99 protein-coding genes and 1 pseudogene are annotated in these 115,343 nt (G+C 66.4%); 35 read left to right on the forward strand and 65 right to left on the reverse strand.

Features of this window, described 5'->3' with window-relative positions; genetic code table 11:
• Positions 1 to 539, reverse strand: a 539-nt coding sequence (locus J7I89_RS02450) for a hypothetical protein (RefSeq protein ID WP_214966970.1), incomplete at its 3' end; no start/stop codon positions are given.
• Between the two features lie 81 nt (positions 540 to 620).
• On the opposite strand from J7I89_RS02450, the gene J7I89_RS02455 reads away from it, so the two are divergent.
• Positions 621 to 1,103 carry a MarR family winged helix-turn-helix transcriptional regulator gene (locus J7I89_RS02455; RefSeq protein WP_214966972.1) on the forward strand — a complete coding sequence of 161 codons (483 nt, stop codon included), beginning with the start codon at positions 621 to 623 and terminating at the stop codon, positions 1,101 to 1,103.
• Positions 1,104 to 1,426: 323 nt separating this feature from the next.
• Positions 1,427 to 2,734, forward strand: coding sequence for a hypothetical protein (locus tag J7I89_RS02460; protein WP_214966973.1), 1,308 nt, complete (start codon positions 1,427 to 1,429; stop codon positions 2,732 to 2,734).
• Between the two features lie 958 nt (positions 2,735 to 3,692).
• Here the strand turns inward: J7I89_RS02460 and J7I89_RS02465 are convergent.
• The 4 genes from J7I89_RS02465 to J7I89_RS02480 form a co-directional block, all read right to left on the reverse strand.
• Positions 3,693 to 4,100 (reverse strand): DUF6804 family protein, encoded by a 408-nt coding sequence (locus J7I89_RS02465; RefSeq protein WP_214966975.1) that lies wholly within the window; start codon positions 4,098 to 4,100, stop codon positions 3,693 to 3,695.
• A 494-nt stretch (positions 4,101 to 4,594) separates the two neighbouring features.
• On the reverse strand, positions 4,595 to 5,485 hold the full coding sequence (locus tag J7I89_RS02470; RefSeq protein WP_214966977.1) for an RNA methyltransferase: 891 nt from the start codon (positions 5,483 to 5,485) through the stop codon (positions 4,595 to 4,597).
• Positions 5,486 to 5,492: 7 nt separating this feature from the next.
• Positions 5,493 to 6,278: a sulfite exporter TauE/SafE family protein gene (locus tag J7I89_RS02475; protein ID WP_214966979.1), complete on the reverse strand. Its 786-nt coding sequence runs from the start codon at positions 6,276 to 6,278 to the stop codon at positions 5,493 to 5,495.
• Positions 6,279 to 6,296: 18 nt separating this feature from the next.
• Complete coding sequence (locus tag J7I89_RS02480; RefSeq protein ID WP_214966981.1) at positions 6,297 to 7,082, reverse strand: ABC transporter ATP-binding protein; 786 nt, start codon at positions 7,080 to 7,082, stop codon at positions 6,297 to 6,299.
• Positions 7,083 to 7,225: 143 nt separating this feature from the next.
• On the opposite strand from J7I89_RS02480, the gene serB reads away from it, so the two are divergent.
• Positions 7,226 to 8,131, forward strand: a complete 906-nt coding sequence (gene serB / locus J7I89_RS02485) for a phosphoserine phosphatase SerB (RefSeq protein ID WP_214966983.1) — start codon at positions 7,226 to 7,228, stop codon at positions 8,129 to 8,131.
• Between the two features lie 60 nt (positions 8,132 to 8,191).
• On the opposite strand, the gene J7I89_RS02490 is transcribed toward serB, so the two are convergent.
• From J7I89_RS02490 to J7I89_RS02500, 3 genes are all read right to left on the reverse strand, one after another.
• On the reverse strand, positions 8,192 to 9,037 hold the full coding sequence (locus tag J7I89_RS02490; protein WP_251044826.1) for a VOC family protein: 846 nt from the start codon (positions 9,035 to 9,037) through the stop codon (positions 8,192 to 8,194).
• Positions 9,038 to 9,197: 160 nt separating this feature from the next.
• The gene (locus J7I89_RS02495) at positions 9,198 to 9,950 is read right to left on the reverse strand and encodes an SDR family oxidoreductase (RefSeq protein WP_214966985.1); all 753 of its coding nucleotides are present in this window, start codon (positions 9,948 to 9,950) and stop codon (positions 9,198 to 9,200) included.
• A gap of 112 nt (positions 9,951 to 10,062) precedes the next feature.
• Positions 10,063 to 11,475 carry a PLP-dependent aminotransferase family protein gene (locus J7I89_RS02500; RefSeq protein WP_214966987.1) on the reverse strand — a complete coding sequence of 471 codons (1,413 nt, stop codon included), beginning with the start codon at positions 11,473 to 11,475 and terminating at the stop codon, positions 10,063 to 10,065.
• Between J7I89_RS02500 and J7I89_RS02505 the strand changes: the two genes are divergently transcribed.
• Both J7I89_RS02505 and J7I89_RS02510 read left to right on the forward strand, forming a co-directional pair.
• Complete coding sequence (locus J7I89_RS02505) at positions 11,474 to 12,433, forward strand: DMT family transporter (RefSeq protein WP_214966989.1); 960 nt, start codon at positions 11,474 to 11,476, stop codon at positions 12,431 to 12,433. The genes J7I89_RS02500 and J7I89_RS02505 overlap by 2 nt on opposite strands.
• A gap of 63 nt (positions 12,434 to 12,496) precedes the next feature.
• Positions 12,497 to 13,168, forward strand: a complete 672-nt coding sequence (locus J7I89_RS02510; RefSeq protein WP_214966991.1) for an FMN-binding negative transcriptional regulator — start codon at positions 12,497 to 12,499, stop codon at positions 13,166 to 13,168.
• On the opposite strand, the gene fabG is transcribed toward J7I89_RS02510, so the two are convergent.
• A complete protein-coding gene (gene fabG / locus J7I89_RS02515; RefSeq protein WP_214966992.1) occupies positions 13,131 to 13,856 on the reverse strand; it encodes a 3-oxoacyl-ACP reductase FabG in 726 nt (241 codons plus the stop codon). The two genes, J7I89_RS02510 and fabG, sit on opposite strands and share 38 nt — an antisense overlap.
• Before the next feature lie 138 nt (positions 13,857 to 13,994).
• Between fabG and J7I89_RS02520 the strand changes: the two genes are divergently transcribed.
• The 7 genes and pseudogenes from J7I89_RS02520 to J7I89_RS02550 all read left to right on the forward strand — a co-directional run bounded on the left by J7I89_RS02520 (position 13,995) and on the right by J7I89_RS02550 (position 20,726).
• Positions 13,995 to 14,444, forward strand: coding sequence for a DUF3099 domain-containing protein (locus tag J7I89_RS02520; protein ID WP_374101988.1), 450 nt, complete (start codon positions 13,995 to 13,997; stop codon positions 14,442 to 14,444).
• A complete protein-coding gene (locus tag J7I89_RS02525; RefSeq protein WP_214966994.1) occupies positions 14,441 to 14,704 on the forward strand; it encodes a hypothetical protein in 264 nt (87 codons plus the stop codon). The genes J7I89_RS02520 and J7I89_RS02525 overlap by 4 nt, the downstream gene beginning before the upstream one ends.
• Positions 14,705 to 15,583, forward strand: coding sequence for an SURF1 family protein (locus tag J7I89_RS02530; protein ID WP_214966996.1), 879 nt, complete (start codon positions 14,705 to 14,707; stop codon positions 15,581 to 15,583).
• A pseudogene (locus tag J7I89_RS02535) lies at positions 15,567 to 16,065 on the forward strand (YbaK/EbsC family protein). The gene J7I89_RS02530 and the pseudogene J7I89_RS02535 overlap by 17 nt, the downstream one beginning before the upstream one ends.
• Positions 16,066 to 16,144: 79 nt before the next feature.
• Positions 16,145 to 18,889 (forward strand): LuxR C-terminal-related transcriptional regulator, encoded by a 2,745-nt coding sequence (locus J7I89_RS02540; protein ID WP_214966998.1) that lies wholly within the window; start codon positions 16,145 to 16,147, stop codon positions 18,887 to 18,889.
• A gap of 869 nt (positions 18,890 to 19,758) precedes the next feature.
• Positions 19,759 to 20,448 carry a hypothetical protein gene (locus J7I89_RS02545; RefSeq protein WP_214967000.1) on the forward strand — a complete coding sequence of 230 codons (690 nt, stop codon included), beginning with the start codon at positions 19,759 to 19,761 and terminating at the stop codon, positions 20,446 to 20,448.
• 35 nt (positions 20,449 to 20,483) lie between these two features.
• Positions 20,484 to 20,726, forward strand: a complete 243-nt coding sequence (locus J7I89_RS02550; protein WP_214967002.1) for a hypothetical protein — start codon at positions 20,484 to 20,486, stop codon at positions 20,724 to 20,726.
• A gap of 91 nt (positions 20,727 to 20,817) precedes the next feature.
• Here J7I89_RS02550 and J7I89_RS02555 read toward each other — a convergent pair whose 3' ends face one another.
• Complete coding sequence (locus J7I89_RS02555) at positions 20,818 to 22,416, reverse strand: ABC-F family ATP-binding cassette domain-containing protein (RefSeq protein ID WP_214967005.1); 1,599 nt, start codon at positions 22,414 to 22,416, stop codon at positions 20,818 to 20,820.
• A gap of 301 nt (positions 22,417 to 22,717) precedes the next feature.
• Here J7I89_RS02555 and J7I89_RS02560 point away from each other — a divergent pair, with 301 nt between their 5' ends.
• From J7I89_RS02560 to J7I89_RS02570, 3 genes are read left to right on the forward strand one after another with little or no spacing between them, the layout of a single operon-like run.
• Entirely contained in the window at positions 22,718 to 23,386 is a 669-nt protein-coding gene (locus tag J7I89_RS02560; protein ID WP_214967007.1) for a biotin transporter BioY, read from the forward strand.
• The gene (locus tag J7I89_RS02565) at positions 23,383 to 24,150 is read left to right on the forward strand and encodes an energy-coupling factor ABC transporter ATP-binding protein (RefSeq protein ID WP_214967009.1); all 768 of its coding nucleotides are present in this window, start codon (positions 23,383 to 23,385) and stop codon (positions 24,148 to 24,150) included. The genes J7I89_RS02560 and J7I89_RS02565 overlap by 4 nt, the downstream gene beginning before the upstream one ends.
• Complete coding sequence (locus tag J7I89_RS02570; protein ID WP_214967011.1) at positions 24,147 to 24,770, forward strand: energy-coupling factor transporter transmembrane protein EcfT; 624 nt, start codon at positions 24,147 to 24,149, stop codon at positions 24,768 to 24,770. Before J7I89_RS02565 ends, J7I89_RS02570 begins: the two co-directional genes overlap by 4 nt.
• Before the next feature lie 48 nt (positions 24,771 to 24,818).
• Here the strand turns inward: J7I89_RS02570 and J7I89_RS02575 are convergent, their stop codons facing one another.
• The 3 genes from J7I89_RS02575 to J7I89_RS02585 form a co-directional block, all read right to left on the reverse strand.
• Positions 24,819 to 25,523, reverse strand: coding sequence for an HNH endonuclease family protein (locus tag J7I89_RS02575; protein WP_214967013.1), 705 nt, complete (start codon positions 25,521 to 25,523; stop codon positions 24,819 to 24,821).
• A gap of 85 nt (positions 25,524 to 25,608) precedes the next feature.
• Positions 25,609 to 26,799: a thiolase family protein gene (locus tag J7I89_RS02580; protein ID WP_251044828.1), complete on the reverse strand. Its 1,191-nt coding sequence runs from the start codon at positions 26,797 to 26,799 to the stop codon at positions 25,609 to 25,611.
• The gene (locus J7I89_RS02585) at positions 26,792 to 28,198 is read right to left on the reverse strand and encodes a class I adenylate-forming enzyme family protein (RefSeq protein ID WP_214967015.1); all 1,407 of its coding nucleotides are present in this window, start codon (positions 28,196 to 28,198) and stop codon (positions 26,792 to 26,794) included. Before J7I89_RS02585 ends, J7I89_RS02580 begins: the two co-directional genes overlap by 8 nt.
• Before the next feature lie 60 nt (positions 28,199 to 28,258).
• On the opposite strand from J7I89_RS02585, the gene J7I89_RS02590 reads away from it, so the two are divergent.
• Complete coding sequence (locus tag J7I89_RS02590) at positions 28,259 to 29,155, forward strand: neutral zinc metallopeptidase (protein ID WP_214967016.1); 897 nt, start codon at positions 28,259 to 28,261, stop codon at positions 29,153 to 29,155.
• Positions 29,156 to 29,342: 187 nt separating this feature from the next.
• Here J7I89_RS02590 and J7I89_RS02595 read toward each other — a convergent pair whose 3' ends face one another.
• From J7I89_RS02595 to J7I89_RS02620, 6 genes are all read right to left on the reverse strand, one after another.
• Positions 29,343 to 29,675 carry a metal-sulfur cluster assembly factor gene (locus J7I89_RS02595; RefSeq protein ID WP_003798940.1) on the reverse strand — a complete coding sequence of 111 codons (333 nt, stop codon included), beginning with the start codon at positions 29,673 to 29,675 and terminating at the stop codon, positions 29,343 to 29,345.
• A 12-nt stretch (positions 29,676 to 29,687) separates the two neighbouring features.
• The gene (sufC, locus tag J7I89_RS02600; RefSeq protein ID WP_214967019.1) at positions 29,688 to 30,485 is read right to left on the reverse strand and encodes a Fe-S cluster assembly ATPase SufC; all 798 of its coding nucleotides are present in this window, start codon (positions 30,483 to 30,485) and stop codon (positions 29,688 to 29,690) included.
• 86 nt (positions 30,486 to 30,571) lie between these two features.
• Entirely contained in the window at positions 30,572 to 30,931 is a 360-nt protein-coding gene (locus tag J7I89_RS02605; RefSeq protein ID WP_214967021.1) for a non-heme iron oxygenase ferredoxin subunit, read from the reverse strand.
• Between the two features lie 27 nt (positions 30,932 to 30,958).
• Positions 30,959 to 32,209: a Fe-S cluster assembly protein SufD gene (gene sufD, locus J7I89_RS02610; RefSeq protein WP_214967023.1), complete on the reverse strand. Its 1,251-nt coding sequence runs from the start codon at positions 32,207 to 32,209 to the stop codon at positions 30,959 to 30,961.
• The gene (gene sufB / locus J7I89_RS02615; protein WP_104138627.1) at positions 32,209 to 33,672 is read right to left on the reverse strand and encodes a Fe-S cluster assembly protein SufB; all 1,464 of its coding nucleotides are present in this window, start codon (positions 33,670 to 33,672) and stop codon (positions 32,209 to 32,211) included. Before sufB ends, sufD begins: the two co-directional genes overlap by 1 nt.
• Positions 33,672 to 34,517 carry a helix-turn-helix domain-containing protein gene (locus tag J7I89_RS02620; RefSeq protein WP_214967025.1) on the reverse strand — a complete coding sequence of 282 codons (846 nt, stop codon included), beginning with the start codon at positions 34,515 to 34,517 and terminating at the stop codon, positions 33,672 to 33,674. The genes sufB and J7I89_RS02620 overlap by 1 nt, the downstream gene beginning before the upstream one ends.
• A 115-nt stretch (positions 34,518 to 34,632) precedes the next feature.
• On the opposite strand from J7I89_RS02620, the gene J7I89_RS02625 reads away from it, so the two are divergent.
• The 3 genes from J7I89_RS02625 to J7I89_RS02635 are packed head-to-tail and all read left to right on the forward strand — an operon-like array spanning position 34,633 to position 37,306.
• Positions 34,633 to 35,598 carry an ABC transporter ATP-binding protein gene (locus J7I89_RS02625; protein WP_214967027.1) on the forward strand — a complete coding sequence of 322 codons (966 nt, stop codon included), beginning with the start codon at positions 34,633 to 34,635 and terminating at the stop codon, positions 35,596 to 35,598.
• Positions 35,595 to 36,353: an ABC transporter permease gene (locus J7I89_RS02630; protein WP_214967029.1), complete on the forward strand. Its 759-nt coding sequence runs from the start codon at positions 35,595 to 35,597 to the stop codon at positions 36,351 to 36,353. Before J7I89_RS02625 ends, J7I89_RS02630 begins: the two co-directional genes overlap by 4 nt.
• A gap of 8 nt (positions 36,354 to 36,361) precedes the next feature.
• Complete coding sequence (locus J7I89_RS02635) at positions 36,362 to 37,306, forward strand: heme A synthase (protein WP_214967032.1); 945 nt, start codon at positions 36,362 to 36,364, stop codon at positions 37,304 to 37,306.
• Between the two features lie 408 nt (positions 37,307 to 37,714).
• On the opposite strand, the gene J7I89_RS02640 is transcribed toward J7I89_RS02635, so the two are convergent.
• Positions 37,715 to 38,674 carry a heme o synthase gene (locus J7I89_RS02640; protein ID WP_214967034.1) on the reverse strand — a complete coding sequence of 320 codons (960 nt, stop codon included), beginning with the start codon at positions 38,672 to 38,674 and terminating at the stop codon, positions 37,715 to 37,717.
• A 520-nt stretch (positions 38,675 to 39,194) separates the two neighbouring features.
• Between J7I89_RS02640 and tkt the strand changes: the two genes are divergently transcribed.
• From tkt to pgl, 6 genes are read left to right on the forward strand one after another with little or no spacing between them, the layout of a single operon-like run.
• Positions 39,195 to 41,312: a transketolase gene (tkt, locus tag J7I89_RS02645; protein WP_214967165.1), complete on the forward strand. Its 2,118-nt coding sequence runs from the start codon at positions 39,195 to 39,197 to the stop codon at positions 41,310 to 41,312.
• A gap of 29 nt (positions 41,313 to 41,341) precedes the next feature.
• A complete protein-coding gene (gene tal / locus J7I89_RS02650) occupies positions 41,342 to 42,460 on the forward strand; it encodes a transaldolase (protein ID WP_214967036.1) in 1,119 nt (372 codons plus the stop codon).
• A 6-nt stretch (positions 42,461 to 42,466) separates the two neighbouring features.
• Positions 42,467 to 44,101 (forward strand): glucose-6-phosphate isomerase, encoded by a 1,635-nt coding sequence (locus J7I89_RS02655; RefSeq protein ID WP_214967038.1) that lies wholly within the window; start codon positions 42,467 to 42,469, stop codon positions 44,099 to 44,101.
• A 15-nt stretch (positions 44,102 to 44,116) separates the two neighbouring features.
• Positions 44,117 to 45,676: a glucose-6-phosphate dehydrogenase gene (gene zwf, locus J7I89_RS02660; protein ID WP_214967040.1), complete on the forward strand. Its 1,560-nt coding sequence runs from the start codon at positions 44,117 to 44,119 to the stop codon at positions 45,674 to 45,676.
• Complete coding sequence (locus J7I89_RS02665; protein WP_214967042.1) at positions 45,673 to 46,614, forward strand: glucose-6-phosphate dehydrogenase assembly protein OpcA; 942 nt, start codon at positions 45,673 to 45,675, stop codon at positions 46,612 to 46,614. Before zwf ends, J7I89_RS02665 begins: the two co-directional genes overlap by 4 nt.
• Complete coding sequence (gene pgl / locus J7I89_RS02670; protein WP_214967044.1) at positions 46,604 to 47,422, forward strand: 6-phosphogluconolactonase; 819 nt, start codon at positions 46,604 to 46,606, stop codon at positions 47,420 to 47,422. The genes J7I89_RS02665 and pgl overlap by 11 nt, the downstream gene beginning before the upstream one ends.
• Here pgl and J7I89_RS02675 read toward each other — a convergent pair.
• The 17 genes from J7I89_RS02675 to J7I89_RS02755 all read right to left on the reverse strand — a co-directional run bounded on the left by J7I89_RS02675 (position 47,393) and on the right by J7I89_RS02755 (position 67,105).
• Positions 47,393 to 47,770 carry an RNA polymerase-binding protein RbpA gene (locus J7I89_RS02675; protein WP_214967046.1) on the reverse strand — a complete coding sequence of 126 codons (378 nt, stop codon included), beginning with the start codon at positions 47,768 to 47,770 and terminating at the stop codon, positions 47,393 to 47,395. The two genes, pgl and J7I89_RS02675, sit on opposite strands and share 30 nt — an antisense overlap.
• A gap of 148 nt (positions 47,771 to 47,918) precedes the next feature.
• The gene (gene secG, locus J7I89_RS02680) at positions 47,919 to 48,176 is read right to left on the reverse strand and encodes a preprotein translocase subunit SecG (protein ID WP_214967048.1); all 258 of its coding nucleotides are present in this window, start codon (positions 48,174 to 48,176) and stop codon (positions 47,919 to 47,921) included.
• Positions 48,177 to 48,224: 48 nt separating this feature from the next.
• A complete protein-coding gene (tpiA, locus tag J7I89_RS02685) occupies positions 48,225 to 49,040 on the reverse strand; it encodes a triose-phosphate isomerase (RefSeq protein WP_214967050.1) in 816 nt (271 codons plus the stop codon).
• A gap of 102 nt (positions 49,041 to 49,142) precedes the next feature.
• A complete protein-coding gene (pgk, locus tag J7I89_RS02690; protein ID WP_214967052.1) occupies positions 49,143 to 50,369 on the reverse strand; it encodes a phosphoglycerate kinase in 1,227 nt (408 codons plus the stop codon).
• 10 nt (positions 50,370 to 50,379) lie between these two features.
• On the reverse strand, positions 50,380 to 51,390 hold the full coding sequence (gene gap / locus J7I89_RS02695) for a type I glyceraldehyde-3-phosphate dehydrogenase (protein WP_214967054.1): 1,011 nt from the start codon (positions 51,388 to 51,390) through the stop codon (positions 50,380 to 50,382).
• A gap of 266 nt (positions 51,391 to 51,656) precedes the next feature.
• Positions 51,657 to 52,280 (reverse strand): superoxide dismutase, encoded by a 624-nt coding sequence (locus J7I89_RS02700; protein WP_214967056.1) that lies wholly within the window; start codon positions 52,278 to 52,280, stop codon positions 51,657 to 51,659.
• 179 nt (positions 52,281 to 52,459) lie between these two features.
• Positions 52,460 to 53,440, reverse strand: coding sequence for a DNA-binding protein WhiA (gene whiA / locus J7I89_RS02705; RefSeq protein ID WP_056627051.1), 981 nt, complete (start codon positions 53,438 to 53,440; stop codon positions 52,460 to 52,462).
• A 9-nt stretch (positions 53,441 to 53,449) separates the two neighbouring features.
• Positions 53,450 to 54,463 (reverse strand): uridine diphosphate-N-acetylglucosamine-binding protein YvcK, encoded by a 1,014-nt coding sequence (gene yvcK / locus J7I89_RS02710; protein WP_214967058.1) that lies wholly within the window; start codon positions 54,461 to 54,463, stop codon positions 53,450 to 53,452.
• Positions 54,463 to 55,386: an RNase adapter RapZ gene (rapZ, locus tag J7I89_RS02715; RefSeq protein ID WP_214967060.1), complete on the reverse strand. Its 924-nt coding sequence runs from the start codon at positions 55,384 to 55,386 to the stop codon at positions 54,463 to 54,465. The genes yvcK and rapZ overlap by 1 nt, the downstream gene beginning before the upstream one ends.
• A 113-nt stretch (positions 55,387 to 55,499) precedes the next feature.
• A complete protein-coding gene (uvrC, locus tag J7I89_RS02720; protein ID WP_214967062.1) occupies positions 55,500 to 57,563 on the reverse strand; it encodes an excinuclease ABC subunit UvrC in 2,064 nt (687 codons plus the stop codon).
• Positions 57,564 to 57,637: 74 nt separating this feature from the next.
• Positions 57,638 to 58,306, reverse strand: coding sequence for a 1-acyl-sn-glycerol-3-phosphate acyltransferase (locus J7I89_RS02725; protein WP_214967064.1), 669 nt, complete (start codon positions 58,304 to 58,306; stop codon positions 57,638 to 57,640).
• The gene (locus J7I89_RS02730) at positions 58,293 to 59,009 is read right to left on the reverse strand and encodes an HAD hydrolase-like protein (protein ID WP_214967066.1); all 717 of its coding nucleotides are present in this window, start codon (positions 59,007 to 59,009) and stop codon (positions 58,293 to 58,295) included. The genes J7I89_RS02725 and J7I89_RS02730 overlap by 14 nt, the downstream gene beginning before the upstream one ends.
• A 118-nt stretch (positions 59,010 to 59,127) precedes the next feature.
• Complete coding sequence (gene uvrA, locus J7I89_RS02735) at positions 59,128 to 62,055, reverse strand: excinuclease ABC subunit UvrA (RefSeq protein ID WP_214967068.1); 2,928 nt, start codon at positions 62,053 to 62,055, stop codon at positions 59,128 to 59,130.
• Positions 62,056 to 62,103: 48 nt separating this feature from the next.
• The gene (locus J7I89_RS02740; protein ID WP_214967070.1) at positions 62,104 to 62,484 is read right to left on the reverse strand and encodes a GntR family transcriptional regulator; all 381 of its coding nucleotides are present in this window, start codon (positions 62,482 to 62,484) and stop codon (positions 62,104 to 62,106) included.
• A complete protein-coding gene (locus J7I89_RS02745; protein ID WP_214967072.1) occupies positions 62,481 to 64,316 on the reverse strand; it encodes an ABC transporter ATP-binding protein in 1,836 nt (611 codons plus the stop codon). Before J7I89_RS02745 ends, J7I89_RS02740 begins: the two co-directional genes overlap by 4 nt.
• Positions 64,313 to 66,154: an ABC transporter ATP-binding protein gene (locus J7I89_RS02750; protein WP_214967074.1), complete on the reverse strand. Its 1,842-nt coding sequence runs from the start codon at positions 66,152 to 66,154 to the stop codon at positions 64,313 to 64,315. The genes J7I89_RS02745 and J7I89_RS02750 overlap by 4 nt, the downstream gene beginning before the upstream one ends.
• Before the next feature lie 174 nt (positions 66,155 to 66,328).
• Positions 66,329 to 67,105, reverse strand: a complete 777-nt coding sequence (locus tag J7I89_RS02755; RefSeq protein WP_214967076.1) for a trans-aconitate 2-methyltransferase — start codon at positions 67,103 to 67,105, stop codon at positions 66,329 to 66,331.
• Positions 67,106 to 67,246: 141 nt separating this feature from the next.
• Here J7I89_RS02755 and J7I89_RS02760 point away from each other — a divergent pair, with 141 nt between their 5' ends.
• From J7I89_RS02760 to J7I89_RS02770, 3 genes are read left to right on the forward strand one after another with little or no spacing between them, the layout of a single operon-like run.
• Positions 67,247 to 69,793, forward strand: a complete 2,547-nt coding sequence (locus tag J7I89_RS02760; protein WP_214967078.1) for an RNA helicase — start codon at positions 67,247 to 67,249, stop codon at positions 69,791 to 69,793.
• 40 nt (positions 69,794 to 69,833) lie between these two features.
• Positions 69,834 to 70,334 carry a GNAT family N-acetyltransferase gene (locus tag J7I89_RS02765; RefSeq protein ID WP_214967080.1) on the forward strand — a complete coding sequence of 167 codons (501 nt, stop codon included), beginning with the start codon at positions 69,834 to 69,836 and terminating at the stop codon, positions 70,332 to 70,334.
• A gap of 55 nt (positions 70,335 to 70,389) precedes the next feature.
• Positions 70,390 to 71,670, forward strand: coding sequence for an alpha/beta fold hydrolase (locus tag J7I89_RS02770; RefSeq protein WP_214967167.1), 1,281 nt, complete (start codon positions 70,390 to 70,392; stop codon positions 71,668 to 71,670).
• Positions 71,671 to 71,720: 50 nt separating this feature from the next.
• Here J7I89_RS02770 and J7I89_RS02775 read toward each other — a convergent pair whose 3' ends face one another.
• The 4 genes from J7I89_RS02775 to coaE form a co-directional block, all read right to left on the reverse strand.
• The gene (locus J7I89_RS02775; RefSeq protein WP_214967082.1) at positions 71,721 to 73,142 is read right to left on the reverse strand and encodes an MFS transporter; all 1,422 of its coding nucleotides are present in this window, start codon (positions 73,140 to 73,142) and stop codon (positions 71,721 to 71,723) included.
• Positions 73,143 to 73,248: 106 nt separating this feature from the next.
• Entirely contained in the window at positions 73,249 to 74,274 is a 1,026-nt protein-coding gene (locus J7I89_RS02780; RefSeq protein WP_214967084.1) for a TerC family protein, read from the reverse strand.
• A 212-nt stretch (positions 74,275 to 74,486) separates the two neighbouring features.
• Positions 74,487 to 76,586 carry an excinuclease ABC subunit UvrB gene (gene uvrB, locus J7I89_RS02785; RefSeq protein WP_214967086.1) on the reverse strand — a complete coding sequence of 700 codons (2,100 nt, stop codon included), beginning with the start codon at positions 76,584 to 76,586 and terminating at the stop codon, positions 74,487 to 74,489.
• 40 nt (positions 76,587 to 76,626) lie between these two features.
• Positions 76,627 to 77,892, reverse strand: a complete 1,266-nt coding sequence (coaE, locus tag J7I89_RS02790; RefSeq protein WP_214967088.1) for a dephospho-CoA kinase — start codon at positions 77,890 to 77,892, stop codon at positions 76,627 to 76,629.
• 22 nt (positions 77,893 to 77,914) lie between these two features.
• On the opposite strand from coaE, the gene J7I89_RS02795 reads away from it, so the two are divergent.
• A complete protein-coding gene (locus tag J7I89_RS02795; RefSeq protein ID WP_214967090.1) occupies positions 77,915 to 78,619 on the forward strand; it encodes a YigZ family protein in 705 nt (234 codons plus the stop codon).
• Positions 78,620 to 78,753: 134 nt separating this feature from the next.
• Positions 78,754 to 79,320 (forward strand): type 1 glutamine amidotransferase domain-containing protein, encoded by a 567-nt coding sequence (locus J7I89_RS02800; RefSeq protein ID WP_214967092.1) that lies wholly within the window; start codon positions 78,754 to 78,756, stop codon positions 79,318 to 79,320.
• 131 nt (positions 79,321 to 79,451) lie between these two features.
• Here the strand turns inward: J7I89_RS02800 and rpsA are convergent, their stop codons facing one another.
• The 3 genes from rpsA to polA form a co-directional block, all read right to left on the reverse strand.
• Positions 79,452 to 80,927, reverse strand: coding sequence for a 30S ribosomal protein S1 (rpsA, locus tag J7I89_RS02805; RefSeq protein WP_018773018.1), 1,476 nt, complete (start codon positions 80,925 to 80,927; stop codon positions 79,452 to 79,454).
• Positions 80,928 to 81,155: 228 nt separating this feature from the next.
• The gene (locus J7I89_RS02810) at positions 81,156 to 82,445 is read right to left on the reverse strand and encodes a GNAT family N-acetyltransferase (protein ID WP_214967094.1); all 1,290 of its coding nucleotides are present in this window, start codon (positions 82,443 to 82,445) and stop codon (positions 81,156 to 81,158) included.
• 104 nt (positions 82,446 to 82,549) lie between these two features.
• Positions 82,550 to 85,192, reverse strand: a complete 2,643-nt coding sequence (gene polA / locus J7I89_RS02815) for a DNA polymerase I (protein WP_251044851.1) — start codon at positions 85,190 to 85,192, stop codon at positions 82,550 to 82,552.
• 178 nt (positions 85,193 to 85,370) lie between these two features.
• On the opposite strand from polA, the gene J7I89_RS02820 reads away from it, so the two are divergent.
• Positions 85,371 to 85,853: a hotdog fold thioesterase gene (locus J7I89_RS02820; RefSeq protein ID WP_214967098.1), complete on the forward strand. Its 483-nt coding sequence runs from the start codon at positions 85,371 to 85,373 to the stop codon at positions 85,851 to 85,853.
• Positions 85,854 to 85,909: 56 nt separating this feature from the next.
• On the opposite strand, the gene J7I89_RS02825 is transcribed toward J7I89_RS02820, so the two are convergent.
• From J7I89_RS02825 to J7I89_RS02845, 5 genes are all read right to left on the reverse strand, one after another.
• Positions 85,910 to 86,461, reverse strand: a complete 552-nt coding sequence (locus J7I89_RS02825; protein ID WP_214967100.1) for a dihydrofolate reductase family protein — start codon at positions 86,459 to 86,461, stop codon at positions 85,910 to 85,912.
• Between the two features lie 65 nt (positions 86,462 to 86,526).
• Positions 86,527 to 86,748 (reverse strand): hypothetical protein, encoded by a 222-nt coding sequence (locus tag J7I89_RS02830; RefSeq protein ID WP_214967101.1) that lies wholly within the window; start codon positions 86,746 to 86,748, stop codon positions 86,527 to 86,529.
• Positions 86,745 to 87,980: an inorganic phosphate transporter gene (locus tag J7I89_RS02835; protein ID WP_214967103.1), complete on the reverse strand. Its 1,236-nt coding sequence runs from the start codon at positions 87,978 to 87,980 to the stop codon at positions 86,745 to 86,747. Before J7I89_RS02835 ends, J7I89_RS02830 begins: the two co-directional genes overlap by 4 nt.
• Before the next feature lie 209 nt (positions 87,981 to 88,189).
• Positions 88,190 to 88,696 (reverse strand): HAD domain-containing protein, encoded by a 507-nt coding sequence (locus tag J7I89_RS02840; RefSeq protein WP_214967105.1) that lies wholly within the window; start codon positions 88,694 to 88,696, stop codon positions 88,190 to 88,192.
• Between the two features lie 179 nt (positions 88,697 to 88,875).
• A complete protein-coding gene (locus tag J7I89_RS02845; protein ID WP_214967107.1) occupies positions 88,876 to 89,745 on the reverse strand; it encodes a universal stress protein in 870 nt (289 codons plus the stop codon).
• Between the two features lie 237 nt (positions 89,746 to 89,982).
• On the opposite strand from J7I89_RS02845, the gene J7I89_RS02850 reads away from it, so the two are divergent.
• Positions 89,983 to 92,379 carry a phosphoketolase gene (locus J7I89_RS02850; protein ID WP_214967108.1) on the forward strand — a complete coding sequence of 799 codons (2,397 nt, stop codon included), beginning with the start codon at positions 89,983 to 89,985 and terminating at the stop codon, positions 92,377 to 92,379.
• 33 nt (positions 92,380 to 92,412) lie between these two features.
• On the opposite strand, the gene J7I89_RS02855 is transcribed toward J7I89_RS02850, so the two are convergent.
• The 4 genes from J7I89_RS02855 to J7I89_RS02870 form a co-directional block, all read right to left on the reverse strand.
• Positions 92,413 to 93,084: a hypothetical protein gene (locus J7I89_RS02855; protein WP_214967110.1), complete on the reverse strand. Its 672-nt coding sequence runs from the start codon at positions 93,082 to 93,084 to the stop codon at positions 92,413 to 92,415.
• A gap of 106 nt (positions 93,085 to 93,190) precedes the next feature.
• Positions 93,191 to 93,628 carry a VOC family protein gene (locus J7I89_RS02860; RefSeq protein WP_214967112.1) on the reverse strand — a complete coding sequence of 146 codons (438 nt, stop codon included), beginning with the start codon at positions 93,626 to 93,628 and terminating at the stop codon, positions 93,191 to 93,193.
• Positions 93,629 to 93,765: 137 nt separating this feature from the next.
• Positions 93,766 to 94,440, reverse strand: coding sequence for a response regulator (locus J7I89_RS02865; RefSeq protein WP_214967114.1), 675 nt, complete (start codon positions 94,438 to 94,440; stop codon positions 93,766 to 93,768).
• Positions 94,437 to 96,452 (reverse strand): DUF4118 domain-containing protein, encoded by a 2,016-nt coding sequence (locus J7I89_RS02870; RefSeq protein WP_214967116.1) that lies wholly within the window; start codon positions 96,450 to 96,452, stop codon positions 94,437 to 94,439. Before J7I89_RS02870 ends, J7I89_RS02865 begins: the two co-directional genes overlap by 4 nt.
• Before the next feature lie 188 nt (positions 96,453 to 96,640).
• On the opposite strand from J7I89_RS02870, the gene J7I89_RS02875 reads away from it, so the two are divergent.
• The 3 genes from J7I89_RS02875 to J7I89_RS02885 all read left to right on the forward strand — a co-directional run bounded on the left by J7I89_RS02875 (position 96,641) and on the right by J7I89_RS02885 (position 102,373).
• Positions 96,641 to 98,617 carry an amino acid transporter gene (locus J7I89_RS02875; protein ID WP_214967117.1) on the forward strand — a complete coding sequence of 659 codons (1,977 nt, stop codon included), beginning with the start codon at positions 96,641 to 96,643 and terminating at the stop codon, positions 98,615 to 98,617.
• Between the two features lie 35 nt (positions 98,618 to 98,652).
• A complete protein-coding gene (locus J7I89_RS02880) occupies positions 98,653 to 99,273 on the forward strand; it encodes an L-threonylcarbamoyladenylate synthase (protein WP_056626995.1) in 621 nt (206 codons plus the stop codon).
• Between the two features lie 142 nt (positions 99,274 to 99,415).
• On the forward strand, positions 99,416 to 102,373 hold the full coding sequence (locus tag J7I89_RS02885; RefSeq protein WP_214967119.1) for a BTAD domain-containing putative transcriptional regulator: 2,958 nt from the start codon (positions 99,416 to 99,418) through the stop codon (positions 102,371 to 102,373).
• A 6-nt stretch (positions 102,374 to 102,379) separates the two neighbouring features.
• Here J7I89_RS02885 and J7I89_RS02890 read toward each other — a convergent pair whose 3' ends face one another.
• The 12 genes from J7I89_RS02890 to J7I89_RS02945 all read right to left on the reverse strand — a co-directional run bounded on the left by J7I89_RS02890 (position 102,380) and on the right by J7I89_RS02945 (position 115,330).
• The gene (locus J7I89_RS02890; RefSeq protein ID WP_214967120.1) at positions 102,380 to 102,838 is read right to left on the reverse strand and encodes a hypothetical protein; all 459 of its coding nucleotides are present in this window, start codon (positions 102,836 to 102,838) and stop codon (positions 102,380 to 102,382) included.
• Between the two features lie 796 nt (positions 102,839 to 103,634).
• Positions 103,635 to 104,204, reverse strand: coding sequence for a phage tail protein I (locus tag J7I89_RS02895; protein ID WP_214967123.1), 570 nt, complete (start codon positions 104,202 to 104,204; stop codon positions 103,635 to 103,637).
• 1 nt (position 104,205) lies between these two features.
• The gene (locus J7I89_RS02900; RefSeq protein ID WP_214967126.1) at positions 104,206 to 106,155 is read right to left on the reverse strand and encodes a putative baseplate assembly protein; all 1,950 of its coding nucleotides are present in this window, start codon (positions 106,153 to 106,155) and stop codon (positions 104,206 to 104,208) included.
• Complete coding sequence (locus J7I89_RS02905; protein ID WP_104139119.1) at positions 106,155 to 106,568, reverse strand: GPW/gp25 family protein; 414 nt, start codon at positions 106,566 to 106,568, stop codon at positions 106,155 to 106,157. The genes J7I89_RS02900 and J7I89_RS02905 overlap by 1 nt, the downstream gene beginning before the upstream one ends.
• A gap of 44 nt (positions 106,569 to 106,612) precedes the next feature.
• The gene (locus tag J7I89_RS02910; RefSeq protein ID WP_214967127.1) at positions 106,613 to 108,433 is read right to left on the reverse strand and encodes a VgrG-related protein; all 1,821 of its coding nucleotides are present in this window, start codon (positions 108,431 to 108,433) and stop codon (positions 106,613 to 106,615) included.
• Positions 108,423 to 109,271, reverse strand: coding sequence for a LysM peptidoglycan-binding domain-containing protein (locus tag J7I89_RS02915; RefSeq protein WP_214967129.1), 849 nt, complete (start codon positions 109,269 to 109,271; stop codon positions 108,423 to 108,425). Before J7I89_RS02915 ends, J7I89_RS02910 begins: the two co-directional genes overlap by 11 nt.
• A gap of 15 nt (positions 109,272 to 109,286) precedes the next feature.
• On the reverse strand, positions 109,287 to 109,721 hold the full coding sequence (locus J7I89_RS02920; RefSeq protein WP_214967132.1) for a phage tail protein: 435 nt from the start codon (positions 109,719 to 109,721) through the stop codon (positions 109,287 to 109,289).
• A 7-nt stretch (positions 109,722 to 109,728) separates the two neighbouring features.
• Positions 109,729 to 110,655: a hypothetical protein gene (locus tag J7I89_RS02925; RefSeq protein WP_214967133.1), complete on the reverse strand. Its 927-nt coding sequence runs from the start codon at positions 110,653 to 110,655 to the stop codon at positions 109,729 to 109,731.
• A 2,022-nt stretch (positions 110,656 to 112,677) separates the two neighbouring features.
• Positions 112,678 to 112,836 (reverse strand): DUF6760 family protein, encoded by a 159-nt coding sequence (locus tag J7I89_RS02930; RefSeq protein ID WP_104139115.1) that lies wholly within the window; start codon positions 112,834 to 112,836, stop codon positions 112,678 to 112,680.
• Positions 112,833 to 113,303 carry a hypothetical protein gene (locus J7I89_RS02935; protein WP_251044830.1) on the reverse strand — a complete coding sequence of 157 codons (471 nt, stop codon included), beginning with the start codon at positions 113,301 to 113,303 and terminating at the stop codon, positions 112,833 to 112,835. Before J7I89_RS02935 ends, J7I89_RS02930 begins: the two co-directional genes overlap by 4 nt.
• Positions 113,303 to 113,746: a phage tail protein gene (locus J7I89_RS02940; protein WP_214967135.1), complete on the reverse strand. Its 444-nt coding sequence runs from the start codon at positions 113,744 to 113,746 to the stop codon at positions 113,303 to 113,305. Before J7I89_RS02940 ends, J7I89_RS02935 begins: the two co-directional genes overlap by 1 nt.
• A 24-nt stretch (positions 113,747 to 113,770) precedes the next feature.
• Positions 113,771 to 115,330, reverse strand: coding sequence for a phage tail sheath subtilisin-like domain-containing protein (locus tag J7I89_RS02945; protein WP_214967137.1), 1,560 nt, complete (start codon positions 115,328 to 115,330; stop codon positions 113,771 to 113,773).
• Positions 115,331 to 115,343 lie beyond the last annotated feature (13 nt).

Consider the following 115,343-nt stretch of genomic DNA (forward strand, 5'->3'; position numbering starts at 1 on the left):
GCGAGCCAGCGCGGCACAAGGCGCAGGATCAGGCCCGGCACCGCTGTTCCGGCGACGAGTAGCCCCATCCCGGTGACGTAGCCGACCCCGCCCGTGATGAAGGCGAGAAAGGCCAGCGCGTGGGTGAGCGTCACATCGGTGGTGATCTCTGGGCGGCTCAGCAGCCAAACAACCGAAGCCGAGAGCATCAGGAAGAGTGCTGCGGCGATGCCGCCGAAGAACCCGATTCCGGGACCGGGAACCCGAACTCCGAGGCGGAGCAACCGGGCATAAACAGTGGCGGCGTAGATGCCCAGCGGCACGGCTGAGCCGAACTGGATCATGCCCGCAACGCGTTCTGCAATCGCGTTCTCCTGAAAGTACGCCGCGACCTGCCCCGCCGTGGAGAACGGCGAGACAAACGTGCTGCCGCCGGTCATGATCGCGGCCGTGACCAGGCCGGCAACGGTAAGCCCGAGGCTCACGGCCGCCAGGATGCCCGGATTGGGTCCGCCCGAGCGGACAGTTTGGCCGGCGCGCGGAGGGGAAACGTCAGTCATGATCGCACCTTTCCAGCAATTGAGTCATTACAAAAATGATTCACCCGTTGAATTATTCTGTCAAGAAGGTAATCTGAAGTCATGGACTCCCCAGCCGCGCCCCGGTCGAGGCGCACCGCCTTTCTCCTCTCGCAGCTGGGCGCCCTGGCGTCGTCACGTTTCGCCGAACGCACCCGGGAAATCGGGCTCACCCCGAGCGATGCGGGCGTGCTTCGCCTGATCGGCCGGACCCCGGGGCTGAGCCAGCGGGCCCTTGCCGACCGGTTTGGGGCCGTGCCCAGTCGCGTGGTCTCGCTCGTCGACTCGTTGCAGGCCCGCGGCCTCGTGGAGCGGGAGCGCAGCAGCACCGATCGCCGGACGTACGAACTTCGTCTGACCGCAGAAGGCGCGCAGGTCATGCGGCAGCTGCGCGAGATCGCCGAAGCGCACGAGGCCGAACTTCTGGCGCCACTCACCGGCGAGCAGTCTGCCCAGCTCGGAAGCCTGCTTGCCCAGCTCGCGGCCGCCAACGCTCTGGACCTGGACCTCCACCGGGAGACCGGTCATGAGGATCACGCACGATGACCCGGCCTCACCAGCAGCCCAGGGCCCAGCACGCTGTCGTTGCCACCCAGCTCGTCGGCGCGCCGGCCCGGCGGACACCCCGCTGCGCGGGCATTCTCAGATGATTCTTCGAATACAGCTAGCGGGCATCCCTAATGAGTCATCGCGGCCTCTGTCTTGGCTGCAGGATTCCTTCTATGGTGTGGTCTAGTCCCTTGTGTCCATGCCCGAGACAGCGCTTAAATTCGAATCAGAGCGTCGTCGACCGGTTCGCGGACCTGTGCTGAGGTCATTTAGTCAGTCGCTGACCGCGTCGTGTCGGCGGTGAATGGGACAATCGATCCATGACTGCCGATCCCGCTATGGCCAGCCCGTCCGAGCCGAAGCCCATGGGGCTGGATACCGCCACTCTCCCCCTCGGTGAACGCTCCCTGCGACTCATCCTGGACCACGTCCTGGCCGTCGGCGACGAGGCCGAGACGACCTACCTGGAGGTCAAGAGCAGCCTGGACCTCAGCAGCAAGACAGGCGTGGCGAAGGTCGCGAAGTTCCTCCTGGGGGCGGCAAACCGTCGGCCGAAGGAGGCTGCACGCCACTTCCGCGGCCACGCGGTGATGATCATCGGCGCGCAGAAGGATGCCGCACCGGGTGTCCCCCGCGGCGTCGAGGCCCACGAGCTGGAAGACCGGCTCCGGCCCTACCCCGGGCCCCAGTTCCCCGCGTTCGAGTTCGGCAGGATTGGCGTCGACGACGCCAGCGAGGTGCTGTTCGTCATCGCGCAGCCGCCGCAGGACGGTCAGCCGATCTTTCCATGCCACAAGAGCTTCCAGGGCGACGACCGCCGGGACAGTCTCGAGGACGGTGCCGTTTATGTGCGAGGGACCAGCAACACCCGCCCGGCTCGGGCCGGTGAGGTCCTGGCCCTCGTTGAGCGGGCCCGTGGCGGCGGCAAGCCGCCCATCGAGCTCGAGGTAGCGATCCTCGGTTCCACCGGCCGCGTAGGTAGCGTCGACGAGGTGATGGGCCGGCTGTACGAGTTCGAGGAGGAACAGTTCAGCGCGACGCCCGAGCCGGTTCAGAGCACGTCGCTGCTGACCATAACGCCGCCCAGCATCTTCGGCAGCCCGGAGCCCACGTCGGCATCGGAGCGGGCAGCGCGCCTGGACTCGTGGCGGAGGGAGAGGGACACCCATATCGCGAGGGGTCGAGAGCACTTCCTCGGCGTTGTGCTGCCTGGTGCAGGAATCCGCCTCGTCAGCCGCGACAGGTTTGTCGCCAAGCCCCACCTTATCGTGACGTTCCACGACTGTGAGGCGCTGGAGTTCCGCGAGGCCGACGATGCCGACTTCGAGAAGGTGGTGGAGCCGATTGTGAGGCGGCAGAGCCGCTATGTGCTGGGACTCGACCCGTCGGACTACAGGATCACGCCGCGTGACTATCCCGTCGCCTGGGCCCCCAGGGCGACGACGTCGAAGTCATGCTCACGCCCGAGTCGTTCCGGCCCAACGGACGAGCGACCTGGACGACTACGTGCTCCTGGCACGGGACCCGCGGGCGAGCTCAGTGACTGTGGCGTGGGTGCTCACCGAGGACGGCAACGACGAGGTCACCAGAGGCGAGGCCCCTGCTGCAGACCTCGTCGATGCTGCTGACCTATTCAAAGCAGCCTTCTTCAGTGGCAGTTGAGAGCGCGGAACGAGATCCTCGCATAGGGATCGGTGGCCCAAGAAGTCGCTTCCTGCGACGCGCCTAGCGAGACGCAGCTTTTGCGGTCCGATCCGTCGAGGGATTAGGTTACGGACGCTCGAGGGCCAAAGGTCCCCTCTGACGCGACCCGGGCACGTCTTACACTCAGAGTCGTGGCTACATATAGACCTGCCGAACTCGCCCGCGAACTGGGCTATACCAATGATCACCGACCAAGGGAAAGTCGTCCGGCATTATCTCCGAAGAAAATACCCGGACCATCCCAAGTACCAGCGTTGGGTGCTAGATGAAGCCCACGCCGCTGACGTGCGTGCCAACGTCCCTCGAAAGCGGTGACTATTAGCGCCCGGTAGCTGGCCCTACCTCGGAGCTTCACTCAGCTTGACCAAGGGGCCCCATAAAACTTCGACTCTGAAGTCACCCCATTCTGCATATCCAGTGCCGTTCTCATGGATAAGGCCACGGACTTTCGTCACTACACGTGATGGTGCATCAAGTCGCGTTAATACACATTCCGCATCATCTGCTGTTGCGCCCCCGGACCAAACGGCTATACCGATATTGCCACTACCATCGTCAGGTAGAGCAAGGCCAGGGGCGTCAAGACTACCCATGCAGCCCTTCGCCGCGCTTCTCAACTGCTCTGTGGGCGAACTACACCCCGCAAGCAAAACGGCCAGGGCGCATGAGATAAATCCAAGACTCTTCACGCCCCCAAACACTACTCAAACGAACCCACGTTCCTCACGAACCACGCGGAACGCCCGCACGACGACCGTCGGCCTCTGCGCGCACGACGTTATCGACGAAGGCCTAGTCATAACTCCAGCACCAGCGTTAGCGCGATAGAACGCGGATAGGAGCGTGCTGGTGCCCGCCATGGAAGCACGCCCGTCTGCGTCGTTAGCCGGTCGGCGGAGCGGGCTTCGAAGCGCGTAACTTGACTCCGGCGACCCAAAACAGGACGAACCCTGCAAAATCGAACGGGACCCAGAATTCCCGTGTGGCGTAGACCGGGATAAGTGGGTTGAACAGGAGGGCAATAGCGACGAAGACCACGACCCAGGGCGTCCTCTTGAGTGCGCTGGCCACTACGCACATCCAGATGGCCATTCCGGTCACGGCCCACCGCATGACTACATAAAACTCGTATTGGGCACCCATGCCCGCCATCAGCAGGAACACCGCTCCAATGGCGGCTGGGACTGTGGCCGGATGAACGGTGATGAGTGGGACGTCGTTCAGCTGCTCCTCCGTGAATCCCGGGGCGGCGGGCCACCGGTCGGTCGAGTGCTGATAAGGGTTGTACACCTGAAGCCCCCCAATCTTTGCGGCCCAGGTTTTCGACAGCGGGCCTAGCAAAACCTTAGCTGTTGGCGCTGTTTCCCTGGTACTAGTCGGGCTGTCTGATGACATGTGTCATTAGGCGGTCCTCGAATGTACACTGCTGCAACACGCCTGCCCCTCTGGAGCCCCACCGCCTGCTGCCCATCTCGCACCCCGAGGAGTTGGAACGCCGCATCGGAGGAGTTCAGGAAGAGCGACGACTGGGAGAGCCCGGAGTCGTGACCATTCTCTGAGCCGCGATGTCCAGCCACGGGTGGCGATCGCGGCAGAGCAGCACCAACTCTCAACAGAGCGGTGGGCAGGGAAAATGCCGGTTCATAGCCACTTGTGCCTAGGCAAGGTCGAGGCGTTTTGCCTAGGCACACTCACCCTAGTTGGCGCCTGACACCGCGGTGAGATGAGTCCGACCGCCGAGACGTTCTGACTCGAATCGAATCATGCGAATTCAAGCCAGGCCCCTACCTCGTCGCATAGAACGCAACCGCCGACGAGGCGGCCACGTTCAGCGAATCTACCCCGTGCATCATTGGAATGGTGACTCTCCTATCAAGCACCCTATCCGTCTCCGGGATCAGGCCATCCCCTTCGGTGCCAAAGACCAGGGCGAGGTTCTCGTGGTCTTCGGCGACCAACTCGTCCAGCGTGATCGCGCCCTCCCCCAGGGTCATGCCCGCCACCACGTAACCTGCCTCCTTCAGGACCTCGATATCGCCAGGCCACGATTCGATCCGTGTCCATGGCACCTGGAACACTGTGCCCATCGACACACGGATCGCCCGGCGGTAGAGCGGGTCAGCACACTGCGGCGTGACGAGCACAGCATCGACACCGATCGCCGCAGCGCTCCGAAAAACAGCTCCAACATTTGTATGGTCCGTAAGATTTTCCAGGATTGCTATCCTCGAGCGCGTTCGTTTCTCAGGAGCAACGTCCGATATTTTGCGACACCTCACGTTGGTGTGGTCCACGATGTCTTCAAGCACCGCCACCCTGCGGGCGCCGGCCAGCAGTTCGGGAAGCGGAACCGGCGCGGGCCGGTGCATGGCGGCCATGGCCCCGCGGTGCAGGTGGAAGCCGGTGATCTCCTCGAGCAGGCCGGCACTGCCGATGTAGGCAGGCACGTCGGGATACTGCTCAAAAATATCGGCCAGGTCCGGAAGCCACTTTTCCGCAAGGAAGAACGACCGCGGCCGGTGGCCCGCGGCCAGCGCCCGCCGGAGGACCCGGGAGGATTCGGCGATGTACATGCCCTCTGCCGGTTCGCGGAGCTTGCGCAGGTGAACGTCGGTCAGCTGCGTGTAGTCGGAGACCCGCGGATCGGCGGCGGACTCGAGATAGTGGAATGTCACCGGGCGATTATTTCAGCAGATTCGCGATCATGAAGCCGAGCGCAACCAGCCCGAGGGCAAAGATGACGCCGCGCAGCACCGGCGGCGAGAGCCTGCGGCCCACCTTGGAGCCGACGAGGCCGCCGATGAGCGAGCTGACAGCGATGATGGCCACCACCGTCCAGTTGATCCGGCCGAACGCGAACAGCAGGTAGGACGTCGCCGCGATGAGGTTGACACCGAGAACCAGGATGTTCTTCATCGCATTGGCGTTCTGGATGGTGCCCGTCATGAAGATGCCGAGGATGGCGACCAGCAGAATCCCCTGCGCGGCAACAAAGTAACCGCCGTAGACGCCGGCCAGGAAGACGAGCACCACGAGGAGGACGCTGTGGTGCTTATCCCGGAGCGCGTGCTCGGGGTTCTCTTCGCGGTTGCGGACCCAGCGCTGCAGCCGGGGCTGGAAGACCACCATGAGCAGCGCAAGCACGATCAGCACCGGCGCCGCGTAGTGGAACACTTTTTCGGGGAGATGAAGAAGCAGCCACGCTCCGGATATGCCGCCGAGGAGGGAGGCCGGGAGCAGCTTCAGGAGTTGCCGGCCGCGGCCTTCCAGCTCGCGGCGGTATCCCCAGGCGCCGGCCGCTCCTCCGGCCACGAGGCCCATGGCGTTGCTCATTGACGCCGTGACCGGCGCGAGCCCCAGGGCGATCAGCACCGGGAAGGTGACCAGTGTGCCGGATCCGACCACGCTGTTGATGGTGCCGGCCCACAGGCCGGCGAAGAACACAAGAATGCCGCTGAAAAACTCCACGCTGTGCCGGCCGCCCGGTTAGCGGCGGGCGGTGGCGGTGTATCGGCCGGAGTTGACGGAGACCTCGAGCGGCAGGCCGAAGGTCGCGCTGAGGTTGCCGGAGGTGAGGACCTCTTCGACGGGTCCGGCGGCCACGACGCCGCCGTCGCGCATGAGCATCGCGTGCGTGAAGCCCGGCGGGACTTCCTCAAGGTGGTGGGTGACGAGCACGATCGCGGGAGCGGTGTCGTCGAGGGCCAGCTGGCTGAGGCGGTGCACGAGGTCCTCGCGGCCGCCAAGGTCAAGCCCGGCGGCGGGCTCGTCCAGCAGGAGCAGCTCGGGATCGGTCATGAGGGCCCTGGCGATCTGGACGCGCTTGCGCTCCCCCTCGGAAAGTGAGACGAACGGCCGGTTCAGCAGCGGGCCCATGCCCCATTCGTTCAGCAGGGCGAACGCCCGGCGTTCGTCTTCCTTCTCGTAGCCCTCGCGCCAGCGGCCGGTCACGCCATAGGCGGCGGTGACAACGACGTTGAGGACCTTCTCCTGCTCGGGGATCTGGTTGGCGAGTGCCGCCGAGGAGAGTCCGATCCGCGGCCGCAGCTCGAAGACGTCCACGGATCCGAGGATTTCCTCCAGGATGCCTGCCATGCCGCTCGTGGGATGGAGCCTGGCGGCGGCGATCTGGAGCAGAGTGGTCTTGCCAGCGCCGTTGGGTCCGAGGATTACCCACCGCTCGCCTTCCTTGACCTGCCAGTCAACCTTGCTCAGGAGCGTTTTGGCTCCGCGGACAACGCTGACGGCGGCCATTTCAAGAACATCACTCATAGAAGTAGACACTAGGACAAAACGGGGTGCGACTGATAACTGGAACGTTGTCCCCGTCGGTGCGTCGCCATTGCGTCACCGGCCCGACGCCGGTAAGCGAAACGAATTCGGGCCGCAACGCTGCGCTGGCTAAGATTGCAGCCATGAGTTCGAACGTGACCGCGGTCAGCTACGGCGTGAAATTGTCCCCCTCGGAACCGGAAAACCTCCGGTCCCTGCTGGCCGGTTCCGGCACGACATTCGGAGCAGCCTCGCGCAGCGGCGACGGCCGCTATGACGTCTGCACCGTCGATTTTGACGTGCCGTCCGGATCCGCGGCCGACATAGCCGGGCTGCGGCACCGCGTTACCGCGGCGAAGGAGGGCGCGGGACGGGACGGCGTGGATACCGCCATCGTGCCGGCGGAGCTGCGGAAGGCCGAACGCAAATTCCTCATCATGGACGTGGACTCCACCCTGATCCAGCAGGAGGTCATCGAGCTTCTCGCCGCCTACGCCGGAAAGCGGGATGAAGTGGCTGCGGTGACGGAAGCCGCCATGCGCGGGGAGCTGGACTTCGCCCAGAGCCTACACGCGCGGGTGGCGGTCCTCGCAGGGCTGCCTGCCGCCGTCGTCGATTCCGTCAGGGCTGAAGTGAAGCTCAGCGAGGGAGCGGCGGAGCTCGTGGCGGCGTTCAAGGCCGCCGGCCATGTGGTGGCCGTGGTGTCAGGCGGCTTCAACCAGATCCTCCGCCCGATCGCCGAGGACCTTGGCCTGGATTACTGGATCGCCAATGAGCTCGAAATCGTCGACGGCGCGCTGACCGGCAAGGTGCTCGGCGCCGTGATCGACCGCGCCGCGAAGGAGAAGTACCTGCGCGAATGGGCCGCCGCCGAAGGGGTTGCCATGGAGCACACCATTGCCGTGGGCGACGGCGCCAACGATCTTGACATGCTCGGCGCGGCCGGAATCGGGGTGGCGTTCAACGCCAAGCCGGCAGTGCGCGCCGTGGCCGATGCCGCCGTGAACATGCCGTACCTCGACGCCGTGCGGCACATCGCCGGCGTCTGAGCTGCAGGGACTGAAAAGCGGCGGCTGACCCGCAGAGTCCAACTCGCCGGCCCGGTCGATTCAGCCGGTCGGCGGTGTGAACTGGCTCGCGGTGAATACCGCTCCCCCGGGGTCCCGGATCAGGACGGTGCGCGTCCACTCGGTATCGTCCTGCCCCAGTATGCGGGCGCCCAGTCGCTCGGCATCTTTAGCCGTGCGGTCCCGGTCCGCGACTGTGAACGTCACGTGCCACTGCGGCCGATGGCCGGGCGCCGCGGAGGCAAGCCAGCCGACGGCGTCCTCGAAGCCGCGGGGGACGGCGTCGCCCGACTGGCGGGCCCTGATATTGGGGTCGATCGTGGCCTCCAGGTGATCACCATAACCGGGGCGGCGGATCATCGTTCCGAAGTCGAGGTTGTCGAACTGCCAGCCAAATGCCTTCGTGTAGAATGCGACCGCTGCGTCGATGTTTGTGGTGAGGAGGTCGCTGAAGTTCCATCCGCCGGGCAGGTTGACCGCCTGCGCCCCGGGCCTCTCCCGGGCCTGCCAGATACGGAACTCGGCGCCTTGGGGGTCCGCCAGCACCGCGTGCACAGCTCCTGAGCCAGAGTCGGCGGGAGCCGATTTCAGGGTTGCACCGACCGAGAGAAGGTGGCGCGCGGCAGCATCCGCGTCCTCGACTGAGATGTAGGTGTTCCACGCGGGGACTCCGGTTGCGTGGCCCGCGATCGCGCCGGCCTCCTGGCCGTCAAGCGTGGCTATTACGTACCTGCCGGCCGCACCGGATGGGGCAGTGTCCTCGAACTGCCACCCGAAGAGTCCGCCGTAGAAGTCCATGGCGGCGTCCACGTCGGGCTGCTGCGTGTCCACCCAACACGGCACACCTGACGGATAGGTCCGGCGTGCCACCTCGCGCTGCTGTTCCATGCATAGAACCCTAGGCGGCCCTGCCCACATGGACAACGCCCCGGACGTACAGGTTGGGCGCCGCGAAAGACGAGAGCTCCGGGCAGGAGTACTGCCCGGAGCTCGTCATGATGGGTGTTGTCGCGTGGACAACCGGCCCTTTATGGGAGGCCCGGAGGAGTTACTCGGCGCTCTTGCCGAAGTAGTCGGCACCGCCGGCGTACTCCGTGTGGCCGGACTCGACGTCGGCGGTGGCCATGCTGGCAACCACTTCAGCGAACTCCGCCACGGAATACAGCTTGCCGGCTTCGGCGCGGCGGGCCTCGATGGCGCCCGGGTTGGAACGGTCCAGCAGGGTAGCGGTGACGGTGCCTTCGATCATGTCGCCGGACACGACCACCAGCGAAATGCCTTTTTCCGCCAGGTTCGGCAGGAGCCCGCGGAGCGCGTCCTCGCCGGCGCGCTTGCTGCGGGCCACGGGCTCGTACTCCGGCATGGTGGGCACCGAGTTGATGAAATGGGCCTGGTGGCTGGTGACGAACACCACGCGGGAGCCGGCCTTCATGAGGGGCACGGCGGCGTTAAGCATGTTGACCTGCGCGTCCCGGTTCAGCTTGAGGGCATATCCCTCTTCCATGCCCGATTCCATGCCGCCCGAGGCGTTGAGCACCAGGACGTCCAGCGACCCGAAGTTCTCCATGGCGGCGCTAGCCAGGGCCTGCACGCCCTCATCCGTGGTCAGGTCGGCGCCCACGGCCACTGCGCGGCCGCCCGCGGCCTCGACGTCGGCCACCACCTTGTTGGCGCGCGGTGCCTTCTGGCGGTAGTTAACGACTACGGCGGCACCCTCGCCAGCGAGGATCTTGGCCACTTCGGCGCCGATTCCCCGCGAGGATCCGGTCACAATGGCGGTCTTGTTGTCCAGCAGTCCCATATGAGCTCCTTTTGTTCCAAACGTCTAAATCACTTAGGCCTGAAGTCCATCATGCCAGCGGAAAAGCCGGATCCGCTTGTCGGAACGCGACAAAGAAGGCCGGGGCTGCTAGTTAGCCGCTGTTGCGCTCCAGGACCGCGCCGAGGATCCGCGCCCCTTCCGGGAACGCCCCCGGGTTTGGCCCGGCGTAGTTGAGCCGGATGAACGGCCCCGCGGGTTCGGCCGGGAACCAATCCGTGCCGGCGGCGATGATGACCCCCGCGGTTTCGCAGTCGCGGACGAGCCGTTCGAGGTCGGTCCCGTCGGGCAGGCGTGCCCAGAGGTTCAGCCCTCCCTTGGGCACGTGGGTGATGTGGGCCCGCGGCGCATGCTCCCGCAGGCTGGTGACCAGGAGGTCCCGGCGCGCCTGCAGCTGAAGGCGGAGGCCGCGCAGGTGAGTCTGCCAGCCGGGCTGGGTGACGACGTCGAGTGCTGCCGTCTGGAGGAGGCCGCTCACATACATCGTCTCGGCACTCCGGTCGGCCAGAATGCGCTCGCGGGCCGGCCCGCGGGCGATGACTGCGGCAATGCGGATGGCCGGGGAGACGCTCTTGGTGAGTGACCGTAGGTAGACAACATGGCCGGAATCGTCATGGGCGGCAACGGGAACCGGGGTGGTGGTGATGCCGAAGTCGTGCGCCCAGTCGTCCTCCACGAGGAATGCTCCGTTCGCGCGGACAACGTCCAGGACCTGTTCGCCCCGCCCCGGCGCCCATTGCGCTCCGGTGGGGTTTGCATAGTTCGGCTGAGCGTAGAACATCCGGGCACCGGTCTCTTCGAAGGCCCGCGACAGCTCCTGCGGATCGGGGCCGTCGGGACCGCTGGGCACCGGAACGACGCGGACACCGGCCTGGGCCGCCGCCAGGATGGCTCCCCAGTAGGTCGGGGACTCGATGAGCAGGGGCTGCCCCCGGCCGACCAGTGCGCTGAAGATGGAGCTCAGTCCGCTTTGGCTTCCCGGCAGCACGATGACGTCGCTCGGCGTTGGCGGGGTGACCCCGACCGGGGTCGAGGCGCCGAGTTCGTGCGCGAACCAGGACTGCAGTTCCGGCAGTCCTGCCGCAGGCGGACGGGATAAGGCAGCGTCGCCGCGGGCCGCCCGGGTGAGTGCGGCACGCACCAGTCGCTCCGGCAGGAGTTCCCGGTCCGGGTAGCCGGAGTGGAATGCGATGACGTCGTTCGGGGCGCTTCGCATCGCGGCGGCGGCATAGCGAAGAGGTGCCCGCGGCGAACCCAGGGCCGCCGTCTGCCAGCCGTAGTCGGACGGGCGCGCGGTCCGCACGGCCCGGACGAACGTCCCGACGCCGGGCCGGCTCTCGATCAGCCCCTGCGTTGTCAGGGTTTGCAGGGCCTTCTGCACGGTGACGGGGCTGGCCTGGTACTCCGCCACCAGTGACCGCGTGGACGGCAGCCGGGCTCCGGGCGCGGCCCCGGCGATCCACTCTCGGAGTCGCATCGCAATCCGCGAACTGCTATCGTTGTTCATGAGAGACAATAGTAGCGCTACTACCCTTATTCGCCCAGCGATATCGCCGGTACCGTCCCGGCAGGCCAGCGGCCTCTGGTGGGGCCTCCTCGGAGTAGCGGCCTTCTCGTTCACCGTTCCGTTCACCCGGGTGGCTGTCGCCGGCATGTCCCCACTATTCATCGGATCCGCGCGTGCGGTCCTGGCGGCTGTGCTGGCGGCCTCCGCCCTTGCGCTCACCCGGCAGCGCCTTCCCCAGGGTGCGCTATGGGTGCGGCTCGCCGTGGTGGCCGGCGGGATCGTCGTCGGCTTCCCGCTGCTCACGTCCTATGCGCTCACCACCGCGCCTGCCAGCCACGGCGCCGTCGTCATCGCTTTGCTCCCGGCGGCGACCGCAACCGCCGCAGTTCTCCGCGGGCGCGAGCGTCCACGGGCAGCCTTCTGGATCGCGACGGCCGTCGGCGCCCTTGCGGCGATCATCTTCGCCTTCGCCCAGTCCGGCGGCTTGGGACAGCTGCACTGGGCGGACCTGCTGCTCCTCGGCGCCGTCGCGGCCGCGGCCATCGGGTACGCCGAAGGGGGCCTGCTTGCACGCGAGCTCGGCGCATGGCAGACCGTATCCTGGGCGCTGGTGCTCGCATCGCCGCTGATGGCGTTCCTGACAGCACTCTCCATGGCGCAGCAACCGCCGTCCGGCACGCCGGTGCAGTGGGCTGCCCTTGCATACCTGGGCGTCGTCAGCGCGTTCCTCGGGTTCTTTGCCTGGTACCGCGGCCTCGCCATTGGCCCCATGGCCCAGGTGAGCCAGATCCAGCTTGTCCAGCCCGTCCTGAGCATCTGCTGGGCCGGACTCCTGCTGGGCGAGGGCCTGACCTGGTCCACCATGGCCGGCGGTCTGGCGGTCATCCTCTGTGCCGGCGCCGCGGTCCGTGTGCGGCTAAGCCCGCTTAACCCGCCGAAAGCAAAGCACAATCCCTGACGATCCGCTGATCACAGGACTCCATCCAGCAAGAACGATCCTTCATCCAGCAAAGGAAACCCCATGTACACCCCGGAGCACTTCGCAGCCCACCCCGATGCGGTCCAGGACCTCCTTGCGAGGCCGGCGGCGGCCAACCTCATCACCGCAACCCGGCAAGGCACCCTCGCGACGCTGCTGCCCTTTGTCTACGATCCCTCGGTCGGCGAGCACGGCGCGCTGCAGGGACACCTCGCCCGGAACAACCCTCAGTGGTCAGAGCCTGCGATGGGCGAATCACTCGTCATCATCCAGGGCGGCGATGCCTACATTTCGCCGTCATGGTACGCGTCGAAGGCAGCACACGGACGCGTCGTGCCGACCTGGAACTACTCCACCGCGCACGTTTACGGAAAGCTCGCGGTCCATCAGGACCCTGACTGGCTCAGCCGGCATATAAGGCGACTGACCGACCTCCACGAAGCACGCTCCGAGCGGCCGTGGACCGTGGACGACGCACCGGAGGGCTACATTGCGGGCCAGCTGCGCGCCATCGTGGGCGTCGAACTGCTCATCACGCGGATAGAGGCAAAGAACAAACTCAGCCAGAACCGGCCCGACGCCGACGTCGACGGCGTGGTGGCAGGACTTACTGCCCGAGGAGAGGCAGGAGTTGCCGCCGACGTGGCGCGGGCCCGACGTGCAAATTCAGCGGGATCTAGTGGCCCATGCCCAGTCCGCCGTCGACCGGAATGACGGCGCCGGAGATGTAGGCGGCCTCGTCGCTGGAAATCCAGCGGACCACGTTGGCCACCTCGGAGGCATCGGCGAAGCGCCCGGCGGGCACCTTGGCGAGGTAGTCCTTCTGCGTGGCTTCCGGGAGCTCGGCGGTCATGTCGGTGTTGATGAATCCCGGTGCAACCACGTTGGCGGTGATGCCGCGCGAGCCGAGTTCGCGGGTGAGGGAGCGCGCGATGCCTACGAGCCCCGCCTTGGAGGCGGAGTAGTTGATCTGGCCCGGGGCGCCGTAGAGGCCGGAGACAGAGGAGATGAGCACCACGCGGCCCTTGCGCAGCCGGATCATGCCCTTGGAGGCCCGCTTGATGACCCGGAACGCGCCGGTGAGGTTCGTGTCGATTACCGAGGTGAAATCGTCCTCGCTCATGCGCAGCAGGAGGGTGTCCTTGGTGATGCCCGCATTGGCCACCAGCACCTCGACGGGACCGTGGGCCGCCTCAACTTCGGCGAACGCGGCGTCAACGGACGCCTCGTCGGTGACGTCGGCCTTAACGCCGAGGATGCCTTCCGGCAGCTGCGATTCGCTCCGGTACGTCACGGCCACCTTGTCTCCGTTGGCCAGGAAGGCCTCCGCAATGGCCAGGCCGATGCCGCGGTTTCCGCCGGTGATGAGGACGCTGCGGGCCGTGGTTGCTGCTTCAGACATGAGTGCTCCGGATTTCCGCGAAGCCTGGCTCCGCTGTGGTGGCTGGATTTTTACTGCCTCCGATCTTAGCGCCCGTTTGGGGGGCTCCCCCGGATGGTGAGAGAATTGAGGTAGCCATTGGAGCGTGATGAGACAGCCGTGACACCTGAACACCAGCCCGGACAGCCGATGCCCGAGAAGCGTGACGCCGCATCCGGTCATCCGGAGGTACACAGCATCACGGACGCAGCTGCAGCGCATTCCGAAGACATGCGGGAGCGCATGATCAAGTACGCCGTGGCAATGGGAATCCGCATGGTCTGCCTGATTCTGATCTTCGTGGTGGATGGCTGGCTCAAGCTCGTTGCAGTGGCCGGGGCCGTTTTCCTGCCGTGGATTGCCGTGGTGATCGCCAACGGCTCGGACAAAGCCGAGATCCACAGCGACTCGCTCCTCGACTACACTCCGTACGCTGAACTCGAGGCAGCTGATGGCCCGCGGGCTGGGGAAGCGGAGGACTCCGGGTATCCCGGAGACCAGCCAACGGTGCTGCAGGGCGAACTGATCAGCGATGAAGACGACGACGACCGGGGACAGAAAGCTTCATGAACCTTTTCAACCTGGGCGGCGGAACCGGCGAGACTGCGGGGCCGGCGTCCGCGGCTATGTGCTCACGCAAGGCCTGCCGGGCAGATGCGTCGTGGCAGCTGCTCTGGAACAACCCGAAGATCCACACGCCGGAGCGCCGCAAGGTGTGGCTCGCGTGCGGTGAGCACAAGGAATGGCTGGAGGATTACCTCCAGACGCGGGGACTGTGGAAGGAAACCGTCCCGCTAGAGGCCACACCAGCGATTGGCGGGAACGGCTGAATGTACCGCTTCCTGTTCTCGAGCAAATGGCTCGGGTACCTCCTGCTGGCCGCAATCTTTGCCACCGGTTGTGTCTTCCTGGGCCGCTGGCAGATGGACCGGCGCGCCGAAACGCTCGCTGAGATCCAGCGCGTCACCTCCAATTATTCGGCCACGCCAATCAGCTTTGCCGACGCCAGGGACGACTTCCGGCAGCTCGATCCGGACCGTGAATGGACTCAGGTGGAACTCCGGGGCAGCTACAACGTCACAGGACAGCGGATTGTGCGTAACCGTCCGCTCAACGGCCAGCCCGGCTACGAAGTGGTGGTGCCCTTCAGGCTCGTCTCAGGCGAAACCGTGGTGATTGACCGGGGCTGGCTGCCCATCGGGAACAACAACCCGGGGCGCCCGGATTCCATTCCGGCCCCGCCTACCGGACAGATCACCGCGGTTGTACGGCTGAAGCACGGCGAACCAGCCCTGCAGCGCGGCGCTCCCGACGGCCAGCTCGCCTCCATCGACCTGCCGGCCTACTCCGCGCAGCTGGGATACCCGCTCCTGACGGGAGCCTACGGGCAGCTCGCCTCAGAAACGCCGCCCGCTGCGGATATGCCGCAGGCGTTCCCCATGCCGTCGGTTGAAGAGGGGACGCACCTGTCCTACTCGCTCCAGTGGTTCGCCTTCGGCATCCTGATGTTTGTCGGCTTCGGCTACGCCGCCCGCCAGCAGGCACGGAACGCGGCCATCGACGCCGAGGACGCCGAAGCAGCCGCCGCCGGCGGTGCGCACTCCGGCGCCGGTGCGGGAGCCCGCCGTCGTCCGCCGGCAGCGCGGAAGCGCAAGCACCCCACGGCGGAAGAAGAGGAAGACGCGATCCTGGATGCCCAGGGCTACTGACGGCAGGAGTACGGACATCATTCCCGATCCCGTGGCCAATGTACGGCGCGCCCTGACCGACGCCGGAGCCGAGGACACCGTCACCGTACTGACGGATAAGGTCCCGACGGCGGCTGCCGCGGCAGCCGCGCTCGGCTGCGACGTCGCGGCCATCACCAACAGCCTGGTGTTCGAACTCGACGGCGCTCCCCTGCTGATCCTTGCCAGCGGCGCGGCGAAGGTGGACGTTCGATTGGTCGCCACGCAGCTGGGCGGCGGCAAAATCCAACGCGCCGCCCCGGACTTCGTCCTCCACCACGGGACAGGAAGTAGGAGGCGTAGCCCCGGTGGGCCATCCGGCGAAGATCCGCACCCTCCTCGACACCTCACTGGAAGAGCACGGAACCCTGTGGGCCGGCGCAGGCGACCACCATTCCATGTTCTCGATCAGCTACGAAGAGCTGCAGAGGATCACCGGCGCCCGCACGTTACGGGTCCGTTAGCGTACGCTGGCGACCCGGCCGGAACTGCCACAGTTCTGCAATTCCTGGGGACCGTGTCCGGCGCTCATATACTTGGGGGATGCCGACGGATGTGCTGGCCACAAAGCTGCATGTTCCCGTGCCGCGCCCCCGGAATGTTGCACGGCCTCGGCTACTCGAGCGCCTGAACCGGGAGCTGGGTTCGGGCCGCAAGCTGACACTTGCCTGTGCCCCCGCTGGCTTCGGCAAGACCACCATCCTCAGCGAATGGATTGCTCGCAGCAAGCGAAATTTTCCCGACATGCGAGTGGCCTGGCTGTCGCTGGACGAAGGCGACAACGATCCATCCCGGTTCCTGACGTACCTGGTCTCCGCACTGCAGGGTATCGAGACGGACATCGGTACAGAGGCGATGACGCTTTTGCACGGTGCCCAGGTGGCGCCGGTCGAACTGGTACTGACGGCCCTCCTTAACGACGTGCCTCGGGCGGGCGGGGAGATCATCCTCGTGCTCGATGACTACCATGTGATTGAAGCACGGCCGATTCATGAGGCCATCAGTTTCCTGCTCAACCATCTGCCGTCGCAGCTGCATCTGGCTATCGCCAGCCGTTCCGATCCCCCTCTCCCATTGGCCCGCCTCCGCAGCCGTGGCGAGTTGACCGAGCTTCGCGTCGCCGACCTCCGCTTCACGCCTGACGAAGCGGCGGACTTCCTCAACCAGGCGATGGACCTCGGTCTTTCCACCGATGACATCGCCGCCCTTGAAACCCGCACCGAAGGTTGGATTGCCGGCCTCCAACTGGCCGCGCTCTCGATGCGGGAGCACGATGACGTATCCGGATTCATACGCGCTTTCACTGGCAGCCACCGGTTCATCATCGATTACTTGGTGGAAGAGGTATTGCACCGCCAGACCGATGATGTCCGCAGCTTCCTGCTGAACACCTGCGTTCTCGACCGGCTGACCGGTCCGCTGTGCGAGGCCCTCACCGGGGAGGGCGGCGGCACCGAAATGCTGGAGACCTTGGAGCGCGAGAACCTGTTCGTGGTTCCACTGGATGACCAGAGGCAGTGGTATCGCTATCACCACCTCTTCGCCGATGTGCTCCGGGCTCGCATGTTGACGGAACTCCCCGGCCGTGAGCTTGCGCTGCATCGCCTCGCCAGCGAGTGGTTCGAGCGGCACGACCTGGCCGAGGATGCGGTACGGCATGCGCTGGCCGCCGAAGACTTCGGACGGGCGGCGAGCCTGATGGAAGCCGCTTTGCCGGCGATGCGGCGCGACAGACAGGATGTGATGCTGCTCGGCTGGCTGAGGGCGCTCCCGGACGAAGTCCTCCGCCGCAGTCCTGTCCTCAGCGTCTTCTGCGCCTGGAGGATGCTCGTCGCCGGCGACCTCGAAGGGGTCGAACCTTGGCTGCGGGAGGCAGAACAGGGGCTGGGTGCCGCGGCGGGCACCATGGACTTATCGGAGCGTCCGGTAGCCGATAAATCGGTCCATGGAGAAGAGTTTCGGACGTTGCCGTCGACCATCGCCATGTATCGGGCTGCACTCGCGCAGGCGCTGGGCGATGTGGCTGGCACAACCCAACACGCCCGGCGGGCACTCGAGCTGACTCAGCCAGGCGATCATCTCGCGCGTGCCGCCGCCGGCGGATTCCTGGGGCTGGCATCGTGGGCGGCCGGCGACGTCGAGACAGCCCTGCGAACTTTTTCCGGCGCCGTGACAAGCCTGCACGCGGCCGGCGACGTGGCCGACGAGCTGAGCAGCACGATTGTGTTGGCCGACATGTGGATAGCCCGAGGCCGGCCGCAGGAAGCGCGACGGCTCTACGAGCGGGCACTGCAAATGGCGACGGCACAAGGTGAACCGGTTCCCCGGGCGACGGCCGATCTGCACGTGGGGATCAGCGAGCTTCACCGCGAGTTCGACGAACTGGGAACCGCCCTGCATCACCTGTTGACCAGTACTGCGCTGGGTGAGCATGCAGCGCTGACGGAAAACCGGCACCGGTGGTTCGTGGCGATGGCACGAGTCAGGGAAGCAGAGGGAGACCCCGACGGCGCCATCGAACTGCTGGACGAAGCCGGGCGCCTACACCTTCGGGGTTTCGTCCCGGAGGTGCGCCCGATCGCGGCAGTGAAGGCACGAATACGGATCGCGCAAGGCAGACTTCCCGAGGCCCTGGATTGGGCACGCGAACACGGACTGTCGGCCACAGACGACCTCCGTTACCTTCGCGAATTCGAGCACGTCACCCTGGCACGCCTACTCATCGCCCAGTACCGGATTCACTGGGCGGAGAACACAATCCGGGACGCCGTGGCGCTGCTGGACCGACTTCTCGAAGCTGCAGAAGGATCCGGACGAAATGGAAGCGCGAACGAGATCCTCGTCCTGCAGGCCCTCGCCCAGGAAGCGCAAGGACACCGCCCGCAGGCGCTGGCGTCCTTGGAACGGGCCCTGCTTCAGACCGCACCAGAGGGGTATGTCCGGCTGTTTCTCGATGAAGGCGCACCCATGGCTGCGCTATTGCGCGGAGCTGAGCTACATGGAATCGCTGCGGATCATGGCGGTCGGCTGCTCCGGGCATTCGGAACCGCTCCAGGCGAAGCCCTCATCACGCCCCGGGACGCGGCTCCGTCCTTGGAGGCCCTCAGTCGGCGCGAACTGCAAGTGCTCAGGCTGCTAGACACCGAGCTGACCGGGCCGGAGATCGCCCGCGAACTGTTCGTTTCGGTCAACACCTTGCGCACCCACACGAAGCACATCTTCGCAAAGCTCGAAGTTAACAGCCGCGTAACTGCCGTCCGTAGCGCCAAAGAGCGCGGCCTGATCTAACGGACCGACGGCAGGCCGATCACCACATCAATCACCACAGGTGGTGATGCCCGGTCACCGCACGCGCCGGTAGCTTCGAATTGTCCCCGGCACCAATCCAGGGTCATGACGCTTGCTACAGCACTCGTTGTGTCGCGCAGTCCCCAACAGTCAAGAGCCTCCGATGTCTTCAAGAATTCAGTTATCCCTACCTGCCGTACTTATTAGGATCTTTGCCTTCGCGGGATTTCTCTCCGCAGCCATACTGGTGGTGAACGCGGCCAAGCGGGCAGGAGTCATCCCCACATCGCCTGTCACCCAGCTGGCTGCACCGCTTGCCCAACTCGCCGCCATCGGGCTGGTGATCGGTATCTATTTGGTGATTTCCCGCAAGGCCGGGGCGCTGGGAACCGCAGGTGCCATGCTCTCCGTAACGTCGCTGGCCGGCCTCGTCGGAGTCGAGTTTGTTCTCAACCTTGTCTTCCCTTACGTCGATCGAGGTGTCATCACCGTTCTGCGTGCCGGCCCGCTTGGTATCGCCCTGACAGCGGTATCGGTGCTGTTCCTGCTCGGCACGGTGGTCTTCATGTTGGCGCTGTGGCGCATCTCAGGCGCGCCTAAGGGTGCGGTCGTCCTCTACGCGGCGAGTGTCATTCCCATCGCCTTGCGTACGGTTTTTCCGGAAGCTGTGCTGCAGCTGGGCCTGGTTGGTCTGGCCGTGGCTATCACTTGGCTCGCCCTCTGGATGCTCCGGAACGTCCCCCAGAAGGCCGCCGACGGCACAGCGGCCGCCGTTCAAAGGCCAAGGCGTTCCCCCACACCTCGGTCGGCTTCTAGGTATCCCCAGTACCCACCTTTGGGCGGGACTTCAAAACAAAAGGAGAGCGAAAATGAACATTACATACTCCAAACTGACCCGGGCGGCCGGTTTGTCAGCCGTGCTGTCAGGGCTGCTATTCATCCTGATTCAGCCCATCCACCCGCTGGAGGATGCTGCCACCGTCACCAGCCCAGCCTGGGCGATCGTCGCCTACATGACCATGGCCATGTCGATCCTTGGCCTGGTGGGCCTGTCCGGTATCTACCTCCGGCAAGTGAAAGAAACCGGTTTGGTCGGACTTATCGGGTATCTCATGTTCGCTTTCGAGTACGTGCTGGTGGCGGCCTGGACCTTCGCTGAAGCCCTAATCCTGCCCCCGTTGGCGGCCGAAGCGCCGCAGTTCGTGGACAGCTTCCTCAGTATCTTCAACGGCTCCGGAGCCGGGATCAGCCTGGGAACGCTCGGTGCCATGGGCTTGGTGTCCTTCGTGTTCTATCTGGGCGGCGGCGTATTGTCAGGCATCGCCATCTTCCGGGCCGGCGTCCTGTCACGGCGGGGCGCTCTCCTGCTGGCCCTCGGCGCAGGGGCGACCCCGCTGGTTGCCCTCCTCCCGCACGCCCTCGGCCGGTATGCCGCCGTACCGGTCGGGCTGGCTCTAATCTGGCTGGGATACTCGCTCTGGTCTGAACAGCGAAAGAGTTCCAGGGAACCCACGACGGCTGTGCAGAACACACACCTCAACCGGACCCCGGTTGTCTGAATTCACGAGGGAGACCCGTCGTTGGGAAGCAGCCGATGAACGAGATGCCCGGGGTGCATCACGAGCCTGGGCGATACGAGCTCCGCATCACGGGACACCTCGACGATTGCTGGGCCGAACGGTTCGAGGGCTTGGCACTCAGCCGCGAGAGCGACGGAACGACAACGTTGTGCGGCCCGGTCATCGATCAGTCGGCGCTGCACGGTCTGCTCGCCAGGGTGCGTGACCTCGGTGTGACGCTGATTTCGGTGCGTGCGATCGACAATCCGGAGCCTTGATCGCTGCAGACCCAGAAGGCGGGCAAAGGCAACCTGGAGAAGCCCTTGTTTCCTCGTGCACTCACCAGAACCTCGAGATCTCGAGCCCGGCTTAAGCCAGCGTAATCAGGTCCAGGTAGTCTTCGTTCCAGTGGTCTTCGACGCCGTCGGGCAGCAGGACAACGCGCTCGGGATTCAATGCCTCGACGGCGCCTTCGTCGTGGCTCACCAGGACAACGGCACCGGCATAATTCCGCAGTGCCCCGAGGATTTCGGCGCGGCTGGCGGGGTCCAGGTTGTTGGTGGGCTCGTCGAGGAGGAGCACGTTGGCGCTGGAGGCCACGATGGTGGCCAGCGCCAGGCGGGTCTTTTCGCCGCCGGACAGAACGCCCGCCGGCTTGTCGACGTCGTCGCCGGAGAACAGGAACGAACCGAGGATGCCGCGGACCTCGGCGTCCTTCATGTCGGGAGCGGAGGAACGCATGTTCTCCAGGACGGTGCGGCTGACGTCGAGCGTTTCGTGTTCCTGGGCGTAGTAGCCCACCTTCAGGCCGTGGCCGGGGATGACTTCGCCGGTGTCGGGCTTGTCCACGCCGGCGAGCATGCGCAGCAGGGTGGTCTTGCCGGCACCGTTGAGGCCCAGGATGACCACCTTGGAGCCACGGTCGATGGCCAGGTCCACGTCAGTGAAGATTTCGAGTGAGCCGTAGGACTTGCTGAGCCCATCCGCGGTGAGCGGGGTCTTGCCGCAGGGCGACGGGTCGGGGAAGCGCAGGGCCGCCACGCGGTCGTTTTCGCGCACTGCCTCCAGCCCGCTGAGCAGCCGTTCGGCGCGCTTGGCCATGTTCTGCGCGGCAACCGCCTTGGTGGCCTTGGCGCGCATCTTGTTGGCCTGGTCGAACAGGACCTGGGCCTTCTTTTCGGCGTTGGCGCGTTCCCGCTTGCGGGCGCGTTCGTCTGTTTCGCGCTGCGTCAGGTAGCGCTTCCAGTCCATGTTGTAGAAGTCGATCTGGGCGCGGTTGGCGTCCAGCAGGAACACCTTGTTGACCGTGGCTTCGAGCAGCTCGGTGTCGTGGCTGATCACGATCAGCCCGCCCTGGTGGTTCTTGAGGAAGTCACGCAGCCAGGCGATGGAATCGGCGTCGAGGTGGTTGGTGGGCTCATCGAGGAGCATGGTCTCGGCGTCCGAGTACAGGATGCGGGCGAGCTCCACACGGCGCCGCTGGCCGCCGGACAGGGTCTTGAGCGGCTGGTTCAGCAGGCGGTCCGGCAGGGCGAGGTTCGAGCAGATGGCTGCGGCCTCGGCTTCGGCAGCATAGCCGCCGGCGGCGAGGAACTCGGATTCGAGCCGGTCGTAGCGGTTCATCGCCTTGCGCTGGACAGCGGCGTCCTCGCTGGCCATCTCTTCGTGGGCCACACGGAGCTTGCCGACGGCGACGTCCAGGCCGCGGACGGAGAGGATCCGGTCCCGCGCGAGCTGTTCCATGTCCGGGGTGCGGGGGTCCTGGGGCAGGTACCCGATCTCGCCGGTGCGGGTCACCTTGCCGGCGGCGGGAAGGCCCTCGCCCGCAAGAACGCGGGTCAGCGTCGTCTTTCCTGCACCGTTGCGGCCCACGAGGCCGATCTTGTCTCCCTTGTCGACCCGGAAGCTCACCTGGTCCATGAGCAGCCGGGCGCCGGCGCGCAGTTCAAGATCCTGGACGGTAATCAAAGCAGGTAAGGCCTTTCACAACAGGGAACGCCGCGGCACAGCGGATGGAAACTGGCAGGTACCGGGACGGTGCGGCCGAGAGAACGGCCCCTACAAGTCTACCGGCCGCAGCAAGGCATCAAAACCGGACGCCGCGGGACGCACCGGCCGCCATTTGTACCGGAATCATCGCCGCCATTTGTGCCGTGCGCTCAGCCCCGGCGTTACCCTCTTGTAGAACAACTACAAAATGGACGCATTCCCCGGCCAGTAACGTCACTATCAGCCGATAATTGTTTGTACCTCTCCGACAGGACCCTCCATGACCCAGACCCATTCAGCCAGCACCGGCCACCAGGCCCGACGCAGCCGCTGGAACGCCACCGACCTCGGACTCATCGCCGTCTTCGCCGCCTTGGTGGCCGGCTCGGCGCTCGTAGCGGCCGTCCCCGTGGGCGGCCTGGGCGTCCCCATCACCCTGCAGACCCTCGCCGTGATCCTGACCGGACTGGCGCTCGGCCCGGGCCGGGCCTTCGCCGCCGTCGGTCTTTACACGCTCCTCGGCCTCGCCGGCCTCCCCATCTTCAGCGGCGGGCGCAGCGGGCTGGGCATCCTGGCCGGCCCGTCGGCCGGCTACATCGTTGCGTTCCCCCTGGCTGCAGCAGCGGTCGGCTGGCTCGCCGCCGTCGTCATCCGCCGGACCCTGAAGTACCGGGGCGTGTTCCTGTTCGCGGCCGCCATGGTCACCAGCATCGTGGTCATCCACGGGCTCGGTGTGCTCGGCATGATGGTCAACGCCAAGCTTGAACCGTCCAAGGCCTTCCTCGCGGACCTCGCCTACTACCCCGGCGACATCATCAAGAACGTCCTGGCCGTCACCGTCGCCCTCGCCCTGCACAAGGCGTTCCCCGACCTGCTGGTCCGACGTGTCCGGCCGCTGGCCGCACCGGTCCCGGCAACCTCCGGCCAGCAAGCCACACCGCAGCAGTGAGCACCGTTTCCCTCAGTGACGTTGAGGTCCGGGTGGCCGTCGACGGCCACCCGGACCCCAAAGTCCTGCTCCAAAACGTGACACTCAGCCTGACGGAGCAGCGGATCGGCGTGATCGGCGCCAACGGTTCCGGCAAGTCCACGCTCCTGCGCCTGCTCAACGGCCTCGTGGCGCCGACTGGCGGGACGGTCACTGTCAACGGTTCCGATACCGTCCGGAATGTTCGGGCCGTACGGCAGCAGGTGGGCTTTGTCTTCACCGATCCCCTGTCCCAGCTGGTCATGCCCACAGGCCGCGAGGACGTTGAACTGTCACTGCGGCGCTCCGTACGGAACGGGTCGGAACGCCGCCGCCAGGCCGACGCCGCACTGGGCCGCTTCGGCCTGCTCCACCTCGCGGACCAGAGCATCTACGAACTCTCCGGCGGGGAACGGCAGCTCCTTGCGCTGGCCGCCGTGCTGGCAGTGGAACCCGACGTGCTGGTCCTTGACGAGCCGTCCACCCTTCTGGACCTCCGGAACCGCGAACTGCTGCGCCGCACGCTGGCGGGCCTCCGCCAGCAGATCGTCATGTCGACCCACGACCTTGAGCTGGCCCTCGACTTGGACCGCGTCCTGGTGGTCGAGTCCGGCCGGATCGCGTACGACGGCGGTGCTGCCGCCGCCGTCGCGCATTACCGCGCCTTGTGCGCGGACAGTCTTGAGGTTCCTCGCGGCCGTAACGTGGCCAGCAGTGTTGACCCGTCCGGCGAGGAAGCCCGGTGAAAGGCAACGGCGTCCTGCTCGCCAACTACGTACCGGGGACGTCGGTAATCCACCGTATGCCGCTCTGGCTCAAGTTCTTGGCGGTGCTGGCCTGCGGCATGGCATCATTCCTGATCGTGGACTGGCGCCTGGCCGCCGCAGCCCTTGCCCTGATGTGCACGCTGTTCCTCCTCAGCGGTGCGGGGCCGGCCCGCCTCTTCCGCGCCGTCCGGCCGCTGCTTCCCGTCCTGCTGGCCATCGGGCTGTTCCAGTGGTGGCAGCTCGGGGCGCCCACGGCAGCACGCATCGTCCTGAACATCCTGCTCTGCGTGGTGGCGGCGTCGCTGCTGACGGCAACCACGCCGCTGCACCGGCTGCTCGACGGCGTGGTGTCCCTGGCCCGCCCGTTCCAGCGCTTCGGCGCCGACCCTGAGCGGTTCGCCCTCACCATCGCCATCATGCTGCGCAGCATCCCGTTCATCGCCGGGGCCTTCGAGGACGTCCGGGATTCGGCGAGGGCCCGGGGCCTGGAACGCAACCCGCGCGCGCTGGTCCTGCCGGTCTTCATCACCACCGTGGCGTACGCCCGCCACACCGGCGATGCGCTGGCCGCCCGCGGCCTGGGTGAGCCGGACGACTGACAGCAGCTTCGGAAGGCTTGCTAAGCGCGCGGTGTGGTACTTTCGCGGTCAGGAGCAGGACTTCAGGACGTTGGCGATGGCGTCATGTTCGGCTTGGGTGACCCACAACTTGTACTTGGCCTTCACGGCTGTCTGGCGGGCGACGTACTCGCACCGGAACGGCTTGTTCGGGGGCAGCCAGGTGGCTGCGTCCTTGTCCGACTTGGCTGAGTTCGTGGGGCCGTCTGCGGCCATCAGGTTCAGGGGGTCGTTGGCCAGCAGCCTGCGCTGCTCGGCGCCGATCTTCTGGGCGCCTTTCTGCCAGGCGTCGCTGAGGGGAACGATGTGATCAATCTGGACGGCTGAACTGGTCAGGTTGCCCCGAACGAACTTGATGGTCGTCCCCGTGTACTTGTCGGACAGCGTGCCCGCAGCCACCACGCAGTTCCGCGTCCCGGGTTTGAACGTCTCGCCGGTCAGGTCGCGGGCAAGAATATCGTTCCGGGTATCGCAGCCGTTGCGGTCAACGTCAGCCCACGCCGGGCCGAACTGATCGCGGCTGTACCCGGTCTTGGGGGCCCGGCCCTTGACCGGTATGGTGCCGAGTTGGGCAACCGCCACGGCTGCTGCTTCCGGCTTCAGCGCCCCCGGGGCGGCGGATGCGGCCGGGCTGCATCCGGCGAGACCTCCGGCAAGGAGCAAAGCGGTGAGAATGGCGAGCGTTTTGGCGGCAGGGGTTTTCGTGGCAGGGCGTGAGATCGACTTGTCCTTCATGTGTACGGCGGCAACGACCAGACTAAACGCCGGCTCCCGCGTGCGGCGGCAGCACGCGCCGCCAAAGGAAAGAATGACCTTCCGGCTACAGCCGGACGTACCGGAACAGGGCGGCCGTGCCCATGCCGCCGGCGATGCTGATCATGGCCAGGGCGAGCTTGGTCCGGTCCGGAGTCTGCCGGGCCTGCGCCAGCAGCCTCGTCACCAAGACGGCGCCGGAAGCCCCGTACGCATGCCCCAGCGCCAGGGCGCCGCCGTCGGCGTTTGCCCGCTCCGGCTCGATGCCGAGCCGGTCCAGGCAGGCGAGCGTCTGCGAGGCAAATGCCTCGTTGAATTCAACGAGTTCCACAGCGTCCGCCGCCACGGCCTGCGACGCCAGCAGGCGCTCTGCGGCCGACGCCGCCCCGATGCCAAGGAGCCGGGGCTCCACGCCTGCCGTGTCCGTCCCCAGGACGAGGAGCGCGTCCGGAACGCCGAGTTCCCGGGCGCGGGCCAGAGAGGTTAGGACGACGGCGGCGGCGCCGTCTGCGTCGAAGCAGGAGTTCCCGGCGGTGACCGTTCCGGATTCCGCGAATGCTGGCGGGAACCTGCCCATCACGCGAAGCCGGGGCCGGGGGCCGTCGTCCGCCGACACCGTCCCGGATTCAGAAGGCAGCGGCACAATTTCCCGGCCGAAGGCGCCGTCCGCGGCGGCGGCAACAGCCCGGCGGTGGCTCCGCAGGGCGAATTCGTCCTGCCGGGAGCGGCTGATGCCGAACTCGGCCGCCACGTTCTCGGCGGCAACCCCCATGTCCGGGTCGCCCAGGCCGTGCGGCGCAAACTGGGCCCGGCTGAAAAAGGCGGGGTCGCCGTCGTCGTTCCGGTGCGCGCGCAGCGGTGCGGTGCTGATGCTTTCCACTCCCCCGGCCAGATACACGCCGCCGCCGCCCGCGGCGACGAGCCGGGATGCGAGGACGATGGCGTCCAGCCCGGAGCCGCACTGCCTGTCCACGGTGAGTCCCGGGACTGCTACGGGAAGCCCGGCCTCGAGGGCCGCCAGCCGCGCCACGTTTCCGCCGCCGCCCACCGCATTGCCGATCACGACGTCGGTCACTTCTGAAGGCGCGGCGCCGGTTTGGGCCAGGAGTGCGTTGATCACGGGCGCCAGGAGCTCGTGCGCGCGGAGGCGCTTGAGCTGGCCGTTGGCCCGGCAGATGGGCGTGCGCAGGGCGGCGATGATGACCGGCTGCCGCTCGGGAGGAAGGGCCGCCGGCACCTGCGCGTGCACCTCAGACAAGGCGCCGTGCCCGTGAGTCCCGGGCGGTGATCCAGTCCAGCATGATGCGGCGGCTGACCTTTCCGCGGTCCGTCAGCGGGAGCTCGGCGAGGGCGAAATACTGCAACGGCCGCTTGTCCTTGGCCAGAATTTCCTCCAGCCCGGTCTTGAGCTGGGTGGCCGTGACACCGCCGTGCGAGGGGACGATCCCTGCCACGACGCGCTGGCCCCGGACGTCGTCGGCCATGCCGGCCGCCACTGCGGAGGCGACGCCGGGAACGCACGCGAGGGCCAGCTCGACCTCGTGCGGATAGACGTTCTTGCCCGCGGTGATGATCATGTCCGCGCGGCGGCCCAGGATGTGGAGCTCGCCGTCCTCCAGGTAGCCCTGGTCGCCCACGGTGAACCACCCGTCGAAGCAGCGCAGTGCCTGGCCGTCGTCACCCCACAGGTAACCGTTACTGACCATGCCGCTGCGAACGCTGATGTTCCCGGCAGTGCCGTCCGGGAGCATGGCGCCGGTGTCGTCCAGAATTCGCACATCCACGCCAGGGAAAGGCCGTCCGATGCCCGTGCCGCCGGCGTCGAGCGGTTCCCCTGCGGCGAGGCCGGTACCGGAGACGAAGCTCAGCTCGGAGGCGCCGTAGTACTCGAAGATGGTGGCGTTCGGGGCCCAGCGCCGCGCCGCCTCAAGCGTGCGGGCGTCCAGCTTCGAGCCCGCACAGATGATGGTCCGCACGCCCGAGGCGTCGACGCATCCGGTCAGGCCGCGTTCGCTGAGCAACCGCAGCATCGTCGGGACCAGCACCAGCCGCGTGATGCCGTCGTGGGCGATGGCGGCGTGGACGTCCCCGACGTCGAAGGATTCGAGGGTGTGGAATTCCGAGCCCGCGTACAGGCACTCGGCGAGGGCGTACAGGTTCAGGCTCGCGGCGAGCGGTCCCGGCGCCAGCGTTTTGTCCGCCTGGCTCAGGCCGAAGAACTCCATGGAGGCTTCGAAGGACTCCTGCCAGGACCGCCGCGAACGGGTGAAAGCCTTTGGCACGGAGGTGGTGCCGGACGTCAGCCCGATCAGGAACGACGACGCCGGGTCCCCGTCCGCCAGCGGCGCCCCGGCACCGCCGGGGACTGCGAGAGCGGCAGCACCGAGCCGCCCGACGATTTCCTCCTGCATCGGCCCGGGCCACGTCGGATCGAGCACTGCGCACTGCCGCTCCCCGGCAACGGCCGCGGCGAAGTCAATGGCAAACTGCGTGGAATTGTGCCGCGCGAGCACGGCCACTTCGGCTGTGTTGTCCGCCGCGGCGGCCTCCGCGGCATCGCGGAGGGCAGCCCAGCTGAGCCGCTGTCCTGCCACGACGACGGCGGTGTCGTCGGGGCGGTCATCAGCCCAGCGCTGGAGTCTGTTGAGAAAAGGCATCGGACCAACTTTACCGGCAGGAACGGGCCCGTCGCCGTGGGCGAAGACTATTGTGACAGCATGAGCTTCAATGACGGGGTCGAGATTGACCCATCCCAAGTGGAAGACCGGCGCGGCGGCGGAATGGGCCGCGGCACGAAGATCGGCGGCGGCATCGGCGGGGGCATCGTCCTCCTGCTGGCCGCGCTGTTCGGCATCAATCCGCAGCTGCTCGAGGGACTGGTCGGCACGGGACAGGAGCAGCCCGGTGCCAGCCAGACGACCACAGCGGAGGCGTGCAAGACCGGCGCCGACGCCGACCAGCGTCTCGACTGCCGCATCAAGGCCACCGTGAACAGCCTCAACGCGTTCTGGCCCGCCTACCTGGCCGACTACAAGGTCAAGTACCCCCGGCCCAGGACCGTGCTCTTCGAAGGCGGCACCCGCACCGGCTGCGGCGCCGCGACGTCGGAGGTCGGCCCGTTCTACTGCCCCGCGGACACCACGGCCTACTTCGATCCCGGCTTCTTCCAGGACCTCGTGGACCGCTTCGGAGCCTCCGGCGGTCCGCTGGCGCAGGAGTACGTCGTTGCGCACGAGTTCGGGCACCACGTCCAGAACGTCCTTGGCGACCTGGACAGGGCGCAGCAGGATCCGCAGGGACCCGAGTCCGGAGCCGTGCGGGTGGAACTGCAGGCCGACTGCTATGCCGGGCTCTGGACCCGCTACGCTACCACACAGAAGGATCCCAACTCCGGCCTGCCCTTCCTGGAGCCGCTGACGCAAAAGGACCTTAACGACGCCCTCTCGGCCGCGTCCGCCGTGGGCGATGACCGCATCCAGAAGGCCGCCACCGGACGTGTCTCACCCGAGGGGTGGACGCACGGATCGAGCGCCCAGCGGCAAAGGTGGTTCTACCAGGGCTACCGGACCGGCGACATCAACCAGTGCGACACCTTCAGCGCCGCGACCCTTTAATTCAATCGATTGCTCCGTAAGTGCCGTTCTGAGGCTCGAGAAGGGCACCTGGGCCCACGCCGGCAGGGTTCCCTGGCCGAACTTGTGAGGCTAGGGGGCCGGTGGGGAGCAATCGATGAGAGTACGACGACGGCCGGCCACCTTCGCTGGAAGGCGGCCGGCCGTCGTCGTACTTTAAGCAGTTTCTTTAGATGTTGAACCCGAGGGCGCGCATCTGGTCCTTGCCGTCATCGGTGATCCGTTCCGGGCCCCATGGCGGCATCCACACCCAGTTCAGGCGCCACTCGTCCACGACGCCGTCCAGCGCCTTGCCGACCTGCTCCTCGAGCACGTCGGTGAGCGGGCAGGCCGCCGTGGTGAGCGTCATGTCGATGAGCAGGGCGCCGTCGTCCTCCGAGTACTTCAGGCCGTACAGCAGCCCGAGGTCCACGATGTTGACCCCGAGCTCGGGGTCGATGACGTCCTTGAGTGCCTCTTCGACATCCTCCAGCCCGGTGCGGGCTGCGTCGATTTCTGTCATGGCGTGTCCTTACTAGGCCTGTGCTGCGGCGGCAGCAGCAGCGATCGTGGCTGCTCCGGCGCCTGTGGCGTAGCGGTCGTAGCCTTCTTCTTCAAGGCGGTCAGCGAGTTCCGGGCCGCCCTCTTCGACAATCTGGCCGTCAACGAAGACGTGGACGAACTCAGGCTTAATGTAGCGCAGGATGCGCGTGTAGTGCGTGATGAGCATGGTGCCCATGTTGCCCTCGGCGTGGGCGCGGTTGACGCCTTCGGAGACGATCTTCAGGGCGTCGACGTCCAGGCCGGAGTCGGTCTCGTCGAGCACGGCGAACTTGGGCTTGAAGAGCTCGAGCTGGAGGATCTCCACACGCTTCTTTTCGCCGCCGGAGAAGCCTTCGTTGACGTTGCGCTGCGCGAAGTCCGCATCGATGCGCAGCTGCTGCATGGCAGCCTTGACGTCCTTGGTCCACGTGCGGAGCGCAGGCGCCTGGCCGTCGATGGCGGTCTTGGCCGTCCGCAGGAAGTTGGTCATGGTGACGCCGGGAACTTCAACCGGGTACTGCATGGCCAAGAAGAGGCCGGCGCGTGCACGCTCGTCAACGCTCATCGCCAGGACGTCTTCGCCGTCCAGGGTGATGGTGCCGCCGGTGACCTTGTAGCGCGGGTGGCCGGCGATGGTGGACGCAAGAGTGGACTTGCCCGAACCGTTGGGGCCCATGATGGCGTGGGTCTCACCGGTCCGGACGGTCAGGCTGACGCCCTTCAGGATCTCCTTGGTGCCCTGCTCGGTGTCGATGCTGACGTGCAGGTCCTTGATCTCAAGAGTAGACATGTGTCTTGTTCTCCTCTGCACCGTGCCGTTGGGGCGGCGGTGCGGTCTTTTGGTCTGGAAGTTATTAAGTTCTGGTACAGGCCGGGCTAGCTGAAGTTAGGGGCTTCGGCGCCATTCAGGACGTTGGTGAAGTCCACGTAGACCTCGTCTCCGACGATCTCCACCGCGAACACGGGCACGGGATCGTAGGCCGGCAGCTGGAGGGGTTCGCCGGTGCGCAGGTCGAACTGCGAACCGTGGCCCCAGCATTCGATGGCACAGCCCTCGACCTCGCCCTCCGAGAGGGAGATGTCCGCGTGCGAGCAGGTGTCGCCGATAGCGTGGATCTCTCCCATGGAGTCCTTGACGATCGCGACCGGGAAGTCATCGATCAGGATCCGCAGGGCCTGCTTGGGCTGGATCTCGTTCACCTTGCAGACGAGCTCGCCCTTTGGCTGTTCAGTCATCCGTTGTCCTGTACTTTCCGGGTCTGCTTAGTTTTCGGTCGCGGCGAGTTCACGCTCAACAGCCTCGGTCAGGCGCTCTTCGAGCGCCGGGACCTTGATCTGCTGGATGATCTCGTTGAGGAAGCCGCGCACGACGAGCCGCCGCGCCACCTCTTCCGGAATGCCGCGTGCCATGAGGTAGAACAGGTGTTCGTCGTCAAAACGCCCGGTGGAGCTCGCGTGTCCGGCACCCTCGATGAGACCGGTTTCGATCTCGAGGTTCGGAACCGAGTCGGCCCGGCAGCCGTCCGTCAGGACAAGGTTCTGGTTCTTCTCGTAAGAGTCGGTGCCCAGGGCCTGCTTCTGGATCAGGACGTCGCCCACCCACACGGTGTGTGCGTTCTTGCCCTGCAGGGCGCCCTTGTACAGCACGTTGGACTTGCAGTTGGCCACGTTGTGGTCAACGAAGGACCGGTGCTCCAGGTGCTGCCCGGCGTCGGCGAAGTAGAGGCCCAGCAGCTCGGCCTCGGCACCTTCACCCGCGAAGCGGACGTTGGAGTTCAGGCGCACGATGGATCCGCCGAGGGACACGGCGATGTGCTTGTACACAGCGTCCTTGCCCACCTGCGCGTCGTGCTGTGCCAGGTGCTTCGCGTCGTCTTCCCAGAGCTGCACCGAGATGACGGTGAGCTTCGCGCCCTCGCCGACGATGACTTCGAGGTTGCCGTTGTGGTCGGCCGCACCGGTGTGCTCCAGGATCACGACGCTGCGCGAGTTGGCCCCGGCCTCCAGCACGTAGTGTGCGTTGGAGCGGCGGCCGGCACCCGCGCCGTGGACCAGGATCCGCAGCGGCTCAGCCGGTTCGGCTTCCGCCGGGATGACCACGTGCAGCGCCTCGTCGGTGTTGGCGGAGGCGACGACGGCGGCACGGTCGGCCGGGGTCAGCACGGTTCCGCGCGGGGCGGCTCCGTGAGCCAGCGGCGTGCGGACATAGCCTTCCGGCGCATCCACGGTGAACGCGGCGGCCGGATCCGGATCAAGATCCGTCGCTGTGTCAGAGAGCAGGTTGGCCAGGCCGCGGACCGGGCTGAAGCGCCATTCTTCCTCGCGGCCCGTGGGCAGCGCGAAGTCGGCGACGTCGAAGCTCGTGAGCCGCTCGGCGCGCGAGGACATCACGGTCACGCCGTGGTTGTGGCTGTGGTCCACCTTGGCGGAGACCAGGCCCTCGCCTTCCTCGGTGAAGCCTGCGATGGAAGGCGCTCCGATGCGGGCCTTTTCAGTAGTAATTTCGGCAGTCATTAACCGACGGATCCTTCCATCTGGAGTTCAATGAGGCGGTTCAGCTCGAGGGCGTATTCCATCGGCAGCTCACGGGCGATCGGCTCGATGAAGCCGCGCACGATCATGGCCATGGCTTCGTCTTCGCGCATGCCGCGGGACATGAGGTAGAAGAGCTGCTCTTCGGAAACGCGCGAGACAGTTGCCTCGTGACCCAGCTGGACGTCATCCTCGCGGATGTCGATGTACGGGTAAGTGTCCGAGCGGCTGATGGTGTCCACGAGCAGGGCGTCGCAGCGCACGGTGTTGGCCGAATGCTTGGCGCCTTCGCGGATCTGGACCAGGCCGCGGTAGGCTGCGCGTCCGCCGCCGCGGGCCACGGACTTGGAGATGATGGAGCTCTTGGTGTTCGGCGCGATGTGGACCATCTTCGAGCCTGTGTCCTGGTGCTGGCCTTCGCCGGCGAACGCGATGGACAGGGTCTCGCCCTTGGCGTGCTCGCCCGTGAGGTAGACGGCCGGGTACTTCATGGTGACCTTGGAGCCGATGTTGCCATCGATCCACTCCATGGTGGCGCCTTCTTCGCAGATCGCGCGCTTGGTCACCAGGTTGTACACGTTGTTGGACCAGTTCTGGATGGTGGTGTACCGGACGCGGGCGCCCTTCTTGACCACGATTTCCACGACGGCGGAGTGCAGCGAATCCGAGGTGTAGATCGGGGCGGTGCAGCCCTCGATGTAATGGACGTAGGAGTCCTCGTCCGCGATGATCAGCGTGCGCTCGAACTGGCCCATGTTTTCCGTGTTGATGCGGAAGTAGGCCTGCAGCGGAATGTCCACGTGGACGCCCTTGGGCACGTACACGAAGGATCCGCCGGACCACACGGCCGTGTTCAGTGACGCAAACTTGTTGTCGCCCACGGGAATGATGGTGCCGAAGTACTCCTGGAAGATCTCCGGGTGCTCGCGCAGCGCCGTGTCGGTGTCCAGGAAGATGACGCCCTGGGCTTCGAGGTCTTCGCGGATCTGGTGGTACACAACTTCGGATTCGTACTGGGCTGCCACGCCGGAAACAAGGCGGCTGCGCTCGGCTTCCGGGATACCCAGCTTCTCGTAGGTGTTCCGGATGTCCTCGGGGAGGTCTTCCCAGGTAGCGGCCTGCTTCTCCGTGGAGCGCACGAAGTACTTGATGTTGTCGAAGTCGATGCCGGAAAGGTCCGCGCCCCAGGTGGGCATGGGCTTGCGGCCGAAGTACTTCAGGCCCTTCAGGCGGAGGTCGAGCATCCATTCCGGCTCGCTCTTCTTGGCCGAGATGTCGCGGACGACGTCCTCGTTGAGGCCACGGCGTGCGTTGGCGCCGACATCGTTCTTGTCGGCCCAGCCGTACTCGTAGGTACCGATTCCGTGGAGCTCGGGATTCTTTTCGAGAATCTCCGAAATCACAGCAGTCTCGGCAACCGTCTTCTCTGATAGTTGGTCCGTCATCACGGCCTTTCTTGCAGATGGTTGGATACTTCGTCCAGGTTGTCCGTAACGGCTCGGGTGGTTTCCGCCACCGTCGCGGCCGGACGGCCTGTTGGTATGTGGGTGGTGCAGACGTGGCCCCCGCGCGCCAAAGTGGAGAGACGCCTCACGTCGACGCCGACCAGCCGGGAAAAGGTCTCGGTTTCAGCATCGCAGAAAACCGGGAACTGCGCTGCGAGCTGCTGGATGGGGCAGTGCCCCTGGCACAGCTGGACGCTGGAAAGCGCTGTCGGCAGCGGTGCCTTGGCTTCGATGGACGCGGTGGAGGCTACATAGCCGTCCCGGGACAGGGCGGCGGAAAGCGCCTGCGCCCGGGCAGTGATGTCGGTTCCGGCCGCATCGACTTCGGGGGCGTAGCGGCGTTCCATCTCGGCAAAACGCTCGACGGCGAACTTCCGCACCGCTTCGGCGCCCGCCATTTCCTCGAGCTGCTTGAGCGCGGTGCTGGCGATATTCAGGTAGTCGTCACCGAGCGTCGATTGGCCCTGCGAACTCAGGACATAGCGGCGGGCCGGACGGCCCGCGCCGGCGCCTGCACGGGCGACGCGCTTGACTTCGATGACGCCGGCACGGGACAAATGGTCCAGGTGGCGGCGGACGGCGGCCGGCGTGAAGCCGAGCAGGTCGCCCAGTTCCGCGGCGCTGACGGGCCCGTGTTCGAGCACCGCGCTGAGGACGCGGTCGCGCGTGCGCTCGTCCGCGTCGGCTGCCTGCGGCACGGCCGCCAGGGCAGCGCCTTTTCCACCGCGCAGCGCACCAACCGGCGCGCCGTGCCCGGCCAGAGGCAGGGAAGTGGGATTAGTCATGGAATACACAACACAATCATGTCGTAATTTACTCCACCCATCCAGTAAGGCTTGGCTGACCTGCGGCGCCGGGCTGGCACATCGGAGGCAGTACTACTTCGCGTAGAATGCTGGGGTGCGATCCCCCGAATCCCCCGTACTGTCCATCAACGGGCTAATTAAGGACGTTGGTCCGCTGCCCACCCTCGATGGCAGGATGCTGAGGGTGGTGAGCGACGTCTCACTCGTCGCCGGACGCGGCGAGGTGACCGCCCTGCTCGGAGCCAACGGTGCCGGCAAAACCACCACCATCGAATGCGCGCAGGGCCTTCAGAAGCGCTCAGGCGGCAGCATTTCCCTGCTGGGCGAGGATCCCGGCAACGCCGGTGCGGAACTGCGCTCCCGCGTAGGCGTCATGCTCCAGGACGGCGGCCTCCCGCCGTCGGCCCGTCCCCTTCCCCTTCTCCGCCACATCGCCGGCATGTACCGCAATCCGCGACCGCTCGACGAACTGGTGCAGCGGCTCGGCATCGATGCGTTCAGCCGGACCACTGTCCGCCGGCTGTCCGGAGGCCAGAAGCAGCGGCTGGCTCTCGCCGCCGCGCTCATCGGCAATCCCGAGGTGCTCTTCCTCGACGAACCGAGCGCAGGCCTTGATCCGCAGTCGCGCCAGCTCGTGTTCGGGCTGATTTCCGAGCTGCGGAACAGCGGAATGGGAATCATCCTGACCACCCATCTCATGGACGATGCCCAGCGCCTGGCCGATTACGTGTACATCATCGACGCCGGCAGGAACGTCGCCGAGGGCACCGTCGCCCAGCTCCTCCAGCACACCCCGGACATGACCCGCAAGGACCACATCCGGACGCTGCACTTCGAGGCGCTGCCCGGGCTGGACTTCACGGGTGTTCTTCCCGCCGAGGTGGAGATCAGGGAGACGCGGGCCGGCAGCTACTCGGCCACGGGCGTGCTCACCCCGGAGGATCTTGCCGCGCTGACGGCCTGGTGGGCAGCCCATGGCGTGATGCCGGGGTCCATGAGCATGGAGGCCCGGAGCCTCGAAGACGTATTCCTCGACATTTCCGGAAGGGAAGCCCGATGACGACAGTGACCGGCAGCGCTCCCGCTCCCCTGCTCCGCCGGATCCTGCTGCAGGGTCAGTACGAGGCCATGACGATGCTCCGGAACGGCGAACAGCTGATCCTCGCGATCGTCCTGCCGCTCCTGGCCATGGTCGGGCTCACCGTGACGCCGCTGCTGGACGGGCTGGGCGACAGCCGGATCAACGTGGCCGTGCCCGGCATCCTCGCGCTGTGCGCCATGTCCACGGCGTTCACCGGCCAGGGAATCTCGACCGGATTCGACCGCCGTTATGGCGTGCTGCGCTTCCTCTCCACGACGCCGCTGGGACGCACCGGACTCATCGCCGGAAAGATCATCGCCGTCCTCGCCGTGCTGTTCCTGCAGGTCCTGATAGTCTCCGGCATTGCCCTCACGCTCGGATGGCGGCCCGATCCGGCCGGCTGGCTGCCGGGAACGGGCCTGCTGATACTCGGCGCTGCGGCGTTCACGGCCCTCGGCCTGCTGGTGGCCGGTACGGTCCGGCCGGAGGCCACGCTGGCCATCACCAACCTGCTGTGGATCCTCCTTGGCGCCCTGGGCGGCATCGTCATCCCCGCGCCGCGGCTGCCCGGCCCGGCGCAGGATGCCGTGCATTTCCTGCCCTCCGGGGCCCTGGGGCAGGGGCTTCGCGATGCCTTCCTGCACGGTGCCGTCGACGGTGCCGCAGTCCTTATCCTGCTGTTGTGGCTGGTTGTCGCCGGCGCCGCAGCCATCCGTTGGTTCAAGTGGAATTGAGAAATACCGTGAGCACGGCTTCGCGCCTCCCCCAGATCGTCGGCCGCCTGGCGTCAAAGCTTCCGGTCACCGTTGATGCAACAGTCCGCCGCCTCGCCTTGCTGTCCCTGATCGGGCAGACGCTGCTGGTGGTCACGGGCGGCGCCGTCAGGCTGACCGCGTCAGGGCTGGGCTGCCCCACCTGGCCCCGCTGCACGAACGAATCCCTGGTCAACACACCCGAAATGGGAATCCACGGCTTCATCGAGTTCGGCAACCGGCTCCTGACCTTCGCCCTCGCCGCCGTCGCGGCAATGATGCTGGTCTACCTGTGGAACCTGCGCAAGGAACGCAAGGATCTCTTCCTGCTTGCCCTGGGGCTGCTGGCGAGCATTCCCGCGCAGGCCATCATCGGCGGGGTGACGGTGCTGACGCGGCTGAACCCGTGGGTGGTGGGCCTTCACTTCCTGGTGTCCATGGCCCTGGTGGTCTTCGCCACGCTGCTGGTCAACCGCGCGTACGGCAGGACCGGCCGGTTCCTCACCCGCCCGCTGACGTCCCTGCCGGGAGTCCTGCGGCCGGTGATGACCGCCGTCGCTGTTTTCTCCGCGGTGGCGGTCATGCTGGGCGTCGTGGTGACCGGCGCAGGCCCGCACGCGGGCGACGCCAAGGCACCCCGCAACAACCTCGACTGGGACCTCTTCTCCCACATCCACGCCGTGCCTGCCTACCTGATCACCGCCGGAACCCTGTTTGCCGCCTACCTGGTGTTCCGCCGCGGCATCTCCGGCCCGTTCCGCACGGCCGTGCTGCTGCTCCTCGGCGTCACGCTGCTGCAGGCCGTCATCGGTTTCACCCAGTACTACAACGGCATCCCGGCGCTCCTCGTGGGCGCCCACATGCTGGGCGCGGCGCTGCTGATGAGCGCTGCAACCAACGCCTGGGACATCGCCCGCTACAGCCCCGTCAAGTAGCGGGCGCGTCAAGTAGCACGCATCAGCCGCGCGCCCCGCCGCAAAGTAGCTCAGCTCAGAAGTAGCTGGGCACAGAAGGTAGCTCGGCACAAGAGAAGCACTCCGGTCCGCGTTGACCGGGGTGCTTTTCTGTTCTCTACCGACGCTCTCTCACTTCCTGCGCACTTTCGGCCGATGCCCTCACTTCCTGCACGCGATCTGCCGACGCTCTCTCACTCCCTGTCGCCCAAACACAAACGCTCTCTCACTTCCGTACGCTATAAGGAAGCTCCCCCACATGATGATGTGAAGGAGCGTTGCCGAATCTGTTGCGAAAAGTGAGAGAGCGTTGCGGAATCTGTTGCGAAAAGTGAGAGAGCGTGGCCGAATTTATTGCGAAAGGTGAGAGAGCGTCCTGGGGGTGCCCGGTCAGCCCATAATGGCTGAGCCCACGAACGGGTCCACGGCCAGGGCGATGAAGAGGAGCGTCAGGTAGCTGATGGAGCCGTGGAAGACCTTCATGGCGCCATTATCGGACAGGTCCCCGCCCTGCGCCCGGTTGTACAGGGCGTGGGACTCGTACAGGAACCAGGCGCCGGCAAGAACGGCGGTCACGGTGTAGACCCAGCCGGCACCGCCGGCGGGGACCATGAGCAGCGAACACGCAACCATGGCCCAGGCGTAGAGGACCACCTGCACGGAAACCACCTTGGCGCCTGCGATGGCGCCGAGCATGGGCACGTTGGCGTTCCGGTAGTCCTCGCCGTAGCGCATGGACAGCGGCCAGTAGTGCGGCGGAGTCCACAGGAAGATCACCATGAACAGTACGACTGCCGGCCACTCGACGGTGTTGGTGACAGCAGCCCACGCGATGAGAACCGGGAAGCAGCCGGCCGCCCCGCCCCAGACGATGTTCTGGGCAGTTCGCCGCTTCAGGATCATGGTGTAGATCACCACGTAAAAGACGATCGCACCGAGCCCGAGCCACGCGGAGAGCGGATTCGCGCCGAACCAGAGGATGGCGATTGCGGCCGCGCCCAGCAGCCACGCAAAGATGAGGGCCTCCCGCGGCGTGACCTCACCGGTGACCAGCGGACGCTTTTCGGTGCGGTGCATCAGCTTGTCGATGTCGCGGTCGATGTAGCAGTTGAAGGCGCCGGCGCTGCCGGCGGCGAATGCGCCGCCCACCAGCGTTGCGATGATGAGCCCGAGGGACGGAAAACCGCGCTGGGCGTAGATCATCGTGGGGAGCGTGCTGACCAGCAGAAGTTCAATGACCCGCGGCTTGGTGAGAGCAAGGTACGCCTTCGCCTTGCGGGCTAGTCCGGCTCTTCCGTGGACCCTGCTGGAGGTCAGCGGCGTATCTGTTGTGCTCACGTTGGCAGTCACTCTGTTCTGTCTGGCTGTGTTGTCTGACTGATCTGCCCGAATCCTGGGTCCGGAATGATCCCTCAACGGCGGTTGACGGGCTTGAAGGTCCGCTGCGCGGGCCCTGCCTGTCCGCCGGTGGCCTCCCGATATCATACCGCGGTCCCGCATCCGTCGTTGGCACCACCGGGCTCGGGCAAATCACTGAAAATGATTCCTTCGAGCCCGCTTCGAGCACATTAACGCAGCCTCACCGGAGACGCCCGCCAAGAGTGATTCACAAAAGAGAAATTGCGTCCATTTGGTGAGATTTTCGCTGCCCGAAGTGTGGAATAGAGCTAAGCTGTCTGCAGATCAGCGCACACTGGGAATCGGCTAGAAACCGCATTCCCACTCCGTCCAGCGACTGAATGAAGATCAACGTTTCAATGGTGAACGGCTGGTAGACAAAAACGCAGCGGGCACCGACCTGTGCCTTTGCCGCGACCTGTCCGTACCGCTTGCCGTTAGCACAGAGAGGGGCCCGGTTTTCGTGCCACATTTGAAAGAGCAAGAACTGACATGGACCAGCTTGGACCAGCGCGCGGTTGACACGGTCCGTGTCCTGGCCGCCGACGCCGTCGAAAAGGTGGGCAATGGCCACCCCGGCACTGCAATGAGCCTGGCTCCGGCCGCATACCTTCTCTTTCAGAAGATGATGCGCCACGACCCCAAGAACCCGGACTGGATCGGCCGTGACCGGTTCATCCTCTCCCCCGGCCACACGTCCCTGACGCTGTACATCCAGCTGTTCCTCTCCGGCTACGGCCTGGAACTGAAGGACCTGCAGGCCCTGCGCACCTGGGGTTCGCTGACCCCCGGCCACCCGGAATACAAGCACACCGCCGGCGTGGAGATCACCACCGGCCCGCTCGGCCAGGGCCTCGCGTCCGCAGTCGGCTTCGCCTACTCCCAGCGCCGCCAGCGCGGCCTGTTCGACGCCGATGCCGCTCCCGGCACCAGCCCGTTCGACCACACCATCTGGGTCATCGCCTCCGACGGCGACCTCCAGGAAGGCGTGACCTCCGAGGCCTCATCCCTCGCCGGCCACCAGGAGCTCGGCAACCTCGTGGTCATCTACGACGAGAACCACATCTCCATCGAGGACGACACCGACATCGCCTTCACCGAGGACGTCCTCAAGCGCTACGAGGCCTACGGCTGGCACGTCCAGCGCGTGGACTGGACGAAGACCGGCGAGTACCAGGAAGACGTCCAGGAACTGCACGCCGCACTCCAGGCGGCCCAGGGCGAGACGTCCAAGCCGTCCATCGTCTCGCTGCGCACCATCATCGGCTACCCCGCGCCGAAGAAGCAGAACACCGGCAAGATCCACGGCTCGGCCCTGGGCTCCGAAGAAGTGGCAGCCCTGAAGGAAGTCCTTGGCTTCGACCCCGAGAAGACCTTCGAGGTCGATGAGGACGTGCTGGCCCATGCACGCGCCGTCGTGGACCGCGGAGCCCACGCACGCAAGGAATGGGAGGAGTCCTTCGCGGCCTGGCAGTCCGCCAACCCGGAAGCGGCTGCCCTCCTGGAGCGCGTGGAAGCGCGCAAACTGCCCACCGAACTGGACGCCGCGCTGCCCGTCTTCCCGGCCGGCAAGGACGTGTCCACCCGTGCGGCCTCCGGCAAGGTCCTGAACGCCATCGGCCCGGTCATGCCGGAACTCTGGGGCGGCTCCGCGGACCTCGCGGAATCGAACAACACCACGATCGAGGGTTCGCCGTCGTTCGTTCCGGCGTCCAAGCAGACCGAGGCCTGGAAGGGCAACCCCTACGGCCGCGTCCTGCACTTCGGTATCCGCGAGCATGCTGCGGCTTCGATCGTCAACGGCATCGCCCTGCACGGCAAGACCCGCGCGTTCTCCGGCACGTTCCTGATCTTCAGCGACTACCAGCGCCCCGCCATCCGCCTCGGCGCCCTCATGGGCGTGCCGTCCCTGTACGTCTGGACCCACGACTCGATCGGCCTCGGCGAAGACGGCCCCACCCACCAGCCGGTGGAACAGCTCGCCTCCCTGCGCGCCATTCCGGGCCTGGACGTCGTCCGTCCCGGTGACGCCAACGAGGTCTCCGCGGCATGGAAGTCCATGCTGGCGAACCACGAGAACCCCGCAGGCATCGTGCTGACCCGCCAGAACATCCCCACCTACGCCCGCGGCGAGGGCGACGCCGAGGGTGACACCTTCGGTTCCACCGCCGGCGTTGCCAAGGGCGGCTACGTCCTGGCCGAGGCCTCCAAGGACGGCAAGACCGTTCCGGCCGACGTCATCCTCATCGGCACCGGTTCGGAAGTCCAGCTCGCCGTTGAGGCCCGCGAAGCGCTTCAGGCCGAGGGCATCGCCACCCGCGTGCTCTCCATGCCCTGCGTCGAGTGGTTCAACAAGCAGGACGCCGCCTACCGCGAGGCAGTCCTGCCCGCCGCAGTCAAGGCCCGCGTTTCGGTCGAGGCCGGCCTGGCCCTGGGCTGGAAGGAGTTCGTCGGCGACGCCGGACGCTCCATCAGCCTCGAGCACTTCGGCGCCTCAGCCGACTACAAGCGCCTCTTCCAGGAATTCGGCATCACGGCAGAAGCTGTCACCGCCGCCGCCAAGGATTCCCTCGCCGGAATCCAGTCCTGACAGCACCTACAGTTTCAAGGAGAAATGAAATGACTACCACTCCCACCCAGCAGCTCTCCGACGCCGGCGTTTCCATCTGGCTCGATGACCTCTCCCGCGGCCGCCTGAAGACGGGCACCCTGCAGAAGCTCATCGAAGAGAAGAACGTTGTGGGTGTCACGACGAACCCCAGCATCTTCCACGCCGCCATCACCACCGGCCATGACTACGACGCCGTCATCGCCAAGGAAGCAGCGGCCGGCGCCAGCATCGAAGAGACCATCTTCGAAATCACCACCACGGACGTCGCAGACGCCTGCGACCTGTTCGCTCCGGTTGCCGCGGCAACCAACGGTGTTGATGGCCGCGTTTCCATCGAGGTCGACCCGCGCCTCGCCTGGGACACCGCAGGCACGATCGCCGAGGCCAAGCACCTGTACAAGAAGGTCGGCCGGGACAACGTGCACATCAAGATCCCTGCCACCCTTGAAGGCCTCGAGGCCATCACGGCCACCCTCGCCGAGGGCATCAGCGTCAACGTGACCCTGATCTTCTCGCTGGAGCGCTACCGCGCCGTCATCAACGCCTTCCAGTCCGGCCTGGAGCAGGCCAAAGACAACGGCCACGACCTCTCGACGATCCACTCCGTGGCCTCGTTCTTCGTCTCCCGCGTGGACACCGAGATCGACAAGCGCCTCAACGCCATCGGCACCGACGAGGCCAAGGCACTCAAGGGCAAGGCCGGCGTTGCCAACGCCCGCCTCGCCTACCAGGTCTACGAGGAGCAGTTCTCCACCGAGCGCTGGGCCGTCCTGGCCGAGGCAGGCGCCCTGCCGCAGCGTCCGCTCTGGGCCTCCACCGGCGTGAAGGACCCGGCCTACCCGGACACCCTCTACGTCACCGAACTCGTTGCCCCCGGCGTCGTGAACACCATGCCGGAGAAGACCCTCGACGCCACGTTCGACCATGGCGTCATCACCGGCGACACCATCACCGGAACGTACGAGGAAGCCAACGCCACCCTCAACGCCCTGGAAGCACTCGGCGTCTCCTACAACGAGGTTGTTGCCGTGCTCGAATCCGAAGGCCTGGACAAGTTTGTTGCCAGCTGGAAGGAACTGCTGGCCGACGTTGAGGGCGCCCTCGCCACCGCACGGAAGGCTTCCTAGTACACAATGAGCACACTCAGCTACGACGCCACCGGCGCCGCCCGGAAGGCTCTTGAGCAGCACCTGCCCGCCCTGGTGGAGGACCGGATCGCCACCCGCATCTTCGCGAAGGACCACACGCTGTGGGGTCCCGATGCTGAAGCCGAGTCCGCAGTCCGCCTGGGCTGGGTCGAGGCGGCCACCGTCGCACGGCCCCTCGTCGGCGGCATCCTGGAACTCCGCGATGCACTGAAGGCCGACGGCGTTACGCGCATCGTCCTTTGCGGCATGGGCGGCTCCTCGCTCGCTCCTGAAGTCATCGCCGGCACCGCTGGCGTCGAGCTGACCGTGCTGGACAGCACCGACCCCGAACAGGTCGGTGCTGCCCTCGCGGACCGTCTCGCCGAGACCGCGGTCGTGGTTTCTTCGAAGTCGGGTTCGACCCTTGAAACGGATTCTCAGCGGCGGGTCTTCGAGAACGCCTTCAACGAAGCCGGTATCGACGCCAAGAGCCGGATCATCATCGTGACCGACCCCGGTTCGCCGCTGGACAAGGCGTCCCGCGAGGCCGGCTACCGTGCCATCTTCAACGCGGACCCGAACGTGGGCGGACGCTATTCTGCCCTGACGGCCTTCGGACTCGTGCCCTCGGGCCTGGCCGGCGTCGACATCGAATCCTTCCTGGACGAGGCTGAGGAAGCCGCCGAAATCCTGAACGAGGACGCGCCCGAGAACATCGGGCTGGCCCTGGGAACGGCACTCGGCGGCACCAGCCCGCTGCGCGACAAGATCGTCATCGCCGAGGACGGCTCGGGCATCGTGGGCTTTGCCGACTGGGCCGAGCAGCTCATCGCCGAATCCACCGGCAAGCTCGGCACCGGCGTCCTGCCCGTCGTTGCCGGCACGTCCGCACCGGAGGTTACCTCGGGCGCCGAAGACGTACTCGTGGTGCGGCTCGTGAGCCCGGATGCCGACGTCGAACTCGGCGAAAACGAGGTTGCCATCGCAGGCGGACTCGCCACCCAGATGATGGTGTGGGAGTTTGCCACGGCGGTGGCCGGCCGGCTCCTGGGTATCAACCCGTTTGACCAGCCCGACGTCGAAGCAGCCAAGGTCGCCGCCCGCGGCCTGCTGGATGCGCAGCCGGAACCAACGCCCGCAGCCTTCGTTGACGGTGCCATCGAAGTCCGCGGTGGCGACTGGCTCGGCGGCTCGGCCACCGCGGCCGAAGCCGTTTCCGCGCTGCTCGGTCAGTTGGGCAGCAGCGGCTACCTCAGTGTTCAGGCGTACTTTGACCGGCTGGCATATGCGCGCCTTGAGGGCATCCGCGACGAACTGGCTGCAGTAAGCGACCGTCCGGTCACCTTCGGCTGGGGACCGCGCTTCCTCCACTCGACCGGGCAGTTCCACAAGGGCGGCCCCGCCATCGGCGTATTCCTGCAGGTCACGGCGGCTTCCAGCAAGGACCTTGCCATTCCGGACCGCCCGTTCACTTTCGGCGAGCTGATCACGGCGCAGGCGGCCGGCGACGCGCAGGTGCTGAGCGAACACGGCCGCCCGGTCCTGCGCCTGCACCTCACCGACCGTGCAGCCGGTGTGGCCCAGTTCCAGGAGATCGTTTCCGCGCTTGCCGGCCAGGCAACATCCGTCACTGAAAGCTAAGGCACCGAACCAACCATGCCAGAAACCCTGAACGGCAGAAGGTCAGCAGGCAGGAACGGGAACCCGCTGCGGGATCCCCGGGACCGCCGCCTGAACCGGATCGCCGGGCCGTCCTCGCTCGTGCTCTTCGGAGTCACGGGGGATCTTGCCCGCAAGAAGCTCATGCCCGCTGTCTACGACCTCGCCAACCGTGGGCTGCTGCCGCCCAGTTTTGCCCTGGTGGGCTTTGCCCGCCGGGCGTGGGATAACGAGGACTTCGCCGCCGAGGTGAAGGATGCCGTGATTGCGTACTCCCGTACTCCTTTTGATGAGGCGGTCTGGAACCAGCTCTCCGAGGGCATCCGCTTCGTGCAGGGCGAGTTCGACGACGATTCCGCGTTTGAGCGGCTCGGCGAGACCATCAAGGAACTCGACGAGAACCGCGGCACCCGCGGGAACCACGCGTTCTACCTGTCGATTCCGCCGAAGGCCTTCGAACAGGTCTGCCGGCAGCTCTCCAAGCACGGGCTGGCCCAGGCCGAGGGGGAGAAGTGGCGCCGGGTGGTGATCGAGAAGCCGTTCGGGCACGACCTGGAGTCCGCCCGGGCCCTGAACGACATCGTCGAATCGGTGTTCCCGCCCGACGCGGTGTTCCGGATCGACCATTACCTGGGCAAGGAGACGGTGCAGAACATTCTGGCGCTGCGCTTCGCGAACCAGCTGTTCGAACCGCTCTGGAACGCGAACTACGTGGACCATGTGCAGATCACCATGGCCGAGGACATCGGCACCGGCGGCCGGGCAGGGTACTACGACGGGGTGGGCGCGGCCCGCGACGTGATCCAGAACCACCTGCTGCAGCTGCTGGCCCTGACGGCGATGGAGGAGCCCATCTCCTTCAACGCCGATGACCTGCGCGCGGAGAAGGAAAAGGTCCTCGCCGCGGTCAGGCTTCCGGAGGATCTGTCCACCCATTCGGCGCGCGGGCAGTTCGCCGGCGGCTGGCAGGGCGGCGAGCAGGTCCAGGGCTACCTCGAGGAGGAAGGCATCCCGGCCGACTCCACCACCGAGACCTTTGCCGCGATCCGGGTGGACATCAACACCCGGCGCTGGTCCGGGGTGCCGTTCTACCTCCGGGCGGGCAAGCGGCTGGGCCGGCGCGTCACCGAGATCGCGGTGGTGTTCAAGCGCGCCCCGAACCTGCTCTTCCGCGACCACGGCGAGGACGACTTCGGCCAGAACGCCGTGGTCATCCGGGTCCAGCCGGACGAGGGCGCCACGATCCGGTTCGGGTCCAAGGTCCCGGGCACGCAGATGGAAGTGAGGGACGTGACCATGGACTTCGGCTACGGGCACTCCTTCACCGAATCCAGCCCCGAAGCCTACGAACGGCTGATCCTGGACGTGCTGCTCGGGGAGCCGCCGCTGTTCCCGCGGCATGAGGAAGTGGAGCTGTCCTGGAAGATCCTGGATCCCTTCGAGGAGTACTGGGAAGGCCTCGGCGAGCAGCCCGAACCGTACGCGCCCGGCAGCTGGGGCCCGGCCTCCGCTGACGAGCTCCTAGCCCGCGACGGACGAACCTGGAGAAGGCCATGATTGTAGATCTCCCGAACACCACCACCTCCAAGGTCTCCAAGAAGATCATGTCCCTGCGGGAGCAGGGCGGCGTGATCGCCCTCGGACGGGTGCTCACCCTCGTGGTGGTCACCAAGTCCGGGCTGGAGGAGGAGGCCATCGAGGCCGCGAACGAGGCCAGCCGGGAACACCCCTGCCGGATCATCGTGCTCGCGGACGCCGGCTCCGCCGCGCCCAACCGGCTCGATGCCCAGATCCGTGTGGGCGGGGACGCCGGCGCCTCCGAGGTCATCGTGCTCCGCGGCTTCGGGGAACTGGCCGAGGAAAGCGAATCCCTCGTCGCCGCGCTGCTGCTGCCGGACGCGCCGATCGTGGCCTGGTGGCCGCACGGCGCGCCGAAGAACGCCAGCGAAACCTCGATCGGCCGGATCGCGCACCGGCGCATCACCGACTCCGCGAACGAGGCCGAGCCCCAGGTTGCGCTCGAGAACATCCGCAACACCTACAAGGCCGGCGACACCGACCTCGCCTGGACCCGCCTGACCAACTGGCGCATCCAGCTCGCCGCCGTCCTGGACCAGGTGGATTCCTCGCCCGTCACGGCCGTGGCCGTGGAGGGCGCGTCCGACTCCCCCAGCACCATCCTGCTGGCGGCGTGGCTGACGCTGTCCCTCGACGCGCCGGTAACCATCGTTGCCGATCCCGCAGGAACCGGTATCCGGCGGGTCCGGCTCTGCAGGGCCAGCGGCGACGTGCAGCTGTTCCGCCCCGGGCTCTCCGTTGCCGAACTGACCCAGCCGGGCCAGCCCGCGCAGCGGATCTCCCTGCCGCGCCGCAGCCTGCGGGACTGCCTCGCCGAGGAACTCCGCCGCCTGGATCCCGACGAAGTGTTCGGCGAAGTGATTACTATTGGACTGCCACGTACCAATCTAAGGAGTGTCCGACCCAGTGAGCGCTGACCCCAGAGTAAGCATCCATCCAGACTCATCCGTACTCATGGCCGCCATTGCGGCCCGCCTGATCACCAAGCTTGTGGATGTCCAGGACCGATTCGGTGAAGCAACGGTGGTGCTGACCGGGGGCACGGTGGGCATCGGCACGCTCAAGGCCGTGGCAGACTCACCCGCTGCGCCCGCCGTGGACTGGGCCAAGGTGAACTTCTGGTGGGGCGACGAGCGTTTCCTCGGGTCCAAGGACCCGGACCGCAACACGCTCCAGGCGCACGAAGCGCTGTTGAAGCACATCGACGTTGATCCGGACCGCATCCACGAACCGGGTTCGACCGACGAGTTCGAGACCCCTGAGCAGGCAGCCGAGGACTATGCGCGCCGGCTCGGCGAGGCCGCGGCCGCCGAGCACGCCGCGGACACCTCAGATGACAGGCCCGAGAATCCGGGCAACCTTCCCCGTTTCGACGTTGTCCTGTTGGGCGTGGGGCCGGACGCGCACGTGGCGTCCCTCTTTCCGGAGCAGGGCGGCATCCGCGAAAAGGAGCGGACGGTTGTGGGAGTGCGGAACTCCCCCAAGCCGCCGCCCGAACGGATCTCGCTGACGCTTCCGGCGATCAACACAGCATCTGAAGTATGGATGGTGGTGGCCGGTGAGGACAAGGCCGGGGCAGTGGGCCTGGCCTTGGCCGGCGCCAACCCCGTTCAGGTTCCCGCGGCCGGACCTGCGGGACGCTCGCGCACGCTCTGGCTGATTGACGAAAATGCTGCCGCGCGCGTGCCCCAGCAGCTAGTCCGGAAGGCCCCTGCTGGCTCGTAGCCTTCGCAATGCTCCAGCCAGGACGTCCTCGGCGTCTTGGCTGGAGCGTCTTTCTTTAACGTATTCCAGATGCGTTTTGAAGCCGTCTTCCGCCGTTTCCTTAGCGGGCGCTACGCCCGGAGTCCGCGACGCCGGCCTGCCGCACCGGCGGCAGTCCCAAGTAGCGGGAATCTCCTCTTCGGGCAGCTTAACGAAAACAGGCCGCGTCTCATGTCCCAGGGCGCACCAATAGGAGACACAAATACGCGGCAAAAGCTCACCGAGCGGGTCATCGCCTTGGTTCTTCAATCCGGCTCCCTGTGTGACACCCACCCGGGTGCCCCGGAATCCTGAAGTGGAATGCACCATGGGAACTCCTCGCTTCTAATGGCTGCGCTGCCGTTAGGTCCAACAGCCAGTTTAGTGCGGAGTTGCCGGTGGCGGCAGGGTAAAGGCCCGGGCAAGTCCGGAACAGATCCGAACTCGCCCGGGCCTAAAAGGCAAGGGGTCTTCCAAGCTAGGAGTCAGCCACACCCGTGAACCGCATCAGCAGGCCGAGCGCGATGATCACGGCGCCCCAGGTGATGCCAAGGATGACGGTGAACCTGTTCAGGTTCTTTTCCGCGACGCCTGAAGAGCTCAGGCCGGAACTCATTCCGCCGCCGAACATGTCCGACAGACCGCCGCCACGTCCCTTGTGGAGCAGGATGAGCAGCGTCAGCAGCAGGCTGGTGATGCCCAGGAGGATCTGCAGAATGACATGAAGAACGTCCACGACGGCCTTTCGAGGGTAGGAAATACGGGAGTCTTGCCGGTGTCCGGACTAGTCCGTCACAAGGTGACTCTCGAACCTGACAATATTAGCAAACTCAGCCGGATCGAGGCTGGCGCCGCCTACGAGCACGCCGTCGACGTCGCGTTCCTTGAGGATGGCTGCGGCGTTGCTTGCTTTGACGGAGCCGCCGTACAGCAGACGCACCTTGGCGGCGACGTCCGTGTCGAAGAGCTCAGCGAGCTCGGCACGGATGGCTGCGCACATTTCCTGGGCGTCCTCCGGGCCGGCAACTTCACCGGTTCCAATGGCCCACACGGGTTCGTAGGCGACGACGAGTTCTGCAGCCTGCTCCGCGCTGATTCCGGCAACGTTGGCGCGGAGCTGGTCGAGGGTGTGCTGGACGTGGGTGCCGGCCTGGCGGATTTCCAGGCCCTCGCCGACGCAGAGCATCGGGGTGACGCCATGGCGGTAGGCGGCCTTGACCTTGGCGTTGAGAACGTCGTCGGACTCGTTGTGAACGGTGCGGCGTTCACTGTGCCCCACCAGGACGTACTTGCACCCGAGCTTGTTCAGGAACTGGCCTGAAATGTCCCCCGTGTAGGCGCCGGAGTCGAACTGGGACAGGTCCTGCCCGCCGTACGCGATGTCGAGTTCGTCGCCCTGGACCAGCGTCTGGACGCCGCGGAGGTCGGTGAAGGGCGGGAAGACCACAACTTCCACGCGGCTGTAGTCGTGCTTGGCGTCGGACAGGGTCCAGGCCAGCTTCTGCAGGAGGGTGATGCCCTGGACGTGGTCCATGTTCATCTTCCAGTTGCCCGCAATGAGAGGGGTGCGGTCAAAGGTGCCGTTAGTTGACGTTGTCACGTGTTCTCCAAAAAGTGCAGGTCAAATGTGCTTGTCAGATAAAACAGCCGGCACGGCGCCTTCCTGCATGCGGAGGAAGGCGCCCTGCCGGCTGGTGTGCTTCTAGCGGTCCAGGACGCTCAGGCCCGGGAGTTCCTTGCCTTCAAGGTATTCCAGGCTGGCGCCGCCGCCGGTGGAAATGTGCCCGAACTGGTCATCCGCGAAACCGAGCGTGCGGACGGCAGCGGCCGAGTCTCCGCCGCCCACCACGGTGAAAGCGTCCGACTCCGTCAGCGCCTGCGCGATGGCACGGGTGCCCGCCGAGAACGCCTCGAATTCGAACACACCCATGGGTCCGTTCCAGAACACGGTCTTGGCGCCCTTGATCCGCTCGGCGAACGCCTGCGCGGACTCCGGGCCGATGTCCAGGCCCATGCCCTGCGCGCCGAACCGGCTGCTTTCGATGGCGTCTGCACTGACAGTCTCGTGGTCCGCGTCCGCGGCGAATTTCGCGGCCACCACAACATCGGTGGGCACCACGAATTCCGTGCCTGCGTCGGCAGCACGCTTCAGATAATCCTGAACCACGGGGATCTGGTCCTCTTCCAGCAGGCTGCCGGCCACTTTGTGGCCCTCGGCTGCGAGGAAGGTGAACAGCATGCCGCCGCCCACGAGGATGGTGTCAGCCTTGCCGATCAGGTTGTTGATGACGGCGAGCTTGTCGGAAACCTTCGAGCCGCCGAGTACCACGACGTAGGGGCGCTGGGTGTCTGCCGTCAGCTTGCGCAGCACCTCCACCTCCGTGTGGACGAGGTCGCCCTGGTACGACGGAAGCCGCGTGGCGACGTCGTAAACGCTGGCGTGCTTGCGGTGCACGGCACCGAAAGCATCGTCGACATAGGCGCCGTTTTCCCCGGTCAGGGCCACCAGCTCATCAGCAAAGGCGCCGCGCTCGGCGTCGTCCTTGCTGGTCTCGCGGGCGTCGAAACGCACGTTCTCGAGCACCAGGACCTGGCCGTCCTGCAGCGAAGCGGAGAGCTCCTTGGCCGACGGTCCTACGATGTCCTCCGCGAGGGATACCGGAAAGGAGGCCAGCTCAGCCAGGCGCGTGACGGCAGGCTTGAGCGAGTATTTTTCTTCCGGGGCGCCCTTGGGGCGGCCCAGGTGGGCTGTTACCAGCACGCGGGCACCGGCGTCCGTGAGCTTTCCCAGTACTGGCAGTGAGGCCCTGATGCGGCCGTCGTCAGTCACTGTAGAGCCGTCGAGCGGCACATTCAGGTCACTTCTGACCAGAATGTACCGCCCGCGGACACCTTCAGCGATCAGTTCGTTGAGGGTGTGAAATGTCATGAAGCTAACCCTAGCCCAGCTTTGCTGCGACGAGCTCCGTGAGGTCCACCAGACGGTTGGAGTAGCCCCATTCGTTGTCATACCAGGAAACAACCTTGACCTGGTTGCCGATGACCTTGGTCAAACCGGAGTCAAAGATGGACGAAGCGGGGTCGCCGACGATGTCCGAGGAGACAATGGGTGCGTCCGTGTAGGACAGGATGCCCTGCAGCTCATCCGACTCGGAGGCCTTCTTCAGCGCGGCGTTGACCTCTTCGACCGTGGTCTCGCGGGAAACGGTGACGGTGAGGTCGGTGGCGGAGCCGGTGGGGACCGGTACGCGGATGGCGTAGCCGTCCAGCTTGCCCTTGAGTTCCGGGAGCACCAGGCCGATGGCCTTTGCCGCACCGGTGGAGGTGGGAACCATGTTGATGGCGGCGGCGCGGGCACGGCGGAGGTCGTTGTGCGGGCCGTCCTGCAGGTTCTGGTCCGCGGTGTAGGCGTGGACGGTGGTCATGAGGCCACGCTCGATGCCGAAGGCGTCGTTGAGGACCTTGGCCAGCGGGCCCAGGCAGTTGGTGGTGCAGGAAGCGTTCGAGATGATGTGGTGAGCCGCGGGGTCGTACAGTTCGTGGTTCACGCCCATCACGATGGTGATGTCCTCATCGGATGCCGGAGCGGAGATAAGAACCTTCTTGGCGCCCGCTTCGATGTGCTTCTTGGCAGCGGCGGCCTTGGTGAAGAAGCCGGTGGACTCGATGACGATGTCGACACCGAGCTCGCCCCAGGGCAGGTTGGCCGGATCACGCTCGGCCAGGACCTTGATGGCGTTGCCGTTTACAACCAGGTTGCCGTCCTTGACCTCAACGGTTTCGGTCAGGCGGCCGCCGACGGAGTCGTACTTCAGCAGGTGGGCCAGGGCCTCCGGGCTCGTGAGGTCGTTGACGGCAACGATCTCAAGGTCCGCACCCTGTGCAAGCGCTGCGCGGAAGTAGTTGCGGCCGATGCGGCCAAAGCCGTTAATACCAATACGGGTGGTCACTTTTTCAGTCTCCTTGGTGCTTGTGAAGCACAACTAGTTGAGCGGGCATTCAAGCCAACTAACAGATCCCGCACGCCATTGGGCAGAGATAATTACCAGATCGGAGGGCGACCAGCCACATTGCTGAAGGCTAACCGCCTTCCGTGATCCATCTTACGTTTAAGAAGGTCCGCCCCCGCAAGTGCGGGGGCGGACCGTCCACGATTCGGCCCTAAAGCAACCGAATGTGAAGTTTGTTACTGGTGCGTGTACGGCGGATCACACTGTTAGAGCGTGATCAGTCCGGTGGCGTTGGCGCGGGCCGCGGCAAAGCGCTGCGCGACATCAGCCCAGTTGACGATGTTCCAGAAGGCCTTGACGTAGTCAGCCTTGACGTTGACGTAGTCGAGGTAGAAGGCGTGCTCCCACATGTCGAGCATCAGCAGAGGGGTGGTGCCCAGTGCGACGTTGCCCTGCTGGTCATAGAGCTGTTCGATGACCAGGTTTCCGCCAATGGGTTCGTAGGCGAGGAAGCCCCAGCCGGAACCCTGCAGGCCGAGGGCGGCTGCGGAGAACTGGGCGCGGAACGCGTCAAAGGAGCCGAAGGCGTCGTCGATGGCTGCAGCCAGCTCACCTTCCGGCTTGTCCCCGCCGTCCGGCGAGAGGTTGTTCCAGAACACGGAGTGGTTGATGTGACCGCCGGTGTGGAAGGCCAGGTCCTTGGAAAGCCGGTTGATGTTGGCGAAATCACCCTTGTCGCGGGCGTCTGCGAGCTGGGCCAGGGCGTTGTTGGCGCCCGCCACGTAGGCAGCGTGGTGCTTGCTGTGGTGCAGCTCCATGATCCTCGCTGAGATGTGGGGCTCCAGCGCTGCGTAGTCGTAGCTGAGTTCGGGCAGAACGTACTCGGTCACAAAATCCTCCAATGTCGTGGACAGTTTGTCCGGTTCGGTAACTCTCGGATTGTGCATCCGGATGACGGGTCACCCGGAAGTCTGCGGTGGCGGGTCCCCTGCGGACCACCCTCCACGAGCCGTAACTCCCGGGCCGTCCAAGGTATTTCCGCCACCTGGTCTTGATTCTAGGGGCGCATTTACTCGTCCAGCATTTCCGGCGTCACATTGGCATCCGTGCCGGGAATGCCGAGGTCGGTGGCGCGTTTGTCCGCCATGGCCAGCAGGCGCCGGATGCGGCCGGCGATTGCGTCTTTGGTCATGGGCGGATCGGCGAGCCGGCCGAGCTCGTCGAGGCTTGCCTGTTTGTGGGCCACCCGGAGCTCCCCGGCGTACTTCAGGTGCTCCGGGACGTCGTCGCCGAGGATTTCCAGGGCCCGGTCCACACGGGCTCCTGCGGCGACGGCCGCCTGCGCCGAGCGGCGCAGGTTGGCGTCGTCGAAGTTCGCGAGCCGGTTGGCGGTGGCGCGGACTTCCTTCCGCATGCGGCGTTCTTCCCACACCATCAGGGCGTCGTGGGCGCCCATCCTGGTGAGCAGCGCCGCGATGGTGTCGCCGTCCCGGATCACCACGCGGTCCACTCCCCTGACCTCACGGGCCTTGGCCTGAATGCCAAGCCGCCTGGCGGCGCCGACGAGGGCCAGCGCCGACTCCGGTCCGGGACACGTGACCTCCATGGACGAGGACCGGCCGGGTTCCGTGAGCGATCCGTGCGCCAGGAAGGCGCCGCGCCACACGGCCTCGGCGTCGGCGGCAGAACCGTTGACCACCACCGAGGGAAGCCCGCGCACCGGGCGGCCGCGGGTGTCGAGGAGACCGGTCTGCCGCGCCAAGGCCTCGCCGTCCCGGACCACCCGCACCACGTAGCGGTTCCCGCGGCGAAGCCCGCTGCCGGACACGACGATGATTTCGCTCTGGTGTCCGTAGACTTCGGCGATGGCGGCCCGCAGCCGCCGTGCCGTGGAGGCCAGGTCCACTTCGGCCTCGATGACAATCCGCCCAGAAATGATGTGCAGCCCGCCGGCGAAGCGGAGCATGGCCGACACTTCAGCCTTCCGGACCGATGACTTCTTTATGTCCAGGCGGGACAGTTCTTCCTTGACTGATGCTGTCAGTGCCATGGCACCTTCCTAACTGTTCCCAAAAATATCCTGGTAAGCCGTAGCCAGCCGCAGGGGGTCGTGGACCGGACGCCGACCCGAAGCCCCTACTTTACCCAAGACAACCTCGGCTCCGATCATCCCTGCAGCCTTCTCAAATTCCCGCAGATCCGAGACCGAGGCGGGATCCGCCAGCACCACGTCCGCGCTGAACTCGGGCGCGTATTCGCGCAGGACGTGCAGGTGGTCGGCTGCGGACATCCCCGACGTTTCCTTGGTGTCCATGGCGAGGTTCATCGTGAGGCACCTCTTGGCCGGCGTGTCACACAGGGCCTGCCTCATCTCAGGCAGCAGCAGGTGCGGGAGGACAGAGGTGTACCAGGAGCCCGGTCCCAGCACCACCCAGTCGGCGAGTTCAATCGCGGTCAGCGCCTCAACGCACGCGGGCGCGTGGTCAGGGAGGAGCCTGACGCTTTCGAGCGAGCCGGCCACCGCGCACCGCGCCTGGCCCCTGATGGTGGTGAGCGTGCTGCTGCCGTCAGGGGCGGCAACCCGCACGTCACCCTCGATCGTCAGCGGCACCGTGGACATGGGCAGGACCTGGCCGCGGGCTCCCAGCAGGGCCCCGGCCCACTTCAGCCCGGCCACCGCATCACCCAGCAGCTCCCAGAGCGTGACGATCAGCAGGTTTCCCATGGCGTGGTCGTCCAGCGAGCCGCTGCCGCGCGGGGACTTGAACCGGTGCTGCATGACGTCGCGCCAGGTGCGGCCCCAGTCGGTGTCGTCGCACAGCGCGGAGAGCGCCATGCGGAGATCGCCGGGCGGCAGGACACCGTACTCCTGGCGGAGGCGGCCGGAGGATCCGCCGTCGTCCGCAACGGTGACAATCGCCGTTAGTTCGGAGGTCAGCAGCCGAAGCGCCGACAGCGACGCCGAGAGGCCGTGGCCTCCGCCGAGGGCCACCACGGAGGGACCCTTGGCCTGTTGGGAGCCGGCCAGGCCGGCCGGCGGAACCAGTGGCAGCGGGCCGGTTAGCACGCCCATTACTCGCGGCCCAGATCCCGGTGCGTGGTGGTCACCGTCACGCGCGGATACTGCGCAAGTTTCTTGGACAGCTCGACGGCGACCGCCACCGAACGGTGCTTTCCGCCGGTGCAGCCCACCGCGATGGTGGCGTAGTGCTTGTTCTCCCGCCGGTACCCGTCCAGGACCGGCTCCAGGGCAAGGACGTAGCGTTCGATGAAACTTGGCACCCCCTCGGCCTGGAGGACGTAGTCGCTCACGTCCTGGTCCATGCCGGTGTGCGGGCGCAGCTTGGGGACCCAGTGCGGGTTGGGGATGAACCGGACGTCCGCCACGTAGTTCGCATCCACGGGCAGGCCGTATTTGAAGCCGAAGCTCATGACGTTGAGCCGCAATGCCACCGGACCGGTTTCCGAGAAGAGTTCCGTGACCGCGGTGGCCAGCCCGTGCACGTTGAGCGTCGTCGTGTCCAGGACAAGGTCCGAGGAGTCCCGCAGTTCCTTCAGGAGTTCGCGTTCCGCGGCAATGCCGTCCAGGATCCGGCCGCCGCCCTGCAGCGGGTGCGGCCGCCTTCCCTGCTCGAAGCGGCGGACCAGGACGTCGTCGCTTGCATCGAGGAACAGCACGCGGAACGTGACGCCGCTCGCGGCGAGGGCACCGAGGGCGGCCCGGATGTCCGCGAACAGCGCCTTGCTCCGCACGTCCATGACGACGGCGAGCCTGGGGATGGACTGCGGGGCGTGGGACACCAGCTCTGCGAGCGTGCCCAGCATTTGCGGGGGCAGGTTCTCCACGACGTACCAGCCGTGGTCCTCGAGGGCATCGGAGGCGGTGCTGCGGCCGGCGCCGGACATTCCCGTCACCACGAGCATTTCCGCTTCGGCGGGCTTGACGGGCGTCAAGCCGTCTTCGTCCGCACCGGATCCCGCCGTCGACTCTGCCATTAAATCCTGCCCCATTCCTGCCGTTGCTTCTTGTGTGCTGCGTCCCGTGTACTGCGCACACATCGGCGCACGTCGGATTCCGTACTTACCCTAGCTAACATTCAGGACGCTAGCTAAGTTTCAAGCACTTCTCCGGTGGTCATGTTGATGGCCGGCAGAGCGTCGTCGGCCGCGCCGCCCGCCCCGCCCGCACTGAAATGGGTGACGATCGCCGCGGCCAGCGCCGGACCGACGCCCTTGGCCGACATGAGTTCCTCAGCGGTGGCGGCCTTGATTTTCCTGACTGAGCCGAACTGGGCCAGCAGCGCCTTGCGCTTGGACTCGCCGAGTCCCGGCACGCCGTCCAGGGCGGAAACAGTCATGGCCTTGCCGCGCTTCTGCCGGTGGAACGAGATGGCAAAGCGGTGGGCCTCGTCGCGGATGCGCTGCAGCATGTACAGGCCCTGTGAGGAGCGGGGCAGGATGACCGGGAAGTCGCTGTCAGGGAGCCACACTTCCTCAAGCCGCTTGGCCAGGCCCACGACATACACGTCATCGATGCCCAGCTCGGCCAGGGCACGGGCGGCGGCATTGACCTGCGGCTTGCCGCCGTCCACCACCACGAGGTTGGGCGGGTAGGCGAACTTTGCCCGCGGCGCGGGGGTGGTGGTGTCCGCAATACCGGCATCCGCAGAGCCGGCCGCAGAGCCGGCCGCAGAGCCGGCCGCGGAGCCGGCCGCTTGTGCCGCGGGGTCCGGCTCCGGGGGTGCCAGCTGGGAGGCTTCCACCTGCGCGGTTTTGTCCACCAGATAGTGGCGGAAGCGCCGGGTCAGGACGTCGTGCATGGCGGCGGTGTCATCGGTCGCCGCCGCTCCGGTGATGGAGAACTTCCGGTAGTCGGATTTCTTCGGCAGCCCGTCTTCCACCACCACCATCGACGCCACCACGTTGGTCCCCTGGACGTGGGAGACGTCATAGCATTCGATGCGCAGCAGCGGGACGGGCAGTTCCAGTGCTTCCTGAAGTTCCTGCAGGCCCTGGGACCTGACAGTGAGGTCGCCCGCGCGGCGTGTCTTGTGGAGCCGGAGGGCGTGTTCGGCATTCTCCCGGACCGTGGACATCAGGGCGGCTTTGTCGCCGCGCTGCGGAACCCGGATGTCGACCTTTGCCCCGCGGAGGCCACCCAGCCACACGGCCAGGTCCCCGGCATTGCTGGGCTCCACCGGCACGAGCACCTCCCGGGGAAGCCGTCCCTGGGTGTCGCCGTCTTCGCCGTAGACCTGCTGGAGCAGGTGCTCGACCAGGTCCGGGGTGGTGGCGTCCTCCACTTTTTCGACCACCCATCCGCGCTGGCCTTTGACGCGGCCGCCGCGGACATGGAAAACCTGGACCGCCGCTTCGAGCTCGTCCTCGTAGAGCGCGAAGACGTCGGCGTCCGTGTCCTCCGCCAGCACCACGGCGTTCCGCTCGAAGACCTTGCGCATGGCCGCAATGTCGTCGCGGAGCCTGGCGGCCCGTTCGTAGTCCAGTTCCGCTACTGCAGCCGCCATCTCCTTTTCCAGCCGGCTGATGAACCGCTTGGCCTCGCCGCCCATGAAGGCGCAGAAGTCCTCGGCCAAGGCACGGTGTTCCTCGGGGGTGACGCGCCCGACGCACGGGGCCGAGCACTTGTCGATGTAGCCCAACAGGCACGGCCGGCCGCTGGCCTGGGCGCGCTTCAGCACGCCGGCGCTGCAGCTGCGCACGGGAAATACGCGGAGCAGGGTGTCCATGGTTTCCCGGATGGCGCCCGCCGTGTAGGGGCCGAAGTAGCGCGTGCCCTTCTTCCGATCGCCCCGCATGACCTGCACCCGCGGCAGCTTCTCCCCCATGGTGACGGCCAGGTAGGGGTAGGTCTTGTCATCCCGGAAGACCACATTGAACCGCGGCTTGAATTCCTTGATCCAGGTGTATTCCAGCTGGAGGGATTCCAGCTCGCTGCCCACGACCGTCCACTCGACGCTGCTGGCCGCGTGGACCATCGCGTGGGTCTTGGGCAGCAGCCCCGCAGGGTTGGCGAAGTAGGAGTTCAGCCGCGAGCGGAGGTTCTTGGCCTTGCCGACGTAAATGACCCGCCCGTGGGGGTCCCTGAACCTGTAGACGCCCGGATTGGTCGGAATCTCACCCGTCTGGGGCCGGTAACTCATTGGATCTGCCACGGTTCCAGTCTACTGAGCCGGCGGCAGGCCGAACGCCATGCACGAGGCACATGCACGAGGCGCCGGCCAGCGCCCTACTCGACGGTTTTGCTCTGGTTGTAGCTGGTGGAGCGTTCCTGCCCGCTGAGCTCGGCAATGGCGTCCATGATGCGGTCGGTGACCTGGCGGCGCGCCGGGAGCGAGTGGTCCGGCCCGGTCTTGTCAAAGTAGAGCGGCTCGCCGACTTTCATGGTGAAGTGCTGCGGCTTGACCGCGTTGCGGCCCGCGGGCTGCAGTTTCTCGGTGCCGATCAGCCCGACCGGGATCACCGGCGCACCGGTGGTCAGTGCCAGCCAGCCGACGCCGGTCCGGCCCCGGTAGAGGATCCCGTCGCGGGAGCGGGTGCCCTCGGGGTAGATACCGATTCCCCTCCCGTCCTCCAGGATGTCCAGAAGGGTCTTCAGTGCCTGCACGCTGGCTGCCTGCTCGCCGCGCTCGACGGGAATCGATCCCACTGCTTCAAAGAAGGACTTCATGATGCGTCCCTTGACGCCCTTTGTGGTGAAGTATTCCGCCTTGGCGAAGAAGGCGACGGGGCGGGGCATGAGGGCCTGCACGATCACGCTGTCAAGAAAAGAGAGGTGGTTGGGGGCCACGATGAACGGACCCTCCTTGGGGACGTTCTCCAGTCCGATCACCGTCGGCCGGCACGTTCCCGAGATGAGGCCGCGCGTGGTCCAGCGGATTCCGTCAAACAGCTCCATCGTTGCGCACCTCGCTCAGTGCCGCGGCGCGGACAGCTTCCAGCTCCTCGATTTTGGTGCGCAGGGCCAGGGTGTCGGGGACCACTGCCACGGCCCCGGCTTCCTCGAGCTCGCCGTCGGGCGCAAAACCCCAGCTGACGCCGATGCAGTCAATACCGTTGGCGAAGGCGCCGGCAACGTCCTGGGCCCTGTCCCCCACCATGATGGCGTGCTGGGTGCGGAGGTCCGCCAATGCGGCGGCGATGATCCCGGTCTTTCCGACGGGCCCTGCGGCTGCTGCGGTCTCGTCCTCCGCGGAGCCCCTGATGAAGAGGAACCGGTCGGCAATCCTGTGGTGCTGAAGGACGAGGTTCGCCAAGGTTTCCGGTTTCTGCGTGGCCACCGCGACAGGGCGGCCGGAAGCGACATAGCCGTCGAGGAGCTCGACCATGCCGGGGTAAAGGCGGCTCTGCGCGATGCCGCTTTCCGCGTAGCGCAATCGGTAGCTGCGGATGACGTTCTTCAGCATGGCCGGCGGAACCCGTGCGATGGTCAGCAGCGAGTCACTCAGCTTTGGCCCGACCATGGCGTCCAGGAGATCCTGGCTGGGGACGGGAATACCGAATTCAGTGAGAGCCGCGGCAATTCCGTCTGTTATCCCGCCGGCCGGATCGACAAGAGTGCCGTCCAGGTCGAAGATCACGGGCACTGTTGTTGAAGTCACCGGCTTAGTTTCTCACGACAGCACGCCTGTACAAATTCACATGCCGTGCCGGGAATACTTCCGGCCCGCCGCGGGGCCTCCGCCGCCGCGCCGTGCGGCGGGCCGGACCCCGCTGCTCCTACCCCAGGATTTCGGCCAGGAACGAGGCTGTGTGGCTCTCCTTCGACTTGGCAAGCTGCTCCGGCGTGCCCGACGCCACGATACGCCCGCCGCCGGAACCGCCGTCAGGTCCCAGGTCCACGATCCAGTCCGCGCTCTTGATGACGTCCAGGTTGTGTTCGATGGTGATGACGGTGTTGCCCTTGTCCACAAGGCCCTGCAGCACCATCAGCAGCTTGCGGATGTCCTCGAAGTGCAGTCCTGTGGTTGGCTCGTCAAGGACGTATACGCTGCGCCCGTTCGAGCGCTTCTGGAGCTCGGCGGCAAGCTTGACGCGCTGTGCTTCGCCGCCGGACAACGTGGTGGCCGGCTGCCCCAGGCGGACGTACCCCAGGCCCACGTCCACCAGCGTGTTCAGGTGGCGGGCGATGGGCGAGAAGGCCGCGAAGAACTCTGCACCCTCTTCGATGGGCATGTTCAGCACGTCCGCGATGGTCTTGCCCTTGTAGTGAACCTCGAGTGTCTCGCGGTTGTACCGCGCCCCGTGGCACACCTCGCACGGAACATAGACATCGGGCAGGAAGTTCATCTCGATCTTCAGGGTGCCGTCACCGGAACAGGCCTCGCACCGACCGCCCTTGACATTGAAGGAGAAGCGGCCGGGCAGATAGCCGCGGACCTTGGCCTCTGTGGTCTCCGCGAACAGCTTGCGGATGTTGTCGAACACGCCGGTGTAGGTTGCCGGGTTGGAGCGCGGCGTGCGTCCGATCGGGCTCTGGTCCACGTGGACCACCTTGTCCAGGTGTTCCAGCCCCTGGACCGTGCGGTGCCGCCCGGCCACCTGCTTGGCTCCGTTGAGCTTGTTGGCCAGGACCTTGTAGAGGATCTCGTTGACCAGGGTTGATTTGCCGGAGCCGCTGACCCCCGTCACCGCCGTGAACAGCCCAAGGGGGAAGGCGGCGTCGACGTTGATGAGGTTGTTTTCGCGCGCCCCGACGACTTTCAGCTCACGTTTTTTGTCGTACTTGCGGCGCTTCTTGGGGATGTCGATCTTCTTGCGCCCCGAAAGGTAATCGCCCGTCAGCGATTCCGTGTTTTCGAGGAGGGCCTGGTAGGAACCGGAATGGACCACTTGCCCGCCGTGCTCCCCCGCGCCCGGCCCGATGTCCACGATCCAGTCCGCTTCGTGGATGGTGTCTTCGTCGTGCTCGACGACAATGAGCGTGTTCCCCATGTCCCTCAACCGGGTGAGCGTCTCGATGAGCCGGCGGTTGTCCCTTTGGTGCAGGCCGATGGAGGGCTCGTCGAGGACGTAGAGAACGCCCACGAGGCCGGAACCGATCTGGGTGGCGAGCCGGATGCGCTGCGCCTCACCGCCGGACAGGGTTGCGGACGGGCGTTCAAGGTTCAGGTATTCCAGGCCGACGTCCAACAGGAAGGTCAGGCGGGCCTGGATTTCCTTGAGGACCTGGTGGGCGATCTGCGCCTCGCGTCCGGTCAGCACGAGGTTGTTGAGGAACTCGGCGCACTCACGCATGGGCAGTGCCGCGACATCGGCGATCGACTTGCCGTTGATGAGGACCGACAGCGACGCCGGATTCAGGCGTGCGCCGTTGCAGGCGGGGCAGGGTACCTGCCGCATGTATTCCTCGTAGCGGTCGCGGGCCCAGTCGGAGTCCGTTTCGCCGTGCTTGCGGTGCACATACTGAATGGCGCCCTCGAAGCCGGTGCTGTACTTGCGCTCCCGGCCAAACCTGTTGCGGTACTGGACCACAACCTTGTGGTCCTTTCCGTGGAGCACGGTCTGGCGGACGTCGACCGGCAGTTTTTCCCACGGGGTGTCCATGGAGAAGCCGAGTTCCTTGGCCAGTCCGTCGAGCAGGCGGTTCCAGTACTCGGTTGTGGCTGTGCCGAGCGACCACGGCGCTATGGCGCCTTCAGCCAGCGAGAGCTCGGGGTTGGGAATGATGAGTTCCTCGTCAACCTCAAGCTTGGTGCCAATGCCGCTGCAGGCAGAGCAGGCGCCGAAGGGGTTGTTGAACGAAAAGGACCTCGGTTCGATTTCATCGATGGCCAGGGGATGTTCGTTGGGGCAGGCAAGATTCTCGGAGAACGCACGCAGGCGGCCCGGATCATCGGCGTCCAGGTCAACGAAGTCGGCCAGCACGCGCCCCTCGGCAAGACCGAGGGCCGTTTCGATGGAGTCCGTCAGGCGCTGGCTGATGCCCTCCTTGACCACCAGCCGGTCCACCACCACCTCGATGGTGTGCTTGAACTGCTTCCCGAGCTTGGGGGGATCGCTGAGCTGGATGAGCTCGCCGTCCACCCGGGCGCGTGAGTAGCCCTTCGCGGTCAGTTCCTTGAAGAGGTCCACGAATTCACCCTTGCGGCCCCGCACCACGGGCGCGAGGATCTGGAAGCGTGTGCCGTCCTCCAGTTCCAGGAGCTGGTCCACAATCTGCTGCGGCGTCTGCTTGATGACCGGCTCGCCGCAGACAGGGCAGTGCGGACGGCCCACCCGTGCCCACAGGAGGCGCATGTAGTCGTAGATTTCGGTGATGGTGCCGACCGTTGAGCGCGGGTTCTTGCTCGTGGACTTCTGGTCGATGGAGACCGCGGGCGAAAGGCCTTCGATGAAGTCGACGTCGGGCTTGTCCACCTGCCCCAGGAACTGCCGGGCGTAGGCCGAGAGGGATTCGACATAGCGGCGCTGGCCCTCGGCGAAGATGGTGTCAAAAGCGAGGGACGACTTGCCCGAACCGGACAGCCCGGTGAAGACGATCATGGCGTCGCGTGGAAGATCGAGGTCGACGTTGCGCAGGTTGTGTTCGCGTGCGCCCTTGACGACCAGGCGGGAGAGATCCGGGCGCGCCGGTTTGGGGTGGTTCAGCGGCACGACGGCGGAGTGGGCATCAACGGCTGTTTCTTCAGCTACGGCTTTAGGCACGGACTAATGCTAATCGAAAACTTCTTCGAATATCCATGCGGACCCCCGCTAGCCCGCATCGTAGGCCGCCGCCAGCAGGTGGACGGCCTCGGCGAACGTGGCGCCCTGGGATTTGGCTGCGGCGGCATAGTCCGCGGCAGCCTCGGACAACACGCCCCACCGTTCGTCGCGGGCGCACACCACGGTGCCGTTCCTGCCCTTGGTGGCCACGACGCCGGCAGCCTCAAGCTCTTTGTACGCCCTGGCGACCGTGTGCGGGGCAACGCCGAGGACCCCGGCGAGGTTCCTGACGGCGGGCAGCCGGGTTCCCGGGGCAATCTTTCCCTGATCGGCCTGTTCGATGATGTGGAGCCGCAGCTGCTCGTAGAGCGCCACGGAGCTGGCGTGGTTGGGCTTCCACTGCCCCGGGAAGGCTTCACCGGTGCTCACAGGCCGGGCTCCTGCACGCCGTGGTGGCCCGAGCCCGGTTCCCGGTCCATGTCCATGCCACGGAACTGGGCGTTGTAGAGGCGCCGGTAGTGTCCGTCAACGGACAGCAGGCTGCGGTGGGTTCCCTGTTCAACGATGCGTCCGTGGTCCATGACCAAGATTAGATCAGCGTCGCGCACTGTGGACAAACGGTGGGCGATAACGAAGCTGGTCCTCCCCTGCCTGAGCCTGCTCATCGCCAGCCTGATCTGTACTTCCGTCCGGGTGTCCACCGAGCTCGTGGCTTCGTCCAGGATCAGCACGCTGCGGCCCGCGAGCTGCGCGCGGGCGATGGTGATGAGCTGCCGCTGCCCCTGGCTCAGGGAGTCGCCGTCGTTTCCCAGCACGGTGGAATAGCCGCCCGGCAGGGAACGGACAAAGTGGTCCACGTGGCTTGCCTCTGCCGCGGCCACGATTTCGGCGTCACTGGCCCCCGGCGCGCCGTACTCGATGTTCTCGTTGATGGTGCCGCTGAACAGCCAGACATCCTGCAGCACCACGCCGAAGTTTGAACGCAGCGAATCCAGCGGCACGGAGGCGATATCCGTGCCGTCAATGGTGATGCGGCCCGAATCCAGCTCATAGAAGCGCATGAGCAGATTGACCACTGTGGTCTTGCCCGCGCCCGTGTGCCCCACGATGGCCACGGTGTCGCCCGGGCGGACGGAAAAGGACAGCCCGCTGACCGCCTCGACCTCCGGGGTGTAGCCAAACGTCACGTCCTCGAACTCGATCCGGCCGCGGAGGCCTGGCTGCCGGACCTGCGCCGGATCCTCGCGCGGGATCTCGGCCGCATCGAGGAGGGAAAAAACCCGTTCCGCCGACGCCGCGCACGACTGCATCAGCGTGAGCATCCCGCCGATCTGGCCCATGGGCTGCGTGAACAGCCTGCTGAACTGGATGAACGCCTGGATGCCGCCAATGGTCATGGCCCCGGCCGCTACCTGGAGCGCCCCCACCACGGCCACCGCCACGTAGTTGAGGTTTGCCACGAACACCATGAGCGGCTGCACGGCCCCGGAGACATACTGGGCGCGTGCGCTGGTGCGGGCCAGCCGGTCGTTGCTGCGCCCGAAAATCGCCGCCGCGGCCTCCTGCTGCCCAAAGGCCCTGATCACTTCATGGCCGGTGACGAATTCCTCGATGTGCGCGTTCAGGTCACCGGTGGACGCCCACTGGGCCGCGAAATAGACCTGCGACTGACGGGCTATCCAGACCGTGATGAGGGTGGACACCGGAACAGACAGGAGGGCGATGGCAGCGAGCAGCGGGGAGATCCAGAGCATCATGGCCAGCGAGCCGCACAGCATCAGCACGGACATGATGAGCTGTGTCAGCAGCTGGTTGAGGGCCTGGGAGATGTTGTCGACGTCGTTGGTGGCCCGGCTGAGCACGTCCCCCCTGGTCTGCTCCTGGAAATGCGCCGACGGCAGCCGGTGGAGTTTCTCCTCGACGGCGGAGCGGAGCCCGAACACCAGCCGCTGCACCGCGCTGGCGGTCAGGGCCCCCTGGACCCAGTTGAAGAGTGACGTGCCGAGGTACATGAGCGCCACCACCAGGAGCAGCCCCGCCAGCCGGCCCTCGTCGAATGTACCGCCCACCAAGGGCTCGACGACGACGTCTGTGGCGTCGCCCAGGAGTTTGGGCGCCGCCACGTTCAGCGCCGCGAATCCGCAGGTGGAGGCCACTGCGATGAACATCCGGCCCCGGACCGGGCGCAGGAGTCCGATCAGTCGCGCGGCCGCCGGAAGGAATGTGCCCGTTTTTCTCTCAGCGAGGTGCGCGCCCCTCATGGCTGCTCGTCCAGGGCGAGCTGCAACTTGGCAATCTCGCGGTAGGCCGGCGAAGTGCTGAGCAGCTCCGGGTGAGTGCCTTGGGCCACCAGCCGGCCGTCGTTCAGGACAAGGATCTGGCCGGCGTGCATGATGGTGGGGATCCGTTCGGCGATGATGATCACAGTGGCAGACTCCAGGGCCGGCACCAGGGCGTGCCGGACGGCGGCTTCGGTGGCGTAGTCCAACGCCGAGAAGCTGTCATCGAACAGGAAGAGGTCCGCCTTCCGCAACGCCGCGCGGGCGATGCACAGCCGCTGCCGCTGGCCGCCCGAAAGTCCCGCCCCGCCCTGAACGACGGGGGCATACAGCCCGCCCGGAAGGCTGCTGACAAAGTCGTCCGCCTGCGCCATCCGCAGAACCTGCCACAGGTCGTGGTCAGTGGCGTCGGGTGCCGCCATCCTGAGGTTCCCGGCAACGGTGCCCGAGAAAAGGTAGGAGTGCTGCGGCACCACGGCCATCCTGGCCCGCAGGTGGTCGGCGGACAGGTCCCGGACGTCCCGTCCGCCAAACCGCACCTCTCCCGCCGTGGCGTCCAGGAACCTGGGCAGGAGGTTCAGCAGTGTGGTCTTGCCGCTGCCGGTCGAACCGATGATGGCCGTGGTGGTGCCGGGGCGGGCCGTGAAGGAGATATCGGCCAGCACGGGCGATTCCGCCCCCGGATACGCGAAGGAGACCCGCCGGAACTCCACGGTTCCGCTGGGCACGGTGTCACCGGCATCTCCGCCGGAGCCGCTCCCGGTGCCGGCGGCCCCCTGCGCCGGAGACAGCGGGGACGGAGACAGCGGGGACGCCGCCCCGGCGGCGGAGGAATGCCGCCCCGAGCCGGAATGCCCGCGGACGGAAGGCGCCCGAACGACGTCGAGCACCTCTTGGATGCGTTCGGCGCAGACGGCCGCGCGGGGTGCGGTCATGAACACGTACATCGCCATCATGATGGCGAGCAGGATCTGCAGGATGTAGGCGATGAAGGCGGTGAGGGCGCCCACCTGCATCTGCCCGCCTTGAATGAGGTGTCCGCCGAACCAGACCACGGCCACCGAGGAGAGGTTCACCACAATCATGATGATGGGAAGCATGCCGGCCACCAGGAGCGCCGACTGGAGATTGTTGCCCGTCAGCTTTCGGTTCGCCTCGGCGAACCGGGTTGCCTCGTGCTTCTGCCGGACGAACGCCCGGATGACATTGGCCCCGATAATCTGTTCGCGCAGAATCCGCGTAATGCCGTCGATGAGGGCCTGCCCTTGCCGGTACAGCGGAATGAGGCGGCGGACTATGGCGTACATGATGAGCACCAGCAGCGGAACAATGGCAATGACGATGCCGGACAGGGTGGCATCCTGCTGGATTGCCAGAATGATCCCGCCGATACCCATGACGGGGGCCGCGGCCAGCATGGTGAAGACCAGCACCGCGAACGTCTGGATTTGCTGGACGTCATTCGTGGCCCGGGTCACGAGGCTCGGGGCGCCGAAGGAGCCGACCTCCTGGGACGACATGGCCTGGACCCTGTCGAACAGCTCCCGCCTCAGCCGGTGCCCGATCCTCATGGCCACCACGGCGCCAAGGTACCCGGCGCCGAGGGCGGCGCCGGCCTGCACAGCGGTCAGGGCCATCATCCAGCCGCCGAGGCGGACGATCACGTCGGTCTGGCGTGCGAGGATGCCGATGTCGATGATGCTGGCGTTCAGCGTGGGGAGCAGCAGGTTCCCTGCCGTCTGCACCACCTGCAGCCCGATGATGGTCCAGACTGCGGCCCGGTGCTCTCCGAGGAGTCGGATCATCAGGCCAAAAAGCACCGCGCCTCCTCCATAGCTAGGGCCGACCAGGAGCATTCTTGCCGACCCCATAGCCGCTTCGCCATTGTAAGCCACATCACATCGATCCGGATGTGGTGCTGAAGGCGTGGCGCGAGCCCCCGCGGCGCGGGCCCGGCCAGGCGGGCCCGGCTGCAGGTGCGGCTGCAGGCCCGGCTACAGCTTGCGCGCCACGGCGAAAATCCGGCGGAACGGGTAGACGGTCCCGTATTCGGACGCCGGGTAGGCCTCGGCGAGGCGGACTGCGTATTCGGCTTCAAAGGCCGCCGCGTCTTCCGGCGAAAGAGCAGCCAGCACCGGCCGGAGGCCGGCGCCCCGCACCCATTCCAGGACGGCGTTCTCACCGGGAAGTACCTGCTGGTAGGTGGTCTCCCAGGCGTCGGCCGCGCATCCGGCGTCGAGCATGATCTCAAGGTAGCGGGCAGGGCTGGCCACGGCGTCGTCGTGGCGGAGGACGCCGCCGAGCTTCGCAGCCCAGGCGCCCGACTCCGCGACCTCCCGCATCAGGGTGTGGGACGCGGAGGTGAAATTGCCCGGCACCTGGAGGGCGAACCACGCCCCCGGCGTCAGCTCCTTCAGCCAGCGGGAGAGCATTTCCTGGTGCCCCGGGACCCACTGCAGCGCGGCGTTGCTGACTACGACGTCGGTCTCCGGGGACGGCGCCCACGACGCGATGTCGCCGAGGCGGAATTCCAGTCGGGGTGCCTCCTGCGCCAACGCTTCGGCTTCGGCGAGCATGTCGGCGGAGGAATCCAGGCCGATGACGCGGGCGCCCGGCCATCGCGCGGCCAGCGTGGCCGTCAGGTTGCCGGGGCCGCATCCCAGGTCAACGATCTCCCGCGGTGCCGTTGCCTCGATGCGGCCGGTCAGGTCGAAGAACGGGCGCTGCCTGTAGTCACCAAAGTGGATGTATTTGGCGGGATCCCACTGCACAAGGCCTCCGGTTGATCGTGAAGGTTTGACCTGGCGCGGCGCGTGTGGTGGCGCCTGCGCCAAAGGTTCGGATATCGCGAGCCTAGTGCGGGACCGGGCGGAACGCACGCCGTGAAGGCACTGGCACTAAGCTGGAAGGCAATGAAACTCGTTGAACAGCTCCCCGCACCGGCCGCACGGATCACCACGGGAACAGGCACCGACCCGGACGCGCTGTACATGCGGTTCGTGGAGTGGACGGAAAGCCGGGGGCTGGAGCTTTATGCCGCCCAGGACGAAGCCATCATGGAGCTCGCATCCGGCGCCAACGTCATCCTGGCGACACCCACGGGATCGGGCAAATCCCTCGTGGCCATCGCCGCACATTTCCAGGCCATGGCCCGCGGGGAACGGAGCTACTACACCGCCCCCATCAAGGCACTGGTCTCGGAGAAATTCTTTGCCCTGTGCGACATCTTCGGAGCCGAGAACGTGGGGATGATTACCGGCGATTCGGGTGTGAACCAGGACGCCCCGATCATCTGCTGCACGGCGGAGATCCTCGCCAACATCGCGCTGCGCGAAGGCGCCGCGGCGGAACTCGGCGCGGTCATCATGGATGAGTTCCACTTCTATTCGGATCCCCAGCGCGGCTGGGCGTGGCAGGTCCCGCTGCTGGAACTGCCGCAGGCCCAGTTCCTGCTGATGTCCGCGACCCTCGGCGACGTCAGCCGCTTCGAGGCCGGCATGACCGAACTCACCGGCCGGCCCACCACCACCGTCAGTTCCGCGGAGCGGCCCATCCCGCTGCACTACTACTACCACCAGACCCCCGTGCACGAGACGCTCGAGGAACTGCTGTCCACCAAGCAGGTTCCGGTGTACGTGGTGCACTTCAGCCAGGCCGAAGCCATTGAGCGTGCCCAGACGCTGATGAGCATCAACGTCTGCAGCCGCGAGGAGAAGGACAAGATCGCCGAGCTCATCGCGAAATTCCGCTTCGCCGCCGGCTTCGGCAAGACGCTCAACCGCCTGGTCCGGCACGGGATCGGCGTCCACCACGCCGGCATGCTGCCGAAGTACCGCCGGCTCGTGGAGCAGCTCGCGCAGGCTGGCCTCCTGAAGGTCATCTGCGGCACCGACACCCTGGGGGTGGGGATCAACGTTCCCATCCGGACCGTCCTGCTCACGGCGCTCAGCAAGTACGACGGCGTGCGCACCCGCCTGCTCAATTCCCGCGAATTCCATCAGATCGCCGGAAGGGCCGGCCGCGCCGGCTACGACACCGCGGGCACGGTGGTGGTCCAGGCACCGGACCATGTGGTGGAGAACGCCAAGGCAATGGCCAAGGCCACCGCCAAGTTCGGCGACGACCAGAAAAAGCTGCGCCAGGTGGTCAAGAAGAGGCCGCCGGAAGGATTCGTCTCCTGGGGAGAGCCCACCTACAACCGTCTTGTGGAGTCCGTTCCGGAGCCCCTGACGTCAAGCTTCACGGTGACCCACGCGATGCTCATGAACCTGATGGAACGGCCCGGCGACCCCTTTGCGGCCACCCGGCGCCTGCTCACCGAGAACCATGAACCGCGGCCTTCCCAGCTTCGGCTCATGAAGAAGGCGCTGTCCATCTACCGCGAGCTCCTTGCCGCCGAAGTGGTGGAACGCATCCCGGCCGCCGAGCAGGATTCGGACGGCCGCACGGTGCGGCTCACCGTCCACCTGCAGGCCAACTTTGCCCTGAACCAGCCGCTTTCCCCGTTCGCTTTGGCCGCCCTGGAACTCCTGGACCCGGAGTCGCCGTCGTATGCCCTGGACGTGGTCTCGGTCATCGAAGCGACACTTGAAAAGCCGCGGCAGATCCTCTCCGCCCAGCAGAAGAAGGCCCGCGGCGAAGCCATCGCGGCGATGAAGGCCGACGGCATCGAGTACGAGCAGCGCATGGCCATGCTCGACGAAGTCACCTACCCGCAGCCGCTCGGAGAAATCCTCAGCGAGGCCTTCGAGGTATACCGCAAGGCCGCGCCGTGGGTGGGCGACTTCGAACTTGCCCCGAAGTCGATCATCCGGGACATGTACGAACGGGCCATGAACTTCGGCGAATTCGTCCAGTTCTATGGACTGGCCCGCTCCGAAGGCATCGTGCTGCGCTACCTCGCCGACGGCTTCAAGGCCCTGCGGCAGACGGTTCCGCAGGACGCCCTCCGTGAAGACCTTGAGGACCTCATTGCCTGGCTCGGCGAACTGGTGCGCCAGGTCGATTCGAGCCTGCTGGATGAGTGGGAGGAACTGACATCCGGAGCCGCGCCGACTCCCCATGACGCCCCGCCTCCCCCGCCGCCGTCGCTGACGTCGAACATCCGGGCCTTCCGCGTCATGGTCCGGAACGAGATGTTCCGCCGCGTGGAGCTTTTCGCGGACGAGGACGCCGCCGCGCTGGGCGAGCTCGACGGCGATGCCGGCTGGGATGCGGACCGCTGGGAAGACGTGCTCGATAACTACTTCGACGAACACGACGACATCGGCACCGGCCCCGACGCCCGCGGCCCGGGACTGCTGATGATCACCGAGGGCCCGGAGCTGTGGAAGGTCCGGCAGATCTTTGAAGACCCCGCGGGCAACCACGACTGGGGAATCTCGGCCGAGGTTGATCTTGCCGCCTCGGACGAAACCGGCACCGCCGTGGTCCGGGTGACAGATGTCAACAGGCTCTGACCGCCAGGCCCGTCCGGGGACGACCAAGTAAGCTCGGAACATGAGCGTAATCCGTCCTGCGACCCCAGCCGATGTCCCTGCAATCCTCCAGATGATCCACGAACTGGCCATCTACGAAAAGGAACCGGACGCCGTCCGGAACACCCCGGAAATGCTCACCGAGGTGCTGTTCGGCGATAACCCCCGCGTATTTGCACACATGGCCGAGAACGACGCCGGCGAGGTCCGGGGCTTCGCGCTGTGGTTCCTGAACTACTCGACCTGGGAAGGCGTCCACGGCATCTATCTCGAGGACCTCTACGTCACTCCGGACGCGCGCGGCGAGGGCCACGGAAAGGCGCTCCTGCAGCATCTGGCGGCGACCGCCGTCGAACGCGGTTATGCGCGCGTTGAGTGGAGCGTCCTTGACTGGAACGAGCCCTCCATCAATTTCTACCAGAAGCTGGGGGCGTTCCCGATGGAGGAATGGTCCACTTTCCGGCTCACCGGCCCCGCGCTGGCCGCGTTCGGAACCCGCTCCGAGGCGGGCATCCGTGGCTGAGGCCACGGTGGCCGCGGCAGTCCACACCGTCCGGGCCAGGCACGAGTTCCGGGGCATGCGCACGGCCGAGCATTACTTCACGGTACCCCTGGACCACTTTGCGTCGCCGGACACCGACACCGCCGGGGAGACCATCACGGTGTTCGCCCGGGAGTACGTGTCCGCGGAGCACAGCGAAGCTGCCGCGTCAGCCCTGCCGTGGCTCCTCTACCTGCAGGGCGGCCCCGGTGGGCGCGGCAACCGGTTCACCGCCCTGGGCGGCTGGAGCAAGGCCGCCGCGAAGGATTTCCGGATTCTCATGCTGGACCAGCGGGGCACTGGGCTGTCCTCCCCCGTCGACCGCAACACGCTGCCGGCGCGCGGCGACGCGGCCGCACAGGCGCGCTACCTTCAACACTTCCGGGCCGATTCGATCGTGGCCGACGCCGAGCTGATCCGCCGGGCCCTTGGTTCTGAGCCGTGGAGCATCTACGGTCAGAGCTACGGCGGCTTCTGCGCGCTCACCTATCTGTCGTTCGCACCTGCCGGCCTCAGGGAAGTCCTGATCACCGGCGGCCTGGCACCGCTCAACGGACCCGCTGACAGGGTCTACCGCGAGACATTCAAGCGTGTGGCCGCCCGGAATGCCCAGTACTTCGGCTGGTATCCGGAAGACCGGGAGACGGTGAACCGGATCGCCCGCCACCTCCGCAGCACCGAAGAGTTCCTGCCAGGCGGCGAACGGCTCACGGTGGAAAGGTTCCAGATGGTTGGCTCCTACCTCGGCGGGAACACCCGGGTGGACGGGCTGCACAACCTGCTTGAGGACGCCTTCGTGGAGACAGCCCGCGGCGTGCGTCTGTCCGATGCGTTTCTTGAACAGGTCCGCGCGCTCGTTTCGCGCGCGGCCAACCCCCTCTACGCCTTGATGCACGAATCCATCTACGGCCAAGGCGTGGCGACGGACTGGGCTGCCTGGCGGGTCCTGAGGGAGTTTCCCGAGTTCAGTCCGGAGGCGCCCGAAGTGCTGCTGACCGGCGAAATGGTCTACCCGTGGTACTTCGAACAGGACACGGCGCTTCGCCCGCTAAAGGACGTGGCCGAGCTGCTGGCGGCCAAGGCTGACTGGAAGCCGCTTTATGATCCGGCGCGGCTGGCCGCAAATACGGTCCCGGTTGCCGCCGCGGTCTATCACGATGACATCTACGTGGAGCACGGGCTATCCCTCGAGACCGCCGCGGCGGTGCGGGGACTGCAGGCGTGGGAGTCCGGCGATTTCCACCACGACGGCATTGCCGACGACGGCGAAGCAATCTTCGGCCGCCTCCTGGGCATGGTCCGTTCAGTCCGGCACTGAGCCCTGCCCGGACGTGCGGCGCGGCCCGCACTCCGGGCGGGCCGTTGCCGTCAGTCCGGACGTGCGGCGCGGCCCGCTCTCCGGGCGGGCAGGCCGCCCGCGGCCGGCTGGAGCCGACCGGTCACCAGTACGAAGACCGCGGCGGCCAGGACCGCTGCACCAAGCACGCCGGCGGCCAGGTTGAGGCCCAGGTATCCGGCCCAGCTGAGGACCAGGCCCGACACAGCGCCGCCGGCGGCGCCCGCCGCGCCCATCAGCATGTCCGAGACACCCTGGACCACGACCTTGTCGTCCTGGTCCACGCTTTCCGCCAGGAGGGTTGACCCGGCGATGGTCGCGGCAGACCAGCCCACGCCGAGGAGCACCAGCCCCACGGCGACGGCCCCGGCCGAGCCCTGCCCATAGCCGGCCACCAGAACGGCCGAAACGATGGTGCCGAGGCCCAGGGCGATGGTCTGCAACCTGCCCATCTTGTCCGTCAGCCAGCCCAGCACTGGGGAGAGGGCAAACATTCCTGCGATGTGAAGCGAAATGGTGAAGCCGATGATGACCAGGGCATCGCTTCCGGCTGTGTGGCTGCCGTGGACGCCGCCGGGGCCCGCGACGAGCGCCTGCAGGTGGAGCGGCGTCATGGACATGACCCCCACCATCACGGCGTGGGCGCCGACGACGGCGGCCAGGGCCAGGATGGCGGCGGGTGCATGCCGGACGGCGCGCAGGCCCCTGCCGAGTGAACTGCCGAGCCGCGGAGCGACCGCCGGCGGGCCCGCCGCGACCCCAGCGGGCGGTTCGCCGGACTCGCCGTGCGCTGTGGGTCCGGCTGCCGCTCCGGCTGCCGCAAGCTGCCGGGCGAAGAGGAGCGGGTCGGGGCGGAGCCCGACGAGGAGCAGGGCGGTGGCCAGCAGCAATCCCGCCGCCGAGATGACGAACGGCCCTGCGATGGGCGGCAGCCCCAGGGCCTCGCCCACCACGGCGCCGGGCTGGATCAGGTTGGGCCCGGCGACGGCCCCGATGGTGATGGCCCACACGACGGCGGACAGCGAACGGCCGCGGTGCGCGGCGTCCGCGAGGTCGACGGCGGCGAACCGCGCCTGCAGGTTGGCCGCCGTGCCCACACCGATGCCTGCCGCGCCGGCCGCAAGGAAGACAAAGATCCCGGACACCACGGACACCACGATCAGCAAGGCGCCCGCGAGGGCTGCCGCGAGTCCGGTGGCCAGGCCCACGCGGCGTCCGCGGCGTTCGGCGAGTGAGGCCAGGGGCAGCGCAGCCAGGGCGGCGGCGAGGGTCATCATCGTGGCGACTGAACCGGCCCATGATTCCGAACCCGTCAGGTCGACGGCCAGCAGGGAGCCGATGGAAACGGTCGCGCCGGTGCCGATTGCGCTGAGGAGCTGGGCGGATCCAAGGAGCACCACGGTGCGCCGCTGCACCTGCCGCTGGTCCGGCTCCGCCCGGGAAGTGGTAGCCATCCTCCGAGCATAGACCGCAAGGGCCGCGGCAAACACAGGTTAAAAAGTGGCAACCCCGGCCACAGAGTGACCGGGGCTGCCAGTGAAAGCGGCGAAAGCCGGGCGACTAGTCGACGTCGCTCAGGCTCTTCCGGGCGTCCTCCTCGAGGCGGGCGTCCAGCTTTGCCTTCTGCGCGCCCGAGCTGACCAGGCTGGCGATCACGGCGATGATGATGGTGCCCACGATGACTGCGAGGGAGACGTAGGTGGGGATCTCCGGAGCCCACTCGATGTGGTGCCCGCCGTTGATGAACGGAAGCTCGTTGACGTGCATGGCGTGCAGGACCAGCTTCACGCCGATGAATGCCAGGATGATGGACAGCGCGTGCTTGAGGTACACGAGACGATTCATCAGCCCGCCCAGCAGGAAGTACAGCTGGCGGAGGCCCATCAGCGCGAAGATGTTCGCGGTGAAGACGATGAAGGCACTCTGGGTCAGGCCGAAGATGGCAGGAATCGAGTCAACGGCGAACAGCAGGTCCGTCATGCCGATGGTGACGAAGACGACCAGCATGGGGGTGAAGACCTTCCTGCCGTCCACCGTGGTGCGGAGCTTGCCGCCGTCGAACTTCTCAGACATGGGAATGATCTTGCGGAGCTTCGCGATGATCGCGTTCTCCTTGTCTTCCTCATCCTCGCCCTCATCCTGGGCCTGCTTCCAGGCGGTCCAGAGCAGGAACGCACCGAAGATGTAGAAGACCCAGCTGAACTGCTCGATCACGATGGCACCGAGCATGATGAAGATGCCGCGCAGGATCAGCGCGATGATGATCCCCACCATCAGCACTTCCTGCTGGTACTTACGGGGCACCGAGAAGCGCGCCATGATGATGATGAACACGAAGAGGTTGTCGATGCTCAGGCTGTATTCCGTCACCCAGCCTGCAACGAACTGGCCGCCGTACTCAGCGCCGGCAAACAAGAACATGGCACCGGCGAACACGAGGGCCAGCGCCACATAGAAGGCCACCCAGAGGCCGGCTTCCTTCATGGAGGGTTCATGGGGACGCCGCAGCACGAGAAGCAGATCCATCAGGAGGATGATGCCGAGGGCGACGAACGAGCCGACCTCAAACCAGACGGGAAGTTGCACAGGGATACCTTTCGCAGGGTACAGAAAACCGATGTAAGTCTCTCCGGCGAACCTGTGCACTTGGTGCTGAATTGGCTGCCCGCTACGCCCGGCAAGGCATCTGCGCCCTGCGTGTTGACGTCCGTAGCGCTTGGGATACTCCCCTACGTGACCACAACTTTACCTCAGAGGCGGCCCTGACCGCGCCCACGACGTGCCCGACTGCGTCACACTCAGGCGTGCCCGGCTGCGTGCATCTGGCGGAGTTCCTTTTTCAGCTCGCTCACTTCGTCGCGGAGCCGGGCGGCCAGCTCGAACTGCAGCTCGGCGGCGGCGCCGTGCATCTGCTCCGTCAGCTGTTCGATCAGCCCGACCAGGTCCTCGGCCGGCGCAGCCGCGAGCCCGTCCGCCCGGACAGTCGCCGCACCCTTGGCCGCCGACTTGCCCCGCTTGCCGCCCTTGGCCAGGCGGTTGTTGTTCAGCAGTTCCTGGGTGTCGGCGTCCTCCTTGGCAAGCTGGTCGGTGATGTCGGCAATCTTCTTCCGCAGCGGCTGCGGGTCCACGCCGTTTTCGGTGTTGTAGGCGACCTGGATGGCGCGGCGGCGGTTGGTCTCGTCGATCGCGTGGGCCATGGAGTCCGTGATGCGGTCCGCGTACATGTGGACTTGGCCGGAAACGTTGCGGGCGGCGCGGCCGATGGTCTGGATCAGTGAGGTGGACGAGCGCAGGAAGCCTTCCTTGTCGGCATCCAGGATGCTCACGAGCGACACCTCGGGGAGGTCCAGGCCCTCACGGAGCAGGTTGATGCCTACCAGGACGTCGAACGTTCCCATCCGCAGTTCGCGGAGCAGTTCCACGCGGCGCAGGGTGTCCACGTCCGAGTGCAGGTACTCCACTTTGACGCCGTGCCCCAGGAGGTAGTCGGTGAGGTCCTCCGCCATGCGCTTGGTAAGGGTGGTGACCAGGACACGTTCGTTCTTCTCGGTGCGGGTCCGGATCTCATCCAGGAGGTCGTCGATCTGGCCCTTGGTGGGTTTGACGACCACCTCGGGGTCGATCAGGCCGGTGGGACGGATGATCTGCTGGACGAAGCCGTCCGCCTTGCCGAACTCGTACTTGCCCGGGGTGGCGGACAGGTAGACCGTCTGGCCCACGCGGTCCTGGAACTCATCCCATTTGAGCGGGCGGTTGTCCATCGCCGAGGGCAGCCGGAAGCCATGGTCCACGAGGTTCCGCTTGCGCGACATGTCGCCCTCGTACATGGCGCCGATCTGGGGCACGGTGACGTGGGATTCATCAATCACCAGGAGGAAGTCGTCCGGGAAGTAGTCGATGAGGCAGTGCGGCGCGGTTCCGCGGGCGCGGCCGTCGATGTGCGAGGAATAGTTCTCGATGCCGTTGCAGAAGCCCATCTGCTGCATCATCTCCAGGTCGTACGTGGTGCGCATCCGGAGCCGCTGGGCCTCGACCAGCTTGTTCTGGCCTTCCAGCACCGCGAGCCGCTCGGCCAGTTCGTCTTCGATTCGCTTGATCGCCCGGCTCATCCGTTCCGGACCGGCCACGTAGTGCGAGGCCGGGAAGACGTACATCTCGGTCTCGTCCCGGATTACCTCCCCGGTGAGCGGGTGCAGCGTATAGATGTTCTCAATCTCGTCGCCGAAGAACTCGATCCGGATGGCAAGTTCTTCGTACATCGGAATGATTTCCACGGTGTCGCCGCGGACGCGGAACGTGCCGCGGTGGAAGTCCATGTCGTTGCGGGTGTACTGCATGGAGACGAATTTGCGGAGCAGATCGTCGCGGTTCATCTCCGCCCCCTTGCGGAGGGTCACCATGCCGGCGATGTACTCTTCAGGCGTGCCGAGGCCGTAAATGCAGGAGACAGTGGCCACTACGATCACGTCGCGGCGGGTCAGCAGCGCGTTGGTGGCGGAGTGCCGGAGCCGTTCCACTTCCTCGTTAACGGACGAGTCCTTCTCAATGAAGGTGTCCGTCTGCGCCACGTAGGCCTCGGGCTGGTAGTAGTCGTAATAGGAGACGAAATACTCCACCGCGTTATTCGGGAGCAATTCGCGGAACTCATTGGCCAGCTGCGCGGCGAGCGTCTTGTTCTGCACCATCACCAGGGTGGGACGCTGGACCTGCTCGATCAGCCAGGCGGTGGTGGCGCTCTTTCCGGTACCCGTGGCGCCGAGGAGCACCACGTCCTTCTCGCCGTTCTTGATTCGTTCGGTGAGTTCGGCGATGGCCGCCGGCTGGTCGCCGGCCGGCTTGAAATCGCTGATGACCTCGAAGGGCGCAACGACGCGGTTGATCTCCTGCGCAAGACTCATGTATCTAATCTACCGCCGGCCACCGACAGGACATCCTGATTCAGCTTTGGGCGGTACCCGGTCGGGTGCCGGATCCGGCGCCGGCGGCGCTGCCGGATTCGTACGACGGCGGCTGCCAGCCGCTGATTTTGGCCCACCGCTCCATTCCCGGGTCGGCGACCTCCGTGAACCAGGGTTCCTTGGCGGCGGCGTACCCGGACGTGGTCACGTCCGCCGCATGCAGGGCGGCCAGCCTCCGCTTTTCGGCAAGATACGCAGCCAGCGCCTCCGGCTCCGCGGTCAGCCAGTCACGGAAGCACAGGGCGAAGCTCCACCCCGGCGAGCCGGCAACGCGGACGTGGACGTTCACCGGCCGCCCGGGGTCGGCGTTTCCGTGCAGTCTTTTGGACCAAGCGGCCGGATCCGGCCGTCCTGGCTTGGGGCTGTCCAGCAGAATGCCCGGCCAAACCGGGAAGCCGGCCTGCGCAAGGAGGGGCGCAATCCGGTCCGCGGTGTCCAGGTCCCGGACCGCAAGCTGCAGGTCGATGACGTTCTTCGCGTCCAGTCCGGGCACCGCCGTCGACCCGATGTGGTCAACGGCCAGGATGTCGTCCGGAGCGGCCAGTTTGAGCCGGGCCGACAGCCGGGCTGCCTGGCGGCGCCACCCGGCGTCGTGCTTCGCCAGGACCGGCCCGCCGGACCGGTCGGCAACGCGGGCCTGCTCGATGTTCTGCGCAAACGGCCTGAGCCGCTCTTCCCAGAGCCGGTCCACCGCGTCCCGCAGTTCCTCCGGGGTCCCGGCATTGTCCAGCACCACGTCGGCTGCGGCGAGCCGTACGTCCCGTGGCGCCTGCGCGGTCATCCGGGAGCGGGCCTGGTCCTCCGTCATCCCACGGTCTTCGAGCATCCGCTGCACGCGCGTCCCTTCGGGGGCATCTACCACCACCACGAGGTGGAAGCTGCTTTCCTGGCCGGTCTCGACGAGGAGCGGAATGTCCTGGACCACGACGGCGTCGCCCGGGGCCGCCGCGATCACCGCGGCGGCCTGCTCCCGGACGAGGGGGTGGACGATGCCGTTCAGCTCTTCGCGCGCTGCCGGGTCCCCAAACACGACGGCGCCGAGCCGAGGCCGGTCGAGCCGGCCGCCGGCGTCGAGGATTTCCGGCCCGAAGGCGCGGACGACCGCCGCAAGGCCCGGAGTGCCCGGTTCCACCACGTCACGGGCGATGGCGTCGGCGTCGACCAGTAGGGCCCCCAGCTCCCTGAGGCGAGCGGCCACCATGGACTTCCCCGAGGCGATGCCGCCCGTCAATCCGATCTTCAGCACTCCCCAAGACTAAACTGAACCGGTGGCAGAAGCGTCAGATCCCCAGGAGAGCAGGACATCGGCCTACACCTCACTGGCCGCGGGAACCGTCTTCCGCCATGAGATAGACATCAAGCGGTCCAGGTTCATCACGGTGCTGCGGCGCGCGGACAACGAAGACGACGCGCGGGCACTGGTGGCAGGCCTGCGGCGGGAATTCCACGACGCGCGGCATCACTGCTCCGCCTTCGTCCTGGGCCCGGACCGGGACGTCCAGCGCTCCAGCGACGACGGCGAACCGTCCGGCACCGCCGGGATCCCCATGCTGGAAGCGCTGATCCGGCGCGAAACCGCGCCCGGGGTGACGGACCTCAGTGACGTGAGTGCCGTCGTCGTGCGCTACTTCGGCGGGATCCTGCTGGGGGCCGGCGGGCTCATCCGCGCCTACTCCGAGTCGGTCTCCGCCGCCCTCGAGCTCGCTCCCCTGGTGCAGCGCAGGCGGCTGCGCATCTGCGCCGTCCGGGTGCCGCATGCCGCGGCCGGACGCCTTGAGAACGATCTCCGCAGTGCGGGCTACGTCATGGCCGGAACCGGCTATGAGTCCCAGTCCGCCGTATTGCGGCTCGCCCTGCCTGACGCGCCGGACGCCCTGGCGGAGGCCGCCGATCGGCTGGCGGCCATGACGGCCGGAAGCGCGGGCCTCCAGCCGGAGGGCACGGAATGGATTGACGTTCCCCTGAGCCGCTGACTGGCCGGCCTTTCTGTCGAGCCTGACTGCTGAGCCCATCGCCGGAGCAGGATGCAATCATCAGCTTGCTTATCACTTTCCTGCTTTCTAGGGTTGATGCTGTAAGGCATCACACCAGGAAAGAGGGAGGACGAATGTCAGAACACAACATCGCAGGCAAGAGGGTCGCCTTTGTGCTGACGGACGGCGTGGAGCAGGTCGAACTGACCAGCCCGTGGAATGCAGTCAAGGAAGCCGGCGGCGAACCTGTCCTGGTGGCCCCGAAGAGCGGGAAGCTCCAAGGATTCAAGGGCGTGGACAAGGGCGATACCTTCGACGTCGACCTGACCCTGTCAGAGGCCAACGCTGCCGACTTCCACGCGCTGGTGATCCCCGGCGGCGTCGTCAACGCCGACCACCTCAGGGTGGACAAGGACGCCCAGGCGTTTGCCCGGAGTTTCTTTGAGCAGCACAAGCCGGTGGCCGCCATCTGCCATGGACCCTGGCTCCTCATCGATGCGGGCGTCGTCAAGGGGCGGAACCTCACGTCCTATCACACACTCGCCACGGACCTCCGGAACGCCGGCGCGAACTGGACGGACGAACAGGTGGTGGTGGACCAGGGATTCGTGACAAGCCGGAAGCCGGGTGACCTTGCGGCGTTCAACGACAAACTGCTGGAGGAAATCGCCGAGGGCGAGCACGCGGGCCAGACGGCCTGACCGGGATCCGGCGAAGGCCGGAACTTAACGAAAAGGTGGCCGCCCCCGAGGGGACGGCCACCTTTACGGTGCTACATCAAGCTACCAACTGCCTGGGCCCAGGGAGCGGGCTCCCGGGGCAGCAAGGGCAATTAGTTGCCGGTCAGCTTCTCACGCAGTGCGGCGAGAGCCTCGTCCGAAGCAAGCGTGCCTGCACCGGTCTCGGCTGCAGCCGGCTCCGAGGAGTAGCTGGTGGTGCCGGAATCGCTCTCACCGGACGTTGCAGCTGCAGCGTCGTCGGCAGCGTGCTGGGCAACCTGCTTCTTGTGTGCTTCCCAACGGGTCTGGGCGTCAGCGTACTGCTGCTCCCAGGCTGCGCGCTGGTTCTCGTAGCCTTCAAGCCACTCGTTGGACTCCGGGTCGAAGCCCTCCGGGTACTTGTAGTTGCCCTCTTCGTCGTACTCAGCGGCCATGCCGTAGAGAGCCGGATCGAATTCGGTGCTGTCGGCGTCAACGCCCTCGTTAGCCTGCTTGAGGGAGAGGGAGATGCGGCGGCGCTCGAGGTCGATGTCGATGACCTTGACGAACAGCTCGTCACCAACGGAGACAACCTGCTCAGCAAGCTCAACGTGGCGGACTGCCAGCTCGGAGATGTGAACCAGGCCTTCGATGCCGTCTTCGACGCGTACGAACGCACCGAACGGAACGAGCTTGGTGACCTTACCCGGAACAACTTGGCCGAGGGCGTGGGTGCGGGCGAAGGTCTGCCACGGATCTTCCTGCGTAGCCTTGAGCGACAGGGAAACGCGCTCGCGGTCCAGATCGACCTCGAGAACCTCGACGGTGACTTCCTGGCCAACTTCGACAACCTCGGACGGGTGGTCGATGTGCTTCCAGGACAGCTCGGAAACGTGAACCAGGCCGTCTACGCCGCCCAGGTCCACGAAGGCACCGAAGTTGACGATGGAGGAAACGACGCCGGGACGGACCTGGCCCTTTTCCAGCTTGTTGAGGAACGTGGAGCGGACCTCGGACTGGGTCTGCTCGAGCCATGCACGGCGGGACAGCACAACGTTGTTGCGGTTCTTGTCCAGCTCGATGATCTTGGCTTCGATCTGCTGACCGATGTACGGAGCAAGGTCGCGCACACGGCGCATCTCGACGAGGGATGCGGGCAGGAAGCCGCGCAGACCGATGTCGAGGATAAGACCACCCTTGACAACCTCGATGACGGTACCGGTGACGACACCGTCTTCTTCCTTGACCTTCTCGATGTCGCCCCAGGCGCGCTCGTACTGAGCACGCTTCTTGGAGAGGATCAGGCGGCCTTCTTTGTCTTCCTTGGTGAGCACCAGGGCTTCGACCTGATCGCCGACGGAGACAACGTCCCCGGGATCAACGTCGTGCTTGATGGACAGCTCGCGGGAGGGGATGACACCTTCGGTCTTGTAACCGATGTCGAGCAGAACTTCGTCGCGGTCGACCTTGACGACGGTACCTTCGACGAGATCTCCGTCGTTGAAGTACTTGATGGTGGCGTCGACTGCTGCGAGGAAGTCCTCAGCGGTACCGATGTCGTTAATCGCGACTACGGGGGTACCGGGCTTCTCGGTGGAGGTGATGGTCATGTAGTAGGGGCTCCGTTGTGGATAGTTAGTCGGTCAGGCAAACCATCGCGCCCGCGTCATGGAACGCAGGCGCAAAGCACGGCATATCACGTGATCTGCCGGGTCATCCTGATTTTGTGGATTTTAGATACGTGCACCTAGTACACGCCCGTTCATTCTAGTCGCACTCGCCAACGCCGGTCAAAGCGCCGCGGCTACCTTGGAGGCCTGTGACCTGCCGGAACGCTGTCAGAAATGCGTCAGGCAATGGGGCGCGCGTTCGACGGCGAACATGAGCCGCGCTTCCAGCGCGGCCCCGGGCGCGTGTTCGGTGATCCGGCCGGCGGCCTTCAGGGTCACGGGACAGACGGCACCCAGATAGATGGAGCCGAGGTCCGCGACATCCAGGGACAGGTCCGGTTCCGAGCCCGCCGGAGCCTCCGTGACGTTCGCTTCCCCGCCGCTGACGTCGAGGACGAACGTGCCGCCGGCAAAGCCAAGGGCGTCCCTGACCTCAAGGACGAGTGCCCCGTCCGCGGAGTAGCGCCGTGCGGCCAGGGCCACGGCGGTGTCCAGGATCCGCAGCCAGAGCATGTCCCGGTGGTCCGAGGACTCAATGCACCGCGGGTCCACCAGCGCCCAGGTCAGGGGGTCGTCCACCGGCGCGTCCTGCCAGCGGATCCGATCCACGAGGTCGATGCTGCCGAGGAACTGCCACAGTTCCAGGTAAGCGGCGTCAGTCGCCGCCACGAGGTCCACGATCTCCATGGTGTACGGCTTGGTGTCCCAGCCTGCGAACTTGTACGAGACATAGCCGTCCAAGGTGCCCGCGGCGTCGTAGTGCAGGGCGCATCGGATTGCTTCGTCTTCGCTGCCGTCGCGGCCAACGGCGCCGGAGACGTTCTGCCGGTAGGCGTCCTGCCGGACGATGGACCCCGGGGTGTGCCGGTGCACGCGTTCGAACACTGCTGGGGCCAGTTCGAGCAGCACTTTCCGGTCGGCGCTTTCCACCGAGCCTGCAGGCTGGTGCTTGAGGCTGAACCGCGGCCCGGTGTCCACCTTGATGCTGCGCTCGAACGTTGCCACTCCGTAGCCGAAACGGCCGTAGATAGAGCCTTCCGATGCGGTCAGGGCCGCCATCGCCAAACCATCTGCCTTCGCCGCGGTGAGGTCTTCGGTCATCATGCGGCGCAGGAGGCCCTGGCGACGGTGCGTCCCGCGCACCGTCACCGCCGTCACCATGTGCGTCCGGACCTGACGGCCGTAGCCGACGTTCAGGTCCTTGCGAAGGGTGCCGAACGTGGCAACAGGAACGTTGGCGCCCAGGGAATGCGGTGCAACGTGGCCCGTCTGGTAGACGCCCGTCAGCTCGCGGTCATCCTGCCGGTACATGGCCAGGATCTTGTCGACGAATTCGTCATTCCGGCGGGTGTCGTGGAAGCCGAAACCCACGGCCTGAATCCAGTCGGTCCCCTGGGCGTAGCCGGGTGCGCCCTTGTCCGCCGCCCTGAAGCGCCTGATCTCATACCTGTCTGCCACGTACTGCTCCCCCTTGAACCGAATGAATTGAACCGGATGAACTGAACCCGGTTGAAGGACATGCGCGGGGCGCCCGCTATGGCGCCCCGCGCAGCCTGGATTTCTTAGTGTCCGGCGTCGTACCAGCTCGGGCCGACGCCGATCTGGACGTCCAGCGGCACGCTCAGGTCCGCGGCCGAGCCCATTTGCTCGGTCACGAGCTTCTCCACGGCGTCCCGCTCGCCCTTGGCCACTTCCAGCACCAGTTCGTCATGGACCTGCAGGAGCATGCGCGATTTGAGGCCCTGTGCCGCCAGTTCGGCATGCACGCCCAGCATGGCGCGCTTGATGATGTCCGCCGCCGATCCCTGGATGGGAGAGTTCAGCGCAATGCGTTCCGCGTTCTCGCGCAGCTGCCGGTCGGTGCTGGTGAGGTCCGGGAGGTACCGGCGGCGCCCCTCGATGGTGGCTGTGTAACCGTCGATCCGGGCCTGGTCCACCACGCCGCGGAGGTAGTCACGCACGGCGCCGAACCGGTCGAAGTAGTCCTTCATGAGGGTCCGTGCCTCGTCGACGGAAATCTCCAACTGCTTGGAGAGGCCGAACGAGGTCAGCCCGTAGGCGAGGCCGTAGGACATCGCCTTGACCTTGGAGCGCATGGCACTGGTCACTTGGTCAGTGGGCACATGGAAGATGTTGGAGCCCACGAACCGGTGGAGGTCCTCGCCGTCCTTGTAGGCCTGGATCAGGCCGGCGTCCCCGGAGAGGTGGGCCATGATGCGCATTTCGATCTGCGAGTAGTCCGCGGAAAGCAGGCAGTCATAGCCTTCACTGACCACAAAGATGCCGCGGACGCGCCTGCCTTCCTCGCTGCGGATGGGGATGTTCTGCAGGTTCGGGTTGTTGGACGAGATCCGGCCCGTGGCGGCCACGTTCTGCGCGTAGGTGGTGTGGATCCGGTCGTCTTCGGTGACGGATTTCTTGAGCGACTCCAGCATCTGCCGCAGCTTCGACGACTCGCGGTGCGCCATCAGCTGGACCAGGAATTCATGCCCGGTCTTTTCCAGCAGGTTCTTGAGCGACGCAGCATCGGTGGTGTAACCCGACTTGATTTTCTTGGTCTTGGGCAACTGGAGTTCGTCGAAGAGGACGGTCTGCAGCTGCTTGGGTGAGCCAAGGTTGACCTCGTGGCCGATGGCCGCGAAGGCAAGCTCCTGGGCGTTGTCGATCACCTTGGCGAGGTCCGCCAGCTGCTCGTCCATGCGCGGCATGTCGATGGCGATTCCCGCGAGTTCCATATCCGCGAGAACCAGGCTGACGGGCAGCTCGAGGGTGGCCAGCAGGTCCGCGGCTTCGCGTTCCTTCAGTTCCGATTCGAAGTACCGGCTCAGGGCCTGCACGACGGCGGCCACCCGGACCAGCGCGCCCGCTGCGGCGACGTCGTCGCCGTCGAACGCCAGCTCAAGCTGGCCTGCCTTGGCGGTCTCGGGCGAGATGCTGATGTTGAGGTGGTGCTGGGCCAGCTCGGCGAGCTCGTACGTGCGGCGGTCCGGCTGGATGAGGTACCCGGAGATTGAGGTGTCATCCGCCACCCCTTCCAGGCCGAGGCCGCGGGCGGTCAGGGCTTTCAGGGCGGCCTTGTACCCGTGCATCACCTTCGGTGAACTGCCGTCCCGGAGCCAGTCCGCCAGGACGTTTTCGGCTTCCGCGTCCTGGGTGGCCAGGTCGATGTAAGCGGCGGCGTCGTCGCGGACGATGGCCAGCGCTGCGGCGTCCTCGCCGATGCGTCCCGGAACGAGGTCGACGGCGACGGCGGACCGCTGGCCCGCGCCTGCGGCCAGGAAGGCGCTCAGCTCAGCAGCGTCCGCGGGGGTGATGAAGTCCGGGGCCTCGATGCTCTCGCGCTCCGCGGATTCCACTTCGTCACTGCTGTAGAGGGCAAAGAGCCGGGTGCGGATGGTCTTGAATTCAAGGTCGTCGAACAGCTGCTCCAGGGCGGCTTCGTCCGGCCGCGGTTCCGCGAGTTCGTCCAGCGTCACCGGGAGGTCCAGGTCGGTGTGGAGCCTGTTCAGCCGGCGGTTGCGCTTGACGTCCTCGACGTTTTCGCGGAGGGCGTCCCCCACCTTGCCGCCGATAGCGTCGAGGTGCTCCAGAACCCCCTCCAGCCCGCCGTAGAGGTTGATCCATTTGGCCGCCGTTTTGGGACCGACGCCGGGCACGCCGGGCAGGTTGTCCGCGGACTCCCCCACCAGTGCGGCGAGGTCCGAGTACTGCGGGGGCGTCACAAAGTACTTTTCCTGGATGGCGGCCGTGTCCAAGCGGGGAATGTCGCTGACGCCCTTCCGGGGGTAGAGCACAAACACGTTGTCGGTGATGAGCTGGAAGGCGTCACGGTCTCCGGTCACGAGGAGCACCTCGTAGCCGGCCTTTTCGCCCATGGCGGCGAGTGTGGCCAGGATGTCGTCGGCTTCATAACCCGGCATTTTGATGGTCTTGATGCCCCACGCCTGCATGACCTTGTCGATGAGGTCGATCTGGCCGCTCATCTCCCGGGGTGTTTCGTTCCGTCCGCCCTTGTAGTCGCTGTATTCGGCCTTGCGGTGGGTGGTTTCATCCGAGACATCGAAGGCCACGGCGATGTGGGTGGGCTTCTGTTCCTTGATGAGGTTGATGAGCATGGACGTGAATCCATGGATCGCATTGGTGTGCTGCCCGTTTGCGGTGGAGAACTTGTCCGCCGGCAGGGCGAAGAAGGCCCGGAACGCCATGGAGTGCCCGTCCAGGACCAGGAGGCGCGGCTGGTCCGTGATGGGAATCACGGGGGCCTCGGTTGCCGAGACAGACCGGCTGGCCGGCGACTGGACCGCAACCTCCTGCAGTGTTTCGCTTGCGGACGGGAAAGGGGCCGGTTTGGTAGTTTCACTCACAGGTGCCAGCCTAGTTGCCATGATGGACAATTTCACGCCCGCCCGGTCCCCCGACGAGGCACGGTTCAAGGATGAGCTGGTCGCCGCCGGGATTCCCGATCACCTCCATGATTGGCTCGGCGAGTTCGGCATCGGGGCCCTGGTGGTCAAGATGGGGATCCGCTTCCTGGAAATGAGCCCCGAGCGGACGGTGGCCACAATGCCGGTGGAAGGGAACACCCAGGTGGCAGGAATCCTTCACGGCGGTGCCCATGTGGTGCTCGCGGAAACGCTGGGCTCGTTTGCCGCCGGCATGCACGCCGGCACCGGCCGCCAGGCACTCGGCATCGAGGTCAGCGCGACCCACCACCGGGCCATCGCGGCGGGCACCGTGACCGGGACATGCACGGCCATTCATCTGGGGCGTACGCTCGCCACGCACGAAATCGTCATGACCGACGAACAGGGCCGCCGGCTGTCGACGGCCCGCATCACCAACCTCATCCGGGATATCAGCGCGTAAGCGCCCTGCGGCGGAAACCGCGCCAAGGCAGAGCCCGGCGTCTTCTGAGACGGCGCTTATCCTGAGATGGCGCCGAAACGGTACCGGAGCTCCACGATCCCCCGCCCCTGGGTGCGCGATTCCACCAACTCAAGCGGCGGCGTCGGGCCTTTCAGGGGAAGCAGCCGCTTGCCGTCACCGAGCACCACCGGGATGACCGAGACGATCAGCTCATCCAGGAGCCCGGCGTCGGCGAACTGGGCGGCAAGGTCGCCGCCGCCCACAACCCAGATGTTCTTGCCGGCGGCGTCGCGCCTGAGGTCGTCGATGAATTCGGTGACGTCACCGCGCACGAACGCGATGTCGGCGCCGGACGGAGCAGCGAACTCATGGTGCGTGAAGATCCAGCAGGGCGTGTCCGGGTACGGCCAGTTACCGGGTTCGTGGTCCATGAGCCACTGATAAGTGGTCCCGCCCATGGCTATGCAGCCGATGCCGGACATGAAGGTGTCGTAGCTTTCCTTGCCGCCTTCGAAGCCGTCGAACTGCAGCAGCCACGCAAGATCGTCATCCGCGGTGGCGATGAACCCGTCGAGGGACGATGCAACGTAATACTGGACACTGGACATGGCCCAAGCCTAGCGATTCCGGTTCCGCGTTCACAGGGTTCGCGGACGGTCCTGCCCGGGGCGGGTCAGCCGCTGAAGTACGGGATGATCAGGTAGAGCCCGAACAGCACTGCAAGGCCGCACAGGGCGAAGCACGTGTAGGCCAGCGAGCGGAGCCACGCGGGCGCGGCGGCCCGCTGGTCGCCGGCAATGGCGGTGAGGCGGACGCCGAGTGAATAGAGGACCACTACCGTCACTGCGGACACCAGCGTGGCGCCGCCTACGGTGAGGAGTTCCAACCACTTCATCGCTGTGTATCCTTTGACTCGTTTGCCCTGGCTGACTCGTTTGCCTTGGCGCGTGCCTTGGCGAGGGCCTTCTTCTTCGCGAAACGGACGGCCTGTCCGGCTTCCTCGACTTCCACGGCGTTGTGGTGGCCCACCTGGGACCGGCGGGACACCAGGAACATGTAGAGCACGGCGCCCGTGCCTGCAACGGCGGCGATGACCACGCCCACAACACCGGTCTTGACGAGCAGCGCAGTCAGGGCGCCCACGATGCCGGCGGCGGGCAGGGTGAAGAGCCAGCCGAGCGCGATCTTCCCGACCATGCCCCAGCGGACGGAGGTTCCCCTCCGGCCCATCCCCGACCCGATGACGGACCCAGAGGCCACTTGCGTGGTGGACAGTGCGAAGCCAAGGTGTGAGGAAGCCAGGATGGCGGACGCCGTGCTGCTCTCCGCCGCGAAGCCCTGCGCGGGCTTCACCTCGGTCAGCCCCGCCCCCATCGTGCGGATGATGCGCCAGCCGCCGGCGTACGTGCCGATGGCAATGGCGAACGCACAGGCGGCGATGACCCACAACTGCGGACCCGAACCGGGGGTCTGGGTGCCGGACGCAATGAGGACCAGCGTGATGATGCCCATGGTCTTCTGGGCGTCATTGGTTCCGTGAGCGAGGGCCACGAGGCTGGAAGTGAAGATCTGGCCGGTGCGGAAGCCCCCGCGCTTCTGGGTGAGCTTGCTGCCGGTATCCGGATCATGCCGGGAGGTCAGGGCGTAGGCCAGGCGCGTGCAGACGTAGGCAACGATCCCGGCGATGAGGGGGGCGAAGACTGCCGGAAGAATGACTTTCTGAAGGAGGGTCTCCAGATTCACGGAGTTGAACCCGATGCCCGCGATCGCGGCGCCGATGAGTCCGCCGAAGAGTGCGTGCGACGAACTTGAGGGCAGCCCCTTGAGCCAAGTGACCATGTTCCAGAGAATGGCGCCCATGAGGCCGGCGAAGATGATGTCCGGTGTTATCTGGACGCCGTCGGAGCCTTCGCGGATGATGCCGCCGGAAACCGTCTTGGCCACTTCCGTGGACAGGAACGCACCGACGAGGTTCAGGGTCGCCGCCAAAGCAACTGCAGTCTTCGGCGTGATGGCACCCGTGGCGATGGGCGTGGCCATCGCGTTCGCGGTGTCATGAAAACCGTTCGTGAAGTCGAAAAATAATGCCAGCGCGATGACCAGCGCCACCATGAAGGTGATATCCACCTGTTGCCCAATCTGCAGAGTCGACGTTCAGCAGTTCCACTTCCCCTGCCTGCCTTGCACAGCATAGTTCACCGAAGTTCATGCAGTGGGAGTTGCAAAGCTGCGGAACGGGCTTGAAACCCTATAGATCGTACGCGTCTTGGCCATGAGGTCAAACCTGCACACAGCATGGTTGCGGGGCCACCGGGCGGGATTCGGACAGGGAGCTGTCATTGCGGACCCTGGGCGAAGATCCGGATGGCGTCCAGCTCCTCCGGCGACAGGCCGGTCCGCGGGTCCGGTGACACCAGCAGGGCCCGCGCTCCCAGGATCCGCGCCCAGGCCTGGGCGCGGCCCTCATAGGCGAGCTGGTCGTCCACCCAGATGATCCGCTCAGGGGCGGATATGCTCACGTCGGCCTGGATCGCCTCCAGCTTCCACCACTCCGCGCCGCTTCCCGCGCCGTCTGCGGTGAGAACGGGCCACCGGCTGCCGTTGAGCCCCGTGGCCGGGCACAGGACCGCCGGGGCCAGCTCCTCCCAGCTGGTCAGCCACACGCATCTCAGACCCGGCACCGGCGCCAGCCGGTTCAGGTCCTCCACCAGCTCCCCCGCGTACGCCACCTCGAGCATTCCGGCGTACGCGTACCGCCAGGCGGTGCCCCACGGCGTGCCGCCGGTCGCGCCGAACGGACACACCACGCCGTCCACGTCCAGGTACAATGAGACATTTCCCACGGCGTTCCCTCCGGAAGCCCACACTAAGATTCTGCGGCCCACGCTACGGAACGGGTGTCCGGACCGGCAAGGCCCCGGGGGCCCAGCCTTTTACTTATGCGGCAGGTTCACCCGGCAGGCAGCAATGCGAGCCGCCTCTCCGTTGCGGCGATGTCGCACTGCTGCCGTACGGCAGTCCGCTACTCCTCGTGGTGAACCGTACGCACTCTGGTGACGACCGTTGGGCAAGGCACGCGCGTCAGGACCGCGTGGGCCGTCGAACCGAGCAGGAGCCTGCTGAAGCCGCCCCGTCCCCGGCTGCCGATCACCAACATCCGGGCATCCGCGGCGATCTCAACGAGGGCCTTGGCCGGGTCGGTGTCGCTTTCGAGCCGCTGATGCACCACAAGGTCCGGGTACTTGTCCCCCAGCCCGGCGACGCTTTCGGCCAGAACAACCTTCTCTTCCTCTTCCATGACCTCGGCCACCCTGCTGGCGGGCAATCCCCGCTGGATCCACCTGGCGGGATGCCGGAAGGCCAGGACCGCTGTCAGTTCGTCCCCTTCGCGGTCTGCTTCGGCGGCCGCGAGCGCGACGGCCTGGCTCGACTCCTCAGAGCCGTCCACGCCCACAACGACTCCCCGCCGTTCCGGCCCCGGGACGTGCGGAATGACCGCCACTGGGCTGTCCGAGGCGGTGACAATCTGCAGCGCACGGTCGGTCATGGGCCCGCCGTCGGCCCAGTACCTGTCGTGTGAACCGATGACCAGCATGGAGGCTTCCTTGGACATCTCCTTGAGCGCCAGCCCGGTGCCGCCGTGCCGCAGCTGGATTTCGACGTCGACGCCCGGTTCCTGCTTGGCGGCGTCCTGCTGCACCTGCCGCAGCAGCTGCAGGGCCGATTCCTTGATCAGCTCGTGGTACTGGAATTCCTGCGCTATCCACCGGTCATCCACGGCATGCATGGCGATCACGGGAAGCTTGAGCCGGGCTGCACGATGGAGGGACCACGCCATTGCGGCCTCACTGCCGGCGGACCCGTTGATGCCGACGACGATTGGTTTGTTCATTTCGGAAACCTGCTCTGCTTCATCGCACTGCTTTGCTTCATCGCACAGCTCCGTGATCAGCATGCCGAAAGACCGCTGATACCTTCATTCTCCTCCGCATCCCACCGCGGGCGTAAGGGTCTTATGGCCCTCCCTCCGCCGCCTTTCAGGCAGGATACGGACGCGGGGAGCGGCCCGATTCCTCCCGAGTAGACTGTGCCCGTCAGCGCTGTGGCAGTACCGACGAGAGGCACATGCATGGGCACCACCGAGGAAGGCCAGGCAATCTCCGCCGAAGATCTTGAGCTGCTGAGCCGGTACTGGGATGCGGCGAACTACCCGACCGTGGCCCAGATCTACCTCCAGGAGAACCCGCTGCTCCGGGAGCCGCTGGAGCCGGAGCACATCAAGCCGAGGCTGCTGGGGCACTGGGGAACGGGGCCGGGGCTGTCCCTGGTGTACGTGCACCTCAACAGGCTGATCAGGAGGACGTCCGCGGAGGTCCTGTTCGTCGCCGGCCCGGGACACGGCGGCCCGTCCGTGGTCGCGAACGTCTACCTCGAGGGCACCTACTCCGAGATATACCCGGAAGTCGGGCAGGACGTTGCCGGGCTGAGGCGGCTGGCACGGCAATTCTCGACGCCCGGCGGCGTGGGCAGCCATGTTGGCCCTGCCACTCCGGGATCCATCCATGAAGGCGGCGAACTGGGTTATTCGCTCATGCACGCCACGGGGGCAGTCATGGACAACCCCGGCCTGATAGCAGCCTGCGTGGTTGGCGACGGCGAGGCGGAAACCGGGCCGCTGGCAGCATCCTGGGCGGCGCCGTTCTTCCTCAACCCGGCGCGGGACGGCGCCGTCCTGCCGATTCTGCACCTCAACGGACACAAGATTTCAGGGCCCACGGTGCTCGGCCGCCGCTCCGACGAGGACGTGGAAGCCCTGCTGCGAGCGCACGGCTGGGACCCGGTAACGGTTTCCGGAGACCAGCCAGGTCCCGTCCACCGGGCGATGGCTTCGGCCCTGGACGGCGCGTATGCTGCCATCCGGCGAATCCAGGAGCAGGCCCGCAGCGGCGGCGTCGCGGAGGCTGCCCGCTGGCCCGCCATCATCCTGCGGACACCCAAGGGGTGGACCGGTCCGGAATACGTGGACGGCAGCCCGGTCGAGGGAACCTTCCGCTCCCACCAGGTGCCGCTCTCCGGCGTCAAGGACAATCCGGAGCACCTGGCGCTGCTTGAACAGTGGATGCGGTCCTATAAGCCAGAAACCCTTTTCGACGACGGCGGCCGGCTCGTGCCCGAACTGGCGGCCCTCGCGCCGGAGGGCCGGCTGCGGATGGGGGCGGCGCCCCCGGCCAACGGCCGTCCGTCCGTCCCGCTGGTCATCCCTGACCTCGGCAAGTATGCCGCCCACCCCGGCGAGCGCGGCTCCACCAGCAGCGAGACCACCAAACCGCTGGGTGAACTGTTCCGGGACCTGTACGGCAACACGGCGGACAACCCCAGGTTCCGGCTTTTCTGCCCGGACGAGACCAACAGCAACCGGCTGGGCGCCGTGTTCGAGTCCACCGACCGGTGCCTCCTCCTCCCGCCGCGCGCCGGTGACGCGGCGGATGATCATGTCTCGGCAGGCGGCAGGGTCATGGAGGTGCTCTCCGAGCATCTGTGCCAGGGGTGGCTGGAGGGCTACCTGCTGACCGGAAGGCACGGCTTCTTCGCCAGCTACGAGGCGTTCGCGATGGTCAGTGCGTCCATGACCGTCCAGCACGCCAAGTGGCTGCAGCACGCCCGCGAGCTCGAATGGCGCTCCCCCGTTCCGAGCCTGAACATCCTGCTGACGTCGACGTGCTGGCGAAATGACCACAACGGGTTCAGCCATCAGGGCCCGGGACTGATCGACACCGTGCTTTCCCTCTCGGGTGAAGTGACCAGGATCTACCTTCCGCCGGATACCAACACACTGCTGGTGGCGGCGGAGCATGCCCTGCACAGCACGGACTACGTCAACCTCGTGGTGGTGGACAAGCAGCCCCATCCCCAGTACCTCACCCTCGAGGAAGCGCGTGACCATGCCGAAGCAGGGGCATCCCGCTGGGCCTGGGCCGGGAATGAGGACTCGGACGGCACCGCCGACCCGGATGTCGTGCTGGCCTGTGCCGGGGACATCCCCACCGAAGAGTCGCTGGCGGCCGCGTGGCTCCTGCAGCGCCACGTCCCCGACGCCCGGGTGCGCGTGGTCAACGTCATGGACGCCATGGTCCTTCCGCCCAGGGACACGCACCCGCACGGTCTCGACGACGGGACGTTCAGGTCGCTGTTCACGGACAGCTGCGATGTGGTTGTGGCGTGGCACGGCTACGCCCGCTCGTTCCACCAGCTGCTGCACGGCCGACCGAACCCGGAGCGGTTCCACGTCCGCGGGTACAGCCAGCAGGGAACCACCACCACGCCGTTCGACATGGTGGTGCTCAACCGCATGAGCCGCTACCACCTGGCATTGGAGGCGCTCCGGCGGATGCCGCGGCAACTTCCCGGCGCGGAAGCGCTCGCGGACCATTGCAACCGTCAGCTGGACGCCCACGCCGAATACATCCGCGAGCACTTCGAGGACCTTCCCGAGATCCGTGAGTGGGTCTGGACTCCCCCGGGCTAGGCTGGCGGGGGTCACTGCGGGGACTGCCGCGATTCACATCGCCCCCGGACCTGCCCCCAGCATCCGGGCCACCTTCTCCTCGAGCGCGGCCCGCGTCGCTTCGGGCAGGACTATCAGGCCCTCGAGCTCGTGCCGGGCGCGTTTGTAGGCTGTCTGCCGTTCGGCGGGGGTGGCTGCCTCATCTTCGGCGATCCGCAGCAGCTTCCGCGCCGTTGCCAGCTTCTGGCGTTCGTCAGCCGAGAAGTTGCTGTCCCGGATGCGCCGGGCTTCCCGCTCGGCGACGTCGAAGGCGACCTCGAAATTGCGCACGCCGGCCCGGTATTCGTCGAGGCGCGTCCTGCTGCCCATGCCGGCGGGACCTGCCGGCCGCAGCCCGTCAGCTTCACGCTTGGCGCGCAGAAACGCCACCGTGAGGGGCTCCCGGACATCCGTCATGACCGGAAAGTCGATGAGCTTGCCCACGTCGAGCTCGTAGTCCAGCCAGCGCCGGTTCACGTCATCGTGGGCTGCCAGCAGTGCCGCAACCTCGGCTTCGCCCGCCTGCTCGACAGAGAGCGCCTGGTTCCGGAGCCGGTAAAGCTCTACCCTGCGCTGGTGCCGCCGTTCGCTGGCGTTCGACCACGCCTTGCTCCAGCCGCCAACAATTCCGCTCAGCGGGAAAATGAGCCACCAGAAGTGGCCTACGAAGTCGAGAATGGGCTGCACCCGTCCATAGTCGCACCGCCGTGCACGCACCTCAAGGGCGCGGCGACCATGCCAAGGCGGCGACGGCCCGGGCACGGTGTCCGTGCCCGGGCCGTCTATTTCATCGCTAGGAAGCCGGTGCTTCTTGTCCACCCTGGGCGTTGACGTTGACCAGCCACGGAACGCCGAATTTGTCGGTGCACATGCCGAAGATGTCGCCCCACGGCGCCTTTTCCATCGGGACGGTGACCGTGCCGCCGTCGCCGGACAGCTTGTCGTAGTAGCCGCGCAACTCTGCCTCGTCCTCACCACTGAGCGACACGGAAATGGTGTTTCCGGGTGTGTAGTCCATGGAATTGGGCGTATCCGAGCCCATGAGGACGAAGCCCTTATCCGCGGTCAGCATGCCGTGCATGATCTTGTCAGCCTCGGCGGGGTCCTCGCTGGCATGAAAGTCACCAAACGTGCTGAGATTCAGCTGGCCGCCGAAAACGGACTGGTAGAAGTTCAACGCCTCGCGGGCGTTGTCCCGGAAGCCGAGGTACGGATTAAGCAGAGTGGACACGGTCGGTTCTCCTTACGTGGCTGAATTAGTGCGGCCGAACTGGCGGGAATGAACCAGCGCGGCGGCACAGAAACACTACACATGTTGCCCCAAACCGGCTCGTCTTCATAGGGGTTCGCACCGGTTGCCCGGCAGGGTCAGGGCTGGAAACGGTAGCCGATGCCAGCCTCCGTCAGCAGGTGCCGGGGATTGCCTGTGTCCGCTTCAAGTTTGCGGCGGAGCTGCGCGATGTAGACCCGCAGGTAGTTGGCTTCCTTCGCGTAGGCGGGCCCCCAGACGCTCGACAGGATCTGCTGCTGCGTGATGAGCTTTCCGGGGTTGCGGACCAGGAGTTCCAGGATGCTCCATTCCGTGGGGGTCAGCCTCACGGACTCCCCGTTCCGGGTAACCACGCGCTGGCCGAGGTCCACGGTGAACTCGGCCGTGGTGACCGTGGGTACTTCCTCGGCATCCGGAGCACGCCGCAGGAGCGCACGGAGCCGGGCCAGGAGTTCCTCCAGGCCGAACGGCTTGGTGATGTAGTCATCCGCCCCGGCATCCAGGGCGTCGACCTTGTCGGCTGACCCGTGCCGGGCCGAGAGCACCAGCACGGGCGCACTGCTCCAGCGGCGGAGTTCCGTGAGCACGGCTGCGCCGTCCATGTCCGGCAGTCCCAGATCCAGGACCACCAGGCCGGGCGGGTTACGGGCGGCCGCCAGCAACGCCGAACGGCCATCCGGAGCGGTGTCCACACTGTACCCGTGGGCCTGCAGGGTGATCCGCAGGGCCTTCAGCAGGTGGGGATCATCGTCCACCACGAGAATGCCGGTCACGGGGCGGCCTGCGCAGGATGATCCGCGGCGCCGCCGGGCGTCGCAGCAGCGGGGAAATCCGATGAAGCGGAGCCGGCAGAGTCCGGGCCGGCGGAGATGCCGGTCGACAGCGGCAGCCGGATGACCATGGTAAGGCCGCCACCGGGAGTCTCCTGCGCCGTCAGGCTCCCGCCCATCGCGGCGACGAATCCCTTGGCAACCGCCAGGCCGAGGCCCACGCCGGTGGTCTGCGGAATATCGTCGAGGCGCTGGAACGGCCGGAACATCGCCACGACGTTGCTGGCCGGCACGCCGCCTCCGTGGTCAATGATCCTCAGCTCGCCGGCGGGATGACCGTCCAGGGTGGCCGTGCTGAGGCCTCCGGCGGCCCCCGCGACATTGATGTCGGACCCCGGCGCGTATTTGACGGCATTTTCAACGATGTTGGCGATAACACGTTCCAGCAGGCCCGGGTCGGCGTCCACGGCGGGCATGTTGGGCGGCAGGTCCACCTGGACGGCTCCGGAGGGCAGGCCGCGCAGGGCCGGAGGAACCACCTCAAACCACCGGACCGGCCTGAGCAGCGGCCGGACTGAATCGGCGGTAATCCGCGACATGTCCAGGAGGTTCCCTACGAGCATGTCGAGTCTGTCGGTGCATTCATCGATGGTTTCCAGCAGCTCCTGTTGTTCGCCGGGCGTGTACGTGACTGCCGTCTGCAGGAGACCACCCACGGCCAGCTTGATTCCCGCCAACGGCGTACGCAGGTCATGGGACACCGCCCGCAGAATGGCTGTGCGCATCGTGTTCCCTTCGGCAAGCCGCAGTACCTCCAGCCGGCTGGCGGCCAGCTGCTGGCGCTCCAGTTGGGCCATCACGTGCACCGCGAAGGCACCCAGCAGCCTGCTTTCCGCGGCCGGCACCGTGCGGCCGCAGAGCACCAGCCAGGTGGCGCCGTCGATCGGTTCCACCGTGTGGCCGGCGAATTCCCGGCCTTCGCGCTCCCGTTCTGTCAGTTCCCCGGCGCTCGCAAGCAACCTAATCTCGTGGGCCTCGCCGTCGCCCGGATTCCCGCGGTGGCTGTCGGCAAGGCGGCCGCCGGCACCTGGCCCGGCTGCGGCGGCAAACCCGCCCGCTCCGGTGAAAACCGCCGCGGCGCGCGCCCCGAAGACGTCCAGTGCCTGCTCCAGCAGGCTGGCCACGGTGTCCTCCGAACGGGTCGCCCCGCGGGTGAGGTCGCCCAGCGTTGCGGCTTCGGCCCGGGCGCGGGCGGCCTCCTTGGAGCGGCGGGCGGACCGGTCCACGACGCCGGCGACTGCCACGGACACTCCGACGAACACGCCCAGGGAGAGCAGGTCCTGGGGGTCGTGGATGGCGAGGTCGCCCAGGGGCGGCGTCGAGAAGTAATTGACGAGCAGGCTGCTCCAGAGCGCGCCGGCGACAGCCGGCCACAGCCCGCCGACCAGGGCGATGGCCACGGCGCCGGCAAGCTGGAGCAGGACGGCGGTGGCCACGCTGTGATCGAAGGAAGCCAGCAGCAGCTGCATGAGGACGGGAACCGCGGCCGCGAGGGCGAACCCGACGCCCACGCGGACCCGGCCGAGATCGCGTTGCCTTGTTCTGCCTGTGCCGCGGCCGGCCTGGGGATGGGGCACCACCTGCACATCGATGTCGCCGGATCCCCGGACAATCCGGGACTCCGCGCCGCCGCCGGACGCGAGCGCGGCGATCCGCCTGCTGCGGGACTGGCCGATGACGATCCGGGTGGCGCCGACGTTCGCGGCAAAATCGAGGAGTGCGCGGGCCGGATCCGGCGCCGCGACGGTATGGTAGCTGCCGCCCAGCTCCACAATGAGACGGCGCTGGGCTTCGAGGGCCTGGGGCGATTCGCCGGAGACGCCGACGGAGGAACGGATGTGCACCGCGATCAGCTCCCCGTCTCCGGAGGCGCCAAGGATCCTGGCCGCACGGCGGATCAGGATCTCCCCCTCGCCGCCACCGGCCAAGCCAATGACAATCCGTTCCCGTGCCATGACGCCATTCTTTCACCAGTGCGTGTTCGTTTGCCCCTGTGGTCCAGCCGATTGGAGGCGGACGCTATGGGGTGCCTCACACCGGCGTTAAGGATCCGTCAAGATGCGGCGCAAAGCGGCTGAGCCCCGAAGGTCCGGTGCTAGGTTCGGCTGTGCCCGCGGCGCCGTGCTGCGTGCTGAAAGGCCATATGACAACCATGACCCGTCCGCCCGCGGACCCCTCGGCGCTCCGGCCCAACCGGCAGGAACGGCTCAAAAGCTGGCTGCTCCTGGGCCTGCAGGACAGCAAGGGATCACACCAGGGGCCCGGCGGACTGGCGGCGGCCCACGAGCGCAGGCACCCGTGGTGGCAGGTCATGTGCCTGACCGGGGTGGATTACTTTTCCACGCTCGGTTATCAGCCCGCCATTGCTGCGCTCGCGGCCGGGGTCATTTCTCCGCTCGCCACCCTTGTACTGGTGGCCATCACGCTGTGCGGAGCATTGCCCGTGTACCGCCGGGTTGCCGGCGAGAGCTCCCACGGCGAGGGATCCATCGCCATGCTCGAGCGGCTGCTGCCGCGGTGGGGCGGCAAACTCTTCGTCCTGGTGCTGCTTGGCTTCGCGGCGACGGACTTCATGATCACGATGACCCTGTCCGCCGCGGATGCAACAGCGCACCTGGTCCAGAACCCGTATTCCCCCGATTGGCTGCAGGGCCAGGAAGTCCTGGTGACGCTCGTCCTGCTGGCCCTGCTCGCCGCGGTGTTCCTCCGGGGGTTCAAGGAAGCGATCGGCATCGCCGTCGTGCTCGTAGCCGTCTACCTGGGCCTGAACGTCATCGTGGTGGCAAGGTCCGCCGTCGAAACCCTGACGCATCCTGCCGCCGTCGGCGACTGGTGGCAGGCCCTGGCCACCTCCCACGGGAATCTGGTCCTTGCAGTGGGCATCGCCCTGCTGGTGTTCCCCAAGCTGGCGCTCGGTCTGTCCGGCTTTGAAACGGGGGTAGCGGTCATGCCGCAGATCCGCGGCCACGTGAGCGACACCCGGGAGAACCCTGCGGGCCGCATCCAGGGAACGCGCCGCATGCTGACCACGGCGGCGCTGATCATGAGCGCCTTCCTGATCGCCAGCAGCTTCGTCACCGTGATCCTCATTCCCGGCCACGAATTCGAGCCCGGCGGGCAGGCCAACGGCCGCGCCCTGGCCTTTCTGGCCCACGAGTACCTCGGGGCAGGATTCGGAACTGTGTACGACGTCAGCACCATTGCGATCCTCTGGTTCGCCGGGGCATCGGCGATGGCCGGCCTGCTCAACCTCGTCCCGAAGTACCTCCCCCGCTACGGGATGGCACCGGAATGGGCCAAGGCCGTCCGGCCGCTGGTGCTGGTGTTCGCCGTGATCGCCTTCCTGGTCACCATCCTCTTTGAGGCCGACGTCGATGCCCAGGGCGGCGCGTACGCCACCGGCGTCCTGGTGCTGATGACCTCCGCGGCCGTTGCCGTGGCGCTCTCGGCCCGCCGCCGTCAGCAGCGGAAACGGACGTTCGGGTTCGGCCTGATCGCCGTCGTGTTCATCTACACCACCGTCGTGAACATTGTGGAGCGGCCCGAAGGGATCCGGATCGCCGGGTTCTTCATCATGGGCATCATTGTCATCTCGCTGCTGTCCAGGATCGGGCGGTCCTTCGAGCTCCACGCCACCCATGTCCGTCTGGACAGGGCCGCCCTCGAATTCGTGGCGGCAGACGAGAACGGCCCCATCGGCATCATCGCCCACGAGCCCCGGAGGCTGACCGCCGACGCGTACCGGCAGAAACTGACGTCTGCGATAGAGGTCAGCCACCTGCCCGTCGACTATGAGGCGCTGTTCCTGGAAGTGGTTGTGGATGATTCCTCGGACTTCGAGACCGACCTGCAGGTGCGCGGAGTGGTCCGGCACGGCTACCGCGTGCTGGAAGTCCACGGGCCGGTCGTGCCGAACACCATCGCCTCGGTGCTCCTTCACATCCGGGACGTCACCGGGCTGATGCCGCACATCTACTTCCGCTGGACGGAGGGAAATCCCGTGATGAACCTGCTGCGGTTCCTGTTCCTGGGCGAAGGCGAGATTGCGCCGGTCACGCGCGAGGTGCTGCGCGAGGCCGAGCCGGACGTCGCGAAGCGCCCCTGGGTGCACGTGGGGTGAGTGCGGCAACCTCCGCCGGGCCGTAGGCTCTAGCCATGGCGAGATACTTTGATGTTCACCCCGAGGACCCCCAGCCGCGCGCGATTTCCCAGATCGTGGATCTCCTTCATTCGGGCGGCCTGATCGCGTACCCCACGGACTCCTGCTACGCCCTCGGCGCGCAGCTGGGCAACAAGGAGGCGCTGGACCGGATCCGCACCATCCGCCAGCTGGACAGCAAGCACCATTTCACGCTGGTCTGCCGGGACTTCGCCCAGCTGGGCCAGTTCGTGAACATCGGCAATGACGTGTTCCGCAGCATCAAATCCGTGACGCCGGGCAGCTACACGTTCATCCTGCCGGCCACCAAGGAGGTGCCCCGCCGCCTCTTGCACCCGAAGAAGAAAACCGTGGGCGTGCGCATCCCGGACCACAACTTCGTGCAGGCCCTCCTGGCCGAGCTGGGCGAACCGCTGCTGTCCAGCACGCTGCTGCTGCCGGACGAGGAGGATCCGCTCACGCAGGGGTGGGAAATCAAGGAGCGGCTTGACCACGTGGTGGACGCCGTGGTCGATTCCGGCGATTGCGGGGCGGAGCCGACCACCGTCGTCGACTTCTCCAGCGGCGTCGCCGAGGTGGTACGCCGGGGAACCGGCGATCCGTCGCGTTTTGAATAGGGCGGTCGTTTCCGGCGACTGCTTCGGCCGGGCCATCCGCCACACCGGGCCGGAGACTGCGTAATACTGGTTGGCGTCGGCGGGCGGCCTTTACACTGTAATCCACGCTGGGACCCAGACCCTTCCGTGGAAGCAGGACAGCATGGCAATGACGCCGCAGGGACTCTGCACCACTGTTCCGCCCGTGACAGGGCTGGTGCGACAACGGCTGATTCATGCAATTCTTGGGCCCGCGGAAGCACGGCTCGGGCTTGTCATCGCTCCCCCGGGTACGGGAAAAACGACCCTCCTCGCGCACTGGGCCGCCCAGGAACGCGCAACGGTTATCTGGTACCGGGCCAAATCCCATGACGTCAGGCCCGGCCAGATGCTGGCCAGATTCGCGACAGCACTGGCAACCGCTGTCGGCGATGAACGTGCGCGCTCCGTCCCCGAGCTCGCCATAATGGCAGACCGGTTGAAAAGCCCCCTCTACTTTGTGGTAGATGACCTTCAGGAGTTAGCCAACACGTCCGCGGAGTCGGAACTGGAGCAGTTGCTTTCCCTCGGTTCTCCGCAGTTGCACTTCCTCGTAGGCAGCCAGCGGCCCCCCTCCTTCAACCTCGCCCGCTCTGAGCTTCCGGCCTACGTCACTGTGAACGGGGACGACTTGCGCTTCCGGGCGCCTGAGGTGGAGCAGCTGTTCCGAATCACCTACAAACAGCCGCTTAGCGCGGCCGGTGTTTTCAATCTGACAGACCGGACAGACGGCTGGGCGGCCGCCCTCCACCTGTTCCACGTCGCCACGAAAAGCCGTTCTTCGGTTGAACGGCGCCGGGCCGCAGAATCCCTCGGTCCGGCATCACGCTATGCCAAGGACTACCTGACCCGCTATTTCCTGGCCGGCATCTCCCAGGGCATGGAAAGGTTACTTCGCGACACGTGCCTCCTGGAGCTGCTCACAGCGTCCCGTTGTGATTCGATCCTCGGAACTCGGGACAGCACACTGATCCTTCACGAGCTGGAACAGCTCGGAATAGTGGTCAGCGACGACGGCGGAACATCGTTTCGACTGCCGGAAGTACTGCGCCAGCACCTGATTGCCGCTCTCGGCGACGCCCGGCAGGAGTTGCCCGTGGACATCCGGCGTCGCACAGCAGCGGTCCTGGAGCAGGACGGAGAGTACGGTGCAGCACTGCGGGCGCTGGCCGACGGCCAGGACTGGGGACACGTGCGGGAAATGTTGGTCCGCGCAGGGCAGCGGGCGTACCGTCCCGGCACGTGCCGGTGGGCGGCAACAGCCCCGGAAGCCTTGATCCGGCAGGATGCCCTTTTTGCCTTGGCCGCGGCGCGGCATTTGCTGGATGACGGATGCGCGGCCGCTGCCTACAGAACCGCGGCCCAAATTCCCAGACTAACCCGCGATGCGGAACTGCTCAGGACAGCCCGGAACCTGCAGCTCACGGCGGCCGTCTGGGCTGGCGACGCGCCGGCAACGGGGCCGGGCCCGGCGGGTGTCCTCCGGGCCGCCAGCCACGGCAGCCCGGGGTCAGTCGCTCGGGCCCTGCACAATCACCGCCGGGCGCAGGACGGTCTTGCCAAAGGCCTTTCGCTCCTGCTCGCAGGTGATCAACGCGGCGCGCTCCCGTTTCTGAGACGCTGTGCAGAGCGCCCGGACGATGAAACGCTGGCAGGGCTTGCCGCACAACTTGCGCTGGCAGTTGTCGGCCCTGAATCGTCAACGTTGGGATTCAGCGGGCCTGCTGACGACGTCGACGCCGTTCAACGACAGGCCGAACGACTCGGGTTCACCTGGCTTGCCCGCCTGGCACAGGGCGTCCAGGCGGCGCAATTTGGGAAGGCCGGCAGTCAGGATGCCGTGCAATCGGCGGTGGAAAATTGCGAGCTGCGCGGCGACGAGTGGGGCGCTGCACTCATCGCCGCCGCCGCCGCACTCATGCGGCTGCGCTCGGGACGGTCCGACTACAGCGCCTTCGAATCCCTCGCCGTGCGGTTCCGCCGGCTGGACGCTGGGGCTCTTGAAGCCTGGGCCCAGTCGGCTCAGGCGCTGGTCGGCGCAGCTCAGGACCTGCCAGGGGCGGCCGACGACGCGCTGGCCGCAGAATCCTTTGCCCGGACTGCGGGCGTTCCGGGGGCACTCGCCGTCGCATACGCCGCCCTGGCCCAAGTCCGGCCGGAGCACGCCGCGGAGATCATGCAGGTCGCTGCCGAAACCGCCAGGTCGGCCGGTTTCGTTTGCCGTCCGTGGACGTGGACCGGTGCTGCATCAAGGAGTGAACCGCCAGCCCTCCCGGACATTCACGCTGTAGGCCCGCCCGTGACGAGCCAGCTTGTTGCCGTTTCCGGCGTGGCGGCCCTGCCGGCCCTCGACGTCCGGTGTTTCGGCGGATTTTCGGTCCGAGCCAACGCAATCAGCGTTGACCTGTCGAAGGTGCGCCCCCAAGCACGCACTGTATTGCGCATCCTCGCCCTCCATGCAGGACGCCCGGTGCACCGAGACCGACTCGCCGGGGAACTATGGGCGGACCTCGACAGTCCGTCGGCCCTGCACAATCTCCAGGTCAGCGTCTCGAATCTTCGTCGGGCCCTTCAGCCTGACGGACCGGTGGAAAGCCGCCAGCTCATCAGGCGACAGGGCGAGGCGTATGCCTTGGTTCTCGACGGCGGATCAACCTTTGATCTCTCCGAGTTTGACCGGGCGGTTCACGATGCGTCCATAGCTAGATCCATAGGGGATCGTGACGAAGCAGCGGTGAAGCTTAGGCGGGCCGTCGAACTGTATGCAGGCGAAGTTCTGCCTGAGGACGGTCCTGCAGAGTGGGTGACGGACACACGCGAACGGTACCGGCTCCGGGCAGCGGAGGCAGCTGCCTCGCTGGCAAATCTTGAGCTCTCGTTGGGTGACGCCGCCGCAGCAGCCGCTGCGGCCACGAGAAGTGTTGAAATCGACCCGTGGCGGGACGAGTCCTGGCGGACTCTCATCGGGATCTACCGCTCTTCCGGCGATCCGGCTGCAGCGGAGCACGCAGAGCGGCGGTACCGCGGCATGTTAAGCGCGTTGGGAGTGCCGCCCAACCTGGGACTCCGCCCGCGGTCCTGACCGCTGTTACCGCCCGGAAAACTGCACTCCGGCAATGGACACGGTCTTGGCCGCAGGGCTGCTCGGCTCCATGATAGTCAGCTTCACATCTCTTACGTTGTCGGCTCCCACGTAGAAACCATGCCGTTTTCCGTCATTAACCACTTCCACCACGGGGAAAATATCTTGATAGGTAGTTTCTTTCCTAGCACCTTCATGGCGCACGGAGATGAGGACTTTCGACGGCCGCTGTTCCTCGCGTGAAGGCGGTGGTTCCGAAGACAGTCCGGTGATGAACACGTAGACCAGCCGAGTGGGGCCTGCGAATGTAGCCTCAAGGTAGTTCTCACGCTCGCCGTCTTTGAGATTTGCGGCCCATGACGTGTTTGAGAACTTGTCGTTAGCGAGCTTGGGCTCACGCCCGTCAATGGAATCCGGTGCCGTCATTTCCAGGTCGCGAACATGATGGTCGAGAAGTTCGTCCAATACCCGCTGAGGCGCACCTCCAATCGAGTCGCTGTTGGCGTATGCCCCGCCGCCCAACAACCCCAGCACCGCAACCAAAGCCGCGGATCGCGTCGGGAAACGCCTTGACTTCCATCTGGGCCGGGTGCCTGCCGGTAGCGCTTTCCCCTCCGGCTGCCCAAACAGCCGCCTCCACCATGACGGTCGCCGAGCGTCCAAAGCCTCCGGGACACGGTCCACTGCGAGGCTGGCTGCACACCGCCGGCAGAAATTTCGATCAGACCGGTTGCCGGTGCCGCACGTTGCGCAGATGAGCTCGCCGGCGGCAGTGGAAGGCTCACGGTCCGTAGAAATTACTCGCGGGGCGCTGGCGATTCGTTGGCCAGGCTTCACGGCGGCCGGCTCGACGCCAATCACGGTGACCGGGTCACGAATGACGGCCACGGGCTCACCCTTTGCCTTCCCATGACCTACGGGTTCCGGTCTGAATCCTTGCCCGGACCCGCCGCGTGCGTTGCCTGCCCGGACCGTGCCGCTCCGGCCGGGGTTTTCATTGCCGGCGGCGGCACTCCTTCTCCCGTGTGGCGTTCCCGGCCGAGGTTCGCCCGCCGTCCGTACCGGAGGCACGGTTATCTGGGGCAGCTCCGCCGTGTCCGGCGGTGCCTTCGGCCCGGGTCCGGCCGTGTCAGCTTGTGGTCTATCGACGGCGCCAGCCGGTGGTCTCTGCCATTCGAGGTAGGCGCCGCAGTTGGTGCAGAAATTCTCGCCGTCGTCGTTGCGCGCACTGCAATCTCCGCAGATTAGCACCGCCTGCTCCTCAGGAATCGTCGGGGGAAGGAACAGCCGAGGTGAGGACCTCGACGGAGTGGGGAACGTGGGCTGGCTTCACAGAGCTAATGACGCCCTCCAGCCGTGTCAGGCTGACTGCCTCGACGGTGGCGGCGTACACGGTGACATGCAGCTTTGCAGGGGTCTGACCAGGCAGCTCCGCGCCCGGTGATTGGGACCAGGCGGCGCCACCGCTATCCTCAATCCGCACGTCCCGGACACCGCCGACGGCAAGTCGCACAGCATCGGCCACGCCCGGGACCGTGCCGCGGCGCCGGTGAATTGTTGCTGCGTGGGCAATCACGTCCCGCCGCTGAGCCGTTGACCAGGAATCATTCACCCGCACGCCAACCCAGTCGGCCAGCCAGTCCAGGAAATCCTCGGGGGCCAAGCGCGGATCCAGATAACACGCCAGGCCGTCCAAGGTAGTGAACACGGGGGCAAGGGCGTCGTCGAAGGCCAGCAGGAAGCGATGGAGGAAGGCGTCCTCTTGCAGGACCGCCGGAAGGCGGGTGGCCAACGGAACGGCACTGCCCAGCCCGTCCACCATGCCGCGCATCTCAGGCCCCTTCCGAAACGCGGACCTGGTGATCGAACGAAAAGACCAGCGCGTTCCGGTTCACGTCGATGCGCTGCTGCGGTTCGCCCCGCTTCCCCGTCAGCGGATCAGCGGCGAAAACGCGGACATCGTCGACGATCTCGGTCCCGGCCAGGCCCTGAAGGACGGCGTGCACTTCGCCGGCATGCACGGGACGGCCGAACGGCCACCCTTCGCCGTCGGGACCGCCCCTGATCGGGTCGAAGTAGCTGTACAGCGCCCGCAGGGCGTCTGCACGCAGACGCCCCGGTGAGACCCGTGGACGGGCTGTCAGCTGCGCGACGACGGTCACGCCGCGGTAGAACGGCGGTTCCACCAGCACCCGCGCCCCGACGGGTCGGCGCTCGTCCAGGTAGGCGGCAACCTCGGCGAGAGTCTCGGCATCCGGCACAAGGTCACTAAACGTCAGCCGGTTGTCCTTGTCCGGAACCGCCGCCGGAACCACCAGGATCCTTACGCCACCAGCCTCTTCGGGGGTAACTGCCGGAATGCACCGGACGCGGGCGATGTCCGGGGCAGCACGCTTCGCGAGCTGTTCGTAGTCCTCGGCGGTGATGGCCCGGTCGCGGGTGCGCAGCGCGAGGGGTCCGCGCTCCTTCGCCTGCTCAATGGTCTCCCCGGCAACCCCTCCGTGTGCGGCGCGACGGTTCTCCACAGTGTTGACGAAGGGAATGGAGGAGCGCAGCACGGACAGCGCCCGCGCGGCAAGGTTTCCCCGCGGGCCGCCGCCCGTTCTGTAGCTCGGGACACGTATCGGACTGCCGGCAGGCGGCACAGCCCCGTAGCTCCTGAGGGAACCGTCCGGCTCCCGCACTGCGGGGGGAAAACGCAGGATGCCTGACGTGCGGTCCAGCAGCACGACGCGGTCATCGGGAGCGGATCCGGCAAACGAGTCCACCTCGGTCCAGGTCTCCCAGCCGGAGCCTGCGGCGACCTCGACAATGAAGTCCTCACCGCCCGGCAGCACCGGACGGCGGCCCAGTTCGAAGGACTGCCCTGGAACACCTTCTGACATGCCCACGACTTCGTCGTAGATCGTCTCCGCGTGGATGGCGGGAACGGAACCGCCTATCGTAAAGGCGCTCGCAGAACTCACCGTCGGAGAAGCGCTGTAAGGCGGATAACCGGCAAGCGGCTCCACCACACGGCAGCGGAGCCAGCCTGCCCGCGCAGCGCCCTGAACAGATGGGGAATGGCGATGCGGCAAATGAATCACCACATCGCCTGGCCGGTTCAGGCCGCCTGTCCCGTCGCTGTCCAGATCGCACGATACCCAGGAGCTGCCGTCCCACGCCTCCCACACGAGCGGGGGGTTGCTCGGGTTAACGCCCACGCCCCGGACCTCGCACTCGAACCGGAGCACAACAGCGCATGAGGGAGCCGCGTCGTTCAAGCCCAGCAGCATCACGTCGCCAGGAACGGGCGGCGTCCCGAAGCAGGGGAAGCTGCCGTCGCCGTGCACTGCTTCCGTGCGCGGCACGGCGGCCCCGCCGCCCGCTTGCGTCATGACATGGGCCAGCCGGCGCGGGGGCACCGTCAGCTCACGGGTCGTCGCGAAAACGACTGCCTCTTCTTCCTCCGTGCGCCGCGTCGAAGCCTCGGTCCCTTTCGGGATGACGACGGCGTCCGGCTGCGGAGCGGACAACCTCATCAGGAGTTCGACGGACGCCGCCGTCGGAGGGTGAAGAGTGACCCCGAGGAGCTCGAGAAAGGCGACGTAAAGGCGGTCGGGTACGCGGTTCAGCCGGTAGAAGAGCTCGTCCACCATGAAGGCGAAGGTCTCAATGAGGGTTACGCCCGGATCGGAGACATTGTGGTCAGTCCACTCAGGGCAATAGTGCGCCACCATGCGCTTGGCGTCGTCCACCAGGTCCTGGAAGCGGCGGTCATCAAGATTGGGTGAAGGGAGCATTATGACGCGGCCTCCTCGCCGTTGCGCGGGATGACATAGAAGGGGAAAACAAGGTTGCGCGGATCGTTGGTGCCCCTGATGGTGTACTGCACGTCGATGAGGAGCACCCCCGCGTCCGCACCGTCGAAGTTGACGATCACGTTCTCAAGGGTGATTCGTGGCTCCCAGCGGTCCAGGGCCACGCGCACGGCGTAGGCGATGTCTCCGGCCGTTGCTGCGTCGGCGGGCGCGAAGACGTAATCGTGGACAGAGCAGCCGAACTCCGGCCGCATCGGCCGCTCTCCCGGGGAGGTTGCCAGGATGAGGTGGATGCTCTCCTCAATTTCGCGCTGATCGCGGACCAGCGCAATGCTGCCTGTCCGGTCGGTCCGCAGCGGGAATGCCCACCCGGCGCCGATGAACTCCTGTCCCACCTCGCTGCCTCCTGTCGTTGTTCGAGCGCGCCCTGCGGCCAGACTCAGTTGATGCGGACCAGACCGCCCTTGACGGTCGTCGTCGCGCCGCCGGAGAGCTCCGCCGTCGCGTCCCCGGCCACCTTGACGCTCGGGGCTTTCAGTTCAGCGGACGCACTGCCGGTGATCTTCACCGTGGCACCCTTCAGTTCGAGTTCCGAGAGTGCTTCCACCGTCACTTTCTTGCCTTTGATGGTTACCGAGCCGGCCGACGTCGTCACGGCAACGTCCTTCTTGGCTGTCACGTTTACGGGTCCTTCCGAGAGAATCTCGATTGCGGCGTCCGGCTTCTGGACGAGTGAGATCTTCTGTTTGCCGCCGCTGGTGCTCACCGTGAGCTGTTCGCCGTCCGGGGATTCGAGGAACTCCACAAGCATTCCGCTGCGGGAGACAAACGCGCGCCGTGTGACGGCGCCGTCGGACGAGCCCACGTGGTCCGCCCAGGGTTTGTCCGGTTTGTCCTGGCCGTTGTACAGGCCGCCGAGGACGAACGGCTGCTGGAAGCTGCCGTGGCCGAAGGCCACGAGGACCTCGTCCCCCACTTCAGGGAGGACGACGGCGCCGCGCGAGGCCCCCGCCCCGGCCTGGACGGTGCGGGCCCACCAGCTTTCGTAGTTGTCGGACAGCACCGGGAATTTCACCTTGACCCTGCCTTGGTTTTCCGGGTCCCTTGCCGCCGTCACGACGGCATTGACCACTCCAGGCACGGCGCCCCGGCTGTTGCCGCCGGCGGCTACCCCGTAGAGGGAGCGCTCGGATTCGTGGCTGACGGCGAACGTTGTGAGATACCCGGTATCCGGGCTGAATTCGTGGCGGGATGAGCTCAGCGTGTACCGGCCGTCGAAGGGCTTGCCGGCACCCTTGAGCACAACGGCGGTACCGGCCCGCAGTTTGGGGTTGCCCCGGGCCAGGCCTTCCAGTTCCGCGAAGGCGCCGCCAAGGCGGGAGGCGATGGAGGCTGCCGCGGCGTCGCATTGTGCCGCCTGGTCAAAGGCCGTTGGAGGAGCTACGTACCGGGGGCTTCCGAACTTCTTGGCGAGGGCGGCCGGGTCCACATCCGGCAGTTTGGCACTGCGCGTCTGCGCCTGCGCGACGGCCACAATCGCCTTTTTTGCGGCGACGTCCCAGCCCCGGACTTCGACGTCGGGAACCTGGTCCGCGGAAGTGACTGTGCCGCGAAGCGCTACAAGGTTGACCCCCCGCTCAAGGACCAGGGGGTCCTCCTTTGCCCCGCCGGCGCCTCCCGGTGCCGTCGCTGAGTCCGTCGACGGCGTGAAATGCAGTTCACCGCCGGACACGGAAAGGACCACCCCTGATTCGACGGCGAGCCGGTGCAGGAAGTCCCAGTCGCTGATGCCGTCCTGGGCCACGTGCTGGAGGACGGGGCCCTTCGCGGCGATGGTGCCCGCCTTGATGCCCGCGCGCTGGGCCACCTTCCGGACGATGTCCGCGGCTGTGCTCTGAAGGTACGCTTCAACGCGCCGACCGCGGAACAGCCGGTGGGAGTGATCCAGGCCCCGGACGATTGTGTACAGGCCCTCGTGGTCCATTTCTGTTTCCAGCGCCGTCACTTCACCGGAGAGCAGCGGGACGGGACCTCCCGGGCCGCTCTGTTGCACGGACAGCTTCACGGGTACACCGATGCTGAAGCCTGCCTTCTCGAGGACGGTGGAGTATTCATCGCTGAAGCGGAGCAGGAAGAGGTCCGGAACGTTGCTGCTGTCATCGATATAGCCGGCCACCAGCCGCGCGGCAACATCCGGCGGGAGCGGCCTGCCAGCCACCTCCACCAGCAACATGTTGCTGAACTCCTCGCTATGCGCCACGGACCACCTCCCTCGCCCGCCCGGAGGCGTTAGGCAAGTTTCCGGACGGCAGCTCGTCCACGGCGGGCAGCATGACGGAGTTGCCGGGCCGCATCCGCATGGGGTCGTCGATGCCATTCGCCGCAGCCACCGCCCGCCACAGGGACGCATCGCCGTATTCGCGGTAGGCGATCCCCGCCAGGGTGTCCCCCTCCACCAGCACGTGGAGCCGCCGCGGCACCAGCCCGCCGGAACTGGGGTTCTGCTTGGGCGGGTCTCCGGATATTTCTTCCAGCGTGACGGTGCACGTGGCACGGACGGGCAGTCCTGCGGCCGTGAACAGCGTGTACTTGACCTGCACGCTGGATACGTAGGCAAGGAAGCCCGTGAGCTTGCCCCATCGGAACAGCACCCAGGGAGGCGAGCCCTTGTTCTGCTTCAGCGACGCCTCGGTGGGTGCACAGCACGAGAACAGCTTCTCCACACGCTGGACCACCGCGTCATCCTGCTTCCCGGAGGCATCAAAGAACATCTCCAAGGCCAGTTTGGAGGGCATCGGCCCCTTGTACTGGGGCGCACCGGCCTTCCCGTTGGCCTTGGCCGTTTGGCGCGCCCAGGAGGCGGACTTCCCCATGGTCAGTTCTTTGGGGTTGAACTGGAAATCGATCCGCCCGAACTGCGGGCCGGGTTTGTCCAGTGACCCGTCTTTGGACGGTTCAAACAGCTCCAGGTACGCGTGCGAAAGTTTGAGTGCCTCTTCGCCGCCGCGGCCGGACGAGCCGCCGGCGGCGGCTGCTGTGGCGGGACTGGCGGCTCCGGCCGCGCCCTTGGCGGGCGCAGGGACTGCAACTGTGGTCATGTCAGGTTCCTTCCGTCAGCGCAGTTTCGAGACAAAACCGTGGTGGGCGATCTCAAGGGTTTCCATGATGACCTTCGGCTGGTCGGGGTTGAAGGAGGGCCCCTTCCACCGCACGGGAACGACGTCGTAAAGTTCCCAGCCGGCGATTTTGGTGCCGTTGCCGGTCATCGCCTCGATGATGCCGGTGCAGCGGGTGTAGCCGGAGGCCATGTCGGCGAACCACTTGGCGATCTTCTCCGTGTCCTTCCCCAAGGGCCTGGTCAGCGTGATGTTCGGATACTTGAGCCGGGTGGGCAGCTGCCAGATGAAGGCGTTGTTGCCGCCCTCCTCCCGGGATTCAATGACCACTTCGCAGCCAAGTCCCTCACAGGTGGAAAACGCTCCCAGGTCCGCGTTGTCCAGAGCGACGATGTATTGGACGCTGACAGCGGTGGCGACATCTTCCAGCATGGCTTCCTCAATTCGAATCGGTGCGCAGGCCGCGGCGTTCGCGGTCAAGCAGCATCTCGGCCTTGATGCGGCGGATCAGCGGCCCGGCAAGCCGCTTGGCAAGCTCCTCCAGCTGATCGGGGTTTGCGGCGCCTGCCACGCCTGGCGCCCCCGCGGACCCGCCGGGTGCCGGCGCGGCAGGCCCTGCGGGAGGCTCGTCCCTGTTGGCCTCCCCGGCAGGGGACGCGCCGGAAACCTCTGGCGGAGCGGTCACTGGTACGGCCTCCGGCGGGGCCGCCGCATCGGGCGCCCCGGGTAGGCTGTCCCTCTGGACCGTGCCGTTGAATTCCTGGCCCTGGCTGGCCAGTCCATCCATCACCGGCTCCGCCGCCGGGGCAAGCGTCAGGACGACGGGGTTCTGAGCAGCCGAATGAACCACCGGTTGACCAGCAGTTCCGGGGAGATCTGCCGCCACGGGATAGCGGGCTGTACGGAACGGAACGGATCCGGGGAAGGCGGCTACACGTTGGAGGGCCGGCGCAACGGTGTCCAGCGAGCGGTTGCGGGCTCGGGTGCCGGGGAAGGGCATTCCGGGTGAGGGAGATCCGTCCGGGGCATGCGCTGCCGGCGTGTCCAGATTGAGGGTCCGCTGAATGACGCTTCCGACGGCGGCACTTGGGGCGGGCGGTTCGGTCACCTCTCGCAGATCGGGGCCGCCGCCGGACTCTGGTTCGGTTTCGACGGCTGGCCCGGTTTGGTAGCCAGTACCGGCATCAGGCGGGAAGTCTGTGGACATCCGGTCCGGTTCGCCTCCGCCCGTGGCGTCGGTGGCTCTGTCCGCGCCGGTTCTGCCGGGCGCGTCGCCGCCGATGGCCATGGAAGCAGCAGTGCCGGCTCCGGTCTGGGAGGCCGGCGGAGTGTCCCCAGCCGGCACTTGCTGAACGGCCGGGGGCATCGCCGTCATACGTTGCCAAGTAAGGGGCGTGGAACCCGGGGTCACCGGCCGCGACGCGCGCACGTCAGCGGTGCCCACCCGTGAAGCGGACCATTGGGCCGCGGTGTCAACTGCTGCCTGATCCGTACGCTGGACCGTCGCTCCGGATAGCGCATCCGACTGCGTTAGACCAGCGGATTCCAATCCCTGCATCGCTCCGGTTCCGACTGGCGGTGTGCCGTTAGCGCCGGGGCCCCTCCCGGCTAGGGCTGTGCTTTCTGGAATCGGGAACGCACGAGTAACGGCCGGCCAGCCGTGCCCGGCGTCCCTTTGGACCGCGATACCTCTGTGAACGGGGATCCCGGCTTGGACGGGCACCCCGCTTTGCGCAGGGAACCCGTCCGCCCTCTCGTCGCCCAGGAGACCGCGGCTGAGGACTGATGTCTCGTCGGCCGCGGATGTACTGGGCAGGTCTGGTCCTCTGGCGCCGGCGGCCGGCCCGGAATTGTCCGCCGGCACCTCGTGGTGCGGATCGTCAGGCTGAAGCAGTGAGGCAGCAGTCTCCCGGAATGCCGGGCCGCCGTCGTTCTCTAGGTGCCTATCGGCCGCCAGCCGGGATACGACGGGAAGGTCCGCGCGCCTTTCTGTATGAGCGCCCTGCACGGCGATCCTCTCCCGGCCGGAACCTCCCGACGGCGGCGTTGGTGCCGAAGGCAAGGCATCCGACAGCAATGGTGCCGATGATTCCCCTGCCAACGGCAGCGGCGACGGCTGCTGCTCCCCGGTGCCCTCATCGTCCGGGGCCGTTGCCAGGCTTTCTGAGCCATTGCCGGCTTCCGTGGTCTCGGCAACCGGGCTTTCAAAGAACGTCATTGACGCGGCCGGACCGGACCCTGGCGGGGTGGCGACGTCTGCAAGTGAACCGGACACGGCGCCTGGACCGCTGGCAGAAGCCAGGTTGGCTGGTGACGGCGGGGGTACCGCGCCGGCGGCCGGCATGGGTGCTTCTGCCCGCTGTACGGGCCAGCGCGTTTCCGGCACATCCGATGCCCGGGGCATGGGGTGCTCGGAGGACGCGGGTGGGGAAAACGACAGTGGGCGCCCCAGCCCGAGCCGGCTCGGATAGATAAACGGCGGTGGCTCCCTGGGCGCAGGTGGTGAGTCCGGCCCGCGTTCCGTGGCTCGCTGGACGGCAGGAGGGGCAGGCAGCGGCACATACGTGGCATTTCCGTCGGAGGTGCTGCCCCCCGAGTTGTGCCGCGGCGGAGCCACCGTGTCCCATCCCGACGTGGGCCATTCAGCCGCTTGCGATGCACCGGAGTCCGTTACACCCGGGTCCCCTTCCGGAAGGGCAGTTTGCGCAGACTCCGCGGTCTGAGGTTGGGCGGGCTGAGGTTGCTGAGGCGAAGGTTGAGCGCCGGCCGCCGAGCGTTGCATCGGTACCGTGGGCCGCACAGACGCCTGGGGCCTGCTGGGAGGCCTCTGATTGCCTAATGGTGCCTGATTTGATCTGGTGCTTAAGTCCGGCTCCGGCTGGTAGCCCACCTCCGGCGTCGGAACCGCTTCGACGTGCAGCACCCCATCATCGTCCGGCGCTGCCGTCACCGAAGACGCTTCGTAGGGAGCGTCCGCCGCGGAAGAGGTGCGCTGCACCGCCGTCGGAAGTCCGCCCGTCGGAAGTCCGCCCGCCAGACGAGAGCGGGCAGGCGGGACTAGCAGTGTAAGGTCGGCCGGTTCCGAACGGTACGCCTCCCCCGTGCCGGTGCCGCCGCCGTCGACGTCTATCACCCCGGGCGGCGCGTCGGCCGTTACGAGGTGGCTCATGGGGCCTGTGAAGGAGGGGTTGGCCCACGCCGCAAGGGAGCCGGCGAAGCGGTCAGGGCCGTGGGCCAGTTCCATGGTGCCGATGGTGCGTTGGAGCGGCGGCAGGAAAGCCCAGCCGGCGGGCGGCACCGGAGGCCGGTCTGCCGGTGCCTCCGCTTCGGGCGCTGAAGCTTCGGGCCCTGGCTGGGGGCGATCACGTTGCCAAGGCCACCGCATGGTTCAGCGCTCCTGGGAAAGCCGGGTGTTGATTCCCGCGATTTCCTTGACGTACCGGAGCCGCTGGCCGTGTTCCAGATCCAGGATGTCGTCAAGGGGCCAGTGGAAGTGGTAGGCCACGTACGCCACCTCCTCGTAGATCCGGTCCGGCGCGTACGTCATGATTCCCCCAGGCGGCCACCAGCGAGATCCGCCGTGAAGCGGTGGGAGCATTCGGGGCAGGTGACCGCGATCCGCGTGTGGCCTTCGGCGTTGATCCGGCGGTAGAAATCCTGCAGGAAGGCGACGTCGGAGGCGAACATGTTCTCCACCACGGCGGACGTGACCGCTCCCAGGGTGCCGAGCGACGTGATGACCCTGCCCAGGAGGACAACGGTTGTGTAGGCCGCATTCTCCTGGACCCGGGCATCGTAGAGCGGCAGCAGTTCATCGCGGGCCGTCGCCAGCCGCATGACACCGGACTTGTGGACGGTGCCGTCCTGGTCGACATACCCCCGCGGAAGCTCAAAGCTGAACTCGGTGCGGAGCGGCTGCCGGTCCCCGTTGCGGTCCTGGCCGCCGCCTAGCTGTGCTCCCGGCGGGTCCCCGCCCGGAGCCGGGAGGACCGCCGCTCCATGGGTCCGTTGCATCATGAGATGGTGGACTCGTCGTAGCAGATCACGAACTTCTCCGTGGCCTGCTCCGTTGCGCCGGCCTTGAGCGAATTCAGCTCAACGCTTTTCACCCAGCAGTTCACAAAGTTGTACGTCTTGAGCGTGTCGCCCTTGTAGTCGAGCAGGGCGACGGCGGCGGTCTTGCGGGCACCGGCGACGTCGCCTTCCATGACGGTCTTGAGCCAATCAGTCACGGTCTTGCTTTCGGTCAGTCCACGAGTGATGCTGAGCTCTCCCGGCTTGGGCCGGCCGATGAGCTGGCGCACCACATACTTTCCGTCCTTGGTCTGCTGCTTCAGCTCGATCTTGTCCACCTCCGATTTGAGGCCGCTCACTTCGATCACCCTCGGCACCTCGATGCCATCAATGGTGACCGTAAACGCGTTGGCTGGTGAGTTGTCAAAATCGCCGAGGGCCATGGTCTTGCTCCTTTTGAACTGGGATTACTCGCTCACGAGGCTGGTGCCGCCGGAGAACTGGGACAGCTGGAAAATGACGAACTCGGCCGGTTTCACCGGAGCAACACCGATCTGGCAGACCACCTGCCCGGCGTCGATGCCCTCTGCCGGGTTGGTCTCAGAGTCACACTTGACGAAGAACGCCTGCTCGGGGGTGAGGCCGAAGAGAGCGCCCTTGCGCCATTCGTTGGTCAGGAAGGCACTGATGGTGCGCCGGATGCGGGACCAGAGGGCGGGGTCGTTCGGTTCGAAGACGGCCCACTGGGTTCCCTGCAGGATGGACTCTTCGAGGTAGTTGAAGAGTCGCCGGACGTTCAGGTAGCGCCATTCGGCGTCGCTGGACAGGGTGCGGGCGCCCCAGACGCGGATTCCGCGGCCCGGGAAGGTGCGGATGCAGTTGACGCCGATGGGGTTCAGCAGTTCCTGCTCGGTCTTGGTGATCTGGGTCTGCAGGCTGGTGACGCCCCGGACGACCTCGTTGGCCGGCGCCTTATGGACGCCGCGGGTGTCGTCGTTACGGGCCCAGACGCCGGCCATGTGACCTGAGGGCGGAACGAACCTGTTCGTCCCGGTGGAGGGGTCGAAAACCTTCACCCAGGGCCAGTAGAGTGCAGCAAACTTGGAGTCGTAGCCGCCGCCGTCCATGCGCCATTCCTTGATCTGCTGGGCGTTGAGGTTCGGCGGCGGATCGATGATGGCGATGCGGTCGCCCATCAGCTCGCAGTGGGCGATGGCGGCGAGCTGGACGGCCTTGACCGTTTCCAGGTCGATGGATCCCTGTTCGTAGGCGGCCATCAGGTCCGGCACCGAGACCATCGTGACCTCATCGACGGCCTCCAGGCCGCTGAATCCGGTGCGGTCGGCGGCGTCGCCGACGTAGTCGTCGGCGTTGAGTTCTTCGGTGGTTGGCAGCTCGGGCTCCGGCTCCGGTGCGACCAGCTGGATGGTGCCCTTGTCCGGCTTCACAAGTGCCCCGCCGGTGGCGACTTCCTCGATGGTGACGATCTTCGATTCCGCGCTGACCTTCGTGGCGGCGTTGTTGGGGCCGCGCTTGGTGGTGACGTTGTCCCAGACCTCGGGCGGCTTGCCCTCCGCTGTAATGACGATCTTGAACTGGTCCTCGGGTACGTTTTCGCCGCTGGGGTCTGCGATTTCCACGGTGACTGGCTTCGGGTTGGCGGCCGCGGATTTGGCCGTCAGGCGATATCCGCCGATTTGGGCCGTCGGCGAGGCCGTCACGGCCTTCGGCTGCTGCTTGGGTTTGTCCTCCTCGCGTGCTCCGTCGGCGCCGATGCGCACGACGTAGCAGTTCCCTCCGCCGTTGAGGAAGTAGCCGTAGACGGCGTGCGCGAGGTACGAGCCCGGGATGAAGTCCCCGAAGGTTTCGGAGAACTGGGTCCAGTTGGACACCAGGGTTGGCTGATTGTCCGGGCCTTTGGAGGCTAGGCCTACGAACGCAGCGACTGCTGTGCCTACGCCCTCGATTGGACGAGTGCCCGCTGCGACCTCGTTTACGTACACACCTGGCGAAAGATAGCTTGGCATTTTGTCTCCTCGG

This window comes from Arthrobacter sp. ISL-5 (assembly GCF_018613835.1).
Lineage (GTDB): Bacteria > Actinomycetota > Actinomycetes > Actinomycetales > Micrococcaceae > Arthrobacter.

What these genes read in the sequence shown, in the direction of transcription:
- J7I89_RS02825 (WP_214967100.1), bottom strand. Translation starts at nt 86,461, where the DNA reads ATGTCCAGTGTCCAGTATTACGTTGCATCGTCCCTCGACGGGTTCATC.
- J7I89_RS02575 (WP_214967013.1), bottom strand. Translation starts at nt 25,523, where the DNA reads ATGAAGGACAAGTCGATCTCACGCCCTGCCACGAAAACCCCTGCCGCC.
- J7I89_RS02655 (WP_214967038.1), top strand. Translation starts at nt 42,467, where the DNA reads ATGAGCACACTCAGCTACGACGCCACCGGCGCCGCCCGGAAGGCTCTT.
- J7I89_RS02665 (WP_214967042.1), top strand. Translation starts at nt 45,673, where the DNA reads ATGATTGTAGATCTCCCGAACACCACCACCTCCAAGGTCTCCAAGAAG.
- J7I89_RS02455 (WP_214966972.1), top strand. Translation starts at nt 621, where the DNA reads ATGGACTCCCCAGCCGCGCCCCGGTCGAGGCGCACCGCCTTTCTCCTC.
- J7I89_RS02930 (WP_104139115.1), bottom strand. Translation starts at nt 112,836, where the DNA reads ATGACGTACGCGCCGGACCGGATCTACGAGGAGGTGGCGTACGTGGCC.
- J7I89_RS02915 (WP_214967129.1), bottom strand. Translation starts at nt 109,271, where the DNA reads ATGACCACAGTTGCAGTCCCTGCGCCCGCCAAGGGCGCGGCCGGAGCC.
- J7I89_RS02545 (WP_214967000.1), top strand. Translation starts at nt 19,759, where the DNA reads ATGAACATTACATACTCCAAACTGACCCGGGCGGCCGGTTTGTCAGCC.
- J7I89_RS02630 (WP_214967029.1), top strand. Translation starts at nt 35,595, where the DNA reads ATGACGACAGTGACCGGCAGCGCTCCCGCTCCCCTGCTCCGCCGGATC.
- fabG (WP_214966992.1), bottom strand. Translation starts at nt 13,856, where the DNA reads ATGTCTGAAGCAGCAACCACGGCCCGCAGCGTCCTCATCACCGGCGGA.
- J7I89_RS02550 (WP_214967002.1), top strand. Translation starts at nt 20,484, where the DNA reads ATGAACGAGATGCCCGGGGTGCATCACGAGCCTGGGCGATACGAGCTC.
- uvrB (WP_214967086.1), bottom strand. Translation starts at nt 76,586, where the DNA reads ATGAGTCTTGCGCAGGAGATCAACCGCGTCGTTGCGCCCTTCGAGGTC.
- J7I89_RS02725 (WP_214967064.1), bottom strand. Translation starts at nt 58,306, where the DNA reads ATGGAGCTGTTTGACGGAATCCGCTGGACCACGCGCGGCCTCATCTCG.
- J7I89_RS02925 (WP_214967133.1), bottom strand. Translation starts at nt 110,655, where the DNA reads ATGCCCCCGGCCGTTCAGCAAGTGCCGGCTGGGGACACTCCGCCGGCC.
- J7I89_RS02675 (WP_214967046.1), bottom strand. Translation starts at nt 47,770, where the DNA reads ATGGTGCATTCCACTTCAGGATTCCGGGGCACCCGGGTGGGTGTCACA.
- J7I89_RS02495 (WP_214966985.1), bottom strand. Translation starts at nt 9,950, where the DNA reads ATGGGACTGCTGGACAACAAGACCGCCATTGTGACCGGATCCTCGCGG.
- J7I89_RS02765 (WP_214967080.1), top strand. Translation starts at nt 69,834, where the DNA reads ATGAGCGTAATCCGTCCTGCGACCCCAGCCGATGTCCCTGCAATCCTC.
- J7I89_RS02900 (WP_214967126.1), bottom strand. Translation starts at nt 106,155, where the DNA reads ATGCTCCCTTCACCCAATCTTGATGACCGCCGCTTCCAGGACCTGGTG.
- J7I89_RS02885 (WP_214967119.1), top strand. Translation starts at nt 99,416, where the DNA reads ATGGCAATGACGCCGCAGGGACTCTGCACCACTGTTCCGCCCGTGACA.
- polA (WP_251044851.1), bottom strand. Translation starts at nt 85,192, where the DNA reads ATGGCGTTCCGGGCCTTCTTCGCCCTGCCGGCGGACAAGTTCTCCACC.
- J7I89_RS02585 (WP_214967015.1), bottom strand. Translation starts at nt 28,198, where the DNA reads ATGCCTTTTCTCAACAGACTCCAGCGCTGGGCTGATGACCGCCCCGAC.
- J7I89_RS02935 (WP_251044830.1), bottom strand. Translation starts at nt 113,303, where the DNA reads ATGCAACGGACCCATGGAGCGGCGGTCCTCCCGGCTCCGGGCGGGGAC.
- J7I89_RS02830 (WP_214967101.1), bottom strand. Translation starts at nt 86,748, where the DNA reads ATGAAGTGGTTGGAACTCCTCACCGTAGGCGGCGCCACGCTGGTGTCC.
- J7I89_RS02775 (WP_214967082.1), bottom strand. Translation starts at nt 73,142, where the DNA reads ATGGCTACCACTTCCCGGGCGGAGCCGGACCAGCGGCAGGTGCAGCGG.
- rpsA (WP_018773018.1), bottom strand. Translation starts at nt 80,927, where the DNA reads ATGACCATCACCTCCACCGAGAAGCCCGGTACCCCCGTAGTCGCGATT.
- J7I89_RS02875 (WP_214967117.1), top strand. Translation starts at nt 96,641, where the DNA reads ATGACAACCATGACCCGTCCGCCCGCGGACCCCTCGGCGCTCCGGCCC.
- yvcK (WP_214967058.1), bottom strand. Translation starts at nt 54,463, where the DNA reads ATGGGCGTGCTAACCGGCCCGCTGCCACTGGTTCCGCCGGCCGGCCTG.
- J7I89_RS02760 (WP_214967078.1), top strand. Translation starts at nt 67,247, where the DNA reads ATGAAACTCGTTGAACAGCTCCCCGCACCGGCCGCACGGATCACCACG.
- J7I89_RS02945 (WP_214967137.1), bottom strand. Translation starts at nt 115,330, where the DNA reads ATGCCAAGCTATCTTTCGCCAGGTGTGTACGTAAACGAGGTCGCAGCG.
- tal (WP_214967036.1), top strand. Translation starts at nt 41,342, where the DNA reads ATGACTACCACTCCCACCCAGCAGCTCTCCGACGCCGGCGTTTCCATC.
- J7I89_RS02560 (WP_214967007.1), top strand. Translation starts at nt 22,718, where the DNA reads ATGACCCAGACCCATTCAGCCAGCACCGGCCACCAGGCCCGACGCAGC.
- J7I89_RS02870 (WP_214967116.1), bottom strand. Translation starts at nt 96,452, where the DNA reads ATGGCACGGGAACGGATTGTCATTGGCTTGGCCGGTGGCGGCGAGGGG.
- J7I89_RS02820 (WP_214967098.1), top strand. Translation starts at nt 85,371, where the DNA reads ATGATGGACAATTTCACGCCCGCCCGGTCCCCCGACGAGGCACGGTTC.
- J7I89_RS02525 (WP_214966994.1), top strand. Translation starts at nt 14,441, where the DNA reads ATGAACCTTTTCAACCTGGGCGGCGGAACCGGCGAGACTGCGGGGCCG.
- sufC (WP_214967019.1), bottom strand. Translation starts at nt 30,485, where the DNA reads ATGTCTACTCTTGAGATCAAGGACCTGCACGTCAGCATCGACACCGAG.
- sufD (WP_214967023.1), bottom strand. Translation starts at nt 32,209, where the DNA reads ATGACTGCCGAAATTACTACTGAAAAGGCCCGCATCGGAGCGCCTTCC.
- J7I89_RS02510 (WP_214966991.1), top strand. Translation starts at nt 12,497, where the DNA reads ATGTACACCCCGGAGCACTTCGCAGCCCACCCCGATGCGGTCCAGGAC.
- J7I89_RS02605 (WP_214967021.1), bottom strand. Translation starts at nt 30,931, where the DNA reads ATGACTGAACAGCCAAAGGGCGAGCTCGTCTGCAAGGTGAACGAGATC.
- J7I89_RS02850 (WP_214967108.1), top strand. Translation starts at nt 89,983, where the DNA reads ATGGGCACCACCGAGGAAGGCCAGGCAATCTCCGCCGAAGATCTTGAG.
- J7I89_RS02460 (WP_214966973.1), top strand. Translation starts at nt 1,427, where the DNA reads ATGACTGCCGATCCCGCTATGGCCAGCCCGTCCGAGCCGAAGCCCATG.
- J7I89_RS02845 (WP_214967107.1), bottom strand. Translation starts at nt 89,745, where the DNA reads ATGAACAAACCAATCGTCGTCGGCATCAACGGGTCCGCCGGCAGTGAG.
- J7I89_RS02540 (WP_214966998.1), top strand. Translation starts at nt 16,145, where the DNA reads ATGCCGACGGATGTGCTGGCCACAAAGCTGCATGTTCCCGTGCCGCGC.
- J7I89_RS02505 (WP_214966989.1), top strand. Translation starts at nt 11,474, where the DNA reads ATGAGAGACAATAGTAGCGCTACTACCCTTATTCGCCCAGCGATATCG.
- J7I89_RS02480 (WP_214966981.1), bottom strand. Translation starts at nt 7,082, where the DNA reads ATGAGTGATGTTCTTGAAATGGCCGCCGTCAGCGTTGTCCGCGGAGCC.
- J7I89_RS02895 (WP_214967123.1), bottom strand. Translation starts at nt 104,204, where the DNA reads ATGCGCGGCATGGTGGACGGGCTGGGCAGTGCCGTTCCGTTGGCCACC.
- pgk (WP_214967052.1), bottom strand. Translation starts at nt 50,369, where the DNA reads ATGACATTTCACACCCTCAACGAACTGATCGCTGAAGGTGTCCGCGGG.
- J7I89_RS02590 (WP_214967016.1), top strand. Translation starts at nt 28,259, where the DNA reads ATGAGCTTCAATGACGGGGTCGAGATTGACCCATCCCAAGTGGAAGAC.
- serB (WP_214966983.1), top strand. Translation starts at nt 7,226, where the DNA reads ATGAGTTCGAACGTGACCGCGGTCAGCTACGGCGTGAAATTGTCCCCC.
- J7I89_RS02770 (WP_214967167.1), top strand. Translation starts at nt 70,390, where the DNA reads ATGCGCACGGCCGAGCATTACTTCACGGTACCCCTGGACCACTTTGCG.
- J7I89_RS02530 (WP_214966996.1), top strand. Translation starts at nt 14,705, where the DNA reads ATGTACCGCTTCCTGTTCTCGAGCAAATGGCTCGGGTACCTCCTGCTG.
- J7I89_RS02500 (WP_214966987.1), bottom strand. Translation starts at nt 11,475, where the DNA reads ATGAACAACGATAGCAGTTCGCGGATTGCGATGCGACTCCGAGAGTGG.
- sufB (WP_104138627.1), bottom strand. Translation starts at nt 33,672, where the DNA reads ATGACGGACCAACTATCAGAGAAGACGGTTGCCGAGACTGCTGTGATT.
- J7I89_RS02940 (WP_214967135.1), bottom strand. Translation starts at nt 113,746, where the DNA reads ATGGCCCTCGGCGATTTTGACAACTCACCAGCCAACGCGTTTACGGTC.
- J7I89_RS02920 (WP_214967132.1), bottom strand. Translation starts at nt 109,721, where the DNA reads ATGCTGGAAGATGTCGCCACCGCTGTCAGCGTCCAATACATCGTCGCT.
- J7I89_RS02490 (WP_251044826.1), bottom strand. Translation starts at nt 9,037, where the DNA reads ATGGAACAGCAGCGCGAGGTGGCACGCCGGACCTATCCGTCAGGTGTG.
- J7I89_RS02595 (WP_003798940.1), bottom strand. Translation starts at nt 29,675, where the DNA reads ATGACAGAAATCGACGCAGCCCGCACCGGGCTGGAGGATGTCGAAGAG.
- J7I89_RS02800 (WP_214967092.1), top strand. Translation starts at nt 78,754, where the DNA reads ATGTCAGAACACAACATCGCAGGCAAGAGGGTCGCCTTTGTGCTGACG.
- zwf (WP_214967040.1), top strand. Translation starts at nt 44,117, where the DNA reads ATGCCAGAAACCCTGAACGGCAGAAGGTCAGCAGGCAGGAACGGGAAC.
- J7I89_RS02620 (WP_214967025.1), bottom strand. Translation starts at nt 34,517, where the DNA reads ATGACTAATCCCACTTCCCTGCCTCTGGCCGGGCACGGCGCGCCGGTT.
- J7I89_RS02880 (WP_056626995.1), top strand. Translation starts at nt 98,653, where the DNA reads ATGGCGAGATACTTTGATGTTCACCCCGAGGACCCCCAGCCGCGCGCG.
- rapZ (WP_214967060.1), bottom strand. Translation starts at nt 55,386, where the DNA reads ATGGCAGAGTCGACGGCGGGATCCGGTGCGGACGAAGACGGCTTGACG.
- J7I89_RS02745 (WP_214967072.1), bottom strand. Translation starts at nt 64,316, where the DNA reads ATGAGGGGCGCGCACCTCGCTGAGAGAAAAACGGGCACATTCCTTCCG.
- whiA (WP_056627051.1), bottom strand. Translation starts at nt 53,440, where the DNA reads ATGGCACTGACAGCATCAGTCAAGGAAGAACTGTCCCGCCTGGACATA.